General features: G+C 60.6%; 83 protein-coding genes (1 of these 83 cut by a window edge). 36 read left to right on the top strand and 47 right to left on the bottom strand.

The window, feature by feature from the left end:
• Nucleotides 1-6 precede the first annotated feature (6 nt).
• Both ACPYOP_RS11950 and ACPYOP_RS11945 read right to left on the bottom strand, forming a co-directional pair.
• Entirely contained in the window at nucleotides 7-933 is a 927-nt protein-coding gene (locus tag ACPYOP_RS11950; protein WP_481410600.1) for an ArsR/SmtB family transcription factor, read from the bottom strand.
• A gap of 171 nt (nucleotides 934-1,104) precedes the next feature.
• Entirely contained in the window at nucleotides 1,105-1,605 is a 501-nt protein-coding gene (locus ACPYOP_RS11945) for an invasion associated locus B family protein (protein ID WP_481410599.1), read from the bottom strand.
• 499 nt (nucleotides 1,606-2,104) lie between these two features.
• On the opposite strand from ACPYOP_RS11945, the gene ACPYOP_RS11940 reads away from it, so the two are divergent.
• Entirely contained in the window at nucleotides 2,105-3,127 is a 1,023-nt protein-coding gene (locus tag ACPYOP_RS11940) for an LLM class flavin-dependent oxidoreductase (protein WP_481410598.1), read from the top strand.
• Between the two features lie 123 nt (nucleotides 3,128-3,250).
• Here the strand turns inward: ACPYOP_RS11940 and cml are convergent, their stop codons facing one another.
• Both cml and ACPYOP_RS11930 read right to left on the bottom strand, forming a co-directional pair.
• Complete coding sequence (cml, locus tag ACPYOP_RS11935) at nucleotides 3,251-4,447, bottom strand: CmlA/FloR family chloramphenicol efflux MFS transporter (RefSeq protein ID WP_481410597.1); 1,197 nt, start codon at nucleotides 4,445-4,447, stop codon at nucleotides 3,251-3,253.
• Between the two features lie 335 nt (nucleotides 4,448-4,782).
• Nucleotides 4,783-5,661: a LysR family transcriptional regulator gene (locus ACPYOP_RS11930; protein ID WP_481410596.1), complete on the bottom strand. Its 879-nt coding sequence runs from the start codon at nucleotides 5,659-5,661 to the stop codon at nucleotides 4,783-4,785.
• Between the two features lie 170 nt (nucleotides 5,662-5,831).
• On the opposite strand from ACPYOP_RS11930, the gene bla reads away from it, so the two are divergent.
• The 3 genes from bla (at nucleotide 5,832) to ACPYOP_RS11915 (ending at nucleotide 8,853) form a co-directional block, all read left to right on the top strand.
• On the top strand, nucleotides 5,832-6,722 hold the full coding sequence (gene bla, locus ACPYOP_RS11925; RefSeq protein ID WP_481410595.1) for a class A beta-lactamase: 891 nt from the start codon (nucleotides 5,832-5,834) through the stop codon (nucleotides 6,720-6,722).
• Between the two features lie 71 nt (nucleotides 6,723-6,793).
• The gene (gene ampC, locus ACPYOP_RS11920; RefSeq protein ID WP_481410607.1) at nucleotides 6,794-7,945 is read left to right on the top strand and encodes a class C beta-lactamase; all 1,152 of its coding nucleotides are present in this window, start codon (nucleotides 6,794-6,796) and stop codon (nucleotides 7,943-7,945) included.
• 524 nt (nucleotides 7,946-8,469) lie between these two features.
• The gene (locus tag ACPYOP_RS11915) at nucleotides 8,470-8,853 is read left to right on the top strand and encodes a hypothetical protein (RefSeq protein ID WP_481410594.1); all 384 of its coding nucleotides are present in this window, start codon (nucleotides 8,470-8,472) and stop codon (nucleotides 8,851-8,853) included.
• Between the two features lie 98 nt (nucleotides 8,854-8,951).
• Here ACPYOP_RS11915 and ACPYOP_RS11910 read toward each other — a convergent pair whose 3' ends face one another.
• Genes ACPYOP_RS11910 through ACPYOP_RS11895 form a run of 4 tightly spaced genes read right to left on the bottom strand, consistent with a single transcriptional unit; the run spans nucleotide 8,952 to nucleotide 12,383 of the window.
• The gene (locus ACPYOP_RS11910) at nucleotides 8,952-9,938 is read right to left on the bottom strand and encodes a branched-chain amino acid ABC transporter permease (RefSeq protein WP_481410593.1); all 987 of its coding nucleotides are present in this window, start codon (nucleotides 9,936-9,938) and stop codon (nucleotides 8,952-8,954) included.
• Complete coding sequence (locus ACPYOP_RS11905; RefSeq protein ID WP_481410592.1) at nucleotides 9,935-10,843, bottom strand: branched-chain amino acid ABC transporter permease; 909 nt, start codon at nucleotides 10,841-10,843, stop codon at nucleotides 9,935-9,937. The genes ACPYOP_RS11910 and ACPYOP_RS11905 overlap by 4 nt, the downstream gene beginning before the upstream one ends.
• Complete coding sequence (locus tag ACPYOP_RS11900) at nucleotides 10,840-11,589, bottom strand: ABC transporter ATP-binding protein (protein ID WP_481410591.1); 750 nt, start codon at nucleotides 11,587-11,589, stop codon at nucleotides 10,840-10,842. The genes ACPYOP_RS11905 and ACPYOP_RS11900 overlap by 4 nt, the downstream gene beginning before the upstream one ends.
• Complete coding sequence (locus ACPYOP_RS11895) at nucleotides 11,586-12,383, bottom strand: ABC transporter ATP-binding protein (protein ID WP_481410590.1); 798 nt, start codon at nucleotides 12,381-12,383, stop codon at nucleotides 11,586-11,588. The genes ACPYOP_RS11900 and ACPYOP_RS11895 overlap by 4 nt, the downstream gene beginning before the upstream one ends.
• A 121-nt stretch (nucleotides 12,384-12,504) precedes the next feature.
• Here ACPYOP_RS11895 and ACPYOP_RS11890 point away from each other — a divergent pair, with 121 nt between their 5' ends.
• From ACPYOP_RS11890 to ACPYOP_RS11855, 8 genes are all read left to right on the top strand, one after another.
• Nucleotides 12,505-13,239, top strand: coding sequence for a GntR family transcriptional regulator (locus ACPYOP_RS11890; protein WP_481410589.1), 735 nt, complete (start codon nucleotides 12,505-12,507; stop codon nucleotides 13,237-13,239).
• Nucleotides 13,236-13,724: a DUF3830 family protein gene (locus ACPYOP_RS11885; protein ID WP_481410588.1), complete on the top strand. Its 489-nt coding sequence runs from the start codon at nucleotides 13,236-13,238 to the stop codon at nucleotides 13,722-13,724. Before ACPYOP_RS11890 ends, ACPYOP_RS11885 begins: the two co-directional genes overlap by 4 nt.
• 1 nt (nucleotide 13,725) lies before the next feature.
• Nucleotides 13,726-14,079, top strand: a complete 354-nt coding sequence (locus ACPYOP_RS11880) for a TIGR04076 family protein (RefSeq protein WP_481410587.1) — start codon at nucleotides 13,726-13,728, stop codon at nucleotides 14,077-14,079.
• Between the two features lie 5 nt (nucleotides 14,080-14,084).
• A complete protein-coding gene (locus tag ACPYOP_RS11875; RefSeq protein ID WP_481410586.1) occupies nucleotides 14,085-15,140 on the top strand; it encodes an aldo/keto reductase in 1,056 nt (351 codons plus the stop codon).
• Complete coding sequence (locus ACPYOP_RS11870; RefSeq protein WP_481410585.1) at nucleotides 15,137-15,424, top strand: hypothetical protein; 288 nt, start codon at nucleotides 15,137-15,139, stop codon at nucleotides 15,422-15,424. Before ACPYOP_RS11875 ends, ACPYOP_RS11870 begins: the two co-directional genes overlap by 4 nt.
• Nucleotides 15,425-15,616: 192 nt before the next feature.
• Nucleotides 15,617-16,873 carry an ABC transporter substrate-binding protein gene (locus ACPYOP_RS11865; RefSeq protein ID WP_481410584.1) on the top strand — a complete coding sequence of 419 codons (1,257 nt, stop codon included), beginning with the start codon at nucleotides 15,617-15,619 and terminating at the stop codon, nucleotides 16,871-16,873.
• A gap of 129 nt (nucleotides 16,874-17,002) precedes the next feature.
• A complete protein-coding gene (locus ACPYOP_RS11860) occupies nucleotides 17,003-18,301 on the top strand; it encodes an NAD(P)/FAD-dependent oxidoreductase (protein ID WP_481410583.1) in 1,299 nt (432 codons plus the stop codon).
• A gap of 175 nt (nucleotides 18,302-18,476) precedes the next feature.
• Nucleotides 18,477-19,694: an SfnB family sulfur acquisition oxidoreductase gene (locus ACPYOP_RS11855; RefSeq protein WP_481410582.1), complete on the top strand. Its 1,218-nt coding sequence runs from the start codon at nucleotides 18,477-18,479 to the stop codon at nucleotides 19,692-19,694.
• A gap of 81 nt (nucleotides 19,695-19,775) precedes the next feature.
• On the opposite strand, the gene ftsZ is transcribed toward ACPYOP_RS11855, so the two are convergent.
• From ftsZ to ACPYOP_RS11840, 3 genes are all read right to left on the bottom strand, one after another.
• Entirely contained in the window at nucleotides 19,776-20,783 is a 1,008-nt protein-coding gene (ftsZ, locus tag ACPYOP_RS11850; RefSeq protein ID WP_481410581.1) for a cell division protein FtsZ, read from the bottom strand.
• 373 nt (nucleotides 20,784-21,156) lie between these two features.
• Nucleotides 21,157-22,362, bottom strand: coding sequence for an acyl-CoA dehydrogenase family protein (locus ACPYOP_RS11845; RefSeq protein ID WP_481410580.1), 1,206 nt, complete (start codon nucleotides 22,360-22,362; stop codon nucleotides 21,157-21,159).
• A 72-nt stretch (nucleotides 22,363-22,434) separates the two neighbouring features.
• Entirely contained in the window at nucleotides 22,435-23,478 is a 1,044-nt protein-coding gene (locus tag ACPYOP_RS11840; protein ID WP_481410579.1) for a substrate-binding domain-containing protein, read from the bottom strand.
• A 393-nt stretch (nucleotides 23,479-23,871) separates the two neighbouring features.
• On the opposite strand from ACPYOP_RS11840, the gene ACPYOP_RS11835 reads away from it, so the two are divergent.
• The 5 genes from ACPYOP_RS11835 to ACPYOP_RS11815 all read left to right on the top strand — a co-directional run bounded on the left by ACPYOP_RS11835 (nucleotide 23,872) and on the right by ACPYOP_RS11815 (nucleotide 29,914).
• On the top strand, nucleotides 23,872-24,876 hold the full coding sequence (locus ACPYOP_RS11835; RefSeq protein ID WP_481410578.1) for a sugar ABC transporter substrate-binding protein: 1,005 nt from the start codon (nucleotides 23,872-23,874) through the stop codon (nucleotides 24,874-24,876).
• Between the two features lie 63 nt (nucleotides 24,877-24,939).
• Nucleotides 24,940-26,490, top strand: a complete 1,551-nt coding sequence (locus ACPYOP_RS11830) for a sugar ABC transporter ATP-binding protein (RefSeq protein WP_481410577.1) — start codon at nucleotides 24,940-24,942, stop codon at nucleotides 26,488-26,490.
• Nucleotides 26,480-27,499 (top strand): ABC transporter permease, encoded by a 1,020-nt coding sequence (locus ACPYOP_RS11825; RefSeq protein ID WP_481410576.1) that lies wholly within the window; start codon nucleotides 26,480-26,482, stop codon nucleotides 27,497-27,499. Before ACPYOP_RS11830 ends, ACPYOP_RS11825 begins: the two co-directional genes overlap by 11 nt.
• A gap of 3 nt (nucleotides 27,500-27,502) precedes the next feature.
• On the top strand, nucleotides 27,503-28,480 hold the full coding sequence (locus tag ACPYOP_RS11820) for an ABC transporter permease (protein WP_481410575.1): 978 nt from the start codon (nucleotides 27,503-27,505) through the stop codon (nucleotides 28,478-28,480).
• 36 nt (nucleotides 28,481-28,516) lie between these two features.
• Nucleotides 28,517-29,914, top strand: coding sequence for an LLM class flavin-dependent oxidoreductase (locus tag ACPYOP_RS11815; RefSeq protein WP_481410574.1), 1,398 nt, complete (start codon nucleotides 28,517-28,519; stop codon nucleotides 29,912-29,914).
• Between the two features lie 70 nt (nucleotides 29,915-29,984).
• Here the strand turns inward: ACPYOP_RS11815 and ACPYOP_RS11810 are convergent, their stop codons facing one another.
• Nucleotides 29,985-31,022 carry a dipeptidase gene (locus ACPYOP_RS11810; protein ID WP_481410573.1) on the bottom strand — a complete coding sequence of 346 codons (1,038 nt, stop codon included), beginning with the start codon at nucleotides 31,020-31,022 and terminating at the stop codon, nucleotides 29,985-29,987.
• 459 nt (nucleotides 31,023-31,481) lie between these two features.
• On the opposite strand from ACPYOP_RS11810, the gene ACPYOP_RS11805 reads away from it, so the two are divergent.
• From ACPYOP_RS11805 to ACPYOP_RS11790, 4 genes are all read left to right on the top strand, one after another.
• A complete protein-coding gene (locus ACPYOP_RS11805) occupies nucleotides 31,482-31,637 on the top strand; it encodes a hypothetical protein (RefSeq protein WP_481410572.1) in 156 nt (51 codons plus the stop codon).
• A 34-nt stretch (nucleotides 31,638-31,671) separates the two neighbouring features.
• Nucleotides 31,672-32,817, top strand: coding sequence for an AraC family transcriptional regulator (locus tag ACPYOP_RS11800; RefSeq protein WP_481410606.1), 1,146 nt, complete (start codon nucleotides 31,672-31,674; stop codon nucleotides 32,815-32,817).
• A 275-nt stretch (nucleotides 32,818-33,092) separates the two neighbouring features.
• Nucleotides 33,093-33,314 (top strand): hypothetical protein, encoded by a 222-nt coding sequence (locus ACPYOP_RS11795; protein WP_168840309.1) that lies wholly within the window; start codon nucleotides 33,093-33,095, stop codon nucleotides 33,312-33,314.
• A 191-nt stretch (nucleotides 33,315-33,505) separates the two neighbouring features.
• Complete coding sequence (locus ACPYOP_RS11790) at nucleotides 33,506-33,946, top strand: VOC family protein (protein WP_481410571.1); 441 nt, start codon at nucleotides 33,506-33,508, stop codon at nucleotides 33,944-33,946.
• Nucleotides 33,947-34,081: 135 nt separating this feature from the next.
• Here ACPYOP_RS11790 and ACPYOP_RS11785 read toward each other — a convergent pair whose 3' ends face one another.
• The 3 genes from ACPYOP_RS11785 to ACPYOP_RS11775 form a co-directional block, all read right to left on the bottom strand.
• Entirely contained in the window at nucleotides 34,082-34,453 is a 372-nt protein-coding gene (locus tag ACPYOP_RS11785; protein WP_481410570.1) for a hypothetical protein, read from the bottom strand.
• A 273-nt stretch (nucleotides 34,454-34,726) separates the two neighbouring features.
• Entirely contained in the window at nucleotides 34,727-35,083 is a 357-nt protein-coding gene (locus ACPYOP_RS11780) for a hypothetical protein (RefSeq protein WP_481410569.1), read from the bottom strand.
• Between the two features lie 210 nt (nucleotides 35,084-35,293).
• Nucleotides 35,294-36,292 (bottom strand): LacI family DNA-binding transcriptional regulator, encoded by a 999-nt coding sequence (locus ACPYOP_RS11775; RefSeq protein WP_481410568.1) that lies wholly within the window; start codon nucleotides 36,290-36,292, stop codon nucleotides 35,294-35,296.
• A gap of 169 nt (nucleotides 36,293-36,461) precedes the next feature.
• Here ACPYOP_RS11775 and ltnD point away from each other — a divergent pair, with 169 nt between their 5' ends.
• The 6 genes from ltnD to ACPYOP_RS11745 all read left to right on the top strand — a co-directional run bounded on the left by ltnD (nucleotide 36,462) and on the right by ACPYOP_RS11745 (nucleotide 41,921).
• Complete coding sequence (ltnD, locus tag ACPYOP_RS11770; protein ID WP_481410567.1) at nucleotides 36,462-37,370, top strand: L-threonate dehydrogenase; 909 nt, start codon at nucleotides 36,462-36,464, stop codon at nucleotides 37,368-37,370.
• A 3-nt stretch (nucleotides 37,371-37,373) separates the two neighbouring features.
• Nucleotides 37,374-38,648, top strand: a complete 1,275-nt coding sequence (gene otnK, locus ACPYOP_RS11765) for a 3-oxo-tetronate kinase (protein ID WP_481410566.1) — start codon at nucleotides 37,374-37,376, stop codon at nucleotides 38,646-38,648.
• Nucleotides 38,645-39,295: a 3-oxo-tetronate 4-phosphate decarboxylase gene (otnC, locus tag ACPYOP_RS11760; protein WP_481410565.1), complete on the top strand. Its 651-nt coding sequence runs from the start codon at nucleotides 38,645-38,647 to the stop codon at nucleotides 39,293-39,295. Before otnK ends, otnC begins: the two co-directional genes overlap by 4 nt.
• 2 nt (nucleotides 39,296-39,297) lie before the next feature.
• Complete coding sequence (locus ACPYOP_RS11755) at nucleotides 39,298-40,062, top strand: hydroxypyruvate isomerase family protein (RefSeq protein ID WP_481410564.1); 765 nt, start codon at nucleotides 39,298-39,300, stop codon at nucleotides 40,060-40,062.
• Between the two features lie 99 nt (nucleotides 40,063-40,161).
• The gene (gene denD, locus ACPYOP_RS11750) at nucleotides 40,162-41,148 is read left to right on the top strand and encodes a D-erythronate dehydrogenase (protein ID WP_481410563.1); all 987 of its coding nucleotides are present in this window, start codon (nucleotides 40,162-40,164) and stop codon (nucleotides 41,146-41,148) included.
• Nucleotides 41,145-41,921 (top strand): SDR family oxidoreductase, encoded by a 777-nt coding sequence (locus ACPYOP_RS11745; protein WP_481410562.1) that lies wholly within the window; start codon nucleotides 41,145-41,147, stop codon nucleotides 41,919-41,921. The genes denD and ACPYOP_RS11745 overlap by 4 nt, the downstream gene beginning before the upstream one ends.
• Nucleotides 41,922-41,978: 57 nt before the next feature.
• On the opposite strand, the gene ACPYOP_RS11740 is transcribed toward ACPYOP_RS11745, so the two are convergent.
• The 3 genes from ACPYOP_RS11740 to ACPYOP_RS11730 form a co-directional block, all read right to left on the bottom strand.
• Nucleotides 41,979-42,941 carry a S1C family serine protease gene (locus ACPYOP_RS11740; RefSeq protein WP_481410561.1) on the bottom strand — a complete coding sequence of 321 codons (963 nt, stop codon included), beginning with the start codon at nucleotides 42,939-42,941 and terminating at the stop codon, nucleotides 41,979-41,981.
• Between the two features lie 163 nt (nucleotides 42,942-43,104).
• A complete protein-coding gene (locus tag ACPYOP_RS11735) occupies nucleotides 43,105-44,709 on the bottom strand; it encodes a diguanylate cyclase domain-containing protein (protein WP_481410560.1) in 1,605 nt (534 codons plus the stop codon).
• Nucleotides 44,710-44,817: 108 nt separating this feature from the next.
• Nucleotides 44,818-44,943, bottom strand: coding sequence for a hypothetical protein (locus ACPYOP_RS11730; RefSeq protein ID WP_481410559.1), 126 nt, complete (start codon nucleotides 44,941-44,943; stop codon nucleotides 44,818-44,820).
• Nucleotides 44,944-45,280: 337 nt separating this feature from the next.
• On the opposite strand from ACPYOP_RS11730, the gene ACPYOP_RS11725 reads away from it, so the two are divergent.
• Nucleotides 45,281-46,564 (top strand): ATP-binding protein, encoded by a 1,284-nt coding sequence (locus ACPYOP_RS11725; protein ID WP_481410558.1) that lies wholly within the window; start codon nucleotides 45,281-45,283, stop codon nucleotides 46,562-46,564.
• Between the two features lie 118 nt (nucleotides 46,565-46,682).
• On the opposite strand, the gene ACPYOP_RS11720 is transcribed toward ACPYOP_RS11725, so the two are convergent.
• Nucleotides 46,683-47,189 (bottom strand): hypothetical protein, encoded by a 507-nt coding sequence (locus ACPYOP_RS11720; protein ID WP_481410557.1) that lies wholly within the window; start codon nucleotides 47,187-47,189, stop codon nucleotides 46,683-46,685.
• A gap of 167 nt (nucleotides 47,190-47,356) precedes the next feature.
• Here ACPYOP_RS11720 and ACPYOP_RS11715 point away from each other — a divergent pair, with 167 nt between their 5' ends.
• Entirely contained in the window at nucleotides 47,357-47,989 is a 633-nt protein-coding gene (locus ACPYOP_RS11715; RefSeq protein ID WP_481410556.1) for a lysozyme inhibitor LprI family protein, read from the top strand.
• Between the two features lie 266 nt (nucleotides 47,990-48,255).
• Nucleotides 48,256-49,476 (top strand): ROK family protein, encoded by a 1,221-nt coding sequence (locus ACPYOP_RS11710; RefSeq protein WP_481410555.1) that lies wholly within the window; start codon nucleotides 48,256-48,258, stop codon nucleotides 49,474-49,476.
• Nucleotides 49,477-49,557: 81 nt separating this feature from the next.
• Here ACPYOP_RS11710 and ACPYOP_RS11705 read toward each other — a convergent pair whose 3' ends face one another.
• From ACPYOP_RS11705 to ACPYOP_RS11670, 8 genes are all read right to left on the bottom strand, one after another.
• Nucleotides 49,558-51,585: a beta-N-acetylhexosaminidase gene (locus ACPYOP_RS11705; RefSeq protein WP_481410554.1), complete on the bottom strand. Its 2,028-nt coding sequence runs from the start codon at nucleotides 51,583-51,585 to the stop codon at nucleotides 49,558-49,560.
• Nucleotides 51,586-51,607: 22 nt separating this feature from the next.
• Nucleotides 51,608-52,078: a GNAT family N-acetyltransferase gene (locus tag ACPYOP_RS11700; protein ID WP_481410553.1), complete on the bottom strand. Its 471-nt coding sequence runs from the start codon at nucleotides 52,076-52,078 to the stop codon at nucleotides 51,608-51,610.
• A gap of 13 nt (nucleotides 52,079-52,091) precedes the next feature.
• Nucleotides 52,092-53,018 carry an ABC transporter ATP-binding protein gene (locus ACPYOP_RS11695; RefSeq protein WP_481410552.1) on the bottom strand — a complete coding sequence of 309 codons (927 nt, stop codon included), beginning with the start codon at nucleotides 53,016-53,018 and terminating at the stop codon, nucleotides 52,092-52,094.
• Complete coding sequence (locus tag ACPYOP_RS11690) at nucleotides 53,015-53,830, bottom strand: ABC transporter ATP-binding protein (protein WP_481410551.1); 816 nt, start codon at nucleotides 53,828-53,830, stop codon at nucleotides 53,015-53,017. The genes ACPYOP_RS11695 and ACPYOP_RS11690 overlap by 4 nt, the downstream gene beginning before the upstream one ends.
• Nucleotides 53,827-54,729, bottom strand: coding sequence for an ABC transporter permease (locus ACPYOP_RS11685; protein ID WP_481410550.1), 903 nt, complete (start codon nucleotides 54,727-54,729; stop codon nucleotides 53,827-53,829). Before ACPYOP_RS11685 ends, ACPYOP_RS11690 begins: the two co-directional genes overlap by 4 nt.
• The gene (locus ACPYOP_RS11680) at nucleotides 54,726-55,709 is read right to left on the bottom strand and encodes an ABC transporter permease (protein WP_481410549.1); all 984 of its coding nucleotides are present in this window, start codon (nucleotides 55,707-55,709) and stop codon (nucleotides 54,726-54,728) included. Before ACPYOP_RS11680 ends, ACPYOP_RS11685 begins: the two co-directional genes overlap by 4 nt.
• Before the next feature lie 22 nt (nucleotides 55,710-55,731).
• Nucleotides 55,732-57,417: an ABC transporter substrate-binding protein gene (locus ACPYOP_RS11675; RefSeq protein ID WP_481410548.1), complete on the bottom strand. Its 1,686-nt coding sequence runs from the start codon at nucleotides 57,415-57,417 to the stop codon at nucleotides 55,732-55,734.
• Between the two features lie 441 nt (nucleotides 57,418-57,858).
• Nucleotides 57,859-58,254, bottom strand: a complete 396-nt coding sequence (locus ACPYOP_RS11670; protein ID WP_168840331.1) for a RidA family protein — start codon at nucleotides 58,252-58,254, stop codon at nucleotides 57,859-57,861.
• Nucleotides 58,255-58,639: 385 nt separating this feature from the next.
• On the opposite strand from ACPYOP_RS11670, the gene ACPYOP_RS11665 reads away from it, so the two are divergent.
• Together ACPYOP_RS11665 and ligD are read left to right on the top strand one after the other, a co-directional pair.
• The gene (locus ACPYOP_RS11665) at nucleotides 58,640-59,434 is read left to right on the top strand and encodes an SDR family NAD(P)-dependent oxidoreductase (protein WP_481410547.1); all 795 of its coding nucleotides are present in this window, start codon (nucleotides 58,640-58,642) and stop codon (nucleotides 59,432-59,434) included.
• 91 nt (nucleotides 59,435-59,525) lie between these two features.
• Complete coding sequence (gene ligD, locus ACPYOP_RS11660) at nucleotides 59,526-60,413, top strand: non-homologous end-joining DNA ligase (protein ID WP_481410546.1); 888 nt, start codon at nucleotides 59,526-59,528, stop codon at nucleotides 60,411-60,413.
• A gap of 2 nt (nucleotides 60,414-60,415) precedes the next feature.
• Here ligD and ACPYOP_RS11655 read toward each other — a convergent pair whose 3' ends face one another.
• From ACPYOP_RS11655 to ACPYOP_RS11635, 5 genes are all read right to left on the bottom strand, one after another.
• Nucleotides 60,416-60,982, bottom strand: a complete 567-nt coding sequence (locus ACPYOP_RS11655; RefSeq protein ID WP_481410545.1) for a methyltransferase family protein — start codon at nucleotides 60,980-60,982, stop codon at nucleotides 60,416-60,418.
• 3 nt (nucleotides 60,983-60,985) lie between these two features.
• Nucleotides 60,986-61,723, bottom strand: coding sequence for a glutathione S-transferase (locus ACPYOP_RS11650; RefSeq protein ID WP_481410544.1), 738 nt, complete (start codon nucleotides 61,721-61,723; stop codon nucleotides 60,986-60,988).
• Nucleotides 61,724-61,916: 193 nt separating this feature from the next.
• Nucleotides 61,917-62,228 (bottom strand): plasmid stabilization protein, encoded by a 312-nt coding sequence (locus ACPYOP_RS11645; RefSeq protein WP_481410543.1) that lies wholly within the window; start codon nucleotides 62,226-62,228, stop codon nucleotides 61,917-61,919.
• A 39-nt stretch (nucleotides 62,229-62,267) separates the two neighbouring features.
• Entirely contained in the window at nucleotides 62,268-62,462 is a 195-nt protein-coding gene (locus tag ACPYOP_RS11640) for a hypothetical protein (protein ID WP_481410542.1), read from the bottom strand.
• 270 nt (nucleotides 62,463-62,732) lie between these two features.
• Nucleotides 62,733-63,005: a DUF2934 domain-containing protein gene (locus ACPYOP_RS11635; protein ID WP_481410605.1), complete on the bottom strand. Its 273-nt coding sequence runs from the start codon at nucleotides 63,003-63,005 to the stop codon at nucleotides 62,733-62,735.
• A 349-nt stretch (nucleotides 63,006-63,354) separates the two neighbouring features.
• On the opposite strand from ACPYOP_RS11635, the gene ACPYOP_RS11630 reads away from it, so the two are divergent.
• The 3 genes from ACPYOP_RS11630 to ACPYOP_RS11620 all read left to right on the top strand — a co-directional run bounded on the left by ACPYOP_RS11630 (nucleotide 63,355) and on the right by ACPYOP_RS11620 (nucleotide 66,785).
• Nucleotides 63,355-64,818, top strand: coding sequence for a phospholipase D-like domain-containing protein (locus tag ACPYOP_RS11630; protein ID WP_481410541.1), 1,464 nt, complete (start codon nucleotides 63,355-63,357; stop codon nucleotides 64,816-64,818).
• Between the two features lie 124 nt (nucleotides 64,819-64,942).
• Nucleotides 64,943-65,782, top strand: a complete 840-nt coding sequence (locus ACPYOP_RS11625) for an endonuclease/exonuclease/phosphatase family protein (protein ID WP_481410540.1) — start codon at nucleotides 64,943-64,945, stop codon at nucleotides 65,780-65,782.
• Between the two features lie 205 nt (nucleotides 65,783-65,987).
• Nucleotides 65,988-66,785: an NAD-dependent epimerase/dehydratase family protein gene (locus tag ACPYOP_RS11620; protein ID WP_481410539.1), complete on the top strand. Its 798-nt coding sequence runs from the start codon at nucleotides 65,988-65,990 to the stop codon at nucleotides 66,783-66,785.
• A 98-nt stretch (nucleotides 66,786-66,883) separates the two neighbouring features.
• Here ACPYOP_RS11620 and ACPYOP_RS11615 read toward each other — a convergent pair whose 3' ends face one another.
• The 12 genes from ACPYOP_RS11615 to kdpF all read right to left on the bottom strand — a co-directional run bounded on the left by ACPYOP_RS11615 (nucleotide 66,884) and on the right by kdpF (nucleotide 79,621).
• Nucleotides 66,884-67,930 carry a sulfate/molybdate ABC transporter ATP-binding protein gene (locus ACPYOP_RS11615; protein ID WP_481410538.1) on the bottom strand — a complete coding sequence of 349 codons (1,047 nt, stop codon included), beginning with the start codon at nucleotides 67,928-67,930 and terminating at the stop codon, nucleotides 66,884-66,886.
• Nucleotides 67,931-67,941: 11 nt separating this feature from the next.
• Nucleotides 67,942-68,814 carry a sulfate ABC transporter permease subunit CysW gene (gene cysW, locus ACPYOP_RS11610; protein WP_481410537.1) on the bottom strand — a complete coding sequence of 291 codons (873 nt, stop codon included), beginning with the start codon at nucleotides 68,812-68,814 and terminating at the stop codon, nucleotides 67,942-67,944.
• Nucleotides 68,804-69,661, bottom strand: coding sequence for a sulfate ABC transporter permease subunit CysT (cysT, locus tag ACPYOP_RS11605; RefSeq protein WP_481410536.1), 858 nt, complete (start codon nucleotides 69,659-69,661; stop codon nucleotides 68,804-68,806). The genes cysW and cysT overlap by 11 nt, the downstream gene beginning before the upstream one ends.
• A 6-nt stretch (nucleotides 69,662-69,667) precedes the next feature.
• Nucleotides 69,668-70,696: a sulfate ABC transporter substrate-binding protein gene (locus ACPYOP_RS11600; RefSeq protein WP_481410535.1), complete on the bottom strand. Its 1,029-nt coding sequence runs from the start codon at nucleotides 70,694-70,696 to the stop codon at nucleotides 69,668-69,670.
• Between the two features lie 161 nt (nucleotides 70,697-70,857).
• Nucleotides 70,858-71,313, bottom strand: coding sequence for a PTS sugar transporter subunit IIA (locus ACPYOP_RS11595; protein ID WP_481410534.1), 456 nt, complete (start codon nucleotides 71,311-71,313; stop codon nucleotides 70,858-70,860).
• A 99-nt stretch (nucleotides 71,314-71,412) separates the two neighbouring features.
• Nucleotides 71,413-72,105 (bottom strand): response regulator, encoded by a 693-nt coding sequence (locus tag ACPYOP_RS11590; protein ID WP_481410533.1) that lies wholly within the window; start codon nucleotides 72,103-72,105, stop codon nucleotides 71,413-71,415.
• Nucleotides 72,102-74,813, bottom strand: a complete 2,712-nt coding sequence (locus ACPYOP_RS11585; RefSeq protein WP_481410532.1) for a DUF4118 domain-containing protein — start codon at nucleotides 74,811-74,813, stop codon at nucleotides 72,102-72,104. Before ACPYOP_RS11585 ends, ACPYOP_RS11590 begins: the two co-directional genes overlap by 4 nt.
• A 59-nt stretch (nucleotides 74,814-74,872) precedes the next feature.
• Entirely contained in the window at nucleotides 74,873-75,478 is a 606-nt protein-coding gene (locus ACPYOP_RS11580; RefSeq protein WP_481410531.1) for a K(+)-transporting ATPase subunit C, read from the bottom strand.
• 12 nt (nucleotides 75,479-75,490) lie between these two features.
• The gene (kdpB, locus tag ACPYOP_RS11575) at nucleotides 75,491-77,578 is read right to left on the bottom strand and encodes a potassium-transporting ATPase subunit KdpB (protein ID WP_481410530.1); all 2,088 of its coding nucleotides are present in this window, start codon (nucleotides 77,576-77,578) and stop codon (nucleotides 75,491-75,493) included.
• A gap of 48 nt (nucleotides 77,579-77,626) precedes the next feature.
• Nucleotides 77,627-77,788, bottom strand: coding sequence for a hypothetical protein (locus ACPYOP_RS11570; RefSeq protein WP_159444778.1), 162 nt, complete (start codon nucleotides 77,786-77,788; stop codon nucleotides 77,627-77,629).
• Between the two features lie 12 nt (nucleotides 77,789-77,800).
• Entirely contained in the window at nucleotides 77,801-79,504 is a 1,704-nt protein-coding gene (kdpA, locus tag ACPYOP_RS11565; protein ID WP_481410529.1) for a potassium-transporting ATPase subunit KdpA, read from the bottom strand.
• A gap of 27 nt (nucleotides 79,505-79,531) precedes the next feature.
• Entirely contained in the window at nucleotides 79,532-79,621 is a 90-nt protein-coding gene (gene kdpF, locus ACPYOP_RS11560) for a K(+)-transporting ATPase subunit F (RefSeq protein WP_481410528.1), read from the bottom strand.
• Nucleotides 79,622-80,052: 431 nt separating this feature from the next.
• Between kdpF and ACPYOP_RS11555 the strand changes: the two genes are divergently transcribed.
• A complete protein-coding gene (locus ACPYOP_RS11555; RefSeq protein WP_481410527.1) occupies nucleotides 80,053-81,072 on the top strand; it encodes a LacI family DNA-binding transcriptional regulator in 1,020 nt (339 codons plus the stop codon).
• Between the two features lie 24 nt (nucleotides 81,073-81,096).
• Here ACPYOP_RS11555 and ACPYOP_RS11550 read toward each other — a convergent pair whose 3' ends face one another.
• From ACPYOP_RS11550 to ACPYOP_RS11540, 3 genes are all read right to left on the bottom strand, one after another.
• Nucleotides 81,097-82,107, bottom strand: coding sequence for a zinc-dependent alcohol dehydrogenase family protein (locus tag ACPYOP_RS11550; RefSeq protein WP_481410526.1), 1,011 nt, complete (start codon nucleotides 82,105-82,107; stop codon nucleotides 81,097-81,099).
• 103 nt (nucleotides 82,108-82,210) lie between these two features.
• Complete coding sequence (locus ACPYOP_RS11545) at nucleotides 82,211-83,269, bottom strand: carbohydrate kinase family protein (RefSeq protein WP_481410525.1); 1,059 nt, start codon at nucleotides 83,267-83,269, stop codon at nucleotides 82,211-82,213.
• Nucleotides 83,269-83,284 carry the 3' end of a D-lyxose/D-mannose family sugar isomerase gene (locus ACPYOP_RS11540; RefSeq protein WP_481410524.1) on the bottom strand. The gene runs 656 nt beyond the window's last position, so only the last 16 of its 672 coding nucleotides appear in the window; the start codon falls outside the window, past its right edge; its stop codon occupies nucleotides 83,269-83,271. Before ACPYOP_RS11540 ends, ACPYOP_RS11545 begins: the two co-directional genes overlap by 1 nt.

Below are 83,284 nucleotides of genomic sequence, written 5' to 3'. Positions count from 1 at the left end.
ACAGAACTATGCCAGATCGACGCGCATCAGAATATCGCGACCATAATTGCCGAAGCCGCGACCGAAAATATTGACGCCGCCCGTGTTGCGTGCGTCATCGGCAATGCCGATCCGCAACCGGATCGAGGAATGCTGGCTGATGGCGAGATCGTCGATGGTCACATCGGACGCGGCGACGCCATCGATGAACGTGCCCTTCTTCGAGATTCGCCAGGTCTTGAGCTTACCATACTGAGAGCCTTCCAGCTTCCACCAGCCTGGCGTAAACGCCCCGCGCTTGTCGCCGTAGTCACCGGGAGACGTCCATGTGCCGGCAGCGACGCCATTGATCCAGACGGTGATGTCGGACGGCCAGTCCGGATTGGTGCCCGGCACTTCCGACGACAGCTCCATCGAGAATTCGATGGCATTGACGTTCCGGTTCAAGATCTTGGCATTGTTCGGGAATTTATATTCGACATGGCCGCGGCCGAACCATAAAAGACCGGCCTGCATGCGCTGTGGATCGAGGAAATAGTCGGGAACGTCGAGGAGGCCGATCACGCCTTCGGTCGAACATAGGCCACACGGCGCATGCGTCTCGCAGCTCGTATAGAGGCCAATCGGCATGGCGACCTCGATCACGTCCTCGTCGTGCTTGAAGGCCTGATCCTCGAAACTCAGCAGGATTTCGTCGTAAAGCGCCGTGCAGATCTTCTGATAGCCCTTGCGCGCTTTCGCAGCCTTGGTCTCGACAAGACCAGCTTCTTCGAGAATCATGATCGCCGTTGCGACGGTGGATTGCGGCAGATCGAGTTCCCGGGCGATTTCGTTGACGTTCATCGAACCTTTGGCGCAGAGCAGTTTCAGCATCTCGACGCGGGCCGGCGCCGAAAGTGCCCTGAAGACTGCGGCGTTCTCGCCCGCATAAATTGTCAGAAAGCCGCGTTGCATCGAATCCCGAATACCCCAATCAATGGATATCATTTATATCAGGATTTTTGATTTCACAAGAGATATCGGCATTTGGCGCCTTCCATGCGATCAGGAAGACGCCATCAGGTCATTTCCGCCATGCAACTCCTGGCGTTAGGAGCGGCGCCGGCACCTCGGATACCGGCGGTATCATTTGCACGTTTCTATGCGTTTCAACGCGGCCGTGATGCCTGACAATGAGTAGGAATAGCTCGTGGCGGTGCCGCGTTTGGACGTTGCCTGCAGTTCTAATTGCGCGCCGCCCTTCATAACGCCGATCATGGAAGGCTCCTGGGTCTCATCCCTCACCCAACCGTGCCGGTCTTTCGTGAACATCGGAAAGGTCTTGTCGCCAACCGCAGCGGTCATTTGCGCGCCGTCTTTCAGATCATAGCCCATCGCAGCTTCGGGAACCAATTTGTCGCCAGGAGACAGGCGCGAGACGATGAAGAAGTTGTCGCCATGATCGACACTGGCGGGTTGCTGCGCCACTGGTCTCGACAGCACATAGCAACTGACGCTATCGCCGGATTTATAAGAATATGCGCCCCAATGATCGAATTGATCGATACGGACGGGCACTTCCGCATGCGCAATACCGGCGCCGAATGCGACGAAGACCAGAGCGGGGGCGAATTTTCTAGCAAACATAGTTTCCTGCCATTTCTTGTTTCAAGGACGTTGAAAGCGAGAGAAGCACTCACACGCGCGGCAGTTTCGGTGCGGTGCGTTATCCGATTGTTAATGTCTTCGTTAAAGTTTGTTCATGTTAGGTGACGCGCTGGAAAGCATGGCGAAGGAAAACCCCACCGTATCGAGCATCACTATTTCGGATGCCACCGCGCCAAGATTTTCTGCTATTCCGCACCGAAACGGAGATAACCACATATAGAAAGAGCGAGCGGAGACAGAAAGCTGTCAAGGTGTCGCCAGTTTCCTGCGGCCACCGCCGACATTGACAATCAGTTCACAGATCGCACTGTTTCATCCAGCACAGTCCATGCGCATATAGCCGTTTGAATCCGCGGCTTTTGCAAGCCATGACAGGAAGACACGGGCAACGGGCGCCTCAGATGCATTCCGTTTGTATCGGCGTCGGCATTCATGGCATGAATCGAGCCGGGCAAACCGGAGATAGTAGGATAGTATCATGAAGAAGATCGGTTTCCTTTCATTCGGCCATTGGACGCCATCACCCCAATCGCAGACACGGTCGGCAGGCGACACGCTCCTGCAATCGATCGATCTCGCCGTCGCGGCCGAGCAGTTGGGGGCAGACGGCGCCTATTTCCGCGTACACCATTTCGCGCGTCAGCTTGCCTCGCCGTTCCCGCTCCTGGCAGCCGTCGGCGCCAAGACCAGCCGTATCGAAATCGGCACGGCTGTTATCGACATGCGCTACGAGAACCCGTTTTATATGGCGGAGGATGCGGGTGCTGCCGATCTCATCGCCGGCGGCCGGCTGCAGCTCGGCATCAGCCGCGGCTCCCCGGAACAGGTGATCGATGGATGGCGCCACTTCGGCTACACGCCGATGGATGGCGAAAGCGACGCCGATATGGGACGCAGGCACACGGAAGCGCTGCTCGATGTTCTGCGTGGTGAGGGATTTGCACAGCCCAATCCACGCCCGATGTTCCCCAATCCTCCCGGCCTCCTGCGCCTCGAGCCGTATTCGGAAGGTCTGCGCGAGCGGATCTGGTGGGGTGCAGGCTCCAATGCCACGGCCGTATGGGCGGCGAAACTCGGCATGAACCTGCAGAGCTCGACGCTCAAGGACGACGAAAGCGGGCTGCCGTTCCACGTCCAGCAGGCCGATCAGATCAAGCTATACCGCGAGGCCTGGAAAGAGGCAGGACACCAGCGTGAGCCACGGGTCTCGGTGAGCCGCAGCATCTTCGCTCTGGTGAACGATCTCGACCGTGCCTATTTCGGCAGCAGCGGCAAGGACGCCGACAAGATCGGCTTCATCGACGAGAAGACGCGCGCCATCTTCGGACGCAGCTATGCGGCCGAGCCCGATGTGCTCATCGAGGAATTGGCGAAGGATGAGGCAATCGCGGCAGCCGATACCCTGCTCCTGACCGTGCCCAACCAGCTCGGCGTCGAATACAACGCCCATGTCATCGAATCGATTCTGACCCATGTCGCTCCGGCGTTGGGATGGCGATAAGGCAATTCCTGGCGTCAACGATGGCGCCCGGATTGCATAAACCGGCCTTCACTGCCCGCGAAATTCGACTTTCGCGGGCAGTGCTTTCAAACATTCTCCGCCGAAAGGCGGATACTTTGCAGATCAGGCTATGGCATCTTGGCGTTGCAAGACATGCAATGCTGCCAGCACCAGCAATGCCATGAGCGTGGCAAAGCCGACCAATGGCCATGCGCTATCGCCGCCCAATGCGGTCACCGCCAGCGTTCCGACGATGCTGACGATCAGGCTCTGGATGCAGAAGTAGAAGGCCACCGCCGATCCGGCGATATCGCCGAATTCCGCAAGCGCTCCGTTCGCCGTCACCGATGCCGTGAAGACGATCCCAACTGCCATGATCCACATCGGCAACACGAAGCTTGTGAAGGACGGAGAGCCGTAGACCTGACCGAGCGCCAGACCAGCCGCGCCGACGAGAAGCAACGCCATGCCGCGCGCGACACAGCCTGCAACGCCCCACCGCTCGACGAATAATCCGGCAAAGCGCGCCGCTGCGATCATCACGACCGCGACCGTCGCGAATGCCATACTGAAGCCGAGTTCCGAATAGCCTGCCCGGCCGATCAGCACGCGTGGCGCCGTCGAGAAGAACACGAAGAACGTGCCCATGCCCGCACTGAAGGCCAGCGTGTAGGTCCAGAACGGCAGGCTTTTGAAGATCGGCCAGATGGAACGGCGCGGCCCGCTCGAACCCGTAGGCCGCGTTTCATGCCACCTTGCTATGGCGTTGACGGTGGCAGCCAGGGCCAGAAGCGCCAGCACCATGAAAATGGCACGCCATCCGAAGCGATCGGCGATCATCGCGCCTGCTATCGGGCCGAGTGCGGGCACGAAGGACAGTATCGAGCCGAACGCGGCATAGATGATCGCCTGTTCCGGCCGATTACCATAGACATCCCGGGCGGTTGCAAAGGTCGCAACCAATGCCGCCGAGGCGCCTATGGCCTGCAGCAGCCGACAGAGAACGAAGGCCGCCGCCGTCGATGAGCCAGCCGCTCCGAGGGAGGCTGCGGCGAACAGGACCGCCCCGCCCAGCAGCACGGGACGGCGCCCCACGCGATCCGAAAGCGGACCGAACAGGACCTGCCCGAGACCAAGCATGATCATATAGAGGCTCAGCGTGAGCTGAATAACCGAAGGCGTCGTGTTCAGAATGCCGGGCATCGCTGGAACGACGGGAAGATAGATGTCCATCGCCAGCGAGGCGAGAATGTCGAAAGGCGCCATCAGCAGCAGCGCCGCCGGCAGCGAGGAGGCCCAGGATGGGCGTATGTCAGACATGAGAAAATTCCGCTCGAAAGAGAAATCGGGCGGCGTCTGCCACTGGGGTCCAGTTGGAATGAGTTCGACAGCACGCCGCAACAACAAGAAGCTGTTGCGGCTTATTTATCTGCTGACTTTAGCGTCCCCATGCCAATTGCTCCGTGGCGAGATAGGTGATGATGACCCACCCCTAGCAGATGCCATCAATTCGAGCAACGATGTTGCAAGGTGGATGTAGCCGCAACCTATGAATGAAGATTCGACAATCACGCCGCATGCCCTAACTGCTTGCGCAGTCGCCGAAGGCTGCAGGGAAATGGCCGAGAACGCAGGTCGGCACTCTTGCCTGTGTCCTATCCCGGCATCTCCTCGATTTCCGCCAGCAGCCACTGGCGAAACACTTTCATCGATGCCGTTTCCGCCCGCGATTTCAATCGCGTCAGCCAGTAGCTGCCGGTCATTGCCGTAATCTGGAACGGCTGCATGATGCGCCCGGCCTCGATGTCATGGGAAAACATGGCAACGGGCACGAGCGCGACGCCGGCGCCGCGCGCGGCGGCCTCCACCAGCGTCAGCGAGGAATCGAACATCCAGCCGCGAAGATGCGGCAGCGGCAGGCCCGCAGCCCTGCACCAGAGCGACCATTCGTCGATCCGGTAGGATCGCAACAGCTCGACCTCGGCAAGGTCGGCCGGTGTGCGCAACCGCTCACCGATATCGGGCCTGCAGACCGGGGACAGCGGCGCATCCATCAGATGGATCGCCTCGGTTCCGTGCCAGGCGCCGTCGCCGAAGCGCAGGAAGAAATCGAGCCCATCGAGCACCATGTCGGCGCGATTGTTGTTGGTCTTCAGACGCAGATCGACATGTGGATGCTGCGCCTTGAAGCTGGCAAGACGCGGCAAAAGCCAGCCGATGGCAAAGGTGCCGACGACACCGATCGTCAGGATCTCGGCAAAATTTCCCTCCTCCAGCTGGCTGAGCGTGGCGCTCATGCGGCGGAAGGCGTCCGTCAGCACCGGCAGCAGTGCGTGTCCCTCATCGGTCAGCGCGAGGCCGCGTGGCAGGCGCTTGAACAGGGTCACTCCCAGCACATCCTCCAGCGCCTTGACCTGATGGCTGATGGCCGTCTGCGTTACGCGGAGTTCCAGGCCCGCCCGCGTGAAGCTGCAGTGCCGCGCCGAGGCTTCGAATACGCGCAGCGCATTCAACGGCAGCTGTGAGATATCCATTTGTGTCCTAAGGCCAACTTTTTCTCATGTCTAAGCGCAGAATTGATCGTTTGTCTAGGGCACGATGCAGCGCCATAGTCCGCTTCGCAAAGTGATTTGCAGGGTTCCAATGACGTCCACGGGGCCTGAGACGAGCCTCTTTGCTCAACATCAATCGAAGTGGAAACAAGATGACGATCTTATTGTCACGCCGGCAAAGCCTTGCCGGCGGTTTGCTTGCGCTGCCTGTTCTGGCAGGACTAAGTGCGGTTGGACGCACTGCAGACGATCATTCGGGTGAAGCACAGCTTGCCGCGCTCGAGAGCAAGCATCGGGGCCGCATTTGCGTCAGCATTCTCGATATGGCGAGCGGCAAGCGCATCGAACACCGCGCCGGCGAGCCCATTCTGATGTGCAGCACCTTCAAGGCGCTCGCGGCCGCCCTGGTGCTTGCCCGCGTCGACAAAGGCGAGGAAAAGCTCGACCGGCGCATTCGTTACTCGGAAGGTGACATCATCGGCGGCTCGCCAGCAACCAAGTTGCACGTAGGCGACGGCATGACGGTAGCAGAACTCTGCGCTGCGGCCGTCACATTCAGCGACAATGCGGCAGCCAATCTCCTGCTTGCGAGCTTTGGCGGCCCCAAGGCGCTAACCGCCTTCTGCCGAAGCCTCGGCGACGAGGTGACCCGTCTCGATCGCATAGAGCCCGCATTGAATTACCACGACACGCCGGACGACCAGCGCGACACGACGACGGCCGCAGCCATGCTGGAAAACCTGCGGCGGCTTCTGTTCACCGACGTGTTAACGGCCGCCTCGCGATCGCAACTGGCTGCCTGGCTGATCACCAACAAGACAGGTGACACCAGGCTGCGCGCCGGCGTCCCGAAGGATTGGCTGGTGGGCGACAAGACGGGGACGAATGGCGACAAAGCCGGCAATGCCAATGATATTGCAGTGCTGTGGCCAGCGAACCGCGCACCCATCATCGTGACGGCCTATTGCGAGATACCGTCGATCGCGGTGGACGAACGCAACGCAATTATCGCCGAAATCGGTCGCATCGCTGCAGCGATCTGAGATCGCCCTTCATTCATCAGTATGAGGATATCATCTTGAATATACGTGCCATTTCGCTGCCGAAGCTCGGAATAATTACCTTCTGCCTCCTCTATGGCGCTGGCGTCCATGCCGAAGACATTGACCAAGCTCGTCTGGAGCGGGCCGTCAATGAGACCGTCCGTCCGCTCATGAAGGAAAACGATGTGCCGGGCATGGCAATTGCCGTCACCGTCAAAGGCAAGCGCTACGTCTTCAACTACGGCGTCGCCTCGAAGGAGAGCGGCCAGAAGGTGACGAACGATACGATCTTCGAGCTCGGCTCCATCAGCAAGACCTTTGCGGCGACGCTTGCCTCCTACGCCGAAGTCAGCGGGAAGCTGTCTTTCTCCGACAAGGCGACGAAATACATGCCGGAGCTGGCAGGCACGGCCTTTGACAAGATCAGCCTTCTCGATCTCGGCACATATGCGGCCGGCGGCCTGCCGCTGCAATTTCCCGACAGTGTCAGCAATGAGGGAATGGTTGCCTATTATCGCAACTGGCATCCGTCCTTTGCGCCCGGCACGTACCGGCAATATTCCAATCCGAGCATCGGCCTGTTCGGCTATCTGGCCGCGCGCGCCATGGGCCAGCCGTTCGATACGCTGATGCAGGACAAGATCATCGCCGGCTTTGGGCTCAAGCATACCTATGTTCACGTTCCAGCCGCCGAGATGGGTAACTATGCCTATGGCTATTCGAAAAAGAGCAAGCCGGTCCGCGTCGGACCCGGCGTTCTCGACACGCCCGCCTATGGCATCAAGACCACGGCGTCCGATATGCTTGCCGTTCTCGAGGCCAATATGGATGGCTCGAAGCTCGACGGAACATTTCAGCGGGCAGTCGAGGCGACGCATGCCGGCTATTACACCGTCGGCAACATGACGCAGGGGCTTGGCTGGGAAATCTATGCCTATCCGACCACACTTGCCCGGTTGCTCGCCGGAAACGCGTCCGACATGGCGCACGATCCGCACAAGGTCACCCGTCTCGATCCGCCGCAGCCGCCGCGCAAGGATTTGCTCATCAACAAGACGGGCTCGACGAACGGCTTTGGCGCCTATGCGGCCTTTATTCCCGCTCGCCAGGTCGGCATCGTGCTCTTGGCAAACAGGAACTTTCCGATCCCGGCCCGTATTTCCGCGGCCTACAAGATCCTGATCGCGGTCGAAGATCTGTCGGGATCGAACGCGGCACGATAGAACTGGCTTAAGGATTAGTCTGCTTCGACAAATGGCCGGCCCTCGGAAAGCATCGAGGCCGGCCTGGTATTTTATCGGTTGCCAGCAGACCGTCGCAAGACGGCATCTGCCTTGGAGGCTTCCGCTCCGTTGAAGAATTCCTGCAGGAGACGGGTAATGCGCTCTGGCGATGTACCCTTTGCATATTCTTCCTGCATCCGGCGTCTAACCAACATTTCTAAGACTGACATGTCTTTCACCTCATATATCCGGCGCAAGGAAAATGTCGCTCTCAACGGCGTGGGAGGCAAGTTACAGTTTTTTCATGATTTTATCGGCTCCCCGGCAAAGCGCCTACCTTCCGCTACTGCTCCCTGGCCGACGGCAGGTTTGACCGAAGCGTGATCGATCTGCCACTTGCCAAATGTCGGCGCATCGTAGAATTGAAAGCGGCCAACCGGTCGGTTGTTTGCGCTTCCTTAACTTCCGTGCTTTAGCGGGCCACACCCCGACCTTTGGATGATGTCGCCTGCAAGGAATGAATAATGCCCATAAAGAAAAGCTCTGCCACTGACGTTTTCCAGCGCAAGATTTCGGATTTTTGCGATATGCGGCTCAAGCCGCTGCTTCAGCCGCGTAGCTTCGAGAATATCAAAGGCTTCATGATCGGCCTGATCGTTTTCCAGTCGCGCCCTCCCCTTCGGGCAGGACGTGTCGACTTCCAGGAAATTGCCTCGCTCTGCGGTATGGACGAGGAAATGAGCCCCGAACTGAAGCGCGCGGCCCAACCCGGCTTCGACGCCATTCTTCGCTGGCTTGGCGCGGCCAAAACCAGCACGGCACGTAAGTCGCCCGTCGCCGCGAAGCGCCCTCTGCGGGTTCCCGCCAAGCCTATTTCCGCTCAGCCCCTGCGTCGTCTGGCTTCCTAGAACGAACTACGTACCGGTCACCTATGGCCGGTACGTCCTTATGTGCCTCGGCAGAGCGCAAAACCATCAAATACCAGTCTGATCGGCAAAGCCCGCTGCTAGGGCACAGCGCTACCCTCGTCCGCGACCGGTTTCGGTTGCGACGCGACGACCGATCGACGCTTCGGGATGTCGCCGAAGAGGCCGCCCGGGCGCACCAGCAGGATGATGCAGAGCATGACGCCGATCGCGACGATCTGAAGCGAGGCCGCACGAGCCTGCTGCTCCGGCGAAAAGAGGATGCTCGTCAGCGCTCCCGATCCAGCCCATATTCCCCAGACGAGGATGCTGCCGATGACCGCCCCCTTGTTGCTGCCCGAACCACCGACGATCAGCATCACCCAGACCTGGAAGGTCAGGGTCGGAACATAATTGTCGGGCGCGATGAAGCCGATGAAATGCGCCTGCATTGCACCGGCAAGCCCCATGACGGCACCGCCGACGGCAAAGGCCTGAACACGATAGAAGCGAGCGCTCTTGCCAAGCGAAATGGCGGCGCGCTCGTCCTCGCGCAGCGCCTTCAGAACGCGGCCCCAGGGGCTTTTCGCCAGATGCTCGAGCGCGAGATAGACGATCAGCATCATGACGACGGCAACGCCGAGATTGGCGAGATTGAAGAGCAGCGGCGTTTCGGCAAGGCTGGAGAATGGACGGGGAATGAAGCCGACGCCGAAGGGACCGCCGGTCAGCCTCTGCGCATTCAGCGCCACAAGCTGGACGACGACGGCGACGCCGAAGGTGGTGATCGCCAGATAATCGGATTTCAACCGAAGCGTCGCAATGCCGATGATGGCAGCGGCAAGACCGGCCACCACCATGGCGCCGAGCCAGCCGATAACAATCGGCAGATCGAACCCGCCGAACCGCCCGGCGGTGTCCGGCGTCGTCAACAGCGCCGACGTGTAGGCGCCGATGGCGACGAAGCCGGCGAGGCCGACATTGAAGAGACCGGTCAGGCCCCATTGCAGGTTCAGGCCAAGCGTGATGAAGGAAAAGATCAGCGCCGTGGTCAGGAAGAAGGCGCCGTAGCCGATAATATCCATCATCGCTCTCTCACTCCGAAAAGGCCGATCGGCCGGATGAACAGCACTGCCATCAGGATGATGAAGGAGATGGCGGCGCGCCATTCCGCTCCGATCAACTGAACCGCGGCCGCCTCGGCAAGACCGATGATCAACCCGCCGAGAACCGCCCCCGGCACGCTGCCGATACCGCCGAGAATGGCGGCGGCAAACATCGGCAGCAGCATGTCGAAGCCCATCAGAGGGCGGATCTGCACGAGAATACCGATCATGACGCCGGCGACACAGGCCAAGCCGCCGCCGATCAACCAGGTAACGCGCACGACCTTGGCGACATCGATGCCGACCACACGAGCGAGCGCCGGGTTCTGGCTGAGCGCCTGCATGGACCTGCCCGTCTGCGTCCTCGTCATCAGCATATGCACACCGAAGACTAGCAGCGCCGTGACGATCAGAAGCACGATCTGATCGGGCGTAATGCGAATGCCGAAACCGACGGGCATGGCGATCTGGATGGCGCGACTGAAATAGGTGGGGCGCGACGAGAAGAGGAATTCGAGCAGGCTGCGCAGAGCCATGGAAGCGCCGAAGCTTGCCATGACGACGATGATCGACTGGCCCTTGGCCCGCAGCCGGGCAAACAGCACCTTATCGAGCGCGAGGGCAAGAAGGCCGGTAAAGCCCATGGCGACGATCACCGCGACGATCAGCGGCCAGCCGAAGGACAGCGGGCCGATGGGGGCGACCTTGCCGAAGATTGCGCCGATGGCGCTGACGACGGCGAGCGTCGCATAGGTGCCCCAAGCCATGAAATCGCCATGGGCGAAGTTCGAAAAGCGCAGGATCGAATAGGTCAACGTCACGCCGATGGCGCCAAGCCCGATCATCGAGCCCGTCAGCAATCCGTCGACGATGAATTGCAGGTTCATGCCGCACCTCCTGTTTTGGGAACAGCCGGGCGCTGGCCGAGGTAGAGTTCGGCAACGACAGGGTCGTTCCAAAGCTCCGAAGCAACCCCTTCATGCCTGTCCTTGCCTTCGACGAGAACATAGGCGCGGTCGCCGATGGCAAGGGCCGCCTTGGCATTTTGCTCGACCAGGAGAATGGTGACGCCTGATTTGCGGATTTCGGTCAGCATGTCGAAAACCATCGAGACGAATTTCGGCGAGAGACCCGCTGAAGGCTCATCGAGCACGAGAAGCTTCGGATGAACGATGAGGGCACGCGCAACGGCCAGCATCTGCCGCTGCCCTCCGGAGAGATTGCCCGCCGCAATGCGGCGGTGGCGGGCGAGATCCGGAAAGGTCGCATACATTTCCTCGATACGCTCGGGCACTTCCTTTGGCTTCAGAACGCCGCCCGCGACCTTCAGATTGTCTTCGACGGACATCAGCGGGAAGACATTCTCCGTCTGCGGCACGAAGGCGAGGCCAAGCCGCACCATGCTGTGCGCCGGCGCGCCGGTGATATCCCTGCCGGCCAGCCGCACCGTGCCGCTTTCAACCGGAACGAGGCCGGCAATCGCCTTGATGAAGCTCGATTTGCCGGCGCCATTGGGGCCGAGCACGACGACGATCTCCTTTTCCGCCACCTCGATCGAAGCGCCGCGAACGATCGGCACGCCCGGCTCGTAACCGGCAACGAGATTGCGAACACTCAAGACGGGTTCGCTCATGCCGCGCCTCCCAGATAGGCTTCGATGACGCGCGGATCGCGGGCAACTTCTTCCGGCGTGCCCTCGCAAAGAAGCTGGCCGCCGGCCATGACGAGCACACGATGGCACAGGCGCGTGACCATATCGATGTTGTGCTCGATCAGGAGAAAGGTGACACCGCGCTGATTGATATCTCGGATACGGTCGATGATCGTCTCCAGAAGAGTTGCGTTGACGCCGGCTGCGGGCTCGTCGAGGAGGATGAGCGCCGGATCTGCCATCATGACGCGGGCAAGCTCCAGAAGCTTGCGCTGGCCGCCTGACAATACGCGTGCCGGTTCGCGGGCCAGGTGCGTCAGGTGAACCAGATCGAGCAGTTCCATCGCCTTGGCATGGGTGGCCTTCTCCTGCTCGGCCACCTTCCACGGACGCAGGAAATTCGACAGTAGACGCTCGCCCGCCTGATCCTGGGCCGCCAGCATGACATTGTCGAGAAGCGTCAGATTGGAGAACGGCCGTGGAATCTGGAAGGTCCGGCCAAGGCCGCGACCGATCCGGCGATGGGCCGCCTCGCCCTCCACCGCAGCCCCATTCAAGACGATCTCGCCGCTGCTCGGCGCGACACTGCCGGCCAGAAGGTCGAACATAGTCGTCTTGCCGGCGCCGTTCGGGCCGATCAAGCCGAGGATCTCGCCCTGGCGCACGTGGAAGGAAACGTCGTTGACGGCGATGACGCCGCCGAAACGCCGCACCACGTTCCTTGCCGTCAGAACGGGCCGGGCTTCCTCCCCATGCCGTTCAGTTGTCGTACTCATGAGATCCCTCTGGCCGGAAAGCGATCATTGCCGCTCCCTGATTATTTGATTTGTGATCACACTTGCGTTGATCACGCTAATCAGCTTTAATCCTCTTCGCAAGCCGAAAAAGGGATTTCGAATGCAAAAGGCCACCGCCGAAAAGAGCGATCCGATTGCCGCACAGCTTGCGCCCGTGGGCCGGGAAACGGTTCAGGACCGGGTCTATCTGGAGCTGCGCCGCGCGCTGATCGGCGGGCTGTTCGAGCCGAGTCAGGTGCTGACAATCCGCGGTCTTGCCGACGCGCTGATGACCAGCACCATGCCGGTGCGCGAGGCTCTCGGCCGCCTGATCACGGAAAAAGCGCTGGAAGCTCTCCCCAATCGATCCGTTCGCGTGCCGCCGATCACACTGGAGCGCATGGACGATCTCCTGCGCGCCCGCATCCTCATCGAGGGCGAGGCGATCGCACTTGCAGCGACCCGCATGACGCCGCGGCAGATTACGACCATCGAGAGCATGCTCGGTGAATGGGACGAGATGCGCGCGCTGAAGCACAAGAAGGATGTCGACCGCGAGGTGACGCTGAACCAGGCCTTTCATTTCGAGATCTATCGCGCCTGCGGCTCCGCCGTCCTGATCCCGATGATCGAGAGCCTTTGGCTGCAATCCGGCCCCTGTATCCGCGTCGCCATCTATGCCTTCTCGGACGCCGGCGAGGTCGATACGGCCCATTATCACCGCACGATCGTCAAGGCGATCGCCGCGAAGAATGCAAAGGAAGCCCGCGATGCGCTGGTCGCGGACATCAGCCGGCCGTTCACCTTCCTGCGCAGCAAACTGGAAGCCGAAGCCAAAAAGGGCCAATCCGTATGAGCCAACGCGCCATCAAGATCTCCGAACCCCGCTCCGGTCTCAGTCTCTTGGCACCTCTGCTGGAAGCCAAGGCGCCCGATAATGCCGCCTTTCTCTGGAACTATCTCAGCGAAACGCGCGTGGTCGGTGGCATTCACGCCATGTGGACCGGCCCGGAAATCTCATGCCCGATCCCGCCGGCGCATTTGAAGGGTGCTTCCTATGCGATCGCCCTGCCCGCCGAGAACGCAACGCTGACGCCGCAGCCCGGCGATATCGTGCTGAGCTACGTGCCGCCGCGCATGTGGGGCGGCAATCCAGACGCGATCTTCGATATCGGCCTGTTCTATGGACCCGGCGCCCGCTTGCTCTTCCCGATCGGCTGGCTTGCCGGCAGCGTCGTCGCACAGGTGCGCCCCGAGGAGCGCGAGCATTTCGCTGCCGCCTGCGGTGTCATCCGCCGCAACGGCGCCTGCGACGTCACCTTCGAACGCGCGGAGATCTGAGATGACGGCAGCAAGCGACGACAGTTTCGAGCTCTTCGACCTTAGAGTTGAAGCGGTCATTCCAGAGGGCAAGCCGATCTATTGCGGCGCCAAGCCGGGCGACTATTTCGAACTCAAGGGCGAGATGCTGTCCCTGCCTGCGGGGAAAGGCTTTTCGATCTACTCCATTTCAGCCGTCCTACCACTGCTGGCGGCCAAGCAGCGACCAACCCACAAGAATGACTGGATGACCTCGGACGCGGAAATCGCCTGCCCCGACCCGAACTGCGCGAGCCGGCTGCGCATCGTCAGGACGGGCAAGCGGCGGTTCAGCCATGCCGAAACGACGGCTGTGCCGTTGCCTGAAGGAGAATGAACCGCATGACCGCCAAGACTTTTGAGCTCAGCCCCGGATACAGGATCTCCCGCGTCATCCGCGGCGGCTGGCAGCTTGCCGGAGGACATGGTGCCATCGATCGCGCCCAGGCCGTGACCGACCTGATCGCCGCATTCGACGTCGGCATTCGCACCTATGACTGCGCCGACATCTATACGGGCGTCGAGGAGCTGATTGGCGAAGCGCGCGAACGACTTCGCAACGAGCACGGAACCGAGGCCGCAAGTGCGATGAAGGTGCACACGAAGCTGGTGCCCGATCTGGAAAAGCTCGCAAGCATCAGCCGCGACTATATTCGCGGCATCGTCGACAAGTCGCTGCGCAAACTGAAGACCGAACAGCTTGATCTGGTACAGTTTCACTGGTGGGACTACTCCCTGCCCGGCTATCTCGAAGCCCTGAGCTGGCTGGACGAGATGCGCCGCGAAGGCAAGGTGCGCAATGTCGGCACGACCAATTTCGATACGCCTCATATTGCCGAGATTCTGAAAGCCGGCATTCCACTCGTCAGCCAGCAATTGCAATATTCCGTTCTCGATCAGCGACCGTCGCACAGCCTCGCCGAGCTGGCGGCGAAGAATGACGTGAAATTCCTCTGCTACGGTTCGGTAGCCGGCGGCTTCCTGAGCGACAAATGGCTGGGACAACCGGAACCGGAAATGCCGCTCGAGAACCGCTCTCTCGTCAAATACAAGCTGATCATCGATGACTTTGGCGGCTGGGAGCTGTTCCAGTCGCTGCTCGGCACGCTGAAGGCCATCGGCGACCACCATGGCGTCGACATCGCCACGATCGCCAGTGCCTGGGTGCTGGAGCAGCCGCAAGTGGCTGCCGTCATCGTCGGTGCCCGCAATCAGGCGCATGCGCTCGCCAATGCCAAGATCATGGATATCGCCCTTTCGGACGACGACCGCCGGCAGATCGCGAGCATTATCGCCCAAAGCCATGGCCTTGAAGGCGATGTCTATACGCTGGAGCGTGACCGCACCGGCAGGCACGGCTCGATCATGCATTACAACCTCAATGCGGGGAAGGTATGAGCCAGCAATCGCCCCTCTTTCAGAAGGCCAGCGCCGAGGTTATTGATTTCCATCGCTTCTTCGAAGCCTGGTATGACGCCGCAACCGCCGACAAGACCGATTTCGGCCGCTGCGAGCGCACCTTCGGCCAGGCTTTTCACATGATCCCGCCGACCGGCCGCGTCTTCGACCGCACTGAGACCATCGAGCTGATCCGGGCAACCGGGCGACGTTTCAGGGCAATTTCACCATCGAGATTTCGGATATCCGCGCGAGCTACGAAACTACGGATACTATCGTCCTGACGTATGTCGAAGCGCAGACGCGGGCGGGCAAATATAGCCGGCGTCAGGCGAGTGCCCTTTTCACTGCAAGTTCATCGGCACCCAACGGCGTCGAATGGCAGCATCTGCATGAAACCTGGTTGCAGATGTCGGAGACCTGACAGGTTCTAAAAAACAGAAATGAAAATCGTTGACCGAACAAGGGGAACAAAGATGAAGAAGACGATATTTCAAATCACCACGGCTCTGGCCCTTCTAACTGCAGCGGGCGCCGCCAATGCCGCGGACTGCAAGGTAACGGTCGGCCTCGTGATGGAACTGACCGGACCCGCCGGCGAATACGGCCAGGCGGGCGCCAAGTCCGTCGAGATGGCCTTCCGCGATATCAACGCCGCCGGCGGCGCCCATGGCTGCGATTTGGTGACGGATACGCGCGACAGCCAAAGCCAGGGCAATGTCGCCGTCGACGCCGCGACCCAGCTCGTGCAGGTCAAGAAGGTACCGGCCATCATTGGCGGCATCATTTCTTCGGTGACGATCCCGATCCTGACCTCGGTCGCCGCGCCGGCCAAGATCGTGCAGGTATCGCCGGCCGCCTCTTCGCCGACACTGACGGCGCTTGGCCGGGACGGCAAGACCAACGGTATCTTCTTCCGCACCATCACATCGGATTCGCTCCAAGGTATCGCCGCTGCCAAATACGCAATCGACAAGGGCTTCAAGAAGCTCGCGATCATCCACGTCAACAATGATTTCGGCGTCAACATGGTCGCCGAGTTCTCGAAGGCCTATAAGGCGCTCGGCGGCACGATCGTTTCGACGACGCCCTACAATGAAAAGCAGTCAAGCTATGCTTCCGAAGTCACCGCCGGCATGGGCGGCGATCCGGATGGCCTCTATCTCGCCAGCACGCCGGTCGACGGTGCGACGATTGCCCGTACATGGATCTCGCAAGGCGGCCCGCAGAAGTTCCTGCTCAATGACGGCATGAATAGCCCGGACTTTATCGATTCCGTCGGTGCCGACTATCTGAAGGATGCCTATGGCACCTCCTCGGGCACGACACCGACGCCATCGACCGACTATTTCAACAAGAACTACAAGGATTTTTCGGGCATCGAGCCGACCAACCCGGCCGCTGACCGAGCCTATGATGCCGGCGCGATCGTCGGTCTCGCGCTGGCTATCGCCGGCGACGACACGTCCAAACTGAAGGATGCGATCTATAAGGTCGTCGATCCCAAGGGCACGCCGATCTATGCCGGCAAGGAAGAGTTCGCCAAGGCCCTTGGCCTGATCAAGGACGGCAAGCCGATCCGCTATGAAGGCGTCATCGGCCCGGTTTCCTTCGATCAGTATGGCGACATCACCGGCCCCTTCCGTCTCTGGAAGATTGCCGACGGCAAGGTCACGACCGATGGCGAACTGAAGATGGAAGACGTCTCGGCTCTCAAGGACAAGATCAAGTAAGCCGTTTTTCTGCAGACGGCGAGGCGCATCGACCGGTGTGCCTCGCGCGAAACCATCCTGGCGCAATCCCTTCGGCGGTTCACCTGTCGTGATAGCCATCTGGCATAGGTATTGAGAGATCGTCCGCTGATGCCCAGCCCTGTTGCTCGCCCCACCAATCCGACGTTGTGGACGCTGACGGCTGGCCCCGCCCCCGAACTTTCCGGCGACGTGCCCGCTCGCTCAGACGTCGTCGTGGTCGGCGGCGGCTTCACCGGCCTGACCGCAGCGCTTCACCTAGCTCGCGCCGGCCGCTCCGTTGTCGTCCTCGAAGCCGCGCGATTGGGCGGCGGAGCGAGCGGCATGAATGCCGGCTTCGTCGTCCCGAACTTCGCCAAGGCTGATCCGGCAACCGTCCGTCAGAAGCTACCCCGCGAGAAGGCGGATGCCCTGTTGTCGCTCGTCGGCTCCGGTGCCGACGAGGTCTTTGCGATCATCGCGGCAGAGAAGATTTCCTGCGACGCCGCGCAGACCGGCTGGTTGCAGCCCGCCCATGGCGACGACATGGCCGCGATCCTGCGCCAACGGGCAAAGGATTGGACGGAGCTCGGCCGTCCCGTCGAGTTTCTCGACGCACGCGCCATCCAGAGCGAAACGAGCGTGAATATCTATACCGGAGGATTGATCGATCACTCCGGCGGCACCATTCATCCGCTGAACTATCTCTACGGGCTTGCAGGCGCGGTCATGCGGCGCGGCGGCACGATCCACGAAAACAGCACGGTCGAGCGCGTCGAACGACATGGCGGTGGCTGGCGCGTCAGTCTCGCGGGCCACGAAATCGAAACGGATGTCGTCCTCCTTGCCACCAACGCCTTCACCGATGGCGTAGCCTCACGCATGGGACGAACCGGCGTGCCGCTCAAGGTCTATCAGGTAGCAACGAAACCGATCGATGCCGAGACCGTCGCTCGGATCGCCCCCCATCGGAGGCCCGTCGGCGATACGCGCTCCAATCTTTTCACCTATCGGCTCGATCGCGACAACAGGCTGATCAGCGGCGGCATGGCGATCAATCCGATCGGCGCCTTCGAGCGCGTCGGCCACGCCGTTGTCAACCGGCTCGTATCCGAACTCCGCCTGCCGCGCCATCCCGGCGTGGAGATCGTCTGGACCGGAACGGCGATCATGACACCGGATTTCCTGCCGCGCCTTTACCGTTTCGGCGACGGCTTCTTCGGAGGGATCGGCTGCAACGGCCGCGGCATCGCCATGACGGCGCAGCTCGGCCGGACGCTGGCGAGACTGGCGCACGGCGAAGCCGCCGAATCCCTGCCGATCCCGCTGCAATCCGGCCGCCCCCTGCCATTCCACGGTTTTACGCCCGTTGTCGCTTCGCTTGCCCTGGCGCATGCCCGCTTTGAAGACTGGCGCACCGGGCGTCGTTAGCTGGATGAGAACATCGATGCTTATCAATACCAATAACGTTTCAGGCAGCAATTGACCATCAATTCTATAGAGAAAGGAATGAAGACGCGACCGCATCCGTAAAAACGAAATGGCTTTTCTCGAACCCCCGCTTTGAATGCGGCATCGTGGCGCCGAATGAAATCGGAGCCTGCCCATGAACGCGCAATTGCACCATATCAACGCCAAGCATCCCGAGGCGGCCTTGCTGGAGACCGAGCAACAGGCGCTGGCCGTCGCGCAGGAGCTGGCCCAACGTTTTGCCGCCACTGCCTCGGAACGTGACAGCGAGAGGTTGCTCCCCTTTGCGGAAATGGACGCACTGGCACTATCCGGCCTGTTGGCAATTACCGTTCCCGAGGAGTATGGCGGCCTTGATGTCTCGAACGCCACGCTGGCCGAGATCACCGCGATCCTGGCAGAAGCCGATGGCTCGATCGGGCAGATACCGCAGAACCATTTCTACATCCTCGAAGCCCTGCGCATCGACGGCTCTGAAGATCAGAAGCGCTATTTCTTCGGCCGCGCATTGGCGGGCGACCGCTTCGGCAACGCCCTCTCCGAGCGCGGCACGAAAACGGTCGGGCATTATGAGACCCGTATCACCCGCGATGGTCCGGGCTATCGCATCAACGGCCGCAAGTTCTATTCGACCGGTGTTCTCTTTGCCGATTGGGTCACCGTCTTCGCATTGGACGAAGCCGACAAGCTGGTCATGGCTTTCGTGCCGAAGGGCACGGAAGGCATCGAAATCATCGATGATTGGGATGGCTTCGGGCAGCGCACGACAGGCAGCGGCACTACGGTCCTCAACAATGTCTATGTCAATGCCGACCATGTCGTCCTTCATCACAAGGGTTTCGAGCGGCCGACGACGATCGGCTCGGTCGGCCAGATCATCCATGCCGGCGTCGATCTCGGCATTGCCCGGGCCGCCTTCGCCGAAACGCTAGATTTCGTGAAGACGAGATCGCGCCCCTGGACGGATAGCGGCGTCGAGCGCGCGAGCGACGATCCGCTGACGATTGCCAAGATCGGGCAGATCGCCATCCGGCTGGAAGCCGCAACCGCGACCGTCGAGCGTGCCGGCCGCAAGGTCGATGCCGCCCAGGTCGAGACAACAGAAAAGAGGGTGGTCGAGGCGACACTCGCGGTGGCGGCCGCTAAGGTGCTGACAACGGAAATCGCTATCGAAGCGACCAACACGCTGTTTGAGCTCGCCGGCACGGCCTCGGTCAAGCTGGATCTCAATCTCGATCGCCACTGGCGCAATGCCCGCACGCATACGCTTCATGACCCCGTCCGCTGGAAATATCACGTCGTCGGCAATTATCACCTCAACGACGTCATCCCGCCGAAGAATGGCGCGCTTTAACGGATAGACGAAAGCCTCGTCGCCCGCGACGGGGCTTTCACATAATCAAAGGCACAGATCCAAGCGCCACGCTGAAGCCAATTAGTGCCGATCCATATTGGTTTCCATAGGCTGACCGGCTGACATCGCGAGACTTTCCAGACCGGTTGCAACGACCGATACCCTGAATACGCCGTCAAGGGTCTTGTCGAAGATTGCACCGACGACGATATCGGCATCCGCAAAGACTTCGTCGCGGATGCGGCTGGCGGCCTCATCGACCTCGAACAGCGTCATGTCCGTTCCGCCGGAAATGGAGATCAGCACGCCCCGTGCGCCCTTCATGCTCATATCGTCCAGAAGCGGATTGGAGACTGCGGCATCTGCCGCTTTCAACGCGCGGCCCGGTCCTGAGGCTTCGCCCGTACCCATCATCGCACGCCCCATTCCCCGCATTACCGATTTGACATCGGCGAAGTCGAGGTTGATGAGACCTTCCTTGATGATCAGATCCGTGATGCAGCTGACGCCCGCATACAGGACCCGGTCCGCGGTCACAAAGGCATTTGCGAAGGTGGTCGTGGCATCCGCAATGCGAAACAGGTTCTGATTGGGAATGACGATGACAGTATCAGCACTTTCGCGGAGCCGCTCTATGCCCTCGTCGGCCGTGCGCATGCGCCGGTTGCCTTCGAACGTAAAGGGCTTGGTGACGACGCCGACCGTGAGGATGCCCGCCTGCCGCGCGACCTGAGCGATGATCGGGGCAGCGCCCGTGCCAGTGCCGCCACCCATTCCAGCCGTGACGAAACACATGTGCGTGCCCTGGAGGTGGTCCATGATCTCATCGATGGATTCCTCAGCGGCGGCTCGTCCGATTTCCGGCAGGGAGCCTGCGCCGAGACCTTCCGTCACCTGTGCGCCCAGTTGAATGCGCCTGGTCGCTGTCGACGTCGCAAGCGCCTGTGCATCCGTGTTTGCCGCGATAAATTCGACGCCCTGAAGTTGTTGCGCGATCATATTGTTGATCGCGTTGCCGCCGCCACCGCCGACACCGACGACGGAAATCTTCGGTATCACCCCGGAAAGTGGTGTGCGGATGTCAGCCATGAAGGACTCCATTGGATCAGTTTCATTCTCAATCGCGATCGCCTGCCCTTGTGGAAACGGGCGTTGGAGCGATTCGCGAGCGAGGAGATCCTAGTGAGGAACATGTGCGCATTGCGGCACGTGCCGGCGGCCCTCCACAGAATAATGAGTTGAGCACGGGATTTGTGGGCCGGATAATAAAGCGTGAAGCGCCCAGCATTGCGCGAAAACCACAGCCGGGAGCGCGCGCTTAAAGCTGCCAAGTGTTCCAACCTGTGTCAACGCCACACTAGATACCAATAGCGTTGACCGATCTTGAGTACGGGTGAAGTCATCACCGGCGAGATTGCGAGCCTATCCATTTTTCAGACTGCATGACGTCTTCACCCGGTATTTAACTGTAGAGACTGACCTCGGGAATCTTGTCGTTTAAAACGAACTCACCGACTTCCTTGGCCTTGTAGAAGACCGGATCGTGCAAGGTATGGGTCCGCACATTGCGCCAGAAGCGATCGAAACGGTATTTCTCCGCGGTCGAACGCGCACCGGTGAGTTCAAAGACGCGCGAGGTGATATCAAGCGAAACCTGGGTCGCATGCACCTTCGCCGCATAGGCTTCGGCTGCCGCCTCGCCGCGCTCTCGCGCCGTTGCCTTGTATCCTCTTGCGAGAGCCTTCTGAACCGCCGCCGCAGCGCTGTCGGCCAACGCAGCGGAGGCTTTCAGGGCAGCAGTAAACTCGCCGACACGTTCGAGAATGTAGGGATCGTCCGATGCGCGTTCGACACCGGAGGTAACCCAGGGCCGCGTCGTCGTTCGGACGTAGTCGACCGCCTCGCGCAATGCACCCTCGGCCGTGCCCAGGTAGAAGTTCACGAAAACAAGCTGAATGAGCGGCGTGTTGAATGTCGCAAGCACCGGGGCTTCGCCGCCCACCGATGCCACCTTGTCCAGATCCTCCTCATAGACGGGGAAATCGTGGAATTCGACGCTGCCGCTGTCGGAGAGACGTTGGCCGAAATTGTCCCAGTCGTCATTGGCCTTGTAGCCGGCCCGGTTGGTCGGGACGGCAAAGCCGATAATCTTGTCGTCGAGCGCGGCATTGGCGTTGATGTAATCGGACACGCGAGCGGCCGTCGAGAACGATTTGCGGCCGTTCAGGACATAGCCGTTACCGCGACGCGTCAGCACGAGGCCCGGATCGCGCGGATTGACCGCAGCGCCCCAATAGAGGCTGTTGGCAACCGTCTTTCCACCGAGCTCCTGCGCACGCGACTCGTCGAAGGCCCAGTAGACATATTGGCTGTTGACGTAGTGATAGCCGAGAAGCTGGCCGATGGAGCTTTCTCCGCGCGCAAGAATGCGCACCAGCCGCAATCCATCCACCCAATCGAGACCGCCGCCGCCGATCTGCTGTGCGTGCAGGGCGTTCAGCAGCCCCGCATTCTTCAGTTTGATGATTTCGCCGAGCGGCGGCCGTCCCTCGCGATCGAGCTCTGCGGCGCGCTTCGAAAGATCGGCGGCAATCTCTTCCGCTCGGGCAAAGAGGTCCTCTCGCGTGGCGTTCCGATTGCTCGCAAAGACGACGTTGGACTGGCTCATAATGTGAACTCCGGTTCAGTGATGTAGTCCGGCGGGATCAAAAGGCCCCGCCGGAAGATCGAGGTCGGCAGCTTAGAAAAGCTTGTCCGGTATCCAGCTTGCGGTGACCGCGTCGCTCGTGCTGAAGGCCGGAACTTTCTGCGCCAGTTCCTCGATCGTCTTGACGCCGGCCGCCCGCAGCCCTTCCTGTGTCAGCAGCGTCGGCTTGACGGTGATCTGGTGCGGAACCTCTTGGCCCGCGACCTGCAAAGCCGCAGCACGGATGGAGACGGCGCCGACCACGGCCGGATTGGTGGCGACCGTCGCGACCCATGGGCTGCCCGGTTCGACGATCTCCTGGATGTCGGCGGTCGACACATCGGCCGAATAGATCTTCAGTTTGCCCGTGATGCCGAGATCCGTGGCGGCAAGCTTCACGCCGCGCGCGAATTCATCATAGGGAGCAAAGACGACTGATATATCGGGATTGGCCGTCAGCACCGCCTTTGCCTGGTCGGCGGTCGACGTTGCCGTCGTGTCGCTGACATTGCCGAAACGGGCTTTTTCGACGACCCCTGCGTTCTGCTTCTTGAAGGTGTCCCAGACTTCGTTGCGGCGATCGAGCGGCGCGAAGCCGGCAACATAGACGTAGCCCGCCTTGAAGCTGGCGCCATTGTCCTTGACCACCTGCTTCAGAGCGAGATCGGCAAGCTCGTGATCGCTCTGTTCGACCTGCGGGATCTTCGGATTGTTGAGATTGACGTCGAAGGCGACGACCTTGATGCCCTTGTCGAGCGCCTGCTGCACGACATCGCCAAGCGATTCCGGCAGGCCGTGATCGATGACGATGGCGGAGACGCCGAGATTGATTGCCTGGAGGATCTGCTCGCGCTGGGCGGCGGCATCCTGGCGGCCCGGAAAGACGCGAAGGTCGATATCGAGCGCCTTGGCCTGCGCTTCCGCACCGGCCTGGTAGGCCTGGAAGAAGTCGCCGGCGGAGATATAGCTGACCAGAGCAACCTTCACGCCGCCCTTGTCGAAGGGCGCAGGCGCGCCGTTAACCCCGGCGGCCAGTGCTGCCTGTGTCAGAAGAAGAGGGGCAACGGCCGACAGGGCGAGCCGTGTGATAAATTTCATCGTCGCGATCCTCACGATCAACCGAAAGCGTCGTCTGACGGAACCATGACCCTGCGACGCGTGCAATTATTAGATATAATCTCTATGTTTTTAGTAGATTAAATCGTCCGATTTTGCCCGCCTTCGGAGATTCTTTGTTCGCTAGCCGAATAGATGGCGGCAAGGACATGCCTCGCGAATGGGCCAGCATTCGGAGCACAATCCCGATATCAGAAAACGTTCCATTCGGTGTCGCCAGCCCACACCATCGCAAAACCCGATACGCCGTATGAGAGACGGCATCATGGAAATTTCCACATGCGTCCAGGTTTTGGAAAAACGTTCCTCCGTAAATCGTTAAATCTATCTATTTTGTAATCTATTGGCATTTTGGATTGCTGGAGAGGTGCTTTCATGACCAAGGGACAAACGACCGGCCTCGGACGCCGGGACATTCTAAAATTGACGGCCGTTGCCGGGACCGCGCTCGCGGCTTCGAGCATTCTGTCGAAAACCGCCGCCGCTGACGACGCATTGTCGTTGAAAGGCAAGCGCATCGCCATCAGCGCGACCGGAACCGACCACTATTTCGACCTGCAGGCCTATAACGCGCAAATCGACGAGGTAAAGCGGCTCGGCGGCACGCCGATCGCCGTCGACGCCGGCCGCAATGACGGCAAGCTGGTGTCGCAGCTGCAGACGCTGATCGCGCAGAAGCCCGATGCGATCGTTCAGATCCTCGGCACACTGAGCGTCATCGATCCCTGGCTGAAAAAGGCCCGTGACGCCGGTATTCCCGTTTTGACCGTGGACGTCGGCTCGACCAATTCGATCAACAACACAACGTCGGACAACTGGGGCATCGGCAAGGACCTGGCGCTGCAGCTAGTCTCCGACATCGGCGGCGAAGGCAATATCGTCGTCTTCAACGGCTTCTATGGCGTGACGCCCTGCGCGATTCGCTATGACCAGCTCGTCAACGTCGTCAAATACTTCCCGAAGGTGAAGATCATTCAGCCGGAGCTCCGCGACGTCATTCCGAACACGGTTCAGGACGCTTTCACCCAGATCACCGCGATCCTCAACAAATATCCGGAGAAGGGTTCGATCAAGGCGATCTGGTCGGCCTGGGACATCCCGCAGCTAGGCGCCACGCAGGCTCTCGCCGCTGCCGGCCGCACCGAGATCCGCACATACGGCGTCGACGGCAGTCCGGAAGTGCTGCAGCTCGTTGCCGATCCCAATTCGCCGGCCGGTGCGGACGCAGCCCAGCAGCCGGCGGAAATCGGCCGCACCGCCATCCGCAATGTCGCCAAGCTGCTTTCGGGCCAGACGCTGCCGCGCGAGACCTACGTGCCCGCGCTGCTCGCAAACAAGCGCAATGTCGCCGATGTGATCAAGACGCTCGGTATCGGTTGATCTGCAAGCAGGCGATGCGGATTCTCCCGCATCGCCCCTCGAAAGACGAAGGGGCCTCCTTTCATGACCGTAACCGAACGGGCGACTAAGGCAGACAGCGCGCCACACATCCTGCGCTTCGATAACATCGTCAAGCGCTTCGGCGGCGCGCAGGCGCTGGCCGGCGCGTCGCTCGCCGTCAGGCCCGGCACCGTCCACGGCCTTGTTGGGCAGAACGGTGCAGGCAAATCCACGCTGATTAAGCTCCTCGCCGGTCTGCACACCCCGGACGAGGGACGGATCGAGATTGACGGCAGGGTCCATGATCGCCTGACGCCGCATCTGTGCGAAGAGCTCGGCATTCACTTCATTCACCAGGATCGGCTGCTGGTCCCGACCTTTACCGTCGGAGAATCGCTGTTTCTCGGGCGGGAAATTCGCCACGGCAAGACACCTTTCCTGGATCGCAGCGCCATGCAACGCCGCGCCGACGAGCTGCTTGCCAATTATTTCGGCGTGGATCTGCCAAAGAACGCGCTCATCAGCGAGCTTTCGACCGCCGAGCGGCAGATCGTCCAGATCACCCGCGCGCTGCTGCACAAGCCGAAGATCCTCGTCTTCGACGAACCGACCGCGGCGCTGGTACGGCAGGAGGCGGAGATCCTGTTCCGACTGATCCGCCGTCTGCGCGGTGAAGGCGTGACCATCATCTACGTCTCGCATTATCTCAACGAAATCGAGGCCTTGTGCGACGATGTCACCGTTCTGCGCAATGGTGTCGACGTCGCTTCCCTGACGAAGGGCGAGATCTCGGCTGGTCGGATCGCCAGCCTGATGGTCGAGCGCGACATCGCCGACATGTTTCCCAAACGGAAAATCGAACTGGGCAAGGAAATCCTCAAGGTCAAAAACCTCTCGGCAACGGGCCGGTTCCATGACGTCAGCCTCTCGCTGCATCGCGGCGAAATCCTCGGCATTACGGGCCTGCTCGGCTCGGGAGCAAAGGATCTCGTGCGGACCCTCTTTGGATTGCAGACGGCGACAAGCGGAACGATCGATATCGATGCGCGCGGCCTGAAGCCACGCAATCCGGTCGAAGCCGTCGATCATCAGATCGCCTTGGTGCCAGAAGACCGGCGCGGCCACGGCGTGGGACTGGAGCTCAGCGTGCGTGAAAACATCACGCTGTCGAGCCTTGGCCGCTATACGCGCTTCGGCTTTCTCAACCGCAAGCGGGAAAGCGACGATACCGACGAGCTGATCAAGCGGTTGCAGATCAAGACGGCCGGGCGCGAAGCGCTGGTGCACACCCTTTCGGGCGGCAACCAGCAGAAGGTCGCGATTGCCAAATGGCTGAGCCGGCGGTCGGAAATCTATCTGCTGGATGAGCCGACCGTCGGCGTCGATATCGGCTCGAAAGTCGAAATCTATTCGCTGATCGGCGAGCTTGCCGCGCGAGGTGCCGGTGTGATCGTACTGTCTTCGGATCTTCAGGAGCTTGTGGGCATTACCGACAGGATTCTGGTGCTGTTTCGCGGTCGGGTCACACGCGAATTGATCTCCTCTCAGACCACAACGGACGAAGTGCTGTCGGCATCGACCGGCGCCCGGGAAGGATTGCGCCATGTCGGCTGATATTCAGTTTGCTTCCCTCCCCGAGCCTCCGACAGCACAGGCGCTGCCGACCGGCGGCAAGCTCGCCGCTGCCGCCCTGCGGTTCGGTTCGCTGCTGGCTTTTGTCGCCATTCTGGCAATTTTTGCGCTGACGGCACCCTATTTCCTGACGGTCGGCAATATCGGCAACGTGCTTGGGCAATCGGCCATTTCGGGCGTTCTCGCCGTCGGTCTGACCATCGTACTCATCGCCGGCGGCTCCAATGTCGTCACGGGCGGCATAGACCTCTCGCTTGCCGCCAATATGGGACTCAGCGCCGCCGTTTACGCAAGCCTCATCCAGCTCGGCTTCAGCGATCTGGTCGCTGCAGCCGGCGCGCTGGCGACCGGTCTGGCGATCGGCGCCGTCAATGCGCTGGCGATCGTTTTTGCCGGCATCGTCCCGTTGCTGGCGACCCTTGCCGTGATGAATGTCGTCGCCGGGCTGGAGCTGGTGCTGACTCAAAACACCGTGCTTCCCGCGTCGACCGACCTCCTGACCGTTCTTTCATCCTCGGACGATTTCGGCATTCCGATCCTCGCCTATGTGCTGATCGGCTTTACCGTCATCGTCACGGCGATCGTGCAATTCACCCCACTCGGCCTCAGGCTCTATGCCGTCGGTGAGTTTCCGGAGGCAGCACGCGCCGCCGGATTGCCGTTGAAGAGCCTGGTTGCGGGCGCTTTCGTCGCCAGTGGGTTCTGCGGCGGCATCGCCGGCATTCTCTCCGTCGCCTACCTCAGCGGCAGCACGACCGGTTCGGGCGAGATGCTGCTCCCCGTCGTCGTCACCGCGTTGCTGGGCTCGGTCTTCTCCCGCCGGCTCGTGCCGACCATCGGCGGCACACTGATCTCGACACTGTTCGTCGGCTTCCTCATCAACGGCTTTCAGCTGCTTAACCTGCCCAGTACGCTGGTCAGCGGCGTTCAGGGTCTGCTGATCCTCATCGTGGTTTCCGCGACCACCCTGCTGCGCAAACGGGAGATCTGAGCCATGACCGCTGCCATCGCCCCGACACGATCATTCGCCGGCCTCGCCCGCTACGGGCTCATCATCGCCCTTGTCGCCGTCTTCTCGTTGTTTTCGACCGTAGCGCCGACCTTCTTAAGCCCCGGCAATCTGCAGAGCATCCTCGTCAACAACTTCACGCTGCTGGCCATCGTCTCGATCGCCATGACCTTCGCCGTTGCCGCCGGCGGGATCGATCTATCCGTCGGGACGGCGGTCGATTTCGCGAGCTTCGCCTTTGTCTCCGGTATTCTTGCAGGTCTGCCCGTGCCGCTGGCGGCGCTGGCAGGCCTTGGCGCGGGAGCCCTGGTCGGCGGCGTCAATGCCGTCCTGATTTCGGCGATCGGCGTATCGCCATTCCTGGCAACGCTCGGAACGCTGTTCATCGGCCGCAGCATACAGCAGCTGCTGACGGATGGGGGCAACCCGGTCTATCTGCCGCCATCAGGCGTTCCCGCAGCTTTGCGCTTTATCGGGCATGGGACGTTTGCCGGACTTCCCATACCGCTTCTGATCGCAGCGGCGATCATCGCCGGAGCGGCGCTGCTGTTCGCACGCATGCGTTTCGGCCGCGTCGTGCTTGCCATCGGCATCCAACCGCGCACGGTGCGCTATTCGGGGATCGGCCTAGCGAAACATGTGGCCGTGACCTTCATTCTTGCGAGCATGATTGCCGCCTTTGCCGGGCTGATCCTGATGGCGACGGTCACCGTCTATATCCCCTCCTCCGGCAACGGCTTCATGCTGAACGCCATCGGCGCCACCTTCATCGGCACGACCTTTTCACCGTTGGGGCGGCCGAATGTCGCCGGCACGGTGCTTGGCGTTCTGCTCCTAAGCATCGTCGCCAATGGCCTGCTGCTGACGGGTCTGAACTTCTACTGGCAGCAGGTCGGCACCGGCCTTCTGATCTTCGCCGTGCTCGCCTTCAGCTTCGTCAACAAGAAAGCCGTCGGCGCCTGAGCGCCGGCCGAACGATACAATCGCAGGAATAGCAAGATGACACGCCAAATCAGGCTCAATGCCTTCGACATGAATTGCGTCGGACACCAGTCACCGGGCCTCTGGCGCCATCCGCGCGACAAATCCTGGACCTACAAGGACCTCGATTATTGGGTCCATCTGGCAAAGACACTGGAGCGTGGCAAATTCGATGGCCTCTTCATCGCCGACGTGCTCGGGGTTTACGACGTGCTGAACGGCAATGTCGATGCGGCCTTGCGCCATTCGGCGCAGGTGCCGGTCAACGATCCGCTGCAGCTTATCCCGACCATGGCTTACGAAACGGAACATCTCGGCTTCGGTCTGACGGCTTCGCTCTCCTTCGAGCATCCCTATACATTCGCCCGGCGCATCTCGACGCTCGATCATCTGACGAAGGGACGCGTCGGCTGGAACATCGTCACTTCCTATTTGAACAGCGGCGCGCTCAATATCGGCCAGTCGGCCCAGACGCAGCATGACGACCGCTATGCGCTGGCCGAGGAATATCTCGAAGTCTGCTACAAGCTCTGGGAAGGCAGCTGGGAAGACGACGCCGTCGTCCGCGATCGCGAAGCGGGAATCTTCACGCGGCCGGAAAAAGTGCATCCGATCCGCCATTCCGGCAAGCATTTCAGCGTTCCCGGCATCCATCTCTGCGAGCCGTCGCCACAGCGCACCCCGGTGCTCTATCAGGCGGGCGCCTCCAGCCGCGGTAAGGATTTCGCCGGCGCCCATGCCGAATGCATTTTCGTGGCAGCACCTTCGAAGGCCGTACTGAAGCGTTATGTCGCCAATGTTCGCGAGGCGGCCGAGCGCGTCGGCCGCAACCCTCGCGAAATCCTCGCCTTCAACCTGCAGATCGTCATCCTTGGCGAGACCGATGCCGAGGCGCAGCGCAAGTTCAACGAATACCGTCAATATGTTTCGCTCGAAGGCGCGCAGGCGCTGATCTCGGGCTGGACCGGCATCGATTTCGGCCAGTTCTCGCCCGATGAAGTATTGCGCCATCGCCATACCAACGCAGTGCAATCCGCCGTCGAGACCTTCACCACGATCGATCCGAACAAGGAATGGACGGTGCGCGAGATGGCGGATTGGGTCGGCATCGGCGGCTTCGGCCCGGTCTTTGTCGGCTCGCCGCAGACGGTCGCCGACCTCATGCAGGAATGGATCGAGGACACGGACGTCGACGGCTTCAATCTCGCCTATGCCGTCACCCCCGAAAGTTTCGAGGATGCCGTCGATCTCCTGGTGCCGGAATTGCAGAAGCGCGGCGTCTACAAGACCGAGTATCGCGCGGGCACCCTGCGCGAGAAGCTCGGTGGCAGTGGCCCAAGGCTCGCGGCACCGCATCCGGCGACCGGTTATCGCAATCTTGGGGTGCCCACGGCCCCATCCAGACGCGTCGGATAAGCTTTAGGCAAGGGCTCCGCGAGCTTCCACGGCTGCCCCGCCTTGGATAGAGACGAGAAGATGCCTCGTCTCAGCCGCCCCAGGTCTGCTCGAGGACGCGAACCCAGTTCTGATGGGCGATCTTTGCAAGCGCCTGCTCGTCAAAACCATGCGCGCGCAAGGCGTCGATCAGCTTCGGCAAGCCGCTGGCATCGCCAAGCGCTGCCGGAATGGTCGTGCCATCGAAATCGGAGCCGAGCGCGACATGCTCTATGCCAATGCGCTCGGCAATGTAGGCGACGTGGCGAACGAGGATGTCGAGCGGAGTATCTTGGTTCCTCACGCCGTCGTCGCGCAGGAACAGCACGCCGAAATTGATGCCAACCAGACCACCGGTATCGCGGATCGCATCGAGCTGCTTATCTGTGAGATTACGGCTGTGCGGGGAAAGCGCATGCGCATTGGAATGCGAGGCAACCAGCGGCGCATTCGACAATCTCGCGATATCCCAGAATCCCTGCTCGTTCATGTGCGAGAGATCGATCATGATCCTGAGCTCGTTGCAGGCGCGGATCAGATCCTTGCCGGCATCGGTGAGGCCGGGGCCGATATCCGGCGTCGAGGGAAAGCGGAAAGGCACGCCATGAGCAAAGACGTTCGAGCGGCTCCAGACAGGTCCGAGCGTGCGCAGGCCGGCCTGATGCAGGACGTAAAGGGCATCGAGATCGGCCGCGACAGCCTCAGCGCCCTCGATATGGAAAACGGCAGCGAATTGGCCTTCGGCGATCGACCGCTTGATATCGGCGGCCGAGCGGCAGACCTTCACGGCTCCCTCGGACCGGGCTTCGATCGCAAGCAGAAGCCGCGCCATGGCCAGGGTTTCGTTCAGCGCATCGGGCTGGGCAGGCGTGGCAAAATCGGCGTTCTCAGGCTTCGGCTGATCCGGCGACGGGATGAATATGGCGCAGAGCCCGCCGGCAAGACCGCCACGACGCGCGCGGGGCAGATCGATATGTCCGGCAGCCTCGCCATTCAGGAAAGCGTCGACGGAATTCAAGCCGCCGCGGCGCAGCCGGAGCAGCACGTCGTTGTGGCCATCAAAGACGGGGATAAGCGAAGATTCGGTCATGTGTCATTCCAAAGCTGTGGTTGATATCTGCGTAGGTAAATTTGGCGGGACGGGCAAATGCAAACTACGCATGAAAAACGGAGTGGTTGCTCGCAAAACGCGCCGGTGAAGAGCTCCGCGAGGATATGATGGAGACCGGGCCATGCCAAGCCTCGTTATGTCAGGCATAGAGCTATCGCCGAAGACGGTAACGCCTTCAATCGAATACCGGTACGACATTAGCCTGCAGCGCAGCACGAAGGCAGTCGGCTCTTGCACGGACGTCAATCGACACGCCGTCCCGAAATTGCTCAATATGTACCGATGCGACACGACTCCGCATCTCCTGCCGCCATAGTTTAGAGCAATTGCCACGCGAATATGAGGTTGATGACCCGTAGGACTTGCCTTTTCGAAATCGCGCTGCAAATGAAAGGGTTTGGCATCATCAGGTAGCTAAGGGATACGGCAAGGTGCAACATGTCGTTTCGCTGGAGAAAAGACAGCCCGAAGCAGGCTTTGGACCTTATTCCTGTTGAAACAGGCGACCATCTATCTGCCGACATCATGAGTGGCCGTTTGAAGGCGGTGCTCATGTTTTATCCTGACGGTATTCGAGGAGACCGGATTGTCTGATTTGCGGCGCGAAGAACAATCCGCATCTGCGTCCATCGAGACGAAGGATCGGCCGTTGCGCGAGGACCGAAGACCCCAACCGTCAGATCGGCGACGCTTTCCGCGACCGGAGAAACCGGCGACCGAAGACGCTTTGCCACCACCGGCTTTGCAGCCGCTGCGGTTTTCGACGCGCGAACTCGAACCGGCGGCGCAATTTGCCGCCTGGCAGACTTATATCGCACCGCATGTCGACATCCGGCTGCCGGATAATGTCTCGCCGGAAACCGGCTTTCCAGCAGACCATGTGGCCTGGAACCTCGGTGGCATGCTCATCGTTCAGCAGGATACGCCTCCTCACAGCTACATGCGCTCACAGGCGAAGGTAAAAGCCAACCTCATCGATCATTGGCATATCTCCGTCCTGAGCGATGGCCGGACGTGGACGGAGGTCGATGGGCGTGTGCTGGAAGGAGAGCCGGGCAAGATAGAATTGCGCTCTCTAGGGCATCCTTTTCGGGGACGATCGACGGGGGCGAAGACCCTCTCGCTCTTTCTGCCGCGAGCATTGCTGTTCGAGGTTCCTGCCCCCGTCGAGATCGAAAACAACATCGCCCTTTCCGGGATCTTCACCGGCATGCTGATCGAATATCTCGGCAGCGTCACGGATAATCTTCCTCACTTTGCGGCGACGGACCTGCCGCATGTCGTCCAGACGGTGCGCAACATGATCGTGGCTTCGGTTTCGACATCGGCGGCGCAATCGACGGGCGTCGAACAGCATAGCACCCTGGCGGTAACGGAGCGCGTGCGGCGTTTCGTCGAAAGCAATCTTGCCGCAGGCGATCTGACGGTGGAGCAGATATGCCGGCAGCTCGGCATATCCCGCACCAGGCTTTACCAAATCTTCGAGCAATATGGCGGCGTGCATCATTATATTCAGCGACGCCGTCTCCTGTCGGCCCATGCCGCGCTCAGCGATCCGGCGAACCGGGAACAGATCCTCGATATCGCCTTTGGTGTCGGGTTTTCGTCGGCAGCACACTTCAGCCGGGCCTTCAGCAAGGAATTCGGCTACAGTCCTCGCGAAGCAAGAAACCTCACCATTCCGCGCTATCTTGGACAAGTCGCCTCGCCGGTATCGCCCGACAGCACCCATTCCTTCGAAGAATGGCTAAGGACCCTCGGCTACTATCATTAGAGACGATGGATTCGATATCCCGCAAGCGCGCGTAAAGCGGATTGCTTCACGCAATGGACGATACATTCGTCCACGCCATCTCGGGGCTGAACCGCCGGATCGCACTTCAGCAATTGCGAAAATGGACGCTGCTGCAAGTTTCAGGATGCACGGCTAACGACATCCCGTGCGTAACCTATTAGAAAAGAAGCATAATAATCGTTTGGACACCAAAGCCCTGGTGTGTGGCGAATGTACCCTCCGTCCACCAAGGCACAGCTTTAGGGAACATAGCAATGGTATCGACCCGCCAGACAATGAACATCAGCAAGCCTCAACATCCTTCCACTGACGCCTATCGCGCCGTCGAACGCGAAGAAGTTCTTGAAGTAGCGTTTCGCGATTTCGTGCAAATGGCGCTTGCTGCCGGCTGGAATGAACCGGAAGTCGCTTTGACGCTCGCCGATATCGCCGACGACTATGTCATGGCTCTCGCTGGTAGAGTTGCCGAAAAATAGTGTTGCGTACCCGTCCGTGCCCCGCAGGGGTGGGCACGAACGGCCAGCAGCAACTCTTCAGCCTGCCGCCGGCGACACCGCTCACCACGAAGGCGGCTCGCCGGCGGCACGAGTTTTACCCACCAACACGGCAGGCATGCCTCCTTCATGCGGCGCCCTATCCGGGCGGGACTTGAAGAAAGCGAATAGTGATGAAAGTCAGGCAACATCTCTGGTTTCGGCGTGACATGGAATCGGCGATCGAGTTCTACGCGACGCTTATTCCGAATTCGGCAACCGGGTGGATCTCGAACATCTTAACCGACAATCCGAATGGTCCGGCCGGCAGCGTGAAGTTCGCAGGCTTCACAATCGGCAACCGTTCCTTCATGGGCTTCGAGGCCGGACCGTTCGATCGCTCCGAGCATTACTCTTCCATCATCTTCGAATGCGCAACGCAGGCCGAAGCGGATTTTCTGCGCAATGCTCTGGAAAAGGGCAATTCGACGGACGGGTGCGGCCCGGTGGTAGATCCCTGGGGTATATCCTGGCAGTTCTTGGTGACGTCGCAAGGCGATGACATCGAAGCATCAGCCGCATCCGACAAGACCAGCAGCGCTGTTCCTGCGAAAAAGAGATTCGCCGCCGCCTGAGGTTGGGCGACAAACGGCAACAAAGCTCAAGAGCAGCAACGGCGCATCCTTTTTCAGCCAGTCGAAGGGATGCGCGGCCGCGAAGGTAAGCGGAAGCCGATCCACACTCGGCTTCCGCTTACGCTATATCGGCTATCAGTTAAGAGCCGGGCAACCGCTTCGGTTAGCGAAGGCCATGCGGTCCGGGCCGCCATCATTCCAGCCACGCACGATGATACGCCGTCCATTGCTGTCAATTGAATCGATGCGCCGGAAGCCTTCGGCACGGGCGGCTCGCATAAGCTCGCGCCGGCTGCAGCCGCGATCACGATCCCAATCGCGATCCCGGTCACGATCCCAGCCGCGCGGCGGGCGGTCCCAATCCCGGCCCCGGTCACGCTGCCAGGGCGGCGGGGCATAGCCGTCATCGCCGCCATAGTACTGTGCCGAGGCAGCAGAGGTCATCAGTTGCAGTGCGGCCAGCCCGATCAAGGCGACACGCGATACTCGTACGAAACGTTCCAACATTTCCCTTACCCCATTTTCTCTCATGGACCAGGCAGAGATACACCAACTCGCCTGAACTCTGCCTGAACGCCGCCGGAGCCTGATCATGGCACACGGCCGGACGTCAAGGGGACTATCGAAGGAATAGTCATTGGCGGCCGCGCAGATGCGCTCGCAATTTCCTCGACGACCGGCAGAATTCAATGTCTTCGAGATTCACGGCATTCAGCCGGCATATCGCCGCTGAAGCGCATCGGTATAGCAAAACCGCCGCACATTTTTGCGCGACCTGCCTCAGGGCATACGATCTCCATCCCGCCAATCGGTGATGGCCGAATGGACCGGCTGGGACAGAAGCATTGCGCCGGCGAGACAATAGAGCAGTACGATAATGGCCGTTTCCATGATCAGCGGCAGGAAAGCAAATCGGGCACCGGGACCGTCTTCCTCTTCAGGAAAAAGATCCGGCAGTCCAAGGATCATGGCCACCAGCGGCGAGGCCAGGATCGCGACGAAGGCGCCAGCATGAAACCAGAGGCGTAGTCGAGGTAATTTTCCCGCCGACCAGAAGGCCAAAAGCGGCGCGCCGATATTGCATATCAAGCCAAGCAAAACGGCAATCTCTGTCGGCAGGATCGAATCGTCGTACATGAATCCTCAATGCCCTGATGCTATCCAGATTAGTATCACGCATACGAAATGACAACTTGCTCACATGCAGATGCCGGTCTAGCCGACGAGTTCGCCTCGCCCATGTCCGAATGTTTCCGCCCGATGGAATTTGTGGGGAATCTTGTTGCCGAACGTAAGAGTGCCGCCCCGCCCTTAATATGGCGGCTCCGCTATCTGGACGATGACATCCTAGCACTCGATGCCTGTGATCGTCGGTTTGAACACGATGGTTTTCTCGCCGATATCTCCGTCGTCGGCGACAGCGCGGCGAACCAACTGCGCGGCCATCTCGCCCATGGCGCGCCTTGGCGAACGGGAGGTTGCGATCGGCGCCGGCAGAGAGCCGACCAGATCCAGCCCATTGAATCCGGCAATCAGCACCTGGCCGGGAACCGCAACGCCGAGTTCCATACAGGCGAACAATCCGCCGCTCGCCATGTCGTCGTTGGAATAATAAATGCAGTCGACGTCGGGCACCGCCGCAAGCATTGCCGTCGTCAGTTGCTTTCCGAGCGCGATCGAGGAAAAGGCATCGTCAATCCGCTGCTCGATGAAACCCAGACCATGCGCGCGCAATATACGCTCGAAGCCGGCCTTGCGCTTGCCGGCACGCAGGTCCTTTTCCAGCGCGCTGCCGACATAGCCGAACCGCCGGCGGCCGGCGGCAATGAGCGCCTCGGCCATGTCTTCGCCCGCCGCGCCATGCGACAGCCCCACATTGAAATCGATCGGCGCACCATCGAGGTCCATGAGCTGGATGACCGGAATATTGGCATGGCGGAGCAAGTCCACCGTCTCCTCCGGCTGATCCAGACCGGTGACGATGATGGCACAGGGTTGCCAGGAGAGCATGTCGCGGATGATGTCGCGCTCTTTTGCCATATCATAGTCTGATATGCCGAACACGGCCTGCATGCCGGAACCGTCGAGCCCGGCGGAAATGCCGGCAAGAATCTCAGCGAAAACGATGTTCGACATGCTGGGAACGACGACGGCGACCAGATTGGTGCGCTGCGAGGATAGCGAGAGCGCCAGCCTGTTGCCCACATAGTTCATTCGCGTTGCCGCTTCGACGACCCTGCCGCGCGTCTCGCTGGAGACGTCAGCCACGCCGCGCAAAGCGCGCGAAGCCGTCATCTTGCTGACGCCCGCTTCGATCGCGATTTCTTCCAGAGTGGGTTTGCGCATCCCCAAGCAACCCTCGATGAACGATGGCGGCTGGCACAATGCCGCTCTTCTTCATAGAATGTTTCCTGGAAAAGGCAAACATCCGCCTATTGACAATTCCCTGGAAAAGAAGGCTATGTTACCGATACCGGTATCGGTAACATGAGCTGAAAATCGCAGAGGTAGCGCCGTGCAGAACACGAAGAGGGCCGCAGTCATCGGCCTGGGGTCCATGGGTTGGGGCGCTGCCCTGTCGCTTCTGAAAGCGGGCTTTGCAGTGCGCGGTTGCGATGTTCGCAACGAGGTTCTCGCCCGTTTTGCCGAGAACGGCGGCGCGCCCTGCACGACGCCAGCGTCAGCGGCGGAAGACGCCGACACGGTCCTCGTCTATGTCGTCAACAGCAAGCAGGTCGAGGACGTGCTTTTCGGCCGGGATGGTGCGCTGGCAGCCGCTCGTCCCTCGACCACGTTCCTGCTCTGCACCACCATGGCGCCGAGCGCGACGACAGCTATTGCCGAGCGGCTTGAGGCAGCTGGCATGTTTGTTATCGACGCCCCGGTCTCCGGTGGTCACGTTCGCGCGCTTGCGGGCGAGATCACCGTCATGGCATCCGGCGCGCCCGAGGCCTTCGCTCGCGCATCCGCTGTGCTCGACGCTATCTCGGCCAAGCTGTTCCGGCTGGGTGAGCGCCCGGGCGGCGGTTCGCAGGTCAAGATGATCAACCAGTTGCTGGCGGGCGTGCACATCGCCGCGACAGCCGAAGCGATGACGCTTGCCGCCAAGGCCGGCATAGACCTGAAGACGCTCTATGAGGTGATCCGTGTTTCCGCTGGCTCGTCCTGGATGTTCGAGAACCGCGGCGAGCACATCGTTTCAGGCGATTATACGCCACGCTCGGCGGTCAACATCTTCGTCAAGGACCTCGGCATCGTTACATCGGAGGCCGGCAGAGCCGGAGCCGTCACGCCGCTCGCCGCAGCCGCGCTCGATCTCTTCATGGAAGCATCGGAAGCCGGTCTCGGCTTCGAAGACGACGCTGCCGTTGCCAAAATCCTGGCCGCCAAGAGCGGCGCCCACCTGCCGGGCATGAAGGACTAAGCCATGACGCTCCTGCTTGGCTGCATTGCGGATGACTTTACCGGGGCAACCGATCTTGCCGCGCTGCTGGCGCGCAGCGGACTGCCCGTTTCGCTGCGGATCGGCGTACCGAAGGAAAAACGCGATCGGAACGAGACGGCAGCCTTCGAGGTCATCGCCTTGAAATGCCGTACTTCGCCGGCCGACATGTCAGTAAAACAGGCCCGACTAGCGCTTGATTGGCTGAAGGAAGCAGGCGCCAGCCGGTTTTTCTGGAAATATTGCTCGACGTTCGATAGCACGGCAGAAGGCAATATCGGTCCGGTTGCTGAGATGCTGTTGGCTGAGACGGGTGCAATCCAGACGATCTATTGCCCCGCCTTTCCGGAGAACGGGCGAAGCGTCTTCATGGGTCATCTCTTCGTCGGCGAGCAGCTTCTGTCGGAAAGCCCGATGAAGGATCATCCGCTGACGCCGATGCGCGATTCAAGCCTTGTCCGGCTTTTGACACCGCAGGTGAGCGGCGCGGTCGGCCTTGCTAACCGCAATGTCGTCTCGAAAGGCGCGGCGGCGCTGAGAGCAAAGCTGGCGCAACTCGGCGGCGGCGGTATTCAACATGCGATCGTCGATGCCGTTTGCGACGACGATCTCCGCACGATCGCCGCAGCATCCTTCGACATGCCACTGCTGACGGGCGGCAGCGCGATCGCCGGCCAGCTTCCGCAACTCTACATGGAACGGGGTCTCGTCAGACTCTCCGAACATCGACAGGCATTGCCAAAAGTCGCCGGCGGTTCTATCGTCCTGTCCGGCAGTTGCTCCGCCATGACCCGGAGGCAAGTTGCCAATTATGCCGGCAACGTCGCCAGCCTGCGGCTCGATCCGATCGCGCTTGCACAGGACGGCGCCGCTGCAGCGCTGGATTGGCTCCGCCAGCAATCTCCTGATACGCCGAAACTCATTTACGCCACCGCCGAACCCGACGAGGTGCGGCAAGCTCAAGAGCGGCTGGGCCGAAACAAGGCAGGCCAGGTGGTCGAGGACGCCCTTTCCGAGATCGCCCGCGCTGCCTTCGATGGCGGCACGCGCCGCTTCGTCGTCGCCGGCGGCGAGACATCTGGAGCGATTACGCAGGCGCTCGGCGTCACCCATCTGGCGATCGGCCCGGAAATAGCGCCCGGTGTCCCCTGGACCTTCGCGACCGTCGAGGGAGAGCCGATCGCGCTCGCCCTGAAATCCGGCAATTTCGGCGGCGAAGGCTTCTTCACCGATGCTTTCGACCGGTTGGAGGCTGCATGAGCGAAGAAGCCGGACTGCGCGAACACATATGCATGATGGCCAAATCGCTTTACGATCGCGGCCTGACAGCCGGCTCCTCCGGCAATATTTCCGCGCGTCTCAGCGATGGACGTCTGCTGGTGACGCCGACGGGCAGCTCCTTCGGGCGCCTCGATCCCGCGCGGCTCTCGCTCTTCGATGCAGAGGGACGCCTGATCGGCGGGGACAAGCCGACGAAGGAAATGCCGCTGCATGCAGCCTTCTATGAGACACGGCCAAAAAAGACCGGAGCCGTCGTCCATCTCCATTCCAGCCATTCCGTTGCGCTCTCGATCTTGCCCGGCGTCGATACCGACAGCATGCTGCCACCGCTGACGGCCTATTCCATCATGAAGCTCGGCAAGGTGAAGCTGCTGCCCTATTTCATGCCCGGAGATCCGGCCATGGGCGATGCCATTCGCGGCCTTGCCGGCAAGCGCAGCGCCGTGATGCTGGCCGCGCATGGACCCGTCGTTTCAGCGAAAGATCTGGAAGCGGCTGTTTATGCGATAGAGGAACTGGAAGAGACGGCAAAGCTTGCCATACTGACGCGCGGGGCCAATCCTTCGCTGCTGACGGATGCGCAGATCGCCGACCTCGTTCGCACCTATGACGTCGAGTGGGACTGAACATGACACGCTTTTCCGCCAATCTGGGATTCCTGTGGCAGGAGCTTTCTCTCCCCGACGCGATCCGCGCCGCCAAGACCGCCGGCTTCGATGCGGTAGAATGCCATTACCCATACGACACTCCCGCTGAAGCCGTGCGTCAGGCACTGGACGAAAGCGGCCTTCCCATGCTCGGCCTCAATACCGCCCGCGGCAATATCGCGGCTGGCGATAACGGGCTTGCCGCCGTTCCAGGGCGCGAGGATGAGGCGCGTGGCGTCATCGATCAGGCGATCGATTATGCAGTGGCCATCGGCGCGCGAAACGTGCATGTGATGGCCGGCAAGGCTGCCGGCGACGCGGCGCGAACCACCTTCATCGCCAATCTCCGCTATGCCAGCGAACGCGCCGGCAAGACGGGGACGACCATCCTGATCGAACCGCTCAACCATCGCGATGCGCCGGGCTACTTCCTCCAGACTGCCGATCAGGCGCTCGACATCATAGCTGCGGTTGGAGCGGAGAACGTCAAGCTCATGTTCGACTGCTATCACATCCAGATCATGCAGGGTGACCTGACGCACAGGCTGCAAGCGCATATGGCGACAATCGGCCATATCCAGATCGCCGCCGTTCCGGACCGGCGCGAACCGGACCACGGGGAGATCGATTACCGTCACATTCTGCGGTTTCTGGAAAAGCTGGGCTATGACGAACCGATCGGCGCGGAATATCGGCCGGCGACCACGACGGACGCAGGGCTCGCCTGGCTGCAAGCATACAGATGAAAGAACGGTCGGCATCCCAGATGCTCGACGGCCTTTAAAGAAATTCACTCGGGAATGATCCCGAAGACTGATATCAGCCTATTGGGAGGAAAAGCCGATATGCATGTTTTGATCCTGGGCGCTGCGGGCATGGTCGGCCGCAAGCTTGTCAACCGCATTGCCGCCGAGCCGAACACTCTGGGGCAGACCATCGACCGCCTGACGCTGGTCGATGCCTTCCAGCCGCCTGTCCCGGAAGCGCTCGCATCCGTATCAAGGGCCCTGACAATCGACGTTGCGGCACCGGGCGTTGCGGACAGGCTCGTCGAAGATCGCCCGGATATGATCTTCCATCTCGCCGCCATCGTCTCCGGCGAAGCCGAAGCGGATTTCGACAAGGGCTATACGGTCAATCTCGATGGGACGCGGGCGCTCTTCGAAGCCATTCGCCAGCAGGGCCTGAAATCCACCTATGCCCCGCGCGTCATCTTCGCCTCCTCGATCGCCGTGTTCGGCACCCCCTTCCCCGACGTCATCGGCGACGAATTCCTGACCGCGCCGCTGACGAGCTACGGCACCCAGAAGGCGATTGCTGAACTCCTGCTCGCCGATTATTCGCGGCGCGGCATTCTCGACGGCATCGGCATCAGGCTCCCGACCATCTGCGTGCGGCCGGGCACCCCGAACAAGGCGGCGTCCGGTTTCTTCTCCAACATCCTGCGCGAACCGCTTGTCGGGAAGGAAGCCATTCTGCCCGTCAGCGATACGGTGCGGCACTGGTTTGCAAGCCCGCGCGCGGCCGTCGGCTTCTTCGCGCATGCCGCAACGCTCGATACCGCGAAGGTCGGCCCGCGGCGCAATCTCACCATGCCGGGGCTTTCAGCGCTCGTTTCCGATGAGATCGACGCCTTACGCCGCGTCGGCGGCGACAAGGCGGTGGCGCTCATCCGCCGGGAACCGGATCCGGTGATCGAACGGATCGTTTCCGGCTGGGCAACCCAATTCGACGCCAAGCGCGCGAGCGATCTCGGCTTCAAAGCCGAACAGAGTTTTGACGAGATCCTCCGGGCGCATATCGAGGACGAACTCGACGGGAGAGTTGCATGACGGAGGTGTCATCGAACACAAAGAACGCGATCGCCTTGGTGACAGGAGGCGGCACGGGCATAGGCCGCGCCATCGCCAAGGCGCTCGGCTCGGCAGGCTTCAAGGTCGTCATCTCGGGGCGCCGGGCCGACATTCTCGAAAAATCCGCCAGCGAGCTATCCGAGGAAACCGGTGCTGAGTTTCTTGCGGTTGCCGCCGATGTCAGCGACCCCACATCCGTCCGCAGCCTCTTCGATGCAATCGCCGGCCGTTATGGCCGTCTCGATCTTCTGGTCAACAATGCCGGCATGGGTCTGCCGGCGGTGCCGATGGAGGAGTTGAGCTTCGAGCAATGGAACGCCATTCTCGGCGCGAACCTGACCGGCGCGTTCCTGTGCACACAGCAGGCCTTTCGCCTGATGAAAGCCCAATTGCCGCAAGGCGGCCGCATCATCAACAATGGCTCGATCTCGGCAACGACGCCGCGGCCGCATTCCGCACCCTATACGGCCACCAAGCACGCGATCACCGGCCTGACGAAATCGACGGCACTCGATGGCCGTCCCTTCGATATTGCCTGCGGCCAGATCGATATCGGCAACGCCGCCACCGACATGACGGCGCGGATGAGCGCCGGCGTGCTGCAGGCGAATGGCGAGATCGCAGCCGAACCGACGATCTCGGCAAACCATATCGCACGCGCCGTCGTCTACATGGCCACCCTGCCGCTCGATGCCAACGTTCTCTCCATGACCGTCATGGCAACGAAAATGCCGCTCGTCGGCAGAGGGTAAGAAAGCAATCGGCAGCGTCGACGGTACGACGCTGCCGAGAATATGATCGGGTATCGGCTAGATGGCTGGGCGCGCCGAAGGCTTGACCTGCCTTCGTTCGATCAAGCCACCGACACTGAAGATCAAGACCTCGATCTCCGTGTCGATCTTGTCGCCATCCAGCAGCCTGACGACATCGTCGATGCCGGATACAGCCTGTCCATCGATGGCAAGCAGGTAGTCACCCTCCTGCAAGCCGCCCTTTTCGGCCGGACTATCCTTCTCGACGCGCCGCAGTCGTACGGCCGTCGAATGCGTGACGCCGGCTTCCAGCGCGACGCGCCGATGCAATTCGACCGTATCGGCGGCAATGCCGATGTAGGCGCGCCGGACATGGCCGAAGCGCAGGATCTCGGACACCACATGATTGGCCGTGTTGGAGGCAACCGAGAACGCAATGCTCTGGGCACCCTGGATGACGGCGGTATTGACGCCGATCACCTCGCCGGCGGACGAGACCAGCGGGCCGCCGGAATTGCCGGGGTTAAGAGCGGCATCCGTTTGGATAATGTCTTCCATCAGGCGGCCGCTCGCCGCGCGCATCGACCGGCCAAGCGCCGAGACGATGCCGGCCGTGACGGTCCATTCGAAGCCGAGGGGATTGCCGATGGCAATCGCGATGTGGCCGCGCTTCAGCGATTTGGAATCGCCGAGCCTCGCCCAATTGCCCGGCCAGTCATTGGCACGGATGAGCGCGAGGTCGGTATCCGGATCGCGCCCGAGCACCCTTCCCTCGACGGTTGCCCCTTCGGGGGTCTTGATGCGCACGGCCTTCGCATCGTCGACGACGTGGTTGTTGGTCACGACCAGGCCGTCAGGCGAGATGGCGAAGCCGGAACCATGTCCGGCGCGGCCGCCCAGCCGCTCGATCCGGCTGACGGCCGGCCCGACGAGATCGACGGCACTCGATACCGATTGAGAATAGGCATCCAGCAGCCCGGCATCGGATGACGGCTGGATGTCGCGATCAATAAAGCCCATGAAAACTCCCCCGACGCGGACGCGTCGCATAGAGGAACGGCAGCAACTGTTAGAAAGCAGGAGGCTGTCGGTTCGACAGATTGAAACAGTGGCTACTGAAATGAGGAGAGATCACGCCAAGTTCAAGAGCTGCGCATGGCCGGCGCGTTTCCGAACCGCCCTCTTATCTCATGCGCCCTGAAACGGTCTGCTGGCGATGGCCGTTGCTCGCCGTCCGCCACGTATTCCGGCCATTGGCTTTAGCCCGGTAGAGGGCGCGGTCCGCTTCCTGAATCAAGACCTCTCCGTTCTCGCCATTCTCCGGCGCCGCCGAAACACCGATACTGATGCCGATATCGACGGTGGCGCCCTCGATGCGAAACGAGGATTTGAAGGCAGCAATGCAACCCTTCGCCACATCGGCGATATCACCCACTTCCCCGGTCATCAGGATTGCAAACTCATCGCCGCCCAAGCGCGCAACCATATGGCCCCTGGCTGCGCCGCGCAGCCGCTCGGCCACCATCTTGAGAACCTCGTCGCCCGCGGCGTGCCCGAAAGTGTCATTGACAGGCTTGAACCCGTCGAGATCAAGGCAGAAAACAGCGATGCCCCTTCCATTGTTCATCTTCAAGGCTTCATCGAGGGCCTTGTAGAAGCACATGCGGTTCGGCAATCCGGTCAGCATGTCGTGCCGTGCCAGACGATTGGCTTCGGCCTCCGCGAGAATGCGATCGCTGACATCGGCAATGGTCAGCAGGAGGCGGCGTTCCAGACCCTCGTGGAGCAGCCGAACGTAAACGAGCACATGGCGTTCCGTCCCATCGGCCACCCTTTGGCGCCAGACCGTTCTCGCCTCGCAATCGTCTTCGAGTTCGAGAAGCCCATCTGCAAAGCGATCCGCCTCGCTCTCGACATGCATGTCGCACGCTCTCCACGAAAGCAGCGTCGCTTTTGCAAAGCCATAGAAGTCGATCGCCGCCCGGTTGACCTGAAGGATCTGCAGGCTGCTGCCATCGCATAGGAGCATCGGCATCGGATTGGCATCGAAAAGCTGGCGCAACCGCTCTTCGCGCTGTTTCAACTCGCTGATGTCTATCCGCATGCCGATGGCGCCGCCGTCAGGCGTGCGCCGATCATCATGCCGAAGCCATCGCCCATCCTTGAGCTGCTGCTCCTCCTGTGAAACCGGCTGGCGAAATTTTCGCATGCGCTGCTTCAGCCACATCTCCTTGTCTTCGACAACCTCGGGCATGCGGCCGCTGGCAAGGCTGATCCTCAAAATATCTTCGAAAGCGATGCCGGGTTTGAGATGATCGGCGACATCAGGATAAAGCTCCGCGTATTTCTCGTTCCATAGAACGTAACGATCACTCGCATCGAAGACGCAGACCGCTTCCGGCAGCATCTCGATTACATATCGAAGGCGTAGATTGGCTTCCCTAGCCGCCACCGCGGCATGGCGGTCTTCGCTCTCCGGTTCGATAAGGACCGCCGTCAGCTTTCCTGACGCCGAAGGCCAGGTCATGACGCTGACCCGGCAATCCCGTCGATGGCCGGCACCTGTGACGAGCAATGGCTGCGAGGCAGCGGCGGGAAGCGGCCAGTCCGGTATCAAATCCGAGATGGACAGGTCGCGAGGCGCGCTTGAAAGGACAAAGAGCTCTCGGGCTTGCGCATTGGCGAAGACGACCGTACCGACGGCGTCGAGCACAAGTGCCGCCATCGGACACGCTTCCAGGAATGCGACGATTTCCGCGTCCAGCATCTTCTCCCAGCGGGCCTTCAAATTTATCCCCGTGCCCGACTATAACGCCGGATGGTAAAGGAATGCCGTAGATCATGGCAAGATGTAGTGCGCCCCTAAAATCGGAGTGCGATCCGCCTGCGATCGAAATCAGCCCTTGTCTTCCTTCAACAGCCGAGCAAGTTGGCGCTCCTGCGTCGCGATGGCCTGCGTGATGAACCGCAGGACCACCTGCTTTTCCGCCTCGGTGCCTTTGGCCTGAATCCAAAGGAGCAAGCTCGGTCAGTACTCCTGCTGACGAAGAAGCTCACAACGTTAATCAGGCGGCGCTGTCGGAGTTGCCCGCGAAGATGCCCTGGGGTCTTTCTGCAGCTTTCGCTGGTCGGTTACAGGGCAGCCGTTCTACCCGCAGCATGGGAACTTGGAACTTGCGGCAGGAGCCACTTTCGGTGCTCTGATGGTGACTAGGCGGGAGTTCTCCGTGACGTCCACCTACTAATGCTCCCACCATCACACTATTGACACTTTCCCCGCGCTGCTATTGATACTTTCCCCCGCGATCCATTACAACTTTCCCCGCACCGCAGTTTCCTGAGAAAATGAAATAACCATCATGGACAACAGTCTCTTACCACGTCATCTGCAAGCCCTATTGAAGGCGGCTCTTGCCTCAGCGCGCGTGGTTAATATTATCGGGCCACGGCAGGTCGGGAAGACGACGCTTGTACGCGATCTATTGAGCGTCGGAAAATTCATTACATTAGATGACGATGGTGTGCTCGCAGCTCTTGAAGCTGACCCAAAAGGACAGTTGGACGCTCTGCTGGCTGAGACGAAAGTGGGTCCGCTCATTATCGACGAAGCCCAGCGTTCAACCAAATTGGCCTCGGCGTTGAAAAGAATTGTGGACGAAAACCGAGCAATGGGCCAGTTCGTCCTGACAGGTTCTTCCAACGTTTTCATTTCCGCGCACGTAGCGGACTCGTTGGCAGGCAGAGTCCATACAATGACGATGCTTCCAATGAGCGTCGCTGAGACAAAGCGCATGGGAGCTGCAAAAATTCTCGACTGGGCGTCGATGGAGGGCCGTCCCGATCCACTAGACCTGCCTAAAGCAGAAATCTTGTCCCGAGCACAATACATCGACTTAATAGTCGCAGGCGGTTTCCCCGAAATACGAACTCTGGAAGAGCGGTGGAGGCAGAATCGATATACAGACTACGTCGACAGTGTCGTGGAACGCGACGTTGCGTACATCTTAAAAATAAGAAAATCGGACGCCATGAGGCGAATGATCGATCAACTAGCTACGCGCGTCGGAAACGAGCTGAATATAGACGAACTCTGTTCGAACATCAGCTTGCAAAGGAATACCACCGATACCTACCTGGATATCCTAACCAAACTTTCTCTTTTGCATCGATTGCCTGCGTGGACATCTGGAGAGTCCGGGCGCGACATCCGCCAACCCAAAATCCATCTTGTCGATACCGGGATCGTCGCCGCCTTAAGGAGTATGAACGCGCAGAGCTTCAGTATTGGCGCCAACCCCGCAGCACTTGGCGGCCTTTTCGAAAATTTCGTTCACAATGAGCTGTGGAAATCCCTCCCCCATCAGAGGCGTCGGTGGCGGCTTTATCATTGGAGGCATCAACGAGGACGCGAGATAGACATTATTGCTGAAGCAGACAGAACGATAATAGGCTTCGAGATGAAGACATCGACTACGGTTGAAGCAAAAGACTTTCTGCATCTGCGATGGTTCCGAGACGAAGGCCCAGGTAAGAACCGTCCCTTTGTCGGCATCGTCGTCTACATGGGAGAACGCGTACTTAGTTTCGGCGAAAACATGTTCGCGCTCCCTCTGTCGATATTTTGGTCGTTCAAAGAAACCTAGTCTGAGTGGGCGCTGCAACACACGGACAATCGGTGGCGAGCTTCGCAAGCTGCTTTCGTGATATGAGGAGAAGATATTCCGTCATAAGTGTAGACCAAGATCGCCCCGCCCTCAGGAACTATTTTCGCGGCCAGGCCAGCCTGCTCCAATTCGCGATATAGAACACCACCGCGATGAACATTCCGGATCCGATCAGGTCGAGCCGGTGGTGGCCGAAGAGGAAGAGGCCGAGAAGTGCCAGTCCGAGCGAGGATGCAATGAGGAAAAGAGACGGGATCATGCTTATGATGCGCTTTCCCGCCTCGCCTTCGGCCTCAACGCCCTCGCCCGTGACGTGACCGCTTGAGCCGAGCGATCTGCTGCCGAGCCTGACGGTGACCTGCCCTCTCCTTGCGCCGATCTTGCCCTTGGTTTTCCTCCCCGAGGTCAGAAGCACGAGCACCATCGATATGACCATGCTGCCGAATGCCCAGGAAAAAACCGTGCACGCCGCCATGGCGGTCGGGTTCGCATAGGTCCGGTAGAGGTGGACTGCCAAGGCTCCCATCCCGATGGTGACGCCAAGAAACAAGGAGCCGACAATCAGAAATGTGATCCTGCCGGACAGTTGTGTTTCGCCCTCCACGTGACCTTCCATCGATATTGTGCGCTCAGACAGTCGAAACTAGAAGGATGCCTGCGATCGTCAAATGCCGGTGCGGTATTTGACGAGTTTGCCGCGAACGTCGGCAGGACCTTTACGAAGCCGCGCCGAGGCATAGTTAGCTGAAGCATCGAAAATGAAGGTATCCCATGAGGATTTCGATATCCGCCTCGGCGATGGTCATCGTCACCCTGTTTGCAGTGCCCGTCGAAGCGGCTGGCATCGATTGTGCCAAGCCTGCCTCGACAAGCGATCAGATGATTTGCCAGGACAAATCCCTCCTCACGCGGGATAAGATCGTAAGGGATCTCTATGCTGCTGCATCGAAGCAGGACGATGCGGACAAGATCCGGGAGCGGCAACGGCGCTGGATTACGACGGTACAATCCTGCGGCGATGCGGCTTGCATCCGGCAGGCCTATGACGACCAGATCGGCTCCCTCCTGGCAACCAAGGGTGGACGAAGCGCATCGACGGATTTCCAGTCGAACAACACCGACGGCAACGAAGGCCACCTTTCGATTTTCGGACCGGTCGACGGCCTTATCGCGGTTTCGCTCGCCTCGACCTTTGTCGGCCCGGGCGGCGCCGAAGCGGGCAATGTCAATGCCGATGGCATGGACGGTGTCGTTCCGCTGGCGAAGGAACACACCCAGCTTTCCAGAGACGCCTGCAAGATCGACCTCAATCGCCTCAACGCAAAGACCTGGCATGTGTCACAGACAGGTGTCTGCAACCTTGCCGGCGGCGTGACCCTGCAAGGGACCTACCGCAAACAATAAGGTAATCTGTGCCACGAGCAGGCATTGCAATCCCTGCTCGTGGTAATGTGTTGCGGCACGGCCGCCGAAGCCCGACCGCTTCGCGCGACAGGCGGCGCAGTCGCCAGGCAGAAACTCGCGACCACTTGAAGAGATAGGCAAAAGGATGGAAAATGCCCGCTGGGGCAAACACCGGCAAAAGCGGCCATTTCCCTGTCACGCCAACGGCAGCTCGTGACACGCAACAACGCCAACCGAACGCCGATACAGAAAATCCCCATCCACTCATGAAGACAATTTCAGGCACGAATCTCGAACAGGCCAAATCGCATAATCGGCGTGTCGTGATCGAGGCCATCCGCACCAATGGACCGATGTCGCGCGCGGCGGTTGCCCGCATGACGGCACTGACCACGCAGACGGTTTCAAACATCGTGGAAGAACTGGCGCGCTCGCACCTGCTGATCCCCATGGAAGCGCAAAAGATCGCCCGCGGCCAGCCGATTATTCCCTATACGATCAACCCGAACGGCGCTTACTCCATTGGCCTCGAGCTCGGCCGCCAGCGTGCCGCCGGCGTGCTGACGGATCTATCGGGTACGGTCCGCGCCCGCATAGAGCGCCACGTCGACAGGCCGGGGCCGACCGAGGCGATGCCGATCCTTGCCGGCATCGTGCAAGATCTGCAGCAGGCCTTTTCTTTCCCCCGCGACCGGCTGCTCGGCGCCGGCATCGCCCTGCCGGGACGCTATGCCGATGGCGGCGTGACATCGCTCAGTCCGCTCAACCTGCCCGGCTGGCAGGATTTTCCGGTTGCCCGCGAACTGGAACGGCTCATCGATCTGCCCGTACTCGTCGAAAACGATGCAACGGCCGCCGCGATCGGCGAGCGGCTCTACGGGGTCGCCCGCGGCCTTGGGAGTTTCGTCTATCTCTTCCTTGCGGGTGACGGCGGTATCGGCGCCGGCATGTTTTTGGACGGCCATCTCTATAAGGGCAGCCGCGCCAATGCCGGCGAAATCGGCCACATCATTGTCGAGCCGCATGGCAGGCTCTGCACCTGCGGCAAGCGCGGCTGCCTCGATCGCTATGTCTCGCCGTCCGTCGCCTACGAATGTCTCGGCATAGACGATGCGCAGGAACTTGCTCCCGATGATCTCGATGCGATGATCGCGGCTAACGGCCATGGTCTGGAGATCTGGCTGGAACAGGCGGTGCAGCCGCTTCGCCAGACGATCGATTTCCTCGAACTCGCCTTCGATCCGCAGACGATCGTGCTTGGCGGCAGCGCGCCGACATCGCTGATGACACGGCTCGCCGAGCGCGTGGAGCCGCTGCACACCCCGGTGAACCCGACGGAAAAGCGCACCATTCCCCGCCTGATGATCGGCGCGACCGGCAGGGATACAGCCATCCTCGGCGCCGCGGCCTTGCCCATCTTCTCGGAAACGAACCCGCAATTCGACGTTCTGCAGAAGCCGCTGGCGCATCACGCCGTCATAGGTTAGGCAAACGGCTCGACCTGCGTTCTGGCAGCCTTGCTCAGGCGCGACCCGCCGGGCCGCGCCTGAGGGCCATGCATCAAGCTGTCAAAATTGATGCAGGCCGTAGAGCAGCGGCATGGTGCCGGCCAGCGCCTTGAAGCGCTCCCAGGATTTGGCCGAGGGTTTCGTCCAGGCGGTTTCCGCCAATGCTGAAAGACGCGGAAAGACGAGACGATCGAAGACGGCACGATCGGTCATCGGCTCAGACCAGATGCAGGCCTGGATACCGCGAAGCTTTTCCTTCTGCGCATCCGTCCAGCCGCCGACCGGATCAAAGGTGTAGATCTTCTCCGCGTCCGAATAGCCGGCCCAGCTGCCGCCCGGCTCGTCCCAATCCGGGCGCATCGCCATGTCGAGATAATAGACCTGGCCCGGGCAGACGACGATCTCATAGCCACGTCCAGCGAGCTCGGCCGCCACCTCGACATTGCGCCAGCTGCAGAGATAGCTCTTCTCCTTGTCGATCCTGTCGCCGTGCGCCGCCTCTTCCCAGCCGCCGGTTATGCAGCCCTTCGAGGCAAGAAACGCCTGGATGCGCTCCAGGAATTCGGCCTGCAGGACCGCCGCGCCAGAACCGTGAATATCGTCGGCACCATGCGTATTGGTGATGACGTTCAAACGCTTGGCATGCGCATCCGCAATCTCGTCCCCGGCCAATTCGCGTAGACGGGCAAGCGCCTCCGGCGATCCCGACCAGGCGCCGAGCGGCACTTCATCGGCGCCGATATGGATGGTCTTGAACGGGAAGAGTTCGATCAATTCGGAGAGGATGGTCTCGACCACCTCGTAGGTCTTCTCGCGGGCCGGATTGATGCAGTTGTCCGGAAAACCCTGAACCGAATAATAGCTGCCGGCTTCGTTCGGATCGCGAAGCTCGGGGATCGCCTGCTGCATGGCATAGCAATGGCCGGGCATGTCGATCTCGGGCAGGATCTCGATGCCGAAGCCCTTGGCGTAAGCGACGATCTCGCGCACGGCCGCCTTGGTATAATAGCCGCCGGTGCGAGCCGGGCTGGAGCCCAGAAGCGGCGGCAAGGGTAGGCCGTGCCCGCGCCATGCGCCGATCTCCGTCAAGGCCGGATAGGCATCGATCTCGACGCGCCAGGATTCGTCGTCCGACAGGTGCCAATGGAAGCGATTGAGCTTGTTCCAGGCAAGAACCGCCATCAGCTTCTTGATTTCGGCCGAACCGTAGAACTGGCGGGAGACATCGAGATGCAACCCGCGCCAGCCCATGGCGGGCTCGTCGAGGATCTCGCCGCCGGCCGGAAAATGGAAGGACTGCGGATGCAGGCGCGCACCGCGCCAGATCTGGCCGAGGGTGACGAGGCCATAGACGAAGCCGGTCTGGGCGCTTGCCTCGACGGTGATCGTCTGCAGCGAGAACGTCACCTTATAGGCTTCCGGGCTAAGGCCTTCGACAGGCCGCAGCTCCACCGGCACGGCGCCTTCGGCTTCCGAACGCACGAGACCCTCGGCTGCAAAGAGATGCTCGACCAAAGCCGTGAAGCTTTCAGCCGCCGCCTGTGCCGCCGGCGTATCCGCTTTGAGCGCAAAGCCCCCTGGCAGCGGACGGCGCGACGAAACCGCAACGTGGTTCGGCCACGGGATGATCGACAGCGGCACCGGCGGATGAGCCGGCACCGGATAAATCTCGGCACCGCGCTTCAACGGCGCATTGCTCGACGAGGTGCGTGTCGGTTCAGCGGCGAGCGATGCCGCCGTCCCATCCGGCAGCGCGAGATAGGCGCTTGTGGCACCGTCGGTCCAGTGGCGAAATTGCCAGCTCAGGGCATGGACCGTGATGGTCCATGTCTCGCCACCAGCCAGCATGAAGCCTTCCGGCGGCTGGAATTCGGTGAAGTTGGAAAGCCGCTTGGTGACTGTCGCGCCTTCGACGACGCCGGCCGGGTCGACGCGACCGGGGCCGCTGACGCAGAGCGAGAAGCCCGAAAGCGGTTCCGACGACAGGTTCTTTAGCCGCAGGACATAGGAAAATTCCTTGCCCTCGGCTGGCGGATTCCAGGTGGTTTCAAGCCGCAAAGACAGGGATCGCGGTGTGGACATGAGCATTCTCTCTTCCTGAAGGGATCGTTCAAAGTTTGAGCATGCCGGCATAGATGCCGGGTGCGGAATTGGGGATCTGTATTGCGCCGACCGTCTTCTCGTAGAATTCCGATGGGCCGACATCACCGATGACGGTGTAGGCGTAGCCCATGGCCTTCTGATCGTTGAGGCAGGCAAAGAGCAGCGCGCGGCCGATGCCGAGGCCGCGAACGCTCTCATCGACGCCGGTCGGGCCGAAGAAACCTCGCGCCGTCGCCTCGTGGCAGGCAAAGCCGACAAACTCCTGATTGCGCGTGGCGATGAAGCATGTCGGCGGCTGACGCGTCATCGCCACCGTCGTCTCGCTCGCCCAGCCCTGGCTGAAATGTTCAGCCACCCAGCCGGTGATCAGCCGCAGCTCCGGCGGCAGCGCGCGCCGGATGGTGATGCCTGCCTTCGCCATACGCTCAGGCGATTGCGTGTCGGCCGGCAGGGTCGATAGATTGACCAGGTAATCCAAGGGCAAGATCCTTCTAGTTCGATGCGACGAGCGCACGCATGAAATGACTGGGACCGATCTGCTCGACCACGGTCGAGATCGGTCGGGTGAGCGCGCGGACCTTCTCCGCCTGCTCGAGGAAGCGGGCACTGCCGCCGGTCACGAATCTGCGCCCTCCATCCGGTACCGCCGAAAGCAGAAGCTGCGTATAAGGATGCTTTGGGTTGGCAAGGACGGCATTGGTCTCGCCCCACTCGACCATCTGGCCGGCAAACATCACCACGATCTCCTCCGCAACATGGGCAGCCGTTGCGATATCATGGGTGATGTAGAGCATGGCGAGATCGTTTTCCCGCTTTACCCGTGCCAGCAGGTCAAGAATATCCTTGCGGATCGATACGTCGAGCATCGAAGTCGGCTCGTCCGCCACCAGCACGCTCGGCGCGACGGCCAGTGCGCGGGCGATATTGACGCGCTGGCGCTGACCGCCGGACAGTTCGTGCGGAAACTTCTGGCGCGTTACCGCAGGATCGAGCCCGACGCTTTCAAGCAGCTTTGCTATATCTTCGGCCCACTCGGCCTTCGGCTTGTTCTCGCCATGCAGTTGCAGCGGTCTCGCGATGTGATGATTGATCGTGAAAGCCGGGTTGAGCGAGGAAAACGGATCCTGGAAGACCATCTGGACGTCCTTGCGGTACATCCGCTCTTCCTTGCCAGAACCGCGAGCGGTTCGATCCTGTCCGCGGAAGAGCAGCCTGCCGGCCGTCGGCTTGTCGAGCCGGGCGATGATGCGGGCACACGTAGTCTTGCCACAGCCGGATTCGCCGACCAACGCCAACGCCTTTCCCGCAAACAGAGAAAAGGAAACGCTTTTCAATGCGTGCACGGTGCCGAAATGGCGCTGGATATCATCGAGCCGGATGACGGGTTCTGCAGTCACAGCCTGTATCTGCGGTTTCATGCGAAAACTCCGGGAGGGTGAGCGCTGGCTGGAAGCTGCGGGATGGCATTCCAGAGCTTGCGCGTGTACTCGTGAACAGGCGACTGGCTGACCTGAGCGACGTCGCCGACCTCGACCAGCTCGCCCCTCAGCATGACGCCGATACGGTGGCAAAGCTGCGCCATCAGATGCAGATCATGGGTGATGAAAAGCACCGAGAAGCCATAGGTCTGCTGCAGATCGAGAACCTGTTCCAGGATTTCGCGCTGCACGACGACATCGAGCGCCGTCGTCGGTTCGTCCATGATGATGAGTTCGGGACGCAGCGCCAGGCAGATGGCAATGACGATGCGTTGGCGCATGCCGCCGGAAAACTGATGCGGGTAATCGCTGACGCGATGTGGCGGGATGCCGACCAGCTTGAACATCTCTTCGGCACGCGCGCGCGATTCCTGGCGCGAGCACCCGGTATGGCGATGCAGGACATCGTGGAACTGCGCCTCCACCCGCATCAGCGGATTGAGCGAATTCATGGCGCTCTGGAACACCATGCCGATGCGCCTCCAGCGGATCTTCTGAAGATCGCGCTCAGGCATCCTCAGAAGATCCTGCCCATCGAGCCGGATGCTTCCGCCACTGATCCAGGCCGGCGCTTTGGAGAGGCGCGTGATCGCATAGGCGATCGTGCTCTTGCCGCAGCCGGATTCGCCGGCAAGACCGAAGATCTCGCCGCGACCGATATCGAAGGATACGTCCTTCACGGCGCGAAAATCGCCCTTGTCGAGCAGATAATCGATATTGAGGTGTTCGATCTCAAGCAGATTGCCGCTCATTGGCCTGACCTCATCATGCGATTGCGGGCGCGCGTCAGGCGGAACCAGCGGGTCAAGGCCGGACCGGAACGCAATTGCGGATTGGCGATTTCGTCGAAAGTGAAGTTGATCAGCGCCAGGCCAAGGCCGGTCAGCGCGATGCCGATGGCCGGCATGCCGATATCCCACCAGGCGCCGACCATGATGGCCGAGGCATTCTGGGCGTTGTAGAGCATGGTGCCCCAGGTGACCTTCAGCGGATCGCCGAAGCCGAGATATTCGAGCGTCGTCTGGGCGACGATCGCATAGATGATGCTGCCGACCAGGTTGATGCCGATGAGCGGCGTCAGGTTCGGCAGGATCTCGACAAAGATGATGCGCCAGGCCGGCTCGCCGATCATCTTGGCGGCGGTGACGAAATCGCGATTGCGCAGCGCCATCGTCTGCGAACGCGTCATGCGCGCACCCCACGGCCAGGACGTCAATGCGATGATGGTCATGATCGTCATCGGCCCGACCGTGCCCGCAAAGGAGGCGAGCAGGATGAGAAGCGGCATGTTGGGTATGACCAGCACGGCGTTGGTGGCAAGATCGAGCGCCGCGTCAGTCTTGCCGCCGGCATAGCCGGCGATCAGGCCGATGGCCGTGCCGAGCACGGTAATCGCGATGCCCGTCGCGAAGCCGACGGAAAGCGAGCTTCTCGCCCCCCAGACGAACTGACGATAGACGTCGCGGCCCATCTTTGTGGTGCCGAAGACATGCTCGACGGATGGCGGCTGGTGTGACCGCCCGACGCGAGCACCAGGTTCACCCGGAGCGATAACCGGAGCGAAGATCGCCATCAGGCACAGCGCCGCAACGATGACGAAGCCGACAAGCGCCTTTTTCTGGCTGAAAATGGATCGCAGCGAGAAGCTCATCGGCCTGCCTCCCTCAATCGCGGATCGACGAGACCGTAGATGATGTCGACAAGGAAATTGGCGCCAAGGGTTGCCAGCGTCATCAGCAGCAATTGCCCTTGGATGACGGGGTAGTCGCGCGCCACGCTGGCGGTAAACAGTGTCAGACCAAGACCCGGATAGTTGAAGACGATTTCGGTGACGATCGAGCCGCCGAAGACGGCGCCGAGCATCAGCGCCAGGTTGGTGAGAACCGGCAGAAGCGCGTTGCGGGCACCATAACCGAACATGACGGCGAGGTTGCTCAGCCCCTTGGCCCGCCCCATCGTCACGTAATCCTCTCCGAGCACGACGATCATGGACGAGCGCATCGTCGTCTGGAATTCGCCGACCAGGAACGGAGACAAGGTCAGAACCGGCAGGATCGCGTGCATGAATACGCTGCCGAAGAAGGTGAAATTGAAGCCCGGATCGAGGTTGGGATCGTAGGCGTATCCTACCGGGAACCAGCGCAGCGACACGGCGAAGACGAACAGGGTGGTGAGCGCAACGATGACAGGCGGTATCGAGAACAGGATGACGGCAAAGGGCGATACGACCGTATCGAACCGCCCGCCGCGCCTCCAGGCCGCGATGGCGCCGAGCACGACGCCGACGCATAGCGAAAAGATGATCGCCGTTACCACAAGGAACAGGGTCCACAGCGTGGCCCGGCTCAGCACCTGGACCACTGTCTGCGGATAATATTTGACCGAAACGCCAAGATCGAAAGTGGCGAGCCCTTCGAGATAGTCGAGGAACTGCATCATGATCGGCTGATCGATCTCGCCGAAGCGGGCCTTGATCGCCTCCACGGCTGCGGGTGTGGCTCGCGGTCCGAGCTGAGCGACCATGGCGTCGACGGGGCTCCCCGGCATAAGCCGGGGAAGAATGAAGTTCACGACGATCGCGAAGGCCAACGCCACCGCATAGACGCCGAGGCGCCGGCTTGAAACACGCATCTCTGCTTCCTTCGCTGTGGCCTTATTGGACCGGCTTCAGACGCAGAAGATGCATGAGACGCATGCGGTTGTTATCGTGGTTTTCCGGGTTCATCACCGGATCCTTGTCCGTGACCCAACCGGTGAAACGCTTGCTCGAATACTGGTACCAGGTCGGGCCGTTGAAGACGGGAACGACCGGAAAATCATCGGCGATGACAAGCTGAATATCATTGAAGATTTTCTTGTGATCATCATCGGAAGACGACTTCAGATACTGATCGAAGAGCGCATCGAGCTTCGGGTTGGAATAACGGGCCGCAGCGACGGTGAGCTTGCCGGCATAGGCCGTCGACAGGCTTTGATAATAGCCCTGGAACGGCGTGGCACTATCGGCGCGCGAGTTCATGACGACATCGAAGCTGCCGTCGAGGAGCTGCTTGCGCCACTGCTCGTATTCGGGCGTGGCGACGGAAGCATTGATGCCCGCAGCGCGCAGCCCTTCGACGGCGATCTGCACCGCGTCGATCCAATCGGTCCAGCCGTTCGGCACGATGATCGGGAAGGTGATCGGCTTGCCGCTCGGCGTCGTGCGGAAACCATCGGCGCCCTTCTTGTAGCCGGCATCGTCGAGGATCTTGTTTGCCTTGTCGGTGTCGAAGCCCATAAAGGCGTCCTTGTCGCCTTCGGCGGCCTTATCGCGCCAGGATTCGAAACGCGGTGGCAGCCCGCTGGCATGCAGGTTGACGACCGGATAGCCGAAGCCGGCAATATCGACCATCGATTTGCGGTCCATCGCCAGACTGAACGCATGGCGGAAGTTGAGATCCTTGAATGCCTCGAAATTACCGACACTCGAAGATTTGAAGTTCATTTCGAAGGCAACGGTTTCCGCTGGCGGCTGCCAGTAACCATTGTGCTGCGGGTCGAGCGCGACGAAGGTCTTGTCGATCTGCGGCAGGAACGAGCCGATCCAATCGACGGTGCCTTCCGGCAGCAGCGCCAGCATCTGGTCGTTGCCCGAGATCTGCGGCAGGCGCAGGCAATCGACATGCAGCGACGCCGCGTCCCAGTAGTTCGGATTGCGGCACTGCTCATAGACCTGCGGCGTAAAGCGGCGAACCTCGGTCATCGGACCGGAGCCGACGGGCTTGTCGTTCTTGAAAGCGACCGGGTCGGTCACGTCCTTCCAGATATGCTCCGGTACGACGGCAAGATCAGCCAGGGATTCGGGGAACTGGGAATTTACGGCCTTGAGGTTGATCTTCACCTGCGTCGGCGAAGGCGCCTCGACGGAAGCAACCGTTTGGCCAACGCCAACCGTATCGACGGCCGGGTTCTTCAGCATCAGGTCGATCGTATATTTCACGTCGGCCGAAGTCAGCGGCTGGCCGTCCGACCACTTCACGCCGGGACGGAGATCATAGGTGATCGACAACAGATCATCCGAGAACTTGTAGCTGGTCGCCAGACGCCAGACCGGCTTGCCGCCGTCATTGGCGTTGAAGATGACCAGCGGCTCATAGATGAAATCCATCGTGCTCTGGCGGCGTCCGGCCAGATCGAACGGATTGAAGTTGCTGACCCAGCTGGTCTGTTCCTCGATATGCATCGTCAGCACGGTTTCAGCTGCCGAGGCGATGCCGGAACCGAATGCCAGCGAGGCGCCCAGTGCCGCCGCTGCCCAAGGTGTCCGGCACAAGAGATTGCGCAGTGTTCTTTTTCTCATTCCCATTTCTCGTTCCCTCTCGTTATCTTCGAGTAGTCAATCAAATTGATTTAATCTTGAGTTTTGAGACTCGTCAATCGCTGATTGGAAATCAACAGGGATGGATTGGACGCGATGGGAGATTGCCGCCGAAGGGCGGCGATCTCAAACAATGGGATTTGGGAAATCGGCGAAGCTTCGCCGCCGGCCGTCTGCAATGGATGGGCGAGGACAGGCGCTGAAGCCGTATACCGGTGATAGCGCCGCAAACGCAGCCAGCAACGGCGATGAAACCGCCACTTGTGCCGGCACATGCGGAGCCGGCAGCACGAGCGCGAAAATCAGGCGCGTTGGAAATCAGTATCAAGCGGCCCCACCGCAAGGCGGATGGAACAGCCGGATATGCCGATCGCGATGCAAGCGCAGCGCTGACCGCGATCGAAACCGTCAAGCAATTTCCGCTCAGTCGAGCGGCTTGTAAGCCACGACATCCATCTCGACCTTGACGTCGACCATCATCGGCGACTGAACGGTTGAGCGCGCTGGCGGGTGATCGATGAAATGCTTCTCGAACACCGCATTGAAGCTCGAGAAATCGCGGGCATCGTCCAGCCAGACATTGACCTTCACGACATGTTCGAGCGTGCAATCGGCAAGAGCAAGAACATCCTTGATATTGGCGATGACCTGTTCAGTCTGCGTCACGACATTGCCGACGACGATTTCACCGTTGATGGTCGGCACTTGGCCCGACACATAGACGAAATCGCCGGCGCGGACGGCCTTGGCGAAGGGGCGACGCTGGCCGCCGGCCTGATTGTCAGCAACATCGAAACGGATCAGCGTGTTCTTGCTCATGATATCTTCGGTCTCTCTTTGTTGTCGGCGCCATTGCCTCATCATCGTGAGGAGCGGCCGACTCCTTGGTGCCTTCATTATCCACCGCGGTGCTGCCACGCCAGATCGTTTCGTGTCGTTCAGTGGGTATTCCCGGTCATCCAAACCTGGTTCAACTAAAACATGAAATTCACTGGTCTCAGAAGTTTAAGTTATTTCAAAATGTTATGGCAGAAAGCTCAATGTCATCGAATCCAGGGATGAAAGCTGGCGAACCGGAAATGCGATCCAAAGAGCATATCGCGTCCTTTTGTCAGTCCCTGGCGCGATTGCCTTTCCGCCTCTGTGCCTGATAAGACAGAGCATATTTCGTCATATGATTGATTGACATTGAGCAGGAGTTGTCATGGCAGAACTCGCACAATTGCTTGCGTCTATTCGCATCCCCGATCTGGCTGGAAAACGGGTGCTGATCACCGGTGCTTCGACCGGTATCGGCGCTGCCGTCGCATTGGCCTTTGCCGCGCAGGGCATGAAGGTCGGCCTTCATTTCAATGCGAGCCGCGAACCGGCGGAAAAGCTGGCGGCCGAGATCAAGGCCAGCGGCGGCGTGGTCCATCTGATCCAGGGCGACGTCTCGCAAGATGGCGAGACCGAACGCGTCGTCAAGGAAGCGGCCGAAGCGTTGGGTGGCCTCGATGGGCTGGTCAACAATGCCGGCGGCATGCTGGGGCGGCTTCCCACCGTCGATATGACGGATGAACATTATGACCGGGTGATGAATCTCAACGCCCGCTCCGTGCTCGCGGCGACCCGCGCGGCCCACCCCTATCTCAAGCGACAGGGCGGCTTCATCATCAACACGACCTCGATCGCCGCGCGCAATGGTGGCGGCAATGGCGCGATCCTCTATGCGGCCTCAAAAGGGTTCGTCTCGACGATCACCCACGGCCACGCCAAGGAATTCGTCAACGACAAGATCCGCGTCAATGCGGTGGCACCCGGCGTGATCGCGACGCCCTTCCATGAGCGCTATACCAACGACGAGCAGATGGAAATTCAACGCAAGACGATCCCAATGGGCTTCGTCGGCACACCCGAGGATTGCGTCGGTGCCTATCTGTTCCTCGCCTCGGCAACGCTCTCTGGCTACATCACCGGCCAGGTCGTCGAGGTCAATGGCGGCCAGCTCATGCCGTGACAATGGCGGCTGGTCGACTTTACACGCCGGGCAATGCTAGGCTTGTCCGGCGCGGCGGTTTTCTCGCCGCAGAAAATGGAGCGCGTGCGAGATGGCAAAGACGCCCCTTCAAGACGACATCAAGACCTCAGTCGAACTGACGCACCCAGAGCGGGTCTATTGGCCCGATGACGGGGTCAGCAAGCAGGATCTTCTCGATTACTATGCGTTGGCCTGGCGGCGCATGGCCCCTTTCGTCGTCGATCGCCCGCTGGCGCTGCTGCGTTGTCCTGATGGTATCGACGGGCCGCGATTCTTCCAGAAACATGCCTGGAAAGGCATTAATCGGCATATCGAGGAGATTGCCGATCCTGAAGACAAGGATGCCGCAAAGCTTCTGAAGATCGAAGATTTCGATGGCCTGGCTGCTCTCGTTCAATCCGCGGCGCTGGAAATTCACCCCTGGGGCACGACCACTGATCACTGGGAAAAGCCCGACATGATCATCATGGATCTCGATCCGGGCGAAGACGTCGCCTGGGGCAAGGTCACCGCCGCGGCGAAGGAAATAAAGGAGCGCTTTTCCGCCCAGGGATTGACTTCATTCCTCAAAACCTCGGGCGGCAAGGGCCTGCATGTCGTCGCATCCCTCAAGCCGCAGGCGAACTGGCAGCAGGTCAAGGAGGCAGCCGAGACGATGGCGCATGCGATGAGCGCCGATAGCCCGGAGGCATATTTGTCGGTCGCCAGCAAGGCGAAGCGCACCGGCCATATCTTTATCGACTACCTGCGCAACGGCCGCGGCAATACCGCCGTTGCCCCCTATTCGACGCGCGCAAGAAATGGTGCCGCGGTTTCCATGCCGATCAGTTGGGAGGAATTGGACGGCAAGATCGGCCCGGCTTCCTTCACCCTCGGAAACGCAGCCTCACGTTTGAACCAATCGAGCGCCGATCCCTGGGCCGACTTTTTCGCGGCAGCATCGCCGCTCAAAGTCTGACGCTATAGAAGAAACGGGACCAGTGCCGGCGTGCTGGCCTTGTAATCGGCATAAGCCGAACCGAAAGTCTCGCTCATCCAGCTTTCCTCGATGGATACGCGACGCAACACGGCATAGAGCATCGCGACGATCGCAAGAACGGCGGCGATATCGCCACGTGCAATTGCCGTGCCGACGATGGCAAGCATTAGACCGGAATAGATCGGATGGCGGACAAGCGCATAGGGGCCGGACCGGATGAGCGCGTGATCTTCCTTGAGCGTAATGACGCCGCTCCAGTTGCGGCCGATGTGGTAACGGGCCCATACGGCGAAGAGCAGTCCGGTGACCGTCAAAACCGCACCGATCGTATAGAACGTCAGATCCCGCGGGATGAGACGAAACTGCAAAGGCCCCAGCCACGAGGGATTGGCCGCCAAAAGGAAAGCGCCGATCCAGATCGGCGCGGTATTGCCGAGCCGCGACAACGGGTCTTCCTGCCGCACGGTTTTCTTGGCGCCGAAGGATGCAAAGAGCCAGATCAGCAGCCAGATGATCCAGCATGCGGGAATGAATTGATAGAGGAGCATCGCTCACGCCATATCTTTATCCAGCTCCGGATAGTGCCGGAAAATGCCGTCCTCATTGAAGGGGATGCGGCGATCGGATTGAAGATAGCGAGCAATATTAGGCAGTTTCATGACAGCGTCATGTAGCACCATCAAACGCGGATAGCGGTGGCCGAGACGGGCGGTCGCACGTGGAAAAGCATAGCGCAATCCCTCATGGATCTGGAAGAGCGAGAGATCGACATAGGTCAGGCTCCTGCCGAAGATATGGTTCGGTCCATCCGGGTTTTGCCGCAGCACCTGCTCGAAATATCCCAGGAACTTCGGAATACGATTGTCGATGAATTCGGCGGTGCGAGCCTTGGCCTCTTTTCTCTGGTCTTCGTAATATTTCGAAACGGCGATCGGATGATGCGTATCGTGTACTTCGGCGACGAAATCGGTGATCGTCAACTGCAGGCCATTCAACACATGGCGCTGTCCTTCGTCCTTTGGCGCGAGGCCAAGTTTCGGACCGAGATACATCAGGATATTCGCCACATGCGGAATGAGGAGGTCGCCGTCCTTGAGAAACGGCGGAGCAAACGGGATGCCGGATTCCACACCATTTTCCATGATCGCCAGCATGGCCGGCATTCCCTGCCCTTCGCTGGCCTGACCACGGCAGATATCGACATAGTCGGCACCAGCCTGCTCCAGTGCCAGCCGGACGAATTCGCCACGTCCCTGGATGCCGTCCCAATAGTAGAGTTCATAAGGCATTCGGCTTTCCCTCCCGAGAATTGAAGACGGCCACCAGAGACGGCCGGCGTAAAGCACTGGCAAGCCTCGCGCAGAAATCTAGCGCCGGCCTTTCCGAACGGAAGGGGCGTTGAGATCACAACCCGATGAAATGACGTCACATCACCAGTTTAACGCGCGCCAACCACAGAGTTCAGCCCTCACACGCAGCCTATCAATGCGCTCGCTGTTCATGACGCTTCCGTGTCGCGGCCGCTTTCTTTGCGGAGGCGGAGCGCTCGGAAGCCGGCCGTTTTGCGGCGGCGCGGCCGCCGATCTTGCCGCCCTTTTCGGAAGATTCATGACTTTCCGGATGGCCGCGGCCCGAGCCGGATTTTTTGCCGCCACCGCTTTCCTTGTTCACCGTCGCCCAGGCGCGCCGTTCCGCCTCTCCGTGAGAAACGCCGCGGTCTTCATAGCCTTCCTCGATATGCTCGGCCTTGCGCTTCTGCTTGTCGCTATAGGCGGATTTGTCTCCTCGGGGCATGGTCTTTCTCCTCACTATGAAAGAAAGACCAACACGTCGTCACAGAAAAGGTTCCGATACGCGGCCGGGAGAGTTGCGATCGGCCGATAATGGCCACAAGCGTCGACCACGCTGCGGCGTCACCCGGCGCTTGGCCGACGCCGGGAAAAACATGCCGACGGAACGGTCGATGATCAGAATGAGGATCAGTGCCGCCAGAAGATAGAGCGCCGCAAGCACGAGAAGGGACGTCACTTCATCGCCTCCGCGCTGCCGACAAAACGCAAAAGACAGCATGCTGCGACGACCGTCGTAACAGTCATTTCCCGATCATCGATACGGCTGCGGCTCATGGCATGGCTCCCTTCTCGCTCAGTAGCACCGATGTGTGACAACTATTTCGCGATTGGGATCCAAATGACCGAAATTATTGCGAATATTTCGCTGCGGCAGCTCAAAAAGAGGGGCGGCTCGATGTCTCCAACGAACCGCCCGCTTCGACAATACCACTAAAACTGGCGCACCCTACGCCTTTGCAACTGAAGTTTTCTTAGAAGCCTTCTTTACCGCCGGTTTGACGATCACCCCATCGGCGGCTGCTACGGCGGCGACCGCCTGCTTGCGTTTTGTCTTGAGTTTAGCCTTGCCTTCAACAGCGATCGCGACACTTTCGTCGAGCGCGATGCGCTCACCGCTCGCCCGTTCCCAGTGTTCGATATCGCGTCCCAAGGGATGACCTTCCTCCTCCCAGATGGCATATGCGCGCTTCTTGATCCATTCATCCCGAGATTCCAACATCTGCTGTTCTCCGTTCGCATCATTGAACATGGTTTTGATGAACAATGCCCGTTCTTGAAACGCGGGCTTACACGCCTCCCCCGAGCAGCCAAAACGCCATGACCTTTAAAATGCCTGGCTCGTTTTCTTCGGTCTCGGCTCTCGAACCGCAGTGGCGCTTCAAACAAGAAACAAGGTTACCGTGCGGGACGGTAGCGAAGCAGCCGAAGCACCCTAAGTATGAGGGCGGCAGCAACGGTCTTCAATTAAAAATATCTAATACGATGAGTTTTAGCACCATAATCGACCAAAGATCTTTGATCGCAAACCCGCTCATTGCAGCTTTTGCGGGCAAAGATATACTCGCGCCATGATCGACCTGGTGGATGCCCATTGGGGCCAAATTCTCGCTGTCCTGTCCATCGCGTTGGGGGCAGCCGCCGCGATCCATGCGGCAATGACCAAAGAGGATGTTCGCGCGGCGATCGGCTGGGTCGGTGTCGTCATCCTGTCGCCCATCATCGGCGCCGCGCTCTATGCTTTCGCGGGCATCAATCGCATCCGCCGTGCCTCGCTCAGTTCACAGCGAGACGCACTCTTTCGCAAGGATGCGAATGGAGAACTCTCCAGCTTCGATGCCGAAGACGACCAGGTGCGGCGGCTTTTCGGCGAGCGTTTCGGCTCGATGAAAACACTCGGCGACCGCGTCGTCCGCTATACGATGAGCACCGGCAACACGGTCGAAATGCTGACCAGCGGCGATGCTGCCTATGCGGCGATGAAAGCAGCGATAGACGGCGCCGAACGCAGCATCCTGATGGAAACCTACATCTTCGATCGCGATCCGATCGGGCTGCGCATCGCCGATGCCCTGATCGCCGCCGCCAAACGCGGTGTCGGCGTGCGCGTGCTGATCGACGCCGTCGGCGCCCGCTATTCGGTGCCGAGCATCATGGGCTATCTCAGCCAGGGCGGCGTCGATGTCGACGTCTTCAACGGCAATGTCATCATGGGCCTCAGACTGCCCTACGCCAATCTGCGCACCCACCGCAAGATTCTAAGCATCGACGGGCGGATCGCCTTTACCGGCGGCATGAATATCCGCCAGGGATTCACGCGTGAATTCGCCCATGACCATTGCGCCCGCGACATGCATTTCTGCGTGACAGGCCCGGCGGTTGCCGATCTTTTCAATACGGCCGCCGAGGACTGGCGCTTTACGACCGGCGAGGTTCTGAGCGGTCAGGAATGGCGGATTGCGGCGCCCTCCAACGAGCCGGGAGCGCCGGTCTTCATGCGGGTGGTCGCCTCCGGTCCAGACCGCAGCGTCGAGACCAACCACAAGATGCTCATCGGCGCCTTGTCGGTGGCGCATAAATCGATCCGCATCATGTCGCCCTATTTCCTGCCGGATCGGGAGCTGATCAGCGCGCTGGTCACGGCAGCCCGGCGCGGCGTCGAGGTCGACATCGTCGTGCCGACTGCCAACAATCTCGTACTTGTCGACCGCGCCATGACGGCGCAGTTCGACCAGATGCTGAAGAACTATTGCCGCATCTGGCGCGCCGAAGGCCCGTTCAATCATTCCAAGCTGCTGGCGATTGATGGCGTCTGGGCCTATGTCGGCTCCTCCAATCTCGATCCCCGCTCCCTACGGCTCAATTTCGAGGTGGATCTCGAGGTGCTCGATCGCGGTTTTGCCGACACGATCGATGCCCATATCGGCGCGATCCTGGAAACGGCGCGCCCGGTCGATCTCGAAAGACTCCGATCACGGCCCTTTGTCGTCAGGCTCATCGAGAAGGTTCTCTGGCTCGGTTCGCCCTATCTCTGACGGTCGAGCCCCACGGACAATCTGCCCCTGTCGCAGCCTTTTTACATGACAAGGCCAATCGTCGCTTCTTATACTCCCGTGCATATGCCCGACATGGTCTGATCAAGGAACGGTCGACGGATAGATGAAAAAGAAAAAAGAAAGTCTCCGTGAGAGCATTCTGGAAAGCCTGAAGAGCCGAAAGAAATCGCGCCCCAAGCCGACCGGCAAGCCGGATCGCCCTGAGGGCACGCTGATCGCCTCCTACAATGTCCATAAATGCGTCGGCGCCGACCGGCGGTTCGATCCGGAGAGAACGAGCCGGGTCATTCATGAAATCGATGCCGACGTCATTGGCCTGCAGGAAGCCGATACGCGTTTCGGGGAACGCACGGGCATTCTCGATCTACGCCGGCTCGAACGCGAGACCGGGCTTATCCCGGTGCCCGTCGCCGGCGTTGCCAAGGCACATGGCTGGCATGGCAATGTCGTTCTTTTCAAGCAGGGCACGGTGCGCGACGTGCACCAGATAAGCCTGCCGGGGCTGGAGCCGCGCGGCGCCCTGATTGCCGAACTGGAACTGGCGCGCGGCGGAAGCCTCAGGATCATTGCCGCGCATCTCGGCCTGCTGCACCGATCGCGAGCCCAGCAGACCCGCCTGATCGTCGACCTGATGAGCGACGGCGGCGAAGTGCCGACCATCCTGCTCGGCGACCTCAACGAGTGGCGGCTGGGCGACCGCTCATCGCTCAACACCTTCCAGGCCGCCTTCGGCCCGCTTCCTCCCGCTGTTCCGAGCTTTCCCTCGACGCTGCCGCTTCTGGCGCTCGATCGTATCATGGCGAACCGCCGCGGCATGATCTCGGCGGTCGAGGTGCATGACTCGCCGCTGGCCCGCGTTGCTTCCGATCACCTGCCCATCAAAGCCGTCATCAGCCTGGAAACTCTAGAGAGAGAAGCCGAGGCACGGTCGCAGACCGCCTAAAACGGGCCGCGCAAAAGTGTGCAGCACCTCGGCGACAACGACATGCGCAAAATCAAAATCTAAGGCGCGAGAAGCGATCCGAAAGATCGCGATGCGCTTTGGACATCATCGATATGCTTCATATTGACTTCGCATATATAGGTGATGACTGCCGGAAAATGATCTTATACCCTGTCCGTCGAAAAGACCGATCCCGGAGACAATCATGCTGAAAACTCTATTGCTGACTGGCGCCGCAGGCGGCGTCGGCCAGGCAATCAGGCCGCTTCTGTCGCAAATCGCCGAGAGCGTCGTGTTGTCCGATCTGGCGCCGATAACCGATCTGCATCCGAACGAGCGTTTCGTTGCCTGCGACCTTGCCGATCGCGACGGCGTCGACGCCATGGTTAAGGGTGTCGACGGCATCATCCATCTTGGCGGCATCTCGGTGGAGAAGCCCTTCGACCTGATCCTGCAGGGCAATATCGTCGGTCTCTACAATCTCTACGAGGCGGCGCGCGCCGCCGGCAGACCGCGCATCGTCTTTGCGAGCTCCAACCACACGATCGGCTTCTATCGCCGGGACGAGCGGATCGACAACAAGGTGCCGACCCGGCCGGATTCGCTCTATGGTGTGTCCAAGGTGTTCGGCGAAGCGGTCGCGAGCCTCTACTTTGACAAATTCGGCCAGGAAACACTCTCGGTGCGCATAGGCTCCTGCTTCCCCGAACCGCGCAATACGCGCATGCTCGCCACCTGGTTCAGCATCAGGGATTTTCTCTCCCTTTGCGGCTGCGCTTTCGACGCCCCCAGGCTCGGGCACACGATCGTCTACGGCGCCTCCGACAATGACGAACAATGGTGGGACAACGGTAACGCTGCCTTCCTCGGCTGGAAGCCACGCGATAGCGCAGCACCTTGGCGGGCCGAAATCCTGTCGAAAGCGCCCCCGGAGGATCCCACCGATCCGACCGTCATCTACCAGGGCGGTGGCTTCGCCTCGGCCGCCCATCCCGAGGACTGATCCTCAGGCAATTCCAGGAAATGCGCTGCGGTTTCCTGGAATTGCTGGAGAACTACGAGATGGAGCGGCTCGGAGATTCCGAGAAAAGCTGAACTGCTTTAGTCGCCGTTGCGAAACAGCTTCCAGCGTGTCGGCCTGAAGGCGATGCGGTTGCGATCCAAGGCATCCGCCTTGTTCGGCGGCAGTTCGATCTCGATAGGATCGTGCTCTGCACCGATATTGATCTCAAGATGACGAGTGCCTGCCACACGCCTGCTGGCAACGAGCAGGCCCGCGATCGCGCCGCCATCCCCGTCACGCAACTCGATGTCGTGGGGGCGGAAATACAGATGGGCTTCGCCATCGGGCTCGTGCGGCGTGCTGAGTCCGAGCGGTTTGTCATCGAACCAGACCTCACCGCTGGTGATGCGCACCTTCAGGCGATTGGATTGGCCGATGAAGCTATAGACGAAAGGAGAATTCGGCGTGTCGTAAATCTCGTCCGGCGTTCCGACCTGCTCGATTGCACCCTTGTTGAGCACGACCACGCGGTCGGCGAGCTCCAGCGCCTCTTCCTGGTCATGGGTCACGAACACGGTGGTATGGCCGGTCCGGTCATGGATTTCCCGCAGCCACTTGCGCAAGTCCTTGCGGACCTGCGCGTCGAGAGCGCCGAAGGGCTCGTCCAGAAGCAAAACGTTCGGCTCGACCGCCATGGCGCGCGCCAGTGCCACGCGCTGGCGCTGACCGCCGGAAAGCTGGGCCGGATAGCGCTTCTCCAGCCCGTTCAGCTGCACCAACTCCAACAGCTCCACGGCACGCCGGCGAATTTCATCGCGCGGCGGGCGACGCGATGCAGAGCGGACTTTCAGGCCGAAAGAAATATTATCAATCACAGTCATGTGCCGAAACAGCGCGTAGTGCTGAAACACGAAGCCGATATTGCGCTGCTGCACCGTCTTTCGCGATGCATCCTCGTCGCCGAAGAAGATCTGCCCCTCCGTCGGGGTTTCCAATCCGGCAATCAGGCGCAGCAGCGTCGTCTTGCCGGAGCCCGATGGGCCAAGAAGCGCAATCAGCTCGCTCGAGCGGATATCCAGGGACACATCATGCAATGCGGGAAAGCGACCGAATTCCTTGCGCAGGTTTTGAACGCGAACTTCCATCAAGAATTCCTTCAGTGACGCCGGCTGGCTGCGATCTCTTCGCTATAGCGCATTTCCAGCAGCGTCTTCAGTATAAGTGTGACAAGGGCAAGCAGGGCGAGAAGCGTGGCAACCGCGAATGCCCCCGAGAAATTATATTCGTTATAGAGAATCTCGACCTGCAGCGGCATGGTGTTGGTTTCGCCGCGGATGTGACCCGAAACGACCGAAACGGCTCCGAACTCCCCCATGGCGCGGGCATTGCAGAGCAGCACGCCGTAAAGCAGGCCCCATTTGATGTTCGGCAGCGTGACATACCAAAAGGTCTGCCAGCCGTTGGCGCCGAGCGAGAGTGCCGCCTCCTCATCCGCGGTGCCCTGCTCCTGCATCAGCGGGATCAGTTCGCGCGCAACGAAAGGAAAGGTGACGAACATCGTCGCCAGCACGAGCCCCGGCACGGCAAACAGGATCTGTATGCCATGGCTCTGCAGCCAGGGGCCGAGCGTGCTGTTCGAACTGAACAACAGCACGAAGACCAGGCCCGATATAACCGGAGAAACGGAAAACGGCAGATCGATCAGCGTCGTCAGGAAGGCCTTGCCCTTGAATTCGAACTTGGCGATCGCCCATGCGGCGGCGATGCCGCAGACAAGGTTCAGCGGCACGCTGATGCCCGCAACGATCAAGGTGAGCCGGATGGCCGCGAAGGTCTCCTCGTCGACCAGAGCCCCAAAGAAGGTCTCGACCCCTTTACGGAAAGCCTCGACGAAGACGGCGGCCAGAGGCAGGAGCACCATCAACGTCAGAAAGACGAGCGAAATCAATATGAAGATGATGCGCGCGACCCGGCTTTCGGTGATGACGGAATGACCCGTTTCGACAGGGGCAGAAAGATCATGCGCCATAGCCATATCTCCTTCTGCTCCACGACTGGATGAGATTGATGATCAAAAGCATGGTGAAGGAAATGAACAGCATCAGCGTCGCGATCGCCGTCGCCGCGGCATAATTATATTCCTCCAGGCGAATGACGATGAGCAGCGGTGCGATTTCCGAGACATAGGGTCTGTTTCCGGCGATGAAGATGACCGATCCGTACTCGCCGGCCGCGCGTGCAAAGGCCAGAGCAAAGCCGGTCAGCGCCGCAGGCGCCAGGCCCGGCAGCAGTACGCGCGTGATCGTCTGAAAGCGGTTCGCCCCAAGGGTTGCCGCCGCCTCCTCGACCTCACGGTCGATCTCCTCCATGACGGGCTGCGCCGTGCGAACGACGAAGGGCAGGCCGACGAAAATCAGTGCGATGACGATGCCGACCGGGGTAAAGGCGATCTTGATGCCGAGCGGTGTCAGGAACTGGCCGATCCAGCCATTCGGCGCATAGAGCGTCGTCAAGGCAATGCCGGCCACCGCCGTCGGCAAGGCGAATGGCAGATCGACCATGGCATCGAGGATGCGTTTGCCCGGAAAGCGATAACGCACCAGCACCCAGGCGAGGATGAGCCCAAGCACGGCATTGACGAGCGCGGCGATGAAAGCGCCGCCAAAGCTCATGCGCAGCGCATAGAGCGTACGCGTATCGAGAGCCAAGGCCCAGAATTTTTCCCAGCCGAGAAAACTGCTCTTCCACAGCAATCCCGACAACGGAATGAGAACGATGAAGATGAGCCAAGCCAAGGTAACGCCGAGCGCCAATCCGAAGCCCGGAATGACGCTCGGCTGCCGTAACCGCCACCGTTTGCGGGTTATAGAATGCATTCAGTCTTATTGTCCCGGCTTGTAGATCTGATCGAAGACGCCCCCGTCAGCGAAGAATTTCGGCTGAGCTTTAGACCATCCGCCGAAATCGTCAATGGTTGCCAGTTTCAGGGTCGGGAAACGCGCGACGTCCTTGGGATCGGCCGCTTCCGGCTTGATCGGCCGGTAATAGTGCTTGGCGGCGATCTTCTGACCTTCATCCGAGTACAGATAGTTGAGATAGGCTTCCGCGACCTTGCGCGTGCCCTTGGTGTCGACATTGCCATCGACGATGGCAACCGGCGGATCGGCGCGGATCGAGACGGAAGGTGTCACGATCTCGAATTTGTCGGGACCGAGCTCATCGAGCGAGAGATAGGCTTCATTTTCCCAGGCGAGCAGAACATCACCGAGGCCACGCTGCACGAAGGTCGTCGTCGCGCCGCGCGCACCGGTATCGAGAACCGGGACATGCTTCAGGAGCTGCGCGACATAGTCCTGCGCCTTGGCATCATCGCCACCATTGGCCTGCTTGGCCCAGGCCCAGGCCGCCAGGATATTCCAGCGGGCACCACCCGACGTCTTCGGGTTCGGCGTGATGACTTCGACGCCGTCCTTGACCAGATCCGCCCAGTCCTTGATGCCCTTGGGATTGCCCTTGCGCACCAGGAAAACAATGGTCGAGGTGTAGGGAACGGAATTGTTCGGGAACTTGGTCTTCCAGTCGGCCGGGATCTTGTGCGTCGCCTTGGCGATCGCGTCGATATCGCCTTCAAGCGCCAGCGTCACGACATCGGCGTCGAGACCGTCGATGACCGAACGGGCCTGCGCGCCGGAACCGCCATGCGAAGCCTTGATGTTGATGGTTTCGCCCGTATCCTTCTTCCACTTGGAAGCAAAAGCCGCGTTGAAATCCTTATACAATTCACGCGTCGGATCGTAGGAAACATTGAGAAACGTCTTATCCGCCGCCCAGGTCGGCGCGACGGCCGCGACCGAAAAACTGCCGATCAGAACTGCTGTGGCGAGAAGCCGGGAAAGCTTTATCGTCTGCATGGATGCACCCCCTTCGTTTGTCCTTAAACCCTACCAACTTGGTCGTATAAAGTAACGAAGACCGTTCCCGTTTTAGGTAACTCCGGAGAACAGCATCCCATAGAATCTCAAAAAGTGAAATCACATTCCCGAACAGGAAACAGCGCGCCATCCAAGCGTCCTCAGGCGATGGAGTCGGACATAAAGACCGAATAGAGCTCGTCGGCGCTCTTGGCCTGCCGCATTGCCGTCAGCACGCCTTCCGTCCGCAGCCGCCTAGCGATCGCGGCAAGTACGTTCAGATAGTCGCTCCGGCCGCCCTCACCGAAAAGCAGCACGAATGCCCATTCCGTCGGGATATCGTCTATAGCCTCGAAATCGACGGCATGGGCAAAGCGCACCATCAATCCACGCGGTCTGGTCATGCCGGCAATGGCGGCATGCGGAACGGCAACGCCATTGCCGATGCCTGTGGTGCCCAGCCTCTCGCGAGCCTCCAGCACCCGCAGAACCATTGCCTCATCCAGGCCGAAGCAACTGGCCGCCTTCAATGACAGCATCTGCAGCGCCCGCCATTTGGTCGGCGCCGCCAATCCGACAAAAACGTGTTCGGGAAGAATGATCGTGGAAAGGTCCATGGTCGCACTCAGGGTCGAGCAATCGGTCGTTCGATTGTCATCGTTGCGAGATCGAGGTGAAAACACCTCGACAACGGAATAGAGGTACTGACGACATCATCAATCCGGCTCGCGCAGGCGATAGCCGACGCCCGTCTCGGTAGTGATATAGTGCGGCTGATCGGGAATCTCCTCGATCTTCTGCCGGAGCTGGCGGACATAGACGCGCAGGTACTGGACATCGGCCGCCGGCCCCCAGATCTGCTTCAGCAGGAACTGATGCGTCAGCACCTTGCCGGCATGCTGGGCAAGCACGCGCAGGATATCGTATTCCTTCGGCGACAGCTTGATTTCCTTGCCATCCACCTTGACGATGCGCTTGACGAGATCGATGGAGAGGCCGCCGGTCTGGAATATTGCTTTTTCGCCCTGCTGCTGCAGGCGATGGCGTAGTGCCACGCGAATGCGGGCGGCAAGTTCATTGACGCCGAAAGGCTTGGTCACGTAATCATCGGCGCCGCTTTCGAGCGCCTTGACAATACCCGCCTCGTCCGTGCGACTCGACAGAATGACGACCGGGATCTGCACGCCATCCTCGCGCCATTCCAAAAGCAGATCCTGGCCGGATTTGTCGGGCAAGCCGAGATCGAGCACGATCAGATCCGGTTGATCCTCGGCGACCGATGCCTGAGCCGACGCGGCGCTCTGCGCCTCGTTGACGACATAGCCCTGGGCACCGAGACCGACGCGCAGCAATTTGCGGATCGGCGGCTCGTCGTCGACGACGAGAATCTTGACGGCAGTGGTGTTCATTTCAGGTCATCCAGCTTCGGGACATCTGTTGGTTTCGGCAGGCGGATGGTGAAGACAGCCCCTTGCCGATCCGTTCTGTTGCCAGCGGCAATCGTGCCCCCCATCGCCTCGATGAAACCGCGGCAGATGGAAAGGCCAAGGCCGGTTCCGGCACGCACCTGATCGCCCTTGCGCACGCGGTAGAACGTATCGAAGACGCGTTCGAGGTCGGCAGGCGGAATGCCCAAACCTTCGTCCATGACCCTGAAGACGATATTGTCGATATCGGCCCAGGCCTCGAGGCGGATGGCCGATCCTTCCGGTGCGTATTTGGCGGCGTTGTCGAGCAGGTTGAAGAGCACCTGCTCGAACAGGACCGGATCGACCTTCACCATCGGCAGATCGACGGGCATCTGCACGTCGAGGCGGTGATGAGCCAGGATTTTTTCGGCCCGCCGCAACGCGCTGCCGACGATATCGCCGCCATAATGCAGCGCATAATTCGGCTCCATGGCACCGGACTCGATCTTGGTCATATCGAGCAGATTGGCGATGAAACGGTTGAGGCGTTCGGATTCATCGATGACGGTCGACAGGAGATCGACCCGGTCCTCGTTCGGCAACGTCTCCAGATAATCGCGCAAGGTTCCCGCCGCACCGAGGATGGCGGCAAGCGGCGTCTTCAGGTCATGGGAAATGGATGTCAGCAACGCGGAGCGCAGCCGATCCGCCTCCACGGCCAACTTCGCACGGTCGACATCGGCCACCAGCTGCACCCGCTCGATGGCAAGCGCTGCCTGATCGGCCAGGGCATCGAGCAGCCGCTGCTGCTCGGGCGTCAGAAGCGGGCCATCGCGACGATCGCTGTCCAAGCCGATGACGCCAACGGCGGTTCGGCCTGTGCGGAGCGGAACGTAAAGGCGCTTGGCACCGGGCAAGGTATCGGCGCCGCGGCCCGCTGCATGATTGTGCTCCCAGGCCCAGCGCGCCGCGGCGATATCGGCATCATCGAGCGTATCGTCAGGCGGATAGCCGGCCCTGACGGCGATCGTGCCATGCTCCGGCAGAAGCAGCACGACCCGCAGCTTCAGCATCGAGGCCAGTTGAAAGGCCGTTGCCCAAAGAACATCGTCGAGCGTGCCGGTGCCGGCGAGCTTTTTGGAGAAGAGATAGAGATCCTCGGTCGTTCGCGCCCGCTGCCGCGCCGCCACCGCCTGTCGTTGCACCGTCGCGGTCAGATTGCTGGCGATCACCGCGACGCCCAAGAAAAAGAAGAAGGCGAGCACGCTTTCCGGATCGCTGATCGTCAGCGTATAGCGCGGCGGCAGGAAGAAGAAATTGAAGGCGAGCGCGCCGAGAAAACAGGAATAAAGTGCCGGACGCAGGCCTTGCGTGACCGCGCTCGCCAGCACCGCCATCAGGAAGACGAGCGCCAGGTTTCGCACATCCAGCACCTGATCGAGGATGACGCAGAAACCGAGCGCGATGGCGACATAGAGCGTTGCCAGAATATAGCCGCGCAGCTGAAAGGGCGGAGGCGAAGGCGCGACCTTGACGCCGCGGCTAGCCGCCTGACCATCCGCTTCGCTGCCGGAAATGACGTGGACGCTGATGTCTCCGGCCTTGCGGATGAGATCATAGGAAACCGAACGGCGGGACCAATCGCGCCAGGAACCAATCTTCGGCGAACCGATGACGATGTGGGTCACATTATTGCTCGCCGAATGGCGAAGCAGTTCCTCCGCCACCTCGCGGCCCGGAAGGGTAATTGCCTCGCCGCCGAGCTGTTCGGCAAGCCTGAGCGTTGCGGCAATCGTGTCGCGCTGCACCTCCGTCAGACCGATCGAGCGGTTGGTTTCGACATAGACGGCAGCCCAGGGGGCGCGTAGGCGCGACGCCATGCGTGCGGCATAGCGGACAAGCGATGCTGAGCGCGGATGATGATCGATGGAGACGAGAACACGCTCGCCGGCAGCCCAAGGACCGGGGATCGCATGCGCCTGCATATGGGTCAGGAGCTGGTCGTCGACGCGCTGTGCGGTCCGCCGCAGCGCCAGTTCGCGAAGCGCAGTCAGGTTGCCGGGCGTGAAATAGTTGGTCAGTGCCCGCTCGGCCGTCTTCGACACATAGACCTTGCCGTCATGCAGCCGCTTGATGAGATCGTCCGGCGTCAAGTCGATGATCTCGACATCGTCGGCAAGATCGATGATGGAATCGGGCACGGTCTCGCGCACACGGATGCGGGTGATCTGGGAGACGACGTCGTTCAGGCTTTCGACATGCTGGATATTCAGCGTCGTGTAGACGTCGATCCCGCGCTCGAGAAGCTCCTTGACGTCGAGATAGCGCTTCGGATGCCGGCTGCCATGCGCATTGGTGTGGGCAAGTTCGTCGACGAGCACCAGTTCGGGACGGCGCTTCAAGATCGCGTCGAGATCCATTTCCTCGAGCGCGCGCCCCTTGTAATCGACATTGATGCGCGGAATGATCTCGAACCCGTCGAGCAAGGCCTGCGTCTCGCGGCGGCCGTGCGTCTCGACCACGCCGACGACGACATCGACACCGTCGGCTATCTTCGCCCTACCGGACATCAGCATCTCGTAGGTCTTGCCGACACCGGGCGCCGCACCCAGGAAAACCTTCAACCGTCCGCGTGTCTCTGCCCGCGCCTTTTCGAGAAGCGCATCGGGGGAAGGCCTGCTCAACATGTCGCGGCTTTCATCTGCCATTCGCGGGTCGTCTTTCCTGATAAGGTTGAGACGGCACTAACCGCCTCAACCTCTTCAACTCATTGAGTCATAGAAGCATCGAGCGCCTGGTTCAATGCCAGCACATTGACCACAGGCTCACCGAGAACGCCGAGCTCTCGCGGCTCGATGGCGGCGTCGACGAGCGACTTGACCTTGGCCTCATCCATGTTGCGGGCCTTGGCCACGCGCGGCACCTGGAAATAGGCGTCATCCGGCGAGATGTCAGGATCGAGGCCGCTGCCCGATGTGGTCACCATATCGATCGGAACTGGCACGTTCGGATTCTGAGCCTGCAGCGTTGCGGCATCGCCCTTGATGCGTGTCATCAGAGCCGAATTGGTCGGACCGAGATTGGAACCACCGGAATTGGCGGCATTATAGGGTGCGGAAACCGATTTGGTCGGGTCATTCGGGTCGGCGCCTGATGTGGCCGACGGGCGACCGTGGAAATATTTATCCGCCGTGAAATTCTGGCCGATCAGGCTGGAGCCGATCACCTTGCCGTCCTTCTCCACCAGGCTGCCATTGGCCTGATGGGGAAAGAGCGTCTGGGCGACACCCGTCATGGCAAGCGGATAGGCAAGGCCGGTCAGGACGGTCGTGGCGACGATCATGACGATCGCGGGTCTGATTTGTTTCAACATGAGAGAAGCTCCTTAGGCGAGGCCGATGGCGGTGATCGCCATGTCGATGGCCTTGATGCCGATGAAGGGAACGATGATGCCGCCGAGGCCGTAGATCAGCAGGTTGCGGCTGAGCAGCGCGCCGGCGCCGATCGGCCGGTAGCGAACACCCTTCAGCGACAGCGGGATCAGTGCGACGATGATGAGCGCGTTGAAGATGATCGCCGAGAGGATGGCGCTTTGCGGTGTGGCCAGCCCCATGATGTTCAGCATCTTCAGCTGCGGATAGAAGGCGATGAACATTGCCGGGATGATGGCGAAATATTTCGCGATATCGTTGGCGATGGAGAAGGTCGTCAGCGCGCCGCGGGTCATCAGCAGTTGCTTGCCGATCTCGACGATCTCGATGAGCTTCGTCGGGTCGCTGTCGAGATCGACCATGTTGCCGGCTTCGCGGGCAGCGACGGTGCCGGTGTTCATGGCCACGCCGACATCGGCCTGGGCAAGTGCCGGCGCGTCATTCGTGCCGTCACCGCACATGGCGACGAGCTTGCCCTGCGCCTGCTCCTGGCGCATCAGCGCCAGCTTCATTTCAGGCGTTGCCTGGGCAAGGAAATCGTCGACGCCGGCTTCTGCGGCGATGGCGGCCGCCGTCAGCGGGTTGTCGCCCGTGATCATCACGGTGCGGATACCCATGCGGCGCAGTTCCGCAAAGCGTTCGCGGATGCCGCCCTTGACGATGTCCTTCAGATGGATGACGCCAAGCAGGCGGCCATCACGCGCGACGGCAAGTGGCGTACCGCCCGCCTTGGCGATCTCGTCAGCGATCACCTGCAGCTCGCGCAGCGTTTCGCTTGATGTGCGCGACATGACGGCGGTGCCTTCATGGCTGCCATTGGCAGCACCTTCGACATAGGTGACGACAGCATCGACGGCACCCTTGCGGATCGAGGAGCCTTCGAGATCGACGCCGCTCATGCGGGTCTGGGCGGTGAAGGGAACGAAGGTCGCCTTCAGGCTCGTCATGTCGCGGCCGCGGATCGCATATTTCTCCTTGGCAAGCACGACGATCGAGCGTCCCTCAGGCGTCTCGTCGGCAAGCGAAGCAAGCTGTGCTGCATCGGCGAGATCCTGCTCGCTGATGCCACGGACCGGGCGGAACGCGGTCGCTTGACGGTTGCCAAGCGTGATCGTGCCGGTTTTGTCGAGAAGCAGCGTGTCGACGTCGCCGGCGGCTTCGACGGCGCGGCCCGACATGGCGAGCACGTTGAAGCGCACCAGACGGTCCATGCCGGCAATACCGATTGCCGAGAGCAGAGCGCCGATGGTGGTCGGGATCAGCGTCACGAAGAGCGCGACGAGCACGACCGTCTGGATCGAACCACCGGCATAGGCGGCAAAGCTCGGGATGGTGACGGTCGCCAGCACGAAGATCAGCGTCATGCCGGCCAGCAGGATGTTGAGCGCGATTTCGTTCGGCGTCTTCTGCCGTTCGGCACCTTCGACCAGCGCGATCATGCGGTCGATGAAGGTCGAGCCGGCGGCAGCCGTGATGCGCACGCGGATTTCATCCGACAGAACCTGCGTGCCGCCGGTCACGGCCGAACGGTCGCCACCCGATTCACGGATGACCGGCGCCGATTCACCGGTGATCGCGGCTTCGTTGACGGAAGCGACGCCTTCGATAACTTCGCCATCAGACGGGATGATATCGCCGGCTTCGACCAGAACGACGTCACCGACCTTCAGGCTGGTGCCAGGCACCATCTTGTAGTCGGTGCGGCTGTCGCCGGTCAGAAGTTTGGCTTGCGTTTCAGTGCGCGACTTGCGCAGCGAATCCGCCTGTGCCTTGCCGCGGCCTTCGGCTACGGCTTCGGCGAAATTGGCAAACAGCACCGTGAACCACAGCCAGATATTGATCTGCAGCGAGAAGCCGAGATTGCCGCCGCCTGTGATGAGGTCGCGCAGGAAGAGGACGGTGGTCAGCATCGAAACGACGGCGACCACGAACATGACGGGGTTCTTGGCGAGCGTGCGCGGGTTCAACTTCTTGAACGAAGCGCCGATCGCCGGAACGAGGATGCGAGAATCCAGAATACTCGCTGATTTTAACTGGCTCATAAGAGGCTCCAGCGTGAAGAGGAAAACGTCAGATCGGAACGCAGCCGATCAGCCGATCAAAAATCCGAAGACGACAAGGCCGAGGAACAGGGCAACCATCGCCAGCAAAATGGCGTCGGAAGCGCAGGTTATTCCGGCCGGGCCACGCCCCCTGTCGAAGGGGCGTGGATCGATGACTTTTCGAAGCTTGCCTAGAAGCGGTTGGCTCATGGCCGTCATTCCTTAAAAGGTCTGGCCCGCGATCATCGCCAGGTGTTCGACGATCGGTCCGAGCGCCAGCGCCGGGAAGAAGGTCAGGCCGCCGACGATGAGGATCGTGCCGACTAGTAAGCCGACGAAAAGCGGGCCATCCGTCGGGAAGGTGCCGGCCGAAGCGGGAACCGTCTTCTTGCTGATCAGGGAACCGGCAATCGCAAGGGCCGGAACGATGACCAGGAAGCGGCCGATCAGCATGACGATACCGAGCGTGATATTGTACCAGGAGGTATTGCCGGTCAGGCCGGCGAACGCCGAGCCGTTGTTTGCCGCGGCCGAACTGTAGGCATAGAGGATTTCCGAGAAGCCGTGCGGGCCTGCATTGGCGATCGAAGCGACGGCGGAGGGCAATACCACGGAGATCGCCGTGAAGATCAGCATGCCGGCGGGCAGGCAAAGCACGGCAAGCATTGCCATCTTCACTTCCTTGGCCTCGATCTTCTTGCCGAGATATTCCGGCGTGCGCCCGACCATCAGGCCGGCAACGAAGATGGCGATGACGACGAACATCAGGATGCCGTAGAAACCGGCGCCGACGCCGCCGACGATGACTTCGCCGAGCTGCAGGTTGATGAGGGGGATCAGGCCGCCGATCGCCGTGAAGCTGTCGAGCATGCCGTTGACCGCGCCGCAGGATGCAGCGGTGGTGATGACGGCGAAGAGCGACGAGGCGGCAATCCCGAAGCGGACTTCCTTGCCTTCCATGTTGCCGCCCTGGATGCCGAGCGCATGAACGAGCGGGTTGCCTGCCGCTTCAGCCCAATAGGTGACGATCACGCCGGCGATGAACAGCGTGCCCATCGCAGCCAAGATCGCCCAGCCCTGCCGTTGGCTGCCGACCATGCGGCCGAAGACGTTGGTGAGCGCCGCACCGATGGCGAAGATCGCCAGCATCTGCAGGAGGTTGGAGATGGCATCCGGGTTTTCGAACGGATGCGCCGAGTTGGCGTTGAAGAAGCCGCCGCCATTCGTGCCGAGCATCTTGATGGCAAGCTGCGAGGCAACGGGACCGACGGCAATCGTCTGCTGTGCACCTTCGAGCGTCGTTGCGTTGACATAGGGGCCGAGCGTCTGCGGGACGCCGAGATAGACGAATACAATCGTCAGGATGATGCAGATCGGCAGCAGGACATAGAGCGTGGCTCGTGTCATATCGACCCAGAAGTTGCCGATCGCCTTACCCGAAGCGCGCGCAAATGCGCGGATCAGCGCAATGGCGATGGCGATGCCGGTTGCCGCGGAAACGAAGTTCTGCACGGTGAGGCCGGCCATCTGCACGAGATAGGACATGGTGCTTTCGCCGCCGTAGTTCTGCCAATTGGTATTGGTGACGAAGCTGGTCGCTGTGTTGAAGGACAGTTCCGGTCCGACCGCGCTCATGTCGGCCGGATTATACGGCAAGCCGCCCTGCAGTCGCTGCAGCGCGTAGAGAGCGAGAAAGCCGGCAAGGCTGAACAGCAGCATGGAGACCGAATAGGTCGTCCAGTGCTGCTCTTCGCGCTCGTTCGTGCCGGCCAGACGATAAAGCCCCCGTTCCACAGGACGGAGGACGAAAGAGAGGAAGGTGCGCTCGCCGGTAAAGACACGTGTCATGTAACCGCCGAGCGGTTTGACGAGCAGGAGTAGGATCCCGATGTAAAGGAGGATCTGAAGCCATCCGTTGAAGGTCATGGAGGTAACTTTCCCTATCCAGCGCTGTCAGAAGCGCTCGGGACGAATAAGAGCATAGACCAGGTAGACCGTGAGAAAGATCGTCACGCCGCCACCGAGAACGTAATCGAGAAGCATTGCCGTCTCTCCGACTAGAGGCTGTCGCAGGCCTTGGTATAAGCGACACAAAGGAGGAAGAATAAAACGCCGATCCCGACAAGAATGATGTCCATCATCGATCGCGAGTCCTTGATTGTTATTGTTGAATGCAGAAATAAAGGAGGGCGCTTCACACGAAAGCGCTTGTTTTCATTCTGCCTGGGGAAGAGCACTTCAGGTGTATCTTCGCCATACAATATGCGACCGAACCGCATTAAGGTTCGAGACGGACGGATAGGAGAAGATATAAAAATCTTATAAATGCCCACGGGGTTGCCGAGACGAGCGGAGATGTTCCCGCATCGCGCTTGATGCCGCTTCCCAGCAGTGATTTAGTCGACGGACACGGGTCGAGTTTTTACGGCCACGTCCTACGACTATACGACCGCCAGACAAAGAAATGCGAGCCAGTGACCACCAGCATCAGACATATCGCCAAGCTCGCAGGAACATCGGTCTCGTCAGTCTCACGCGTGCTGAACAATAGCGGCTATGCCTCTCCGGAACTGCGTGAGCGTGTGGAGGCTGCCATCCGTACGCTCAACTATACGCCGAGCAAGGGCGCTCGCATGCTTCGCGGCGCCCCGAGCCGGATGATCGGACTGATGCTGCCATCGATCGACGTGCCCTTCTTCGGCATCCTCGCCCATGCCATCGAACAGGACCTGTTCCGGCGCGGCTATCAGACGTTGATCTGCAGCACGGCGGAAAACATGGATCACGAGGCGCGCTACATTTCCATGCTGCTGTCCCAGCGCGTCGACGGCGTCATCGTGGCTAGCGCCTTCGGCAGCACCGAGCATTTCGAAGCGCTGCGCGACGCGCAGATCCCGATCGTCGCCATCGACCGCGAGCTCACCGGAATTGCCGATGATGCCGTCATGGCCGATCATGAGGAGGGCGGGCGTTTGATGGCCCGCCATCTGATCAGCCTCGGCCATCGGCTGATCGGCATTGTCGGCGCGCCTGCGCACAGCCAGCCCGTCCAGCTTCGCCTTCGCGGCATCGCGGCGGAAATGGCCGAGAGCGGTATAGCGCCCGCGGTCGTGTCCATGGCCGAGGAGCATAGCTTCGCGGCGACCTATCCGCTCGCGAGGGAATTGGTGGCCTCCCGCCCCGAGGTGACGGCCATCATCGGGACGACCGATATTTCGGCGATCGCCGCAATTCATGCCGTTCAGGATCATGGCTTTTCCGTACCACGCGACTATTCGGTCATCGGCTTCGACGATTTGCCGGAGGCGGCCTATGTCTTTCCGCGGCTGACGACCGTCGCCCAGCCGATCCGTAGTGTCGGCGAACAGGCAGTTCGGCGATTGGAGTTTCTGATCGAAGAGCAACAGACTGACCGGGAGCCCCGGACGGACGCCATCGTCAAAATCCCCGTCACCTTGATCGAGCGCGATTCCACCGGCCCGGCTCGCAAATGAATGCACACCGCCTTCGGTCGGCATTCACGGCCGGACGATGACCTTGATCTCGCCGGCCAATGGCACGTTGCCGACCACACTCGCGACCTCTTCGAGGCTTATGGTCTTCGTGACAAGCGAATCCAGCTCCAGAATACCACTCGCCACCATGGCCGCAGCCCGGGAATGGGTGAAGGGATTGAGATAGGCCGGCCTGATTTCGACTTCATTGACGAGCAGATCGAACGGCAGAATGGGCACTTCGAGCCCCGCCGGCGTCACTCCGAACAGCACGAAGGCACCGCCGCGTCGCGCCATCCGCACGCCGGTCCGCAGCGTTTCTGGGACTCCGGCGCATTCTATGACGACATCCACGCCGCCATCGATCGCGTCCTTGACGGCGGCAACCGCATCCGCCGCCGTCGGGTCGAGGGCCAGCGTCGCCCCCAGCCGCAACGCCGCCTCGCGCCGCGACAGCTGTCTCGTGATCAGGATGATCTGGTCGGCACCGGCGAGGCGGGCCAGCTGCACCATCAGCAGGCCGATCACGCCGCCGCCCAATATGGCGACGCTGTCGCCGGGGCTGATATTCGCCTTGTCGATGGCATGGAGGCAGCAGGCGAGCGGCTCGCAAAAGGCGCCATGGACAGGATCGAGATCGGGAGGCAGCGTGAACGCCTGGCCGCAGGGAACCGCGACATATTCGGCAAAGCCGCCGTCCCGCGTCACCCCGATGGCCTTCAGATTGGCGCAGAGATTCGGCCGCCCGCGCCGGCAGGCGGGGCAAGTGCCGCAGGCGATATTCGGGTCCACCGTCACGAGCTCACCGCCCATGAAGGACGAAACGCCCTCGCCCACCTCCTCCACGAGGCCGCAGAATTCATGGCCCAATGCCACCGGCATGGCCGTCGGATACTCACCCTTGTACATATGCCGGTCTGATCCGCAGATGCCGGCGGCCAGAACCCGGACGATGATATCCCCCGATCCAGCGCTCGGCTTTTCCACAATGCGCATGGCCATGGATCCGATCGATTCCAAACGGACTGCCCTCATTCTCCTCCTCCGAGCATAAGGTTCAATGTCTTGATCCTATCGCGCCACTCCCGTCGGCACCATAGCATCCAATCATACGCGTTGCCGTTCCGTAGCTGGCACATCAAGCACATGCATGCTGCATCGTCTTCACATCCTTGAGAAGCGTTGCCATGTCTGCTATGCCGTCCGTCGCGGTCGCACCTCCCAGGCAACGGGCAGCGGTGGCATGGGCGGCGGCGCAGATGCGCTCGACGGGCCAGTTCTCATGAAGGCCGTAGAGCACGGCGGCGCAGAAGGCATCGCCGGCACCGACGGTACTGACGATTTCAGCCGGATCGATCGATCGCGATCTGGAAATAGTAGGCGGGCACCCCGGCGTAAACCAGAAGCAGATCTCCGGGGCATGAATGATCGCGCCCTTGGCGACGCCTGCCGCCAGCAGCCGCTCACCGGCAGTCAGAAGTGCGGAATCGATCAACTCGCCCTTCGTGTCGCGCACGGTCACGCCGGTTGCCCGCCCCGCCTCGAATTCATTGATGACGAGGAAATCGCAGTATGGCAGGGCCGCGCCGACCTTCGCCGCGAACTCTGGATCCTCGCTGGAGACGAAATCGACGCAGGTGGTGAGGCCGGCATTGCGCGCGGCCTCCAGCAGGCGCGATGCCCCGGATCGCCCATCCGCGTCGATCGTGTCGAGACCGGGCAACAGCATGAGATAGCCGAGATAGAACAGCCGGTAACCGGCATCCGCAAAGACGGAAGGTGAGACGAGTGCATCCGTCACCGCATCATTGGCGCCGCCATGATAGAAGAAGGTGCGGTTCTGCCCCGGCACATTCATGACATGCGTGTGCGCCGTCGCGCGGTCGGGAAGTTCACGCAGGCCGCTTGTATCGATGCCGGCGCTCTGAAGCCGCGCCCTGACGATCTCTCCATCGATATCCGCGCCGATGCAGCCAGCAGCGGCGAGCTTTCCGGGAAAGCCGAGCGAGGCAAGGTCGGTGACGACGTTGGCGGCCCCTCCCCCAACGCCCACATCCTGATGCAGGATATGGGCAAGATTACCCTGCTCTGGCCAATAGGACAGCGTGTGCACGCGGTCGACAATGAAATTGCCAGCGCAGACAATGCCTCCCTTATCCTTTTTCTCGCCGCCTCGAACCTCCTCCCCGGTCCGCATCAGCCACCTGCCTCG

The organism is Rhizobium sp. KNZ2-6A (assembly GCF_056755475.1).
Note: the sequence above shows the minus strand (reverse complement) of the source record. Positions and strands in the feature narration are given on the sequence as shown.

Bases quoted from the DNA above. Each gene is read 5' to 3' on its own strand.
- ACPYOP_RS11950 (WP_481410600.1), bottom strand. From the start codon at position 933: ATGCAACGCGGCTTTCTGACAATTTATGCGGGCGAGAACGCCGCAGTC.
- ACPYOP_RS11945 (WP_481410599.1), bottom strand. From the start codon at position 1,605: ATGTTTGCTAGAAAATTCGCCCCCGCTCTGGTCTTCGTCGCATTCGGC.
- ACPYOP_RS11940 (WP_481410598.1), top strand. From the start codon at position 2,105: ATGAAGAAGATCGGTTTCCTTTCATTCGGCCATTGGACGCCATCACCC.
- cml (WP_481410597.1), bottom strand. From the start codon at position 4,447: ATGTCTGACATACGCCCATCCTGGGCCTCCTCGCTGCCGGCGGCGCTG.
- ACPYOP_RS11930 (WP_481410596.1), bottom strand. From the start codon at position 5,661: ATGGATATCTCACAGCTGCCGTTGAATGCGCTGCGCGTATTCGAAGCC.
- bla (WP_481410595.1), top strand. From the start codon at position 5,832: ATGACGATCTTATTGTCACGCCGGCAAAGCCTTGCCGGCGGTTTGCTT.
- ACPYOP_RS11915 (WP_481410594.1), top strand. From the start codon at position 8,470: ATGCCCATAAAGAAAAGCTCTGCCACTGACGTTTTCCAGCGCAAGATT.
- ACPYOP_RS11910 (WP_481410593.1), bottom strand. From the start codon at position 9,938: ATGATGGATATTATCGGCTACGGCGCCTTCTTCCTGACCACGGCGCTG.
- ACPYOP_RS11905 (WP_481410592.1), bottom strand. From the start codon at position 10,843: ATGAACCTGCAATTCATCGTCGACGGATTGCTGACGGGCTCGATGATC.
- ACPYOP_RS11900 (WP_481410591.1), bottom strand. From the start codon at position 11,589: ATGAGCGAACCCGTCTTGAGTGTTCGCAATCTCGTTGCCGGTTACGAG.
- ACPYOP_RS11895 (WP_481410590.1), bottom strand. From the start codon at position 12,383: ATGAGTACGACAACTGAACGGCATGGGGAGGAAGCCCGGCCCGTTCTG.
- ACPYOP_RS11890 (WP_481410589.1), top strand. From the start codon at position 12,505: ATGCAAAAGGCCACCGCCGAAAAGAGCGATCCGATTGCCGCACAGCTT.
- ACPYOP_RS11885 (WP_481410588.1), top strand. From the start codon at position 13,236: ATGAGCCAACGCGCCATCAAGATCTCCGAACCCCGCTCCGGTCTCAGT.
- ACPYOP_RS11880 (WP_481410587.1), top strand. From the start codon at position 13,726: ATGACGGCAGCAAGCGACGACAGTTTCGAGCTCTTCGACCTTAGAGTT.
- ACPYOP_RS11875 (WP_481410586.1), top strand. From the start codon at position 14,085: ATGACCGCCAAGACTTTTGAGCTCAGCCCCGGATACAGGATCTCCCGC.
- ACPYOP_RS11870 (WP_481410585.1), top strand. From the start codon at position 15,137: ATGAGCCAGCAATCGCCCCTCTTTCAGAAGGCCAGCGCCGAGGTTATT.
- ACPYOP_RS11865 (WP_481410584.1), top strand. From the start codon at position 15,617: ATGAAGAAGACGATATTTCAAATCACCACGGCTCTGGCCCTTCTAACT.
- ACPYOP_RS11860 (WP_481410583.1), top strand. From the start codon at position 17,003: ATGCCCAGCCCTGTTGCTCGCCCCACCAATCCGACGTTGTGGACGCTG.
- ACPYOP_RS11855 (WP_481410582.1), top strand. From the start codon at position 18,477: ATGAACGCGCAATTGCACCATATCAACGCCAAGCATCCCGAGGCGGCC.
- ftsZ (WP_481410581.1), bottom strand. From the start codon at position 20,783: ATGGCTGACATCCGCACACCACTTTCCGGGGTGATACCGAAGATTTCC.
- ACPYOP_RS11845 (WP_481410580.1), bottom strand. From the start codon at position 22,362: ATGAGCCAGTCCAACGTCGTCTTTGCGAGCAATCGGAACGCCACGCGA.
- ACPYOP_RS11840 (WP_481410579.1), bottom strand. From the start codon at position 23,478: ATGAAATTTATCACACGGCTCGCCCTGTCGGCCGTTGCCCCTCTTCTT.
- ACPYOP_RS11835 (WP_481410578.1), top strand. From the start codon at position 23,872: ATGACCAAGGGACAAACGACCGGCCTCGGACGCCGGGACATTCTAAAA.
- ACPYOP_RS11830 (WP_481410577.1), top strand. From the start codon at position 24,940: ATGACCGTAACCGAACGGGCGACTAAGGCAGACAGCGCGCCACACATC.
- ACPYOP_RS11825 (WP_481410576.1), top strand. From the start codon at position 26,480: ATGTCGGCTGATATTCAGTTTGCTTCCCTCCCCGAGCCTCCGACAGCA.
- ACPYOP_RS11820 (WP_481410575.1), top strand. From the start codon at position 27,503: ATGACCGCTGCCATCGCCCCGACACGATCATTCGCCGGCCTCGCCCGC.
- ACPYOP_RS11815 (WP_481410574.1), top strand. From the start codon at position 28,517: ATGACACGCCAAATCAGGCTCAATGCCTTCGACATGAATTGCGTCGGA.
- ACPYOP_RS11810 (WP_481410573.1), bottom strand. From the start codon at position 31,022: ATGACCGAATCTTCGCTTATCCCCGTCTTTGATGGCCACAACGACGTG.
- ACPYOP_RS11805 (WP_481410572.1), top strand. From the start codon at position 31,482: ATGTCGTTTCGCTGGAGAAAAGACAGCCCGAAGCAGGCTTTGGACCTT.
- ACPYOP_RS11795 (WP_168840309.1), top strand. From the start codon at position 33,093: ATGGTATCGACCCGCCAGACAATGAACATCAGCAAGCCTCAACATCCT.
- ACPYOP_RS11790 (WP_481410571.1), top strand. From the start codon at position 33,506: ATGAAAGTCAGGCAACATCTCTGGTTTCGGCGTGACATGGAATCGGCG.
- ACPYOP_RS11785 (WP_481410570.1), bottom strand. From the start codon at position 34,453: ATGTTGGAACGTTTCGTACGAGTATCGCGTGTCGCCTTGATCGGGCTG.
- ACPYOP_RS11780 (WP_481410569.1), bottom strand. From the start codon at position 35,083: ATGTACGACGATTCGATCCTGCCGACAGAGATTGCCGTTTTGCTTGGC.
- ACPYOP_RS11775 (WP_481410568.1), bottom strand. From the start codon at position 36,292: ATGCGCAAACCCACTCTGGAAGAAATCGCGATCGAAGCGGGCGTCAGC.
- otnK (WP_481410566.1), top strand. From the start codon at position 37,374: ATGACGCTCCTGCTTGGCTGCATTGCGGATGACTTTACCGGGGCAACC.
- otnC (WP_481410565.1), top strand. From the start codon at position 38,645: ATGAGCGAAGAAGCCGGACTGCGCGAACACATATGCATGATGGCCAAA.
- ACPYOP_RS11755 (WP_481410564.1), top strand. From the start codon at position 39,298: ATGACACGCTTTTCCGCCAATCTGGGATTCCTGTGGCAGGAGCTTTCT.
- denD (WP_481410563.1), top strand. From the start codon at position 40,162: ATGCATGTTTTGATCCTGGGCGCTGCGGGCATGGTCGGCCGCAAGCTT.
- ACPYOP_RS11745 (WP_481410562.1), top strand. From the start codon at position 41,145: ATGACGGAGGTGTCATCGAACACAAAGAACGCGATCGCCTTGGTGACA.
- ACPYOP_RS11740 (WP_481410561.1), bottom strand. From the start codon at position 42,941: ATGGGCTTTATTGATCGCGACATCCAGCCGTCATCCGATGCCGGGCTG.
- ACPYOP_RS11725 (WP_481410558.1), top strand. From the start codon at position 45,281: ATGGACAACAGTCTCTTACCACGTCATCTGCAAGCCCTATTGAAGGCG.
- ACPYOP_RS11715 (WP_481410556.1), top strand. From the start codon at position 47,357: ATGAGGATTTCGATATCCGCCTCGGCGATGGTCATCGTCACCCTGTTT.
- ACPYOP_RS11710 (WP_481410555.1), top strand. From the start codon at position 48,256: ATGAAGACAATTTCAGGCACGAATCTCGAACAGGCCAAATCGCATAAT.
- ACPYOP_RS11705 (WP_481410554.1), bottom strand. From the start codon at position 51,585: ATGCTCATGTCCACACCGCGATCCCTGTCTTTGCGGCTTGAAACCACC.
- ACPYOP_RS11695 (WP_481410552.1), bottom strand. From the start codon at position 53,018: ATGAAACCGCAGATACAGGCTGTGACTGCAGAACCCGTCATCCGGCTC.
- ACPYOP_RS11690 (WP_481410551.1), bottom strand. From the start codon at position 53,830: ATGAGCGGCAATCTGCTTGAGATCGAACACCTCAATATCGATTATCTG.
- ACPYOP_RS11685 (WP_481410550.1), bottom strand. From the start codon at position 54,729: ATGAGCTTCTCGCTGCGATCCATTTTCAGCCAGAAAAAGGCGCTTGTC.
- ACPYOP_RS11680 (WP_481410549.1), bottom strand. From the start codon at position 55,709: ATGCGTGTTTCAAGCCGGCGCCTCGGCGTCTATGCGGTGGCGTTGGCC.
- ACPYOP_RS11675 (WP_481410548.1), bottom strand. From the start codon at position 57,417: ATGAGAAAAAGAACACTGCGCAATCTCTTGTGCCGGACACCTTGGGCA.
- ACPYOP_RS11670 (WP_168840331.1), bottom strand. From the start codon at position 58,254: ATGAGCAAGAACACGCTGATCCGTTTCGATGTTGCTGACAATCAGGCC.
- ACPYOP_RS11665 (WP_481410547.1), top strand. From the start codon at position 58,640: ATGGCAGAACTCGCACAATTGCTTGCGTCTATTCGCATCCCCGATCTG.
- ligD (WP_481410546.1), top strand. From the start codon at position 59,526: ATGGCAAAGACGCCCCTTCAAGACGACATCAAGACCTCAGTCGAACTG.
- ACPYOP_RS11655 (WP_481410545.1), bottom strand. From the start codon at position 60,982: ATGCTCCTCTATCAATTCATTCCCGCATGCTGGATCATCTGGCTGCTG.
- ACPYOP_RS11650 (WP_481410544.1), bottom strand. From the start codon at position 61,723: ATGCCTTATGAACTCTACTATTGGGACGGCATCCAGGGACGTGGCGAA.
- ACPYOP_RS11645 (WP_481410543.1), bottom strand. From the start codon at position 62,228: ATGCCCCGAGGAGACAAATCCGCCTATAGCGACAAGCAGAAGCGCAAG.
- ACPYOP_RS11635 (WP_481410605.1), bottom strand. From the start codon at position 63,005: ATGTTGGAATCTCGGGATGAATGGATCAAGAAGCGCGCATATGCCATC.
- ACPYOP_RS11630 (WP_481410541.1), top strand. From the start codon at position 63,355: ATGATCGACCTGGTGGATGCCCATTGGGGCCAAATTCTCGCTGTCCTG.
- ACPYOP_RS11625 (WP_481410540.1), top strand. From the start codon at position 64,943: ATGAAAAAGAAAAAAGAAAGTCTCCGTGAGAGCATTCTGGAAAGCCTG.
- ACPYOP_RS11620 (WP_481410539.1), top strand. From the start codon at position 65,988: ATGCTGAAAACTCTATTGCTGACTGGCGCCGCAGGCGGCGTCGGCCAG.
- ACPYOP_RS11615 (WP_481410538.1), bottom strand. From the start codon at position 67,930: ATGGAAGTTCGCGTTCAAAACCTGCGCAAGGAATTCGGTCGCTTTCCC.
- cysW (WP_481410537.1), bottom strand. From the start codon at position 68,814: ATGGCGCATGATCTTTCTGCCCCTGTCGAAACGGGTCATTCCGTCATC.
- cysT (WP_481410536.1), bottom strand. From the start codon at position 69,661: ATGCATTCTATAACCCGCAAACGGTGGCGGTTACGGCAGCCGAGCGTC.
- ACPYOP_RS11600 (WP_481410535.1), bottom strand. From the start codon at position 70,696: ATGCAGACGATAAAGCTTTCCCGGCTTCTCGCCACAGCAGTTCTGATC.
- ACPYOP_RS11595 (WP_481410534.1), bottom strand. From the start codon at position 71,313: ATGGACCTTTCCACGATCATTCTTCCCGAACACGTTTTTGTCGGATTG.
- ACPYOP_RS11590 (WP_481410533.1), bottom strand. From the start codon at position 72,105: ATGAACACCACTGCCGTCAAGATTCTCGTCGTCGACGACGAGCCGCCG.
- ACPYOP_RS11585 (WP_481410532.1), bottom strand. From the start codon at position 74,813: ATGGCAGATGAAAGCCGCGACATGTTGAGCAGGCCTTCCCCCGATGCG.
- ACPYOP_RS11580 (WP_481410531.1), bottom strand. From the start codon at position 75,478: ATGTTGAAACAAATCAGACCCGCGATCGTCATGATCGTCGCCACGACC.
- kdpB (WP_481410530.1), bottom strand. From the start codon at position 77,578: ATGAGCCAGTTAAAATCAGCGAGTATTCTGGATTCTCGCATCCTCGTT.
- ACPYOP_RS11570 (WP_159444778.1), bottom strand. From the start codon at position 77,788: ATGAGCCAACCGCTTCTAGGCAAGCTTCGAAAAGTCATCGATCCACGC.
- kdpA (WP_481410529.1), bottom strand. From the start codon at position 79,504: ATGACCTTCAACGGATGGCTTCAGATCCTCCTTTACATCGGGATCCTA.
- kdpF (WP_481410528.1), bottom strand. From the start codon at position 79,621: ATGCTTCTCGATTACGTTCTCGGTGGCGGCGTGACGATCTTTCTCACG.
- ACPYOP_RS11550 (WP_481410526.1), bottom strand. From the start codon at position 82,107: ATGAGGGCAGTCCGTTTGGAATCGATCGGATCCATGGCCATGCGCATT.
- ACPYOP_RS11545 (WP_481410525.1), bottom strand. From the start codon at position 83,269: ATGCGGACCGGGGAGGAGGTTCGAGGCGGCGAGAAAAAGGATAAGGGA.